At 71.4% G+C, this 113,210-nt stretch carries 105 protein-coding genes (2 of these 105 only partly in view); 52 read left to right on the top strand and 53 right to left on the bottom strand.

Translation table 11 applies throughout. The features are described 5' to 3' along the window. A protein-coding gene (locus F6X51_RS01830; protein WP_150961395.1) for an amidinotransferase crosses the window boundary here: on the top strand, positions 1–165 show its 3' portion. The gene continues 1,017 nt to the left of window position 1, outside the view; 165 of the gene's 1,182 nt are visible here — the last part of the coding sequence; the start codon falls outside the window, past its left edge; the stop codon is at positions 163–165. Between the two features lie 185 nt (positions 166–350). Further along, positions 351–1,214, top strand: a complete 864-nt coding sequence (locus F6X51_RS01825; protein ID WP_150961393.1) for a MipA/OmpV family protein — start codon at positions 351–353, stop codon at positions 1,212–1,214. A gap of 15 nt (positions 1,215–1,229) precedes the next feature. Here the strand turns inward: F6X51_RS01825 and F6X51_RS01820 are convergent, their stop codons facing one another. From F6X51_RS01820 to F6X51_RS01780, 9 genes are all read right to left on the bottom strand, one after another. Then, positions 1,230–1,445, bottom strand: a complete 216-nt coding sequence (locus F6X51_RS01820; RefSeq protein ID WP_150961391.1) for a hypothetical protein — start codon at positions 1,443–1,445, stop codon at positions 1,230–1,232. 70 nt (positions 1,446–1,515) lie between these two features. Beyond that, a complete protein-coding gene (locus tag F6X51_RS01815; protein WP_150961389.1) occupies positions 1,516–2,127 on the bottom strand; it encodes a glutathione S-transferase family protein in 612 nt (203 codons plus the stop codon). Between the two features lie 34 nt (positions 2,128–2,161). Then, positions 2,162–3,346: a dienelactone hydrolase family protein gene (locus F6X51_RS01810; protein WP_150961387.1), complete on the bottom strand. Its 1,185-nt coding sequence runs from the start codon at positions 3,344–3,346 to the stop codon at positions 2,162–2,164. A 117-nt stretch (positions 3,347–3,463) separates the two neighbouring features. Next, positions 3,464–3,673 (bottom strand): hypothetical protein, encoded by a 210-nt coding sequence (locus tag F6X51_RS01805; protein ID WP_150961385.1) that lies wholly within the window; start codon positions 3,671–3,673, stop codon positions 3,464–3,466. A gap of 57 nt (positions 3,674–3,730) precedes the next feature. Further along, positions 3,731–4,189, bottom strand: a complete 459-nt coding sequence (locus F6X51_RS01800; protein WP_150961384.1) for a response regulator — start codon at positions 4,187–4,189, stop codon at positions 3,731–3,733. A gap of 176 nt (positions 4,190–4,365) precedes the next feature. Continuing rightward, positions 4,366–5,283 carry a dienelactone hydrolase family protein gene (locus tag F6X51_RS01795; protein WP_150961382.1) on the bottom strand — a complete coding sequence of 306 codons (918 nt, stop codon included), beginning with the start codon at positions 5,281–5,283 and terminating at the stop codon, positions 4,366–4,368. Positions 5,284–5,347: 64 nt separating this feature from the next. Continuing rightward, positions 5,348–5,770: a hypothetical protein gene (locus F6X51_RS01790; protein WP_150961380.1), complete on the bottom strand. Its 423-nt coding sequence runs from the start codon at positions 5,768–5,770 to the stop codon at positions 5,348–5,350. A 163-nt stretch (positions 5,771–5,933) separates the two neighbouring features. Continuing rightward, a complete protein-coding gene (locus F6X51_RS01785; RefSeq protein ID WP_150961378.1) occupies positions 5,934–6,455 on the bottom strand; it encodes a DUF192 domain-containing protein in 522 nt (173 codons plus the stop codon). Continuing rightward, positions 6,455–7,060: a cold-shock protein gene (locus tag F6X51_RS01780; protein ID WP_150961376.1), complete on the bottom strand. Its 606-nt coding sequence runs from the start codon at positions 7,058–7,060 to the stop codon at positions 6,455–6,457. The genes F6X51_RS01785 and F6X51_RS01780 overlap by 1 nt, the downstream gene beginning before the upstream one ends. A 333-nt stretch (positions 7,061–7,393) precedes the next feature. On the opposite strand from F6X51_RS01780, the gene F6X51_RS01775 reads away from it, so the two are divergent. After that, positions 7,394–8,398, top strand: a complete 1,005-nt coding sequence (locus F6X51_RS01775; RefSeq protein ID WP_150961373.1) for a heparan-alpha-glucosaminide N-acetyltransferase — start codon at positions 7,394–7,396, stop codon at positions 8,396–8,398. 75 nt (positions 8,399–8,473) lie between these two features. On the opposite strand, the gene efp is transcribed toward F6X51_RS01775, so the two are convergent. Further along, complete coding sequence (gene efp, locus F6X51_RS01770) at positions 8,474–9,082, bottom strand: elongation factor P (protein WP_150961371.1); 609 nt, start codon at positions 9,080–9,082, stop codon at positions 8,474–8,476. A 145-nt stretch (positions 9,083–9,227) separates the two neighbouring features. Here efp and epmA point away from each other — a divergent pair, with 145 nt between their 5' ends. The 6 genes from epmA to F6X51_RS01740 all read left to right on the top strand — a co-directional run bounded on the left by epmA (position 9,228) and on the right by F6X51_RS01740 (position 14,769). Next, positions 9,228–10,286 carry an EF-P lysine aminoacylase EpmA gene (gene epmA / locus F6X51_RS01765; protein ID WP_150961369.1) on the top strand — a complete coding sequence of 353 codons (1,059 nt, stop codon included), beginning with the start codon at positions 9,228–9,230 and terminating at the stop codon, positions 10,284–10,286. Then, positions 10,283–11,359, top strand: a complete 1,077-nt coding sequence (locus F6X51_RS01760) for a lysine-2,3-aminomutase-like protein (RefSeq protein WP_150961367.1) — start codon at positions 10,283–10,285, stop codon at positions 11,357–11,359. Before epmA ends, F6X51_RS01760 begins: the two co-directional genes overlap by 4 nt. 166 nt (positions 11,360–11,525) lie before the next feature. Further along, on the top strand, positions 11,526–12,269 hold the full coding sequence (aqpZ, locus tag F6X51_RS01755; protein ID WP_150961365.1) for an aquaporin Z: 744 nt from the start codon (positions 11,526–11,528) through the stop codon (positions 12,267–12,269). Positions 12,270–12,347: 78 nt separating this feature from the next. Continuing rightward, a complete protein-coding gene (locus tag F6X51_RS01750) occupies positions 12,348–12,968 on the top strand; it encodes a glutathione S-transferase family protein (RefSeq protein ID WP_150961363.1) in 621 nt (206 codons plus the stop codon). 303 nt (positions 12,969–13,271) lie between these two features. Further along, on the top strand, positions 13,272–13,934 hold the full coding sequence (locus F6X51_RS01745; RefSeq protein WP_150961361.1) for an RraA family protein: 663 nt from the start codon (positions 13,272–13,274) through the stop codon (positions 13,932–13,934). Between the two features lie 37 nt (positions 13,935–13,971). Continuing rightward, complete coding sequence (locus tag F6X51_RS01740) at positions 13,972–14,769, top strand: YdcF family protein (protein WP_150961359.1); 798 nt, start codon at positions 13,972–13,974, stop codon at positions 14,767–14,769. Here F6X51_RS01740 and F6X51_RS01735 read toward each other — a convergent pair. The 4 genes from F6X51_RS01735 to F6X51_RS01720 all read right to left on the bottom strand — a co-directional run bounded on the left by F6X51_RS01735 (position 14,739) and on the right by F6X51_RS01720 (position 17,582). Further along, positions 14,739–15,098, bottom strand: a complete 360-nt coding sequence (locus tag F6X51_RS01735; RefSeq protein WP_150961357.1) for a DUF3253 domain-containing protein — start codon at positions 15,096–15,098, stop codon at positions 14,739–14,741. The genes F6X51_RS01740 and F6X51_RS01735 overlap by 31 nt on opposite strands. Beyond that, entirely contained in the window at positions 15,095–15,829 is a 735-nt protein-coding gene (locus F6X51_RS01730) for a DUF599 domain-containing protein (protein ID WP_150961355.1), read from the bottom strand. Before F6X51_RS01730 ends, F6X51_RS01735 begins: the two co-directional genes overlap by 4 nt. Positions 15,830–16,038: 209 nt before the next feature. Then, entirely contained in the window at positions 16,039–16,323 is a 285-nt protein-coding gene (locus tag F6X51_RS01725) for an acylphosphatase (RefSeq protein WP_150961353.1), read from the bottom strand. A gap of 137 nt (positions 16,324–16,460) precedes the next feature. Next, positions 16,461–17,582: a PepSY-associated TM helix domain-containing protein gene (locus F6X51_RS01720; RefSeq protein WP_150961351.1), complete on the bottom strand. Its 1,122-nt coding sequence runs from the start codon at positions 17,580–17,582 to the stop codon at positions 16,461–16,463. 338 nt (positions 17,583–17,920) lie between these two features. Here F6X51_RS01720 and F6X51_RS01715 point away from each other — a divergent pair, with 338 nt between their 5' ends. Continuing rightward, positions 17,921–19,912 carry a TonB-dependent receptor family protein gene (locus F6X51_RS01715; RefSeq protein ID WP_191969979.1) on the top strand — a complete coding sequence of 664 codons (1,992 nt, stop codon included), beginning with the start codon at positions 17,921–17,923 and terminating at the stop codon, positions 19,910–19,912. Between the two features lie 17 nt (positions 19,913–19,929). On the opposite strand, the gene F6X51_RS01710 is transcribed toward F6X51_RS01715, so the two are convergent. The 6 genes from F6X51_RS01710 to F6X51_RS01685 form a co-directional block, all read right to left on the bottom strand. Next, complete coding sequence (locus tag F6X51_RS01710) at positions 19,930–20,358, bottom strand: gamma-glutamylcyclotransferase family protein (RefSeq protein WP_150961347.1); 429 nt, start codon at positions 20,356–20,358, stop codon at positions 19,930–19,932. Positions 20,359–20,419: 61 nt separating this feature from the next. Continuing rightward, entirely contained in the window at positions 20,420–22,423 is a 2,004-nt protein-coding gene (locus tag F6X51_RS01705) for an acetyl-CoA carboxylase biotin carboxylase subunit (protein WP_150961345.1), read from the bottom strand. A 155-nt stretch (positions 22,424–22,578) separates the two neighbouring features. Next, positions 22,579–23,925 carry a GGDEF domain-containing protein gene (locus F6X51_RS01700; protein ID WP_150961343.1) on the bottom strand — a complete coding sequence of 449 codons (1,347 nt, stop codon included), beginning with the start codon at positions 23,923–23,925 and terminating at the stop codon, positions 22,579–22,581. A 174-nt stretch (positions 23,926–24,099) separates the two neighbouring features. Then, on the bottom strand, positions 24,100–25,392 hold the full coding sequence (locus F6X51_RS28845) for a diguanylate cyclase (RefSeq protein ID WP_191969978.1): 1,293 nt from the start codon (positions 25,390–25,392) through the stop codon (positions 24,100–24,102). Positions 25,393–25,543: 151 nt separating this feature from the next. Beyond that, positions 25,544–25,981, bottom strand: a complete 438-nt coding sequence (locus F6X51_RS01690) for a hypothetical protein (RefSeq protein WP_150961339.1) — start codon at positions 25,979–25,981, stop codon at positions 25,544–25,546. A 231-nt stretch (positions 25,982–26,212) separates the two neighbouring features. After that, positions 26,213–26,812 (bottom strand): L,D-transpeptidase, encoded by a 600-nt coding sequence (locus F6X51_RS01685; protein WP_246696558.1) that lies wholly within the window; start codon positions 26,810–26,812, stop codon positions 26,213–26,215. Positions 26,813–26,989: 177 nt separating this feature from the next. Between F6X51_RS01685 and F6X51_RS01680 the strand changes: the two genes are divergently transcribed. After that, on the top strand, positions 26,990–27,919 hold the full coding sequence (locus tag F6X51_RS01680) for a histone deacetylase family protein (protein WP_150961337.1): 930 nt from the start codon (positions 26,990–26,992) through the stop codon (positions 27,917–27,919). 1 nt (position 27,920) lies between these two features. Here the strand turns inward: F6X51_RS01680 and F6X51_RS01675 are convergent, their stop codons facing one another. Both F6X51_RS01675 and F6X51_RS01670 read right to left on the bottom strand, forming a co-directional pair. Further along, positions 27,921–28,949 carry a DUF2336 domain-containing protein gene (locus F6X51_RS01675; protein WP_150961335.1) on the bottom strand — a complete coding sequence of 343 codons (1,029 nt, stop codon included), beginning with the start codon at positions 28,947–28,949 and terminating at the stop codon, positions 27,921–27,923. Positions 28,950–29,081: 132 nt separating this feature from the next. Beyond that, on the bottom strand, positions 29,082–31,934 hold the full coding sequence (locus F6X51_RS01670; protein ID WP_150961333.1) for a flagellin N-terminal helical domain-containing protein: 2,853 nt from the start codon (positions 31,932–31,934) through the stop codon (positions 29,082–29,084). A gap of 322 nt (positions 31,935–32,256) precedes the next feature. Between F6X51_RS01670 and F6X51_RS01665 the strand changes: the two genes are divergently transcribed. After that, complete coding sequence (locus tag F6X51_RS01665; RefSeq protein ID WP_150961331.1) at positions 32,257–33,183, top strand: helix-turn-helix domain-containing protein; 927 nt, start codon at positions 32,257–32,259, stop codon at positions 33,181–33,183. 35 nt (positions 33,184–33,218) lie between these two features. Here the strand turns inward: F6X51_RS01665 and ribB are convergent, their stop codons facing one another. From ribB to F6X51_RS01650, 3 genes are all read right to left on the bottom strand, one after another. Next, entirely contained in the window at positions 33,219–34,298 is a 1,080-nt protein-coding gene (gene ribB, locus F6X51_RS01660; protein ID WP_150961329.1) for a 3,4-dihydroxy-2-butanone-4-phosphate synthase, read from the bottom strand. A 37-nt stretch (positions 34,299–34,335) separates the two neighbouring features. Next, entirely contained in the window at positions 34,336–35,439 is a 1,104-nt protein-coding gene (aroC, locus tag F6X51_RS01655) for a chorismate synthase (protein WP_150961327.1), read from the bottom strand. Positions 35,440–35,560: 121 nt separating this feature from the next. Then, the gene (locus tag F6X51_RS01650) at positions 35,561–36,694 is read right to left on the bottom strand and encodes an anhydro-N-acetylmuramic acid kinase (protein WP_150961325.1); all 1,134 of its coding nucleotides are present in this window, start codon (positions 36,692–36,694) and stop codon (positions 35,561–35,563) included. A 140-nt stretch (positions 36,695–36,834) separates the two neighbouring features. Between F6X51_RS01650 and tyrS the strand changes: the two genes are divergently transcribed. Then, the gene (gene tyrS / locus F6X51_RS01645) at positions 36,835–38,112 is read left to right on the top strand and encodes a tyrosine--tRNA ligase (protein ID WP_150961323.1); all 1,278 of its coding nucleotides are present in this window, start codon (positions 36,835–36,837) and stop codon (positions 38,110–38,112) included. Between the two features lie 100 nt (positions 38,113–38,212). Here the strand turns inward: tyrS and F6X51_RS01640 are convergent, their stop codons facing one another. Then, positions 38,213–41,665 carry a YhdP family protein gene (locus tag F6X51_RS01640; protein WP_150961321.1) on the bottom strand — a complete coding sequence of 1,151 codons (3,453 nt, stop codon included), beginning with the start codon at positions 41,663–41,665 and terminating at the stop codon, positions 38,213–38,215. 137 nt (positions 41,666–41,802) lie between these two features. Here F6X51_RS01640 and F6X51_RS01635 point away from each other — a divergent pair, with 137 nt between their 5' ends. Next, a complete protein-coding gene (locus F6X51_RS01635; protein WP_150961319.1) occupies positions 41,803–42,270 on the top strand; it encodes a peroxiredoxin in 468 nt (155 codons plus the stop codon). A gap of 75 nt (positions 42,271–42,345) precedes the next feature. Then, positions 42,346–43,518 (top strand): M23 family metallopeptidase, encoded by a 1,173-nt coding sequence (locus tag F6X51_RS01630; protein ID WP_150961317.1) that lies wholly within the window; start codon positions 42,346–42,348, stop codon positions 43,516–43,518. A 42-nt stretch (positions 43,519–43,560) separates the two neighbouring features. Here F6X51_RS01630 and prfB read toward each other — a convergent pair. The 5 genes from prfB to F6X51_RS01605 all read right to left on the bottom strand — a co-directional run bounded on the left by prfB (position 43,561) and on the right by F6X51_RS01605 (position 47,405). Continuing rightward, positions 43,561–44,689 (bottom strand): peptide chain release factor 2 gene (prfB, locus tag F6X51_RS01625; protein ID WP_150961315.1). Its coding sequence is split into 2 segments (ribosomal slippage): positions 43,561–44,619 and positions 44,621–44,689, totalling 1,128 coding nucleotides; the frame shifts between segments, so codons are not numbered across the junction. A gap of 124 nt (positions 44,690–44,813) precedes the next feature. Next, positions 44,814–45,158 carry a hypothetical protein gene (locus F6X51_RS01620; RefSeq protein WP_150961313.1) on the bottom strand — a complete coding sequence of 115 codons (345 nt, stop codon included), beginning with the start codon at positions 45,156–45,158 and terminating at the stop codon, positions 44,814–44,816. A gap of 171 nt (positions 45,159–45,329) precedes the next feature. After that, on the bottom strand, positions 45,330–45,542 hold the full coding sequence (locus F6X51_RS01615; protein ID WP_150961311.1) for a hypothetical protein: 213 nt from the start codon (positions 45,540–45,542) through the stop codon (positions 45,330–45,332). Positions 45,543–45,694: 152 nt separating this feature from the next. After that, the gene (locus F6X51_RS01610) at positions 45,695–46,912 is read right to left on the bottom strand and encodes an LL-diaminopimelate aminotransferase (RefSeq protein ID WP_150961467.1); all 1,218 of its coding nucleotides are present in this window, start codon (positions 46,910–46,912) and stop codon (positions 45,695–45,697) included. Between the two features lie 124 nt (positions 46,913–47,036). Further along, complete coding sequence (locus F6X51_RS01605) at positions 47,037–47,405, bottom strand: hypothetical protein (RefSeq protein ID WP_191969977.1); 369 nt, start codon at positions 47,403–47,405, stop codon at positions 47,037–47,039. 149 nt (positions 47,406–47,554) lie between these two features. Here F6X51_RS01605 and F6X51_RS01600 point away from each other — a divergent pair, with 149 nt between their 5' ends. Further along, the gene (locus F6X51_RS01600) at positions 47,555–49,348 is read left to right on the top strand and encodes a PHA/PHB synthase family protein (RefSeq protein WP_150961309.1); all 1,794 of its coding nucleotides are present in this window, start codon (positions 47,555–47,557) and stop codon (positions 49,346–49,348) included. Between the two features lie 157 nt (positions 49,349–49,505). Here F6X51_RS01600 and F6X51_RS01595 read toward each other — a convergent pair whose 3' ends face one another. Continuing rightward, positions 49,506–50,849, bottom strand: coding sequence for an OmpP1/FadL family transporter (locus F6X51_RS01595; RefSeq protein WP_150961307.1), 1,344 nt, complete (start codon positions 50,847–50,849; stop codon positions 49,506–49,508). 394 nt (positions 50,850–51,243) lie between these two features. Here F6X51_RS01595 and F6X51_RS01590 point away from each other — a divergent pair, with 394 nt between their 5' ends. Both F6X51_RS01590 and bioB read left to right on the top strand, forming a co-directional pair. Then, entirely contained in the window at positions 51,244–52,128 is an 885-nt protein-coding gene (locus F6X51_RS01590; RefSeq protein WP_150961305.1) for a fumarylacetoacetate hydrolase family protein, read from the top strand. A 115-nt stretch (positions 52,129–52,243) separates the two neighbouring features. Continuing rightward, positions 52,244–53,266 (top strand): biotin synthase BioB, encoded by a 1,023-nt coding sequence (bioB, locus tag F6X51_RS01585; protein ID WP_407658407.1) that lies wholly within the window; start codon positions 52,244–52,246, stop codon positions 53,264–53,266. A gap of 7 nt (positions 53,267–53,273) precedes the next feature. Here the strand turns inward: bioB and F6X51_RS01580 are convergent, their stop codons facing one another. From F6X51_RS01580 to mnmA, 4 genes are all read right to left on the bottom strand, one after another. Further along, a complete protein-coding gene (locus tag F6X51_RS01580; RefSeq protein WP_150961303.1) occupies positions 53,274–54,776 on the bottom strand; it encodes a sensor histidine kinase in 1,503 nt (500 codons plus the stop codon). Positions 54,777–55,153: 377 nt separating this feature from the next. Continuing rightward, positions 55,154–55,948 (bottom strand): TVP38/TMEM64 family protein, encoded by a 795-nt coding sequence (locus F6X51_RS01575; protein ID WP_150961301.1) that lies wholly within the window; start codon positions 55,946–55,948, stop codon positions 55,154–55,156. A gap of 123 nt (positions 55,949–56,071) precedes the next feature. Then, positions 56,072–56,725, bottom strand: coding sequence for a class I SAM-dependent methyltransferase (locus tag F6X51_RS01570; RefSeq protein ID WP_150961300.1), 654 nt, complete (start codon positions 56,723–56,725; stop codon positions 56,072–56,074). A 35-nt stretch (positions 56,726–56,760) separates the two neighbouring features. After that, on the bottom strand, positions 56,761–57,924 hold the full coding sequence (gene mnmA / locus F6X51_RS01565; protein ID WP_150961298.1) for a tRNA 2-thiouridine(34) synthase MnmA: 1,164 nt from the start codon (positions 57,922–57,924) through the stop codon (positions 56,761–56,763). Positions 57,925–58,204: 280 nt separating this feature from the next. On the opposite strand from mnmA, the gene F6X51_RS01560 reads away from it, so the two are divergent. The 8 genes from F6X51_RS01560 to flbD all read left to right on the top strand — a co-directional run bounded on the left by F6X51_RS01560 (position 58,205) and on the right by flbD (position 66,184). Continuing rightward, positions 58,205–59,722, top strand: a complete 1,518-nt coding sequence (locus tag F6X51_RS01560; protein ID WP_150961296.1) for a flagellar hook-length control protein FliK — start codon at positions 58,205–58,207, stop codon at positions 59,720–59,722. A gap of 12 nt (positions 59,723–59,734) precedes the next feature. Then, on the top strand, positions 59,735–60,418 hold the full coding sequence (locus F6X51_RS01555; protein ID WP_150961294.1) for a flagellar hook assembly protein FlgD: 684 nt from the start codon (positions 59,735–59,737) through the stop codon (positions 60,416–60,418). A 100-nt stretch (positions 60,419–60,518) separates the two neighbouring features. Beyond that, on the top strand, positions 60,519–60,794 hold the full coding sequence (sciP, locus tag F6X51_RS01550) for a CtrA inhibitor SciP (RefSeq protein WP_055885701.1): 276 nt from the start codon (positions 60,519–60,521) through the stop codon (positions 60,792–60,794). A 235-nt stretch (positions 60,795–61,029) separates the two neighbouring features. Next, a complete protein-coding gene (fliF, locus tag F6X51_RS01545) occupies positions 61,030–62,646 on the top strand; it encodes a flagellar basal-body MS-ring/collar protein FliF (RefSeq protein ID WP_150961292.1) in 1,617 nt (538 codons plus the stop codon). A 102-nt stretch (positions 62,647–62,748) separates the two neighbouring features. Beyond that, positions 62,749–63,801: a flagellar motor switch protein FliG gene (locus F6X51_RS01540; RefSeq protein ID WP_150961290.1), complete on the top strand. Its 1,053-nt coding sequence runs from the start codon at positions 62,749–62,751 to the stop codon at positions 63,799–63,801. After that, a complete protein-coding gene (locus F6X51_RS01535; protein ID WP_150961287.1) occupies positions 63,798–64,397 on the top strand; it encodes a FliH/SctL family protein in 600 nt (199 codons plus the stop codon). The genes F6X51_RS01540 and F6X51_RS01535 overlap by 4 nt, the downstream gene beginning before the upstream one ends. A gap of 7 nt (positions 64,398–64,404) precedes the next feature. Then, positions 64,405–64,743, top strand: a complete 339-nt coding sequence (fliN, locus tag F6X51_RS01530) for a flagellar motor switch protein FliN (protein ID WP_150961285.1) — start codon at positions 64,405–64,407, stop codon at positions 64,741–64,743. A gap of 82 nt (positions 64,744–64,825) precedes the next feature. Then, on the top strand, positions 64,826–66,184 hold the full coding sequence (gene flbD, locus F6X51_RS01525; RefSeq protein WP_150961283.1) for a sigma-54-dependent transcriptional regulator FlbD: 1,359 nt from the start codon (positions 64,826–64,828) through the stop codon (positions 66,182–66,184). Positions 66,185–66,212: 28 nt separating this feature from the next. Here flbD and F6X51_RS01520 read toward each other — a convergent pair whose 3' ends face one another. Together F6X51_RS01520 and F6X51_RS01515 are read right to left on the bottom strand one after the other, a co-directional pair. Next, on the bottom strand, positions 66,213–66,497 hold the full coding sequence (locus tag F6X51_RS01520) for a hypothetical protein (protein ID WP_150961281.1): 285 nt from the start codon (positions 66,495–66,497) through the stop codon (positions 66,213–66,215). 169 nt (positions 66,498–66,666) lie between these two features. Further along, positions 66,667–67,977, bottom strand: coding sequence for a capsule biosynthesis protein (locus F6X51_RS01515; RefSeq protein ID WP_150961279.1), 1,311 nt, complete (start codon positions 67,975–67,977; stop codon positions 66,667–66,669). A gap of 483 nt (positions 67,978–68,460) precedes the next feature. Here F6X51_RS01515 and F6X51_RS01510 point away from each other — a divergent pair, with 483 nt between their 5' ends. From F6X51_RS01510 to fliP, 3 genes are read left to right on the top strand one after another with little or no spacing between them, the layout of a single operon-like run. After that, the gene (locus tag F6X51_RS01510) at positions 68,461–68,760 is read left to right on the top strand and encodes a hypothetical protein (RefSeq protein ID WP_150961277.1); all 300 of its coding nucleotides are present in this window, start codon (positions 68,461–68,463) and stop codon (positions 68,758–68,760) included. 10 nt (positions 68,761–68,770) lie between these two features. Next, entirely contained in the window at positions 68,771–69,850 is a 1,080-nt protein-coding gene (locus tag F6X51_RS01505; RefSeq protein WP_150961275.1) for a lysylphosphatidylglycerol synthase domain-containing protein, read from the top strand. 49 nt (positions 69,851–69,899) lie between these two features. Further along, positions 69,900–70,664: a flagellar type III secretion system pore protein FliP gene (gene fliP / locus F6X51_RS01500; protein ID WP_150961273.1), complete on the top strand. Its 765-nt coding sequence runs from the start codon at positions 69,900–69,902 to the stop codon at positions 70,662–70,664. Between the two features lie 4 nt (positions 70,665–70,668). On the opposite strand, the gene F6X51_RS01495 is transcribed toward fliP, so the two are convergent. The 4 genes from F6X51_RS01495 to F6X51_RS27655 all read right to left on the bottom strand — a co-directional run bounded on the left by F6X51_RS01495 (position 70,669) and on the right by F6X51_RS27655 (position 75,750). Continuing rightward, positions 70,669–74,013 carry a hypothetical protein gene (locus F6X51_RS01495; protein WP_246696556.1) on the bottom strand — a complete coding sequence of 1,115 codons (3,345 nt, stop codon included), beginning with the start codon at positions 74,011–74,013 and terminating at the stop codon, positions 70,669–70,671. A gap of 190 nt (positions 74,014–74,203) precedes the next feature. Beyond that, a complete protein-coding gene (locus F6X51_RS01490) occupies positions 74,204–74,614 on the bottom strand; it encodes a hypothetical protein (protein WP_150961269.1) in 411 nt (136 codons plus the stop codon). A 41-nt stretch (positions 74,615–74,655) separates the two neighbouring features. Next, complete coding sequence (locus F6X51_RS01485) at positions 74,656–75,321, bottom strand: invasion associated locus B family protein (protein ID WP_150961267.1); 666 nt, start codon at positions 75,319–75,321, stop codon at positions 74,656–74,658. Between the two features lie 252 nt (positions 75,322–75,573). Continuing rightward, positions 75,574–75,750 carry a hypothetical protein gene (locus F6X51_RS27655; RefSeq protein WP_191969976.1) on the bottom strand — a complete coding sequence of 59 codons (177 nt, stop codon included), beginning with the start codon at positions 75,748–75,750 and terminating at the stop codon, positions 75,574–75,576. A gap of 282 nt (positions 75,751–76,032) precedes the next feature. Here F6X51_RS27655 and F6X51_RS01480 point away from each other — a divergent pair, with 282 nt between their 5' ends. From F6X51_RS01480 to F6X51_RS01465, 4 genes are all read left to right on the top strand, one after another. Next, positions 76,033–77,478, top strand: a complete 1,446-nt coding sequence (locus F6X51_RS01480; RefSeq protein WP_150961265.1) for a homospermidine synthase — start codon at positions 76,033–76,035, stop codon at positions 77,476–77,478. A 112-nt stretch (positions 77,479–77,590) separates the two neighbouring features. Further along, positions 77,591–77,932, top strand: a complete 342-nt coding sequence (locus F6X51_RS01475) for a hypothetical protein (protein WP_150961264.1) — start codon at positions 77,591–77,593, stop codon at positions 77,930–77,932. Positions 77,933–77,940: 8 nt separating this feature from the next. Next, on the top strand, positions 77,941–78,804 hold the full coding sequence (locus F6X51_RS01470) for a DUF1206 domain-containing protein (RefSeq protein ID WP_246696555.1): 864 nt from the start codon (positions 77,941–77,943) through the stop codon (positions 78,802–78,804). An 85-nt stretch (positions 78,805–78,889) separates the two neighbouring features. Continuing rightward, positions 78,890–80,866 carry an SDR family NAD(P)-dependent oxidoreductase gene (locus tag F6X51_RS01465; protein ID WP_150961262.1) on the top strand — a complete coding sequence of 659 codons (1,977 nt, stop codon included), beginning with the start codon at positions 78,890–78,892 and terminating at the stop codon, positions 80,864–80,866. Positions 80,867–80,873: 7 nt separating this feature from the next. Here F6X51_RS01465 and F6X51_RS01460 read toward each other — a convergent pair whose 3' ends face one another. The 4 genes from F6X51_RS01460 to leuD all read right to left on the bottom strand — a co-directional run bounded on the left by F6X51_RS01460 (position 80,874) and on the right by leuD (position 85,305). Further along, positions 80,874–81,797 carry an NAD-dependent epimerase/dehydratase family protein gene (locus F6X51_RS01460; protein ID WP_150961260.1) on the bottom strand — a complete coding sequence of 308 codons (924 nt, stop codon included), beginning with the start codon at positions 81,795–81,797 and terminating at the stop codon, positions 80,874–80,876. Between the two features lie 14 nt (positions 81,798–81,811). Then, complete coding sequence (locus tag F6X51_RS01455) at positions 81,812–82,819, bottom strand: MraY family glycosyltransferase (protein WP_150961258.1); 1,008 nt, start codon at positions 82,817–82,819, stop codon at positions 81,812–81,814. Positions 82,820–83,418: 599 nt separating this feature from the next. Further along, on the bottom strand, positions 83,419–84,621 hold the full coding sequence (locus tag F6X51_RS01450; RefSeq protein ID WP_150961256.1) for a lytic murein transglycosylase: 1,203 nt from the start codon (positions 84,619–84,621) through the stop codon (positions 83,419–83,421). Positions 84,622–84,702: 81 nt separating this feature from the next. Next, positions 84,703–85,305: a 3-isopropylmalate dehydratase small subunit gene (leuD, locus tag F6X51_RS01445; protein ID WP_150961254.1), complete on the bottom strand. Its 603-nt coding sequence runs from the start codon at positions 85,303–85,305 to the stop codon at positions 84,703–84,705. A 189-nt stretch (positions 85,306–85,494) separates the two neighbouring features. Between leuD and F6X51_RS27650 the strand changes: the two genes are divergently transcribed. Continuing rightward, positions 85,495–85,671 (top strand): hypothetical protein, encoded by a 177-nt coding sequence (locus F6X51_RS27650; RefSeq protein WP_191969975.1) that lies wholly within the window; start codon positions 85,495–85,497, stop codon positions 85,669–85,671. A gap of 101 nt (positions 85,672–85,772) precedes the next feature. On the opposite strand, the gene ccrA is transcribed toward F6X51_RS27650, so the two are convergent. Then, a complete protein-coding gene (ccrA, locus tag F6X51_RS01440) occupies positions 85,773–87,056 on the bottom strand; it encodes a crotonyl-CoA carboxylase/reductase (protein ID WP_150961252.1) in 1,284 nt (427 codons plus the stop codon). A 437-nt stretch (positions 87,057–87,493) separates the two neighbouring features. Here ccrA and F6X51_RS01435 point away from each other — a divergent pair, with 437 nt between their 5' ends. Then, complete coding sequence (locus F6X51_RS01435; protein ID WP_150961250.1) at positions 87,494–89,542, top strand: protein meaA; 2,049 nt, start codon at positions 87,494–87,496, stop codon at positions 89,540–89,542. A gap of 187 nt (positions 89,543–89,729) precedes the next feature. Beyond that, on the top strand, positions 89,730–90,083 hold the full coding sequence (locus tag F6X51_RS01430) for an endonuclease domain-containing protein (protein WP_246696554.1): 354 nt from the start codon (positions 89,730–89,732) through the stop codon (positions 90,081–90,083). A 765-nt stretch (positions 90,084–90,848) separates the two neighbouring features. Here F6X51_RS01430 and rplS read toward each other — a convergent pair. Next, a complete protein-coding gene (gene rplS, locus F6X51_RS01420; protein WP_150961244.1) occupies positions 90,849–91,247 on the bottom strand; it encodes a 50S ribosomal protein L19 in 399 nt (132 codons plus the stop codon). 274 nt (positions 91,248–91,521) lie between these two features. Between rplS and F6X51_RS01415 the strand changes: the two genes are divergently transcribed. The 10 genes from F6X51_RS01415 to F6X51_RS01370 all read left to right on the top strand — a co-directional run bounded on the left by F6X51_RS01415 (position 91,522) and on the right by F6X51_RS01370 (position 101,494). Next, a complete protein-coding gene (locus tag F6X51_RS01415; RefSeq protein WP_150961242.1) occupies positions 91,522–92,091 on the top strand; it encodes a NifU family protein in 570 nt (189 codons plus the stop codon). 156 nt (positions 92,092–92,247) lie between these two features. Continuing rightward, positions 92,248–92,928 (top strand): tRNA (adenosine(37)-N6)-threonylcarbamoyltransferase complex dimerization subunit type 1 TsaB, encoded by a 681-nt coding sequence (tsaB, locus tag F6X51_RS01410; protein ID WP_150961240.1) that lies wholly within the window; start codon positions 92,248–92,250, stop codon positions 92,926–92,928. Next, positions 92,925–93,446 (top strand): GNAT family N-acetyltransferase, encoded by a 522-nt coding sequence (locus tag F6X51_RS01405; protein WP_150961238.1) that lies wholly within the window; start codon positions 92,925–92,927, stop codon positions 93,444–93,446. The genes tsaB and F6X51_RS01405 overlap by 4 nt, the downstream gene beginning before the upstream one ends. 19 nt (positions 93,447–93,465) lie before the next feature. After that, the gene (locus F6X51_RS01400; protein WP_150961236.1) at positions 93,466–94,365 is read left to right on the top strand and encodes a lysophospholipid acyltransferase family protein; all 900 of its coding nucleotides are present in this window, start codon (positions 93,466–93,468) and stop codon (positions 94,363–94,365) included. A 107-nt stretch (positions 94,366–94,472) separates the two neighbouring features. Continuing rightward, the gene (gene miaB, locus F6X51_RS01395) at positions 94,473–95,810 is read left to right on the top strand and encodes a tRNA (N6-isopentenyl adenosine(37)-C2)-methylthiotransferase MiaB (RefSeq protein ID WP_150961234.1); all 1,338 of its coding nucleotides are present in this window, start codon (positions 94,473–94,475) and stop codon (positions 95,808–95,810) included. A gap of 38 nt (positions 95,811–95,848) precedes the next feature. After that, the gene (locus tag F6X51_RS01390) at positions 95,849–96,958 is read left to right on the top strand and encodes a PhoH family protein (protein WP_150961232.1); all 1,110 of its coding nucleotides are present in this window, start codon (positions 95,849–95,851) and stop codon (positions 96,956–96,958) included. Between the two features lie 2 nt (positions 96,959–96,960). After that, positions 96,961–97,446, top strand: coding sequence for an rRNA maturation RNase YbeY (ybeY, locus tag F6X51_RS01385; protein ID WP_150961230.1), 486 nt, complete (start codon positions 96,961–96,963; stop codon positions 97,444–97,446). A gap of 57 nt (positions 97,447–97,503) precedes the next feature. Next, positions 97,504–98,649 carry a CBS domain-containing protein gene (locus tag F6X51_RS01380; RefSeq protein ID WP_150961228.1) on the top strand — a complete coding sequence of 382 codons (1,146 nt, stop codon included), beginning with the start codon at positions 97,504–97,506 and terminating at the stop codon, positions 98,647–98,649. A gap of 65 nt (positions 98,650–98,714) precedes the next feature. Beyond that, positions 98,715–100,310, top strand: a complete 1,596-nt coding sequence (gene lnt, locus F6X51_RS01375) for an apolipoprotein N-acyltransferase (RefSeq protein WP_246696564.1) — start codon at positions 98,715–98,717, stop codon at positions 100,308–100,310. Further along, positions 100,307–101,494, top strand: coding sequence for a CynX/NimT family MFS transporter (locus F6X51_RS01370; RefSeq protein ID WP_246696553.1), 1,188 nt, complete (start codon positions 100,307–100,309; stop codon positions 101,492–101,494). Before lnt ends, F6X51_RS01370 begins: the two co-directional genes overlap by 4 nt. A gap of 149 nt (positions 101,495–101,643) precedes the next feature. On the opposite strand, the gene F6X51_RS01365 is transcribed toward F6X51_RS01370, so the two are convergent. Then, a complete protein-coding gene (locus tag F6X51_RS01365; RefSeq protein WP_150961226.1) occupies positions 101,644–103,233 on the bottom strand; it encodes a catalase in 1,590 nt (529 codons plus the stop codon). A gap of 148 nt (positions 103,234–103,381) precedes the next feature. Between F6X51_RS01365 and F6X51_RS01360 the strand changes: the two genes are divergently transcribed. The 4 genes from F6X51_RS01360 (at position 103,382) to ilvA (ending at position 107,444) form a co-directional block, all read left to right on the top strand. Beyond that, entirely contained in the window at positions 103,382–104,350 is a 969-nt protein-coding gene (locus tag F6X51_RS01360) for a LysR substrate-binding domain-containing protein (protein ID WP_150961225.1), read from the top strand. Between the two features lie 55 nt (positions 104,351–104,405). Then, a complete protein-coding gene (locus F6X51_RS01355; RefSeq protein ID WP_150961223.1) occupies positions 104,406–105,470 on the top strand; it encodes an AbrB family transcriptional regulator in 1,065 nt (354 codons plus the stop codon). A 2-nt stretch (positions 105,471–105,472) separates the two neighbouring features. Beyond that, positions 105,473–105,820, top strand: a complete 348-nt coding sequence (locus F6X51_RS01350) for a diacylglycerol kinase (RefSeq protein WP_150961221.1) — start codon at positions 105,473–105,475, stop codon at positions 105,818–105,820. A gap of 91 nt (positions 105,821–105,911) precedes the next feature. Continuing rightward, a complete protein-coding gene (gene ilvA, locus F6X51_RS01345) occupies positions 105,912–107,444 on the top strand; it encodes a threonine ammonia-lyase, biosynthetic (RefSeq protein WP_150961219.1) in 1,533 nt (510 codons plus the stop codon). Between the two features lie 42 nt (positions 107,445–107,486). On the opposite strand, the gene F6X51_RS01340 is transcribed toward ilvA, so the two are convergent. From F6X51_RS01340 to F6X51_RS01330, 3 genes are all read right to left on the bottom strand, one after another. Further along, a complete protein-coding gene (locus tag F6X51_RS01340) occupies positions 107,487–108,146 on the bottom strand; it encodes an MgtC/SapB family protein (protein WP_246696552.1) in 660 nt (219 codons plus the stop codon). Positions 108,147–108,246: 100 nt separating this feature from the next. Beyond that, positions 108,247–109,203 carry an EcsC family protein gene (locus F6X51_RS01335; protein ID WP_150961217.1) on the bottom strand — a complete coding sequence of 319 codons (957 nt, stop codon included), beginning with the start codon at positions 109,201–109,203 and terminating at the stop codon, positions 108,247–108,249. 54 nt (positions 109,204–109,257) lie between these two features. Further along, the gene (locus F6X51_RS01330) at positions 109,258–110,598 is read right to left on the bottom strand and encodes an AmpG family muropeptide MFS transporter (protein WP_246696550.1); all 1,341 of its coding nucleotides are present in this window, start codon (positions 110,596–110,598) and stop codon (positions 109,258–109,260) included. A gap of 339 nt (positions 110,599–110,937) precedes the next feature. On the opposite strand from F6X51_RS01330, the gene F6X51_RS01325 reads away from it, so the two are divergent. Beyond that, on the top strand, positions 110,938–111,981 hold the full coding sequence (locus F6X51_RS01325) for a PAS domain-containing protein (protein WP_150961215.1): 1,044 nt from the start codon (positions 110,938–110,940) through the stop codon (positions 111,979–111,981). A gap of 59 nt (positions 111,982–112,040) precedes the next feature. Continuing rightward, positions 112,041–112,469: a response regulator gene (locus F6X51_RS01320; RefSeq protein ID WP_150961213.1), complete on the top strand. Its 429-nt coding sequence runs from the start codon at positions 112,041–112,043 to the stop codon at positions 112,467–112,469. A gap of 3 nt (positions 112,470–112,472) precedes the next feature. On the opposite strand, the gene mutS is transcribed toward F6X51_RS01320, so the two are convergent. Continuing rightward, positions 112,473–113,210, bottom strand: partial view of a DNA mismatch repair protein MutS gene (gene mutS, locus F6X51_RS01315; protein WP_150961211.1) — the final stretch only. Its footprint extends 2,016 nt past the window's final position; the window shows 738 of its 2,754 coding nt (coding positions 2,017–2,754); the start codon falls outside the window, past its right edge — the gene reads right to left on this strand; the stop codon is at positions 112,473–112,475.

Raw genomic sequence — 113,210 nt, 5'->3', positions numbered from 1 at the left:
AAGATCGTCGTCGACGCGAGCCAGCCGACGCTGATCAAGGCGCTCAAGGACTGGGGCTTCGACCCGATCCCGGCGCCGTTCCTCGCCTACGGCCCGTTCGGCGGCTCCTTCCACTGCGCCACTCTGGACGTGCGCCGTCGCGGCACGCTGAAATCCTACTTCTAGGGCGTTCCGCGCGTCCGGATCCGGGGGGGCGGCCCGCAGGGCGCGCCTCCTTTCGGCTTCCAGGGGCCCGCAGCGTTGCGGGACCGACACAGGCCGGCAGGATCGGGATCGCGGGGCGCCGACAGCCGATGCGATCGTAACGCTTTGTGTCCATAACCGGCGCCGAACGCCCGCTGGATTCCCCGATGGCCGCTACACGCCTGCCGGTATCGCTGATCGCCCGCACCGCGGGCTCCGCGCTCGCGGCCCTGAGCACCCTCGAAGCCGCCCGCGCCGCCGACATGCCGCTCGCGCCCGACGTCCCGGTCTTCGAGAAGCTCGACGGCAAGCTCTGGATCGTCACGCTGACGGGCAACCTCCAGGCGACGCCGCGCTCGCCCGGCAGCGACGAGTACACGGCGCTGGGCTACCCCGGCGTCGGCATCCGCGAGGCCGGCACGCCGCAGCGCTTCTCGACCCCCGACGACGGCGTCAGCTTCTCGGTCTACGACAGCGAGCGCTTCCGGCTCGGTCCCACCGCCCGTTACGTCCCCGGGCGCTACTTCGCGGATGACCGGCGTCACCTGTTCGGGCTGCGCGACGCCGCCTTCGCGGTCGAGCCCGGCGTCTTCGTGGAATATTACCCGGTGGCGTGGCTGCGGGCGCGGGGCGAGCTGCGCCACGGCATCTTCGGGCATCACGGCTTCGTCGGCTCGGTCGGCCTCGACCTGATCCAGCCGCTCGACCGCTTCCAGTTCTCAATCGGCCCGCGCTTCAATTTCGGCGACGAGGCCTTCGCGCGGCGCTATTTCGGCGTCACGCCGATCGAAGCGCTGGCGAACGACCGCATCAGCGCCTTCACGCCCGGCAGCTACGCCACGGTCGGCGGCCTCACCGCCCTCACCTACACGTTCAGCGAGCAATGGGCGACGACGGGCTACGTCGGCTACAACCGGATCGTGGGCTCGACCGCCGACAGCCCCCTGGTGCGGCGCGGCTTCGGCTCGCCGAACCAGTACGTGTTCGGCGCCAAGGTCGATTATTCGTTCACGATGCCGGCCCTGTTCTGAGGCCGGCGCGCCCGCTCAGGCGCCGGGGTGCTGAGGCCGGCGCCGGCCCGGCGCCCGGCGGTAGGCGGCGCGGGCGAGGACGAGGGCGCCGCCCACCTGCACGAAGCCGTTCTCGGCGAGATCCGGGGGGGCGAAGTGCCAGTGCAGGAGGAGACGCGTCAGCGCGTTGAGGGCGATCAGACCGACGCAGAACGCGGCGGATGCGGCGAGGGCGGCGACGAAATCGGGCATGGCTGCGCATCCCATGGAGGGGAGCTGAAGCTTAGCAAGAGGCGAGCCAGAGGCTTCCGCGGCCCGGAGGTCAGACCCCCGGAGGCCGGCTCGCCCGCATCGAAGGCCGCTCGGCGAAGCCCGCGTACCATGCGGCGAGTCCCGGGTGCCGGTCGCGCCAGGTGGCATCGGCGAAGCGAAGATCCAGGTAGCCGAGGGCGCAGGCGACCGCGATGGTGCCGATATCGACCCGGTCGGCGAAGCCCGGGGCCTCGCCCTCGAACCAGCCGAGAACGCCCTCGATCTTGGCCGTCTGGGCCGCGATCCAGGCCTTCGAGCGCTCGCCCTCCGCGCGTGCGGTCAACTCGTAGCGGACGAGAAGCGCGGCATCGAGCAGCCCGTCCGCCAGGGATTGCAGGTTGAGCGCCCGCCAGCGCTCCGGGCCCGCGGGCGGGAACAGGCGGGGGCCGCCGAGCGCGTCGAGGTACTCGCAGATCACCCGGCTATCGGCGAGGGCGTCACCCCGCTCGTCGATCAGCGTCGGCACCTGCGCCAGAGGGTGCCGTGCCAGGATGGTCCTGTCCCGGTTCACCGGGTGGGCGGCGCTCGGCACGCATTCGAGCCGGTCCGCGAGGCCGAGTTCGTGAGCCACCACCATCACCTTCCGGACGAAGGGTGAGAGGGGCGAGTGGAAGAGCTGCATCGCGGCCGTCCGGTTCGGGTATTGCGGGTCGGGCTCAGGGGCGGCGCGGGGCCGTGGCGTTGCGGGCGGCGGGGTGCGTGCTCGCCGAGGGGGCGGCGGGCGCGTGCGCCGGGCTCGGGCGTGGCGTCTCCACCGCGAGGCGCTTCACCGGCCAGCCGTCGTTCCAGCGCTCCATGTCGCTGAAGCGCGGGTTGTTCTTGAGGCCGGTCGCGTCCGAACCCGAGAAGGCTGCGGCGGCGGCGAGGTCGAAGGTCTTCCAGTAGGCGAGGTAGTCGAGGCTGTCGGCGCGGGCGTTGTTGATCTGCGCGACGAGCGTCTGCTGCTCGCCCGTCAGCGACATGTCCGCCGACCACTTGAAGGGAGGGGCCTTGGCGTCCTTCGGCTCCGGCGGCAGCTTGATCGCCCCCCCGTCGAAGGCCGCGTCGACGCCGGCCGGTGAGGACAGGGTGGCGGTGAGGGCCGGAAACCCGTGATCGTCCGAGAGGGCGCGCACGAGGAGCTTGCGCTCGGTCGGGACCGCGCTCGCCTCGCGCAGGATCCGGCGCGCCGCCGCGTCGGCCGCACGGGCGTCCTTGTCGCCGATCACTGTGATCAGCATCGTGTCGGGGGCGATCGTGGCGAGGTCGCCGAGGGCGATTCCGCGGGCCTTCGGGGTGCTGGCGATGCCGCCGGGCATCACCGCGAAGACGAGCTTGGGCACCGGCAGGCCCTGCGCCTTGGCATCGGCCGCGATGTTCGCGGCGATCGGCACCCCGGCGAGGTGGCCGATCAGCGCCACCTTGGCGAGGTTCGGCTTGGCGTCGGGATCGTTGGCGAGGTCCTCGAAGGCGGCCTTGAGCAGGCGCTCGGCGTTGGCGGTGGCATCCGCCGGGCGGGTCCGGTTCGGCTCCTGGAAGCGCGGGAACAGGACGAGGTGCCCCATCCGGGCGAGGTGGTCGATCCAGGCGCCGTAGGCCTGCGGATTCACCGCGCCCCAGCCGTGCAGGAACACCAAGACAGGGCGGCCCTCGGCCGGGGCGGCGCCGGACTTGTAGAACGCGAAGGTGGAGGCGCTCGGGCGGCCGAGGCCGCGCTTGACGATGGCGGCGGCGCGGTCGCCGACGCCGCCCGGACCCTCGGTGGGTTGGGCCGGCGGCATCGCGGCGACGGCCGGCGACAGGACGACGAGGCATCCGAGCAATGCGCCGGCCAGGCGGCCGTACCAGGGGGTCAGGGGCATGAGGGGCTCGACGGTACGGACGCAACCGGCGCAGCCGGCCGCGCTACATAGCAGATTTGCCCATCGTGGCGATGACGCGGAAGCCACGCCGCGTCGGCATGCGCGCGCCGTCGCGGCTCACGCGGCGAGCCGCCTCCGGGCGATCGTCGTCTCGACGCGGCGCGCGAGGTCCGCGAGGCGGCCCGGAGGGGTCTCGCCGGTGAGCGGCTCGTAGAGGTCGCGCAGGTCGTCGCCGATCATCGCGAGCCGCGTCGTCTCGGGGAGGGCGGCGTCCGAAACCCAGGACTGGCTGTACTTCGCGGCGTGGTCGGGGGTCACGGTCTTCATGAAAGTCTCGGGGGTCTCGTTGATGATGCGGCGAACCGTCTCAACGAGGCGGGCGATTCAAGTTTCCATCTCGCGCGAGATTATTTTTCCGCCCGGCCCGATCACCGAGGGGCCGCCCCGGCTTCCGTCCGGACGGCCGGCGGCCTCCTCGACCCAGGACAGGATGTCCTGCGCGCGCCAGGGCTTGGGGATGAAGGTCGCCGAGACCCGGAGGTCGCTCGGCTGGTCGCCGGCATCGCCCGAGGTCAGGAGCACGCGCACGCGCGGCCAGGTCACGCCGATGATGCGGGCGAGCTCGAAGCCGCCGATCGGCCCGGGCGTGCGCACGTCCGAGAAGACGACGCTGACGTCCTCGGCCCGGTCGTTGAGGATCGCGAGGGCACGCTCGGCGGTCTCGGCCTCGATCACCGTGAAGCCGGTCTCCTCCAGGAGCGTAGCCGCGAGGAAACGCTCGTCGGGTTGGTCTTCCACGACGAGGATGACCGGCTTGGTTCCCGACGAGGTCGCGTCAGTCATGATCCCGGGCACTCTATGAGGGCTGAACGGCGAGCCCGCGCTTTTGTTTCATCGGATCTTCGCCGTGACGGGCCAGGCTCGCGGCGGCAGGCATCGATCGAGGCAAGATCTGCACCGCATCCTTGCACATCCGCCGCGTCGGGGCCGTGTCCCTCAGAGCACAGGCCCGGACGAGATCAGCCGACGCCGTTGGCCGTGAGGAACCCGAGCGCCCGGGACCAGCCCGCCTCGGCGGCCTCCTTGCGGTAGCTCGGCCGGTAATCGGCATGGAAGCCGTGGGGCGCGTCGGGAAAGACCACGAGCTCGACGGACTTGCCGGCGGCCTTCGCCTTGTCGCGGGCCTCCTCCACGGAGGCGACCGGGATGCCCGTGTCGGCGGCGCCATAGAGGGCGAGGAGCGGCGCGTTGATCTCGGCCGCGACGTCGCCGGCGGTCCGGGGCTGGATCGCCGTGCGCTCGCCGGTGACCGGCCCATACCAGGCCACCGCGGCCTTGAGGTCGCGGCGATGCGCCGCGTAGAGCCAGACCCCGCGCCCGCCGCGGCACCAGCCCATGACGCCGAGCCGGCCGAGATCGCCCTTCGAGGCGGAGCCCGCCCAGACCACGGTCGCGTCGAGGTCGGCGATCCACTGGTCGTCCGGGGTCTTGGAGATGACATCGCGGACGATCTCCTTGACGTCGGTCATCCGCGAGAGGTCGCCCTGTCGGGCGTAGAGCTCGGGGGCGACCGCGCAGTAGCCGGCCTTGGCGAGGCGGCGGCAGATGTCCTTGATGTAGTCGTGGACGCCGAAGATCTCCTCGATCACGAGGATCACCGGGAACGGCCCCTGCCCGTCCGGCATCGCGCGGTAGCCCGGCATCGGCCCGTCGCCGGCCGGGATGCGCACTTCCCCGGCCTCGATCCCCGCCGTGTCGGTGTGGATGACCTGCGCCTCGACGCGCGTCGTCGCCAGCGTCAGGCCGGTCATCAGGCTCGTCATCACGAAGCCGCGCCGGGACAGGGGCGGCGTGATCAGCCCGTCGAGGCCCTCGCTGCGGTGGTCGGGCGCTGCCGGCAGGCCGTCATCGGCCGGTATGCGTGTCGCGTCCTGCATGGTGGTCTCCCTCGCGCGTTGCGCCGGAGGGCACCATGCCGGGGGATCCCGGTCAAATCCGGAATCAGGCCGTGGCGCGCAGGCCGGCGCTCCGCGCGGGCCGCTCCTCGGCGACGGGCATGCGGGCTGCGGGCTTCGGCCGCACGATCTCGCCGAGGCTCATGAACCCGCCCTCGAAGCCGGTCGGCTGCCCGGCCCGGATGCCGAACCCGAGCGCGAAGGAATGGCCGAGGAGCCCGTCGCGGGCGATGTTGAACCGGTCGAGCGCCACCAGGAAGGCCTCGCGGAACAGGCTCGGCGTGCACCAGCGCTTCTCCGCCATGTGCAGCGGCCATTCCCACAGCCCCTCGTGACGGCGCGAGCCGACGCTCTCGCGCGGGATGAAGTAGCCCGTGGCGCGGTGCTCCAGTCCCTCGCCGGACAGGCACCAATCGTCGTTCCGGAAGAGGATGCAATCGTCCGCGTAGGCTTGGCCGCCGTCGATCATCGCTGCGCCCCTCAAGGCTTGCCGGCCCGGGTCGCGCGACGCGCCGTCCGGATCAGGTAAGAACAATAGAGGAACACTGGCCCGAAACGATACAGGGGTCAAGCTTGGCGTTCACGGTGCGTTCGCGCGTCCACCGCGTTCACCGCTTCCGCGCGGCGGCGGCTCAGCGGGCCCGGAACAGGGAATGCTCGACCCGGTCGCCGGCACGGATCCCGAGCTTCGCGGCGGTGCCGGCATTGAGCTCGAGCACGGACAGCACCGGCTCGCCCGAGGGAATCACCCGGGTGGAGAGCGGCTCCGCGTCGGCGGCGACCCGCGCCACCGTCCCGTCGGCCCGGATGAACACCATGTCCAGGGGCAGGTAGGTGTTCTTCATCCACATGTTGACCGGCAGCGTCTGGCCGAAGTCGAAAAGCATGCCGTGGTCGGCGGCCATGTGGCGGCGGAACATCAGGCCGCGGGCCCGGCTCGCATCGTCGCGCATCACCTCGACCGCGAAGGCATGCGCCCCGGTCTTCGAGCGGATCGTCAGCGGCTCCGTGGCCAGGGCTTCCGCCGGGGCCTCGCTCTTCGCCTGGGCGTTGGCCTGCGCGACGGGCAGGGCCTGGATGGGCAGGAGCAGCGCGAGCGCGAGGCAGGCGCGGGCGGCCGGACGGTTGGCACGGAACACGGGCAGCAACACCATCAATGGGACGACGGCAGCGCCCCGTCGATCAGGCGGACCTCGGCGGCCATCGCCCCCTTGGATCCGTCGCCGTAGCGCACGAGCACCGCCTCGCCGGGCTTCAGTTCGGCGATACCGTAGCGGCGCAGCGTCTCCATGTGAACGAAGATGTCGGGCGTGCCGTCGCCGCGGCTGAGGAAGCCGAAGCCCCGCAGCCGGTTGAACCACTTCACCACGGCGGTCTCGAGCCCGCTCGTCGGCGTGACGCTCACGTGGGTGCGCGGCAGGGGCAGCTCGGAGGGGTGCGTCGCGGTCGATTGGTCGAGGGACACGACCCGGAAGGCCTGCCACCCGCGCGCCCGCTCCACCGCCTCGACGACGATTCGGGCCCCCTCGCTCGCGCTCTGATGGCCGTCGCGGCGCAGGCAGGTGATGTGCAGGAGGACGTCGGCGCTGCCATCGTCGGGAACGATGAAGCCGAACCCCTTCGAGACGTCGAACCACTTGATGTGGCCGGACACCTCGACGAGGTCGAGGGGACGCTCCTGATCCTGCACGTGCGTGCCGCCGCTCAAGCCGTCTGCCGAACGTGGGCTGCCGAGCCCTGATCCGAATTCGTCAGACATTGTTAAGCAACCCACACCGAATCGCGTTGAGCGGTTCACAAACGAGATTAACAAAGTCCCGACTCGGCGAAAGCCCGTTTGGCCGGCAGCGGCGCCGCACGCGCGTGCAATTTCGCCGGAATCGGCACGGGAGCCACAGGGCTCGGACGTTGCCGGAAACGCCGGATCCGGGCCAAATCCGTGAAGCGATTCGCGGATTGCGGCCCGGGCGCCGACGCCTTTGCGGCCTTCGCCGTCCGCGAGCCGCGCAGTCACGTTTGCGAGAGTATCGGCCTCGCCCGGATCGGCGGCCGGCGTCGCCGCCGCGGCCGAAGGATGCTAGGGGCCCGGGCCATGCCGATCTCCCCGTCCCAGGGCTCCGCCGCCGGCGCGCCCTGCCCCGCGGCCCGCCGCCTTCCTGTCATCGACGTGGCCCGCGGCTGCGCGCTCCTGGCGATGGCTGCCTATCACGCCACCTGGGACCTCGGTTACCTGCGGCTGACCGCCGAGAACGACGCCCTGACGGGACCCGGAAAACTCGCGGCCCACCTCATCGCGGGGGCGTTCCTGCTGCTCGTCGGGCTCGGGCTCGTGCTCATGAACGGCCGCGGCGTCCGGGTGCGCCCGACCGGGCTGCGGTTCCTGCGCATCGGCGGCGGCGCGCTGCTGATCACGGCGGCGACATTCCTGGCCTTCCCGGACAGCTACATCTTCTTCGGCATCCTGCACTGCATCGCCGTGTCGAGCCTGCTCGCCCTGCCCTTCCTGTTCCTGCCGGCGGCGGTGACGGCGCTCGCGGCCGCCCTGGTGATCGCGGCGCCGCACCTCGTCGCGCACCCGCTCCTCGACGCCCCGGCGCTGTACTTCCTCGGCCTCGGCGCCCGCGTGCCGCAGACGAACGATTACGTGCCGCTGTTTCCCTGGTTCGGGCTCGTCCTCGCCGGCGTCGCGCTCGGGCGGGTGGGGCTGCCCGCCCTCGCCGGCTCACGGCTCGGGGCGTGGCGGCCGGCCGGGCGGACGGGCCGGCTCGCGGCCCGCGCCGGGCGGCACAGCCTCGCGATCTACCTCGTGCACCAGCCCCTGCTCCTGGCGCTGCTGAGCGGCCTCGTGATGCTGACGGGACCGAACCCGCGGGCGGGCCTCGCGAGCTTCCGGGCGGATTACCGGGCGAACTGCACCCGCACCGGCGGCGAGCCGGAGGCCTGCCGGATCGCGGCGCGCTGCACCGCCGACGCGCTGCGCAAGGACGCCCTCTGGGCCTCGTCCGGCCAGGCCTTCACCCCGGACGAGCGCGCCCGCGCCCAAGGCTTGTCGCAGCAATGCTACGAGGCGGCGGAGGGCACGGCCGTGCCGCCGTGAGGGCCTGAAGACGCGGAAGGCCGGGCTTGCGACCCGGCCTCCCCGATCTCGGAGCGAGGATCGCCGGAAGACCGCTCAGTCCTTGGCGCGCTCGACGTAGGCGCCGTCGGCGGTCATCACGACGACGCGGGTGCCCGCCGCGATATGGGGCGGCACGGCCGTGCGCACGCCGTTCGAGAGCACGGCCGGCTTGTAGGAGGAGGAGGCGGTCTGGCCCTTGAGCACCGGCTCGGTCTCGGCGACCTCGAGGGTCACGCGCTGGGGCAGCTCGATCGTGAGCGCCACGCCGTTGTGGATCGAGACCATCACGGGCATGCCCTCCTGCAGGTAGGGCGCCGCGTCGCCGACCACGTCCGGCGGCACCTGGACCTGCTCGTAGGTCTCGGGGTTCATGAAGTGGAAGCCCTCGCCGTCGCTGTACAGGAAGGTGTGCTCGCGGTCCTCCACGAAGGCGCGCTCGACCTGCTCGGTGGTCCGGTAGCGCTCGGACACCTTCACGCCGTCGGTGATGCGCCGCATGTCGAGCTGCGTCACCGGAGTACCCTTGCCGGGATGGATGTTCTCGGCGAACAGGATGACGTAAAGCTTGCCGTCCCTCTCGACGACGTTGCCCTTGCGGAGCGTACTGGCGATCACCTTCACGGGGGCGTTCCTAACGTTGACAAAATGAGGCGGCCTCCCCATCGCGGTATTCCGCGGGGGCGACGTCTTGCCCCGCCACTATCCCATCCGCGGTCCGGTTGCCAGTCGCCGGGCATCGAGGCGTCCCGGGTCCCATGGTTTCTCGCTCCGCTCCGGCGTCGTACGGCCGGCCCGCGCCGGTTCGGCCATGACGCAGACCCCGTCGCCCTGGTGGGCGCCCCACATCCATGCCGACCGCCGGCCGCGCCTGCTCCTGCGCAACCGGATCGTCCAGGCGGTCCGGGCGCATCTGTGCGGGCTCGGCTTCGTCGAGGTGGAGGCCGCCTGCCTGCAGGTCTCCCCGGGCAACGAGACGCATCTCTCGGCCTTCGCCACCGAACGGATCGGGCCGGACGGCGCCCGCGACCCGCTCTACCTGCACACCTCGCCGGAATTCGCCTGCAAGAAGCTGCTGGCGGCGGGTGAGCCGCGCCTGTTCAGCCTCGCGCGGGTGTTCCGCAACCGCGAGCGCGGGCCCCTGCACCACCCCGAGTTCACCATGCTCGAATGGTACCGGGCGGGGGAGCCCTACACCCGGCTGATGCAGGATTGCGCCGACCTCCTGCGGCTTGCCGCCGAGACCGCCGGCATTGCGCGCTTCGCGTGGCGCGGCCGGAGCTGCGACCCCTTCGCCCCCTTCGAGCGCCTGACCCTGGCGGAGGCCTTCGGGCGCTACGCCGGCATCGACCTCCTGGCGAGCCTCGACGCGGCCGGGGCCACGGACCGGGACGCGCTGGCCGCGTCCGTCGCGGGGGCCGGCCTGCGGGTCGCCGGGGACGACACCTGGGCGGACCTGTTCAGCCGCGTGCTCGTGGCCCGCATCGAGCCGCATCTCGGCGAGGGACGCCCGACGCTCCTGTGCGAGTATCCGGTGAGCGAGGCGGCCCTCGCCCGCCCGAGCCCCCGGGACCCGCGCGTGGCCGAGCGCTTCGAGCTCTACGCCTGCGGGGTCGAGCTCGCCAACGCCTTCGGCGAGCTGACCGACCCGGGCGAGCAGCGCCGCCGCTTCGAGGACGCGATGGCCGAGCGCCGGCGCATCTACGGCGAGGCCTACCCGATCGACGAGGATTTCCTCGCGGCCCTGGGGCGGATGCCGGAGGCGAGCGGCATCGCGCTCGGCCTCGACCGCCTCGTGATGCTGGCCTGCGGCGCCGCCCGGATCGACGACGTGGTCTGGACCCCCGTGGCCGACCGGAGCCCGCGATGAGCCGCCCCCTCCGCAACCCCGCCGACCTCGCGGCGGCCGGGCTGATCGCCCCCGCCGACCTGCCGGCGCTCGCGGGCGTCGCCGCCCGCTACGCCGTCTCGGTGACGCCCGAGATGGCGGACCTGATCGACGCCGCGGACGCGCACGATCCCATCGCGCGCCAGTTCGTGCCCCGCGCCGAGGAACTGGCCACGCGGGAGGAGGAGAGGGCCGACCCGATCGGCGACGCCGCCCACGCGCCGCTGCCCGGCATCGTCCACCGCTACCCCGACCGGGTGCTGCTGAAACCCCTCCACATCTGCCCGGTCTATTGCCGCTTCTGCTTCCGCCGCGAGATGGTCGGCCCGGACGGGCTCGGCAGCCTCAGCGAGGCGGAACTGGCGGCGGCCCTCGGCTACATCGCGGCCCATCCGGAGATCTGGGAGGTCGTGCTGACGGGGGGCGACCCCTTCGCGCTCTCGGCGCGGCGTCTGCGCGCGATCGCGCTCGCGCTCGCCGGCATCGCGCATGTGCGGGTGATGCGCCTCCACACCCGCGTGCCCGTCGTCAGCCCGGCCCTCGTGACCGACGACCTCGTGCGCGCCCTCAAGGCCTTCGCGGGCGCCGTCTTCGTGGCGCTGCACGCCAACCACCCGCGCGAGTTCACGCCCGCGGCGCGCGGCGCCATCGCCCGCCTCGTCGATGCCGGCATTCCGCTGGTGAGCCAGTCCGTGCTCCTGCGCGGCGTCAACGACGATCCGTCCGTCCTCGAGCAGCTGATGCGCGCCTTCGTGGAGAACCGCATCAAGCCCTACTACCTGCACCAGGGCGACCTCGCGCCCGGGACCGCGCATCTGCGCACCGGCCTCGCCGAGGGGCAGGATCTGATGCGGCGCCTGCGCGGCCGTCTCTCGGGCCTCGCCCAGCCGACCTACGTCCTCGACATCCCGGGCGGCCACGGCAAGGTGCCGGTCGGCCCGGGCTACCTGCGCGAGGGCCCGGGGGGCCCGCGGGTCACGGACCCGCAGGGTCGGGAGCACCCCTACCCGCCCGGAGGCGACCCGAAGCCGGACCCGGGTACGCTTCGCGACTGAGGCCGCTTTCTCGGTGTTTTGCTAAGGCAAATCGATGCGGGCGGGCGTATCGCCTGGGACCATCAGCGCAGGTCCCCTGTCCGAAACGATTCGCAGGCTCGCCCGAGGCAGCCCTCCTCCCGATGTCCCGACGATCAGCCCGCCTGCGCGAGCACGGAGCATGATCATGACCGACGACTTGATGCGCCGCGTCTCCGCGGAGTTCTGCGGCACCTTCTGGCTCACCTTCGGCGGCTGCGGCGCGGCCGTGCTGTCCGCGGCCTATCCGGAGCTCGGTATCGGCTTCCTCGGCGTCGCCTTCGCGTTCGGGCTGACCGTGCTCACCATGGCGTACGCGGTCGGCCACATCTCGGGCGGGCATTTCAACCCGGCCGTCACCCTCGGCCTCTGGTCCGCGGGGCGCTGCGCCAACCACCACGTGGTGCCCTACATGGTGGCGCAGGTCGTCGGCGCCATCGCGGCCTCCGGCTTCCTCTACGTCATCGCCTCCGGTAAGGCCGGATGGGTCCCCAACGGGTTCGCGTCGAACGGCTACGGCGAGCTCTCGCCGGGCAAGTACGGCCTCGGCGCCTGCCTGCTCACCGAGATCCTGGCGACGTTCTTCTTCCTGTTCATCATCATCGGCACCACCTCGAAGGGCGCCGCCGTCGGCTTTGCCGGCATCCCGATCGGGTTCGCCCTGGTGCTGATCCACCTGATCTCGATCCCGGTGACCAACACCTCCGTCAACCCGGCGCGCTCCACCGGTCCGGCGCTGTTTGCCGGGGGCGAGTACATCACGCAGCTCTGGCTGTTCTGGCTCGCCCCGTTCGCTGGCGCGCTCCTGGCGGGCTTCGCCGGACGCTGGCTCTACGAGCCGGCCGACATGGTCGAGACGGTGGTGGTCGAGGAGAAGCGGGCCGTCGCCTGACCTTGCGTCCCCGGCGGTCCCTGTTGCCCTCGCCCGCGCCTCCGCTAGGAAGGGGCCGGGGCAACGGGAGGCGGTGACATGCGCAGGCTTTGGGGCCGGGCGAACTCGGTGAACGTGCAGAAGGCCCTCTGGGGCCTCGACGAGATCGGACTTCCCTACGAGCGGATCGAGGCGGGGGGCGCCCACGGCGTGGTCGGGGACGCGGAGTACCGCGCCCTCAACCCGAACAGCCTGGTGCCGACGCTGCAGGAGGACGGCTTCGTCCTCTGGGAATCGAACGCGATCCTGCGCTACCTCGCCGAGGCCCATGACGGGCCCCTGGCCCTGCCGCAGGACGTGCGCGAGCGGGCGCTGATCGGCCAGTGGCTCGATTGGCAGACCACGAGCTTCACGCCGGCGATGCGCGACGCCTTCTGGCAGCTCGTCCGCCTGCCCGAACCCGAGCGCGACGCGGCCCTGATCGGCGGATCGGTCGCGGCGTCGGAGCGCCATGCCGAGACGCTCGACCGCTACCTGCAGGGCCGCAGCTACGTGGTGGGCGAGCGCTTCAGCATCGCCGACATCGCCCTCGGCTGCGCCGCCCACCGCTGGCTCGCCCTCCCGGTCGAACGCATCGCGCGGCCGGAGCTGGAGCGCTGGTACGCCGGCCTCGCGCGGCGCCCGGCCGCCGCCGTGGTAATGCGCCAGGCGCTCAGCTGACCCCGAGGCCGGCCGGCCGGGAACGGGCCGGAGCGGCGCGCCACGACGGCGCGCGCCCTCGGCCCGCATTGCCTCGGACGTGGCGTCGCACCGCATGGACGCTGTCGCGGTCCGCCGCCCGGGCGCGCGGTCACGTCCGTTCAGGAGAGGCCGCGAGCCGCCGCGGCTTGCGGGCGAGTGCTTCCCGGCGAGTGCTTGCCGGCGACAGCGCCATGCCGGGCGTGCGGCGCCTTGCCGGGCGTGCGGCGCGACCCACCTTGGGCGTGAGACCTGCGGGCGCCCGTCCGCGCGGAGAACCCCACGATGCCGATCGACAAAACCCTGCGCGACGCGCTCTCCGCCGTGACCACGGCGAGCCTCGGGCGGGTTCTCGCCCGCCGCGGCGTGCCGGCCTTCGCCTTCCGCGGGCTGCGGCCGCGGGCGGGCTCCGCCCAGGCGGTCGGCGCGGCCTTCACCCTGCGGCTGATCCCGGCACGCGGCGAGGCCGGGCTCCCCCTCAGCCGGACCATCGAATCCATCCCCGAGGGCGCGGTCGTCGTGGCCGATACGGGCGGATCGGGGGAGGCCCTGCCCTTCGGGACGATCCTCGCGGCGCGCCTCGGGCAGCGCGGGATCGCCGGCCTGGTCACGGACGGCGCCGGCCCGGCTGAGGGCGCCATGCCGGCCTGGGGCGCGCCGCCCGGCGCGATGCGCGCCGGCTCGGGCCTCGTCCTCGTCGGGGCCGGCGAGCCGATCGCCTGCGCGGGCGCGGCGATCCATCCGGGCGACGTCGTGGTGGCCGACGCGGAGGGCGCCGTGGTGATCCCGGGCAGCATCGCCGAATCGGTGGCGCTCGAGGCGGTCGAGCAGCAGCGGCTCGACCTCTGGATCCAGCGGGAGGTCGAGAAGGGCGTCAGCCTCGACGGGCTGCTCCCGCCCGATGCCGCGGCGCTGGCCCGCTTCGAGGCCGAGACCAAGCCGGCCTGAACCCGCAACCCGATCGACCGTTGGGCTCGGCCGCACCATGTTCTTCCCGCTCTCGAAGGTGATCTTCTTCGCGATCACGCCCTCGAACTTCCTGATCCTCGTCGGCCTCCTCGGCTGCCTCCTGCTCGCCCTGACCAAGCGCTGGCGCCGCGCCGGGGCGTGGCTCTGCGTCCTCGGCTTCGTCGGGCTCCTCGCCGGAGGCCTGTCGCCCCTCTCCGCCATCGCCCTCGTGCCCCTGGAGGAGCGCTTCCCGCCCTTCAGCGATGACGGGACCCCGGTCACCGGCGTCATCGTGCTCGGCGGCGGCGTCGATTCCGGCCTCGCGAAGTCGCGCAACCAGATCGTCGTGAACGATGCGGGCGAGCGGCCGATCTACCTCGCCGACCTCGCCCGCCGCTACCCGGAGGCCCGCCTCGTCTTCTCGGGCGGCAGCGGCAGCGTGTACGACGCGACCTCCGAGGCCGACATCGTCGGCTGGATGGGCGACACCTTCGGCCTGCCCCGCTCGCGGCTGATCCTCGAGAACCGCTCGCGCAACACCTACGAGAACGCGCAGTTCACCGCGAGCCTCGTCCGGCCGAAGCCCGGCGAGCGCTGGCTCCTCGTCACCTCGGCCTGGCACATGCCCCGGGCGGTCGGCTGCTTCCGGCAGGCGGGGTTCACGGTCACCGCCCACCCGGTCGATTACCGCACCCGCGGCTGGGCGGATGCCACGCGCTTCGCGAGCTACGCCTCGGACGGCCTGCTGCGGCTCGACCTCGCCGGCAAGGAGTGGATCGGCCTCCTGACCTACCGCCTCACCGGCTACTCGGACGCGCTGCTGCCCGGGCCCTGAGGGTCCGCGTCCCGGGGCAGCCCGAGGCGGTAGATCCCGCGGAAATCGTCCGGGTCGGCGACCGGGCGCCCCTTGCGCAGGATCGCGATCCGGCCGGCCTTGGTGAGGGCCACCGCCACGCGGCGCACCGGCTGCATCAGGGGCCCCCAGCCATCCGGATGCGGGCCGCCGAGGGCGCGGGCGACCTCGGAGGGACACACGGTCTTGTCGGCCCCGCGCGCCTCGACAAGGCGCAGCAGCGTCTCGGTGATCTCGGCCTCGCTCGCGCGGGCCGGCCGGGCGGCCCCGGGCTTGGGGCCGTTCGGGGGCGGGGTCACGGGCGTGGTCATGGGCTCTGGTCCGGTGTTGCGCCCGGATCCTCGGCCAGGAGGGCGGCGCGGATCTCCGAGACGAATTGGCGGCGCCACATCACCAGCACCACCGCGGTGGTCGTCAGCATCAGGATGACGGGGCTCACGAACCAGCCGAGATAGGCGAGCGCGAAGAAGAAGGCCCGCTGCCCCCGGGCGAAGTGGCTGCCGGCGGCGATGTTCATCGAGGAGGCCCGGCGCGCGGCGCGCAGCATCTCGGCCTCCGTGCTGCCCGCGCCCCGCGGCGGCACCGCCCCGATCAGGATCGCCCCGTAATTGAACAGCCGGTAGGCCCAGGCGAACTTGAAGAAGGCGTAGACGAACACGACCGCGAGGCCCGCGACCTTGATCTCCCAGGTGGTCCGGGTCGCCACCGTGCCGAAGGGCAGCGTGCCGAAGAGCGTCAGCACCTCGTCGCCGGAGCGCGACAGGGTGAGCACGCCGCCGAGCGCGATCAGGGAGGTCGAGGCGAAGAACGCGGTGCCGTTCTGCAGCGAAGCGTTGATGGTGGTGTCGACCACGCGGTTGTCGCGCACGACCATCTGGCGCGCCCAGACCTCGCGCTGCGCGTTCATGATCTGGCTCAGGCTGACGAGCCGGCCGCGCATCCGCCCGACCGCCAGCCCGTAGCCGATCCAGGCCACGACGAAGAAGATCAGCGCCGCGAGATCGAGATGCGAGAAGGCGGCGTCCTTGGTCAGGTTGGTCATGTCCCTCGGCGATCGGCTGCGCGCCGCTCGGGCCGGCGCCCCCGGCCGCGGGCGCTTGGCCTGAGCGGCCCCGGCCCGCTCGCTAGCCCGGCAGGCCCGGCCCTGTCGAGGGCGGTCGTCGCCGGCGAGCGCCGGGCTGCCATGCTCTCGCGGAGGGCAGGCGCCGTCCGGATCCCGAGGGCGTCCGCCGGACCCCGAGGGCGTCCGTCTCAGGCCCCGCGGATCGCGAACCCGCGCAGGTCGCCGGCCTCCCCCCGCTCGGTCACCGCGACCTCGGTCACGGCCGCGCCGCCCGGACCCTGCGCGCAGGCCCTCAGCATCGCCCCGACCGCCTCGGCCGGCCCCGAGAAGGTCGCCGCCACGGCGCCGTCGTCGCGGTTCCGGACATGGCCCGAGAGGCCGTGCAGCTCGGCCTGATGCTTCGCCCAGACCCGGTAGCCGACGCCCTGGACGCGGCCCGTGATGACGACGTCGACGGTTCTGGTCCCGCTCAAGCCTGACCCCGGGTCGGGAGCCCGCCGCGGCGCCGGGCTCTGCCACCCGGTGCGTATCATGCGGACGCGACGAAGAGAACGCGGCCTCCTGCTTCACCTCGCGCGTTCACCTGCCGCGTTCACCAGCCGCGCATCGATCAGGTCGTCGCCAGTGTCCGCAGGCGCGTCCGGCGGGAGCGCCAGACGGCGAAACCGGAGACGAGCAGGAGGAGCGGCACGAAGCCGGCCGCGAACACGACGAGGCGCCCGGGCAGACCCGCAAGGGAGCCGTTGTGCAGCCAGATCTGCAGGGTCTGATAGCGGTTCCCGTTCGAGATCGCGCCCCAGCTCCGGTCCTCGACGATGCGCCCCGTCCAGGGGTCGAGCCACACCACCCCGTCGCTGCGGAAGGCAGGGTCGCCGCCCGCCGGCGCGACGAAGACGCGCCAGGTGTTCCGGTTGCCCGTCGGCGGGTTGAGGCGCGTCACGCGCGCCTCGGGACAGGCGGCCCGCACCGCCGCCAGGATCGCGTCCGCGGCGAGCTGCGGGGCGTCCGAGGCGGGGACGCTCGGCGACGGCAGCGCCGTCATCGGCGAGAGCAGGCCGACGACCGGGCGCACCAGCCCGGGAAAGATGTGGCCGACCCCCGTCACGGCGACGAGGATCAGGACGATGCAGGCCCAGAACCCCGCGCCCGCGTGGAGATCGATCCAGAACCGCTGCCGCGAGACGCCGCGGCGCAGGGTGACCGAGCGCCAGAACCGGCCCGGCCTCGGCCACCACAGGACGAGTCCGCTCAGGGCGGACAGGATCAGCCCGATCCCGATCACGCCGACCACCTCCTTGCCCCACCAGTCGCGCAGCAGAAGCGTGAAGTGCAGCCGGTAGACGAGGTGGGCGAAGGCCGTCCCGGTATCCCGCCGGCCGAGGACTTGCCCATCCGACGGGTCGACCATCGTGGTCCAGGTCCGCTGCCCCGGATGGGCATGCGCCACGACCCAGACCGGCCAGACGCCGTCCGGCGGCGTGATCTGGCTGACGGGTTCGCCGTCGACCCGCGCGGCGGCCCGCAGGGCCTCGGACGGTCCGATCCGCCGGTCCGGCGCGGCCGGCCGGTAGAGGGACGGGTTCAGGGCCGCATCGATCTCCCGGTAGAAGACGTTGAGGCTTCCCGTCAGCCCGATCAGCGCCAGCAGGGCGCCCCCGCCGAGGCCGATCCAGCGGTGCAGGCTCTTCCAGGCCGCGCGCAGCCCGGCCCGCGACGATGTCCGACCCGTCATCGGCCCGCTCCGACCCGCGGCGGCCGGCCTTGGCAACCGGAAATCAACGGCAGATTGCTGGCCATAGAAGTACCTCAACCACGCATAGCCCCATCACTTGAAACAATTCTAATGAATATACGAAATAGAAATAAGGACTTGTCTCGGGTTTGATTGATGTCGTAAACACAAATTATCAAGCTAACAAAATTTATAGTTGTATCATGATCGTATCCATTGATATTCGACGCACGGCGCCGGCGGCTTTGCTTTGCCTCTTCGCCGGGTGCGGGGCCACCGCGGCAGCGCCGGGCGCCGATGCCGCGGCGGGGGTGTCCGTGACGCTGGAAGAGCTGGACGTGACCGCCAGCCCGCTCGCGACCGTCCGCGTCGCGGCGGCGGCCCGCACCTATGCCGGCGGCCGCGGCGAGGCGAACCCGGCGCAGCTCGAGGCCGCCGGCGCGCAGAACATCACGGACGCGCTGCGCCTGATCCCCGGCGTCCAGACCCCGGTTCCCAACGGGCCGGCCAGCGGCGACTTCGCGCAGAGCGTCGGCATCCGCGGGCTCGCCTCGCGGCTCGGCGGCTACGCCACCGTCCTCCTCGACGGCGTGCCGCTCTCGAGCGCGCCCTATCTGCAGCCCGAGCTCTCCCTGGCGCCGGTCTCCTTCGGGATGCTGGAGCGCGTCGACGTGATCAAGGGCGGCGCGGCCGTGCGCTACGGGCCGCAGAACGTCGGCGGCGTCATCAACTACGTGACCTGGCCGATCCCGAGCGCGTTCGGCGGGCAGATGCGGCTACGCGGCAACCTGAACGGCTCGGACCGGGCCGGCGGCTTCCTCAACGGCCAGTCGGACATCGTGATCGGCGGCTCGAACAGCGAGGGGAGCGGCCTCGCGCTGCTCTATTCGGGCAATCACGGCCCCTCGTTCCGGCCGCGGTCGAACCAGGACATCGACGACGCGATGCTGAAGTACCGGGTCCAGCTGACGCCGGAGAGCTACGTCGACGGGCGCGTGCACGGCTACAACGCCTCCGCCGAGCTGCCCGGCCCCCTCGATCAGGCTGCCTACCGGCGCAACCCGTACGGCTCGACCAACGCCTACCAGTCCTATCAGGGCAGCCGGATCGAGGGCGTGGCGCGCTACGTCAACGAGTTCGACGGCACCCGGTACTTCGAGACCACGGTCTTCGATCTCAGCAGCCACCGGGCCTTCGCGCTCTCGAACCGGAACCGCGACACCCTCGCGACGCAGTTCGACCTCACGCCGAGGAACTACAACACCTTCGGGATCGAGCCGCGCTTCAGCGTCCGTTCGGACCCGTTCGGCATCCCGCAGGAGACCTCGATCGGCTACCGCTACGTCCGCGAGGACGCGGACGAGAAGCGGCTGCGGCGGAGCTTTCGCGCCGGATCCGTCCCGTTCCCGTTCCCGTCCGTTCCCAACCGCGACTCGATCGGCTCGACCGACGCGCACGCCGTCTACCTCGACGACAAGCTGACCTTCGGCGCCCTCACGGTCACGCCGGGCATCCGCGTCGAGGACGTGACGATCGGGCGGCGCAACAACCTGAACGGCTTCCGGGCGCAGGAGCACTACACCGTGCCGCTGCCCTCGCTGCGGGTCGGCTACGCGGCGACGTCCGAGCTGTTCCTCTACGGCAATGTCGGGCGCTCGTTCGGCTCGCTGAACTTCACGCAGCTTCCGCTCGCCGCGAGCGACCAGAAGCTGTCCCCCGAGATCGCCACGACCGCGGAGGTCGGCGCCCGCTACACCCTCGGAGGCCTCACCGCCGAGATCGCGTATTTCCGCCTGAACTTCGACAACCAGATCGAGTTCGACGCGATCCGGGCCGATTTCATCAACGTCGGACGCACGCTCCACCGCGGGCTCGAGACGGGCCTGCGCTACGATTTCGCCAGCCTCGACCCCGCCCTCTCGGGCCTGGGCGCCTACGCCACCTACGCCTATACCCGCGCGACCATCCAGGACGGGCGCTTCGCGGGCAACGACCTGCGCCTCTATTCCCGCCACACCGGGACGGTCGGCGCGAGCTACGCGACCGGCCCCTGGAGCTTCGACTGGTTCGGCTACGCCCAGTCCGGCCAGTTCGCCGACGAGGCCAACACGGCGGTCCCGAGCGCGGACGGCCGCTTCGGCCGCATTCCCGGATGGGTGATCTGGAACGCCCGCGCCACCTACGCGGTCACGCCCGAATCCCGCCTCGGCCTCGGCGTCGTGAACGTCTTCGACAGGCGCTACTTCACCCGCGCCAGCGCGGAGGATAACGGCGGCATCTTCGCGGGGCCGCCGCGCACCTTGTACGTGGAATTGCGGACGCGGTTCTAGGGGCGCCGCGGGCGGCCTCAGCCCGGCCCCCGCAGCCAGGCGCGCATCTCCCGCCGATACTCGGCAGGCAGCTGCGCCGCCTCGGCCGCGCGCAGGACCGTTTCGAGGTAGCCGGGGCGCGGCGCGCCCGGGGCGGTGCTGCGGCCGAAATAGATCAGCGCCCGGCGGATGCCGCCCTGCGTGACGACCGGCTGGGCGGCCTTGGCGTAGAGCCCGCCGGCCACGCCCTCGTAGCGGTCGAGGGCGGGCACGTCCGCGAGGGCGAGCTCCCAGAGCACGCCCCAGACCGTGCGCCCGGGATCGCGCACCACGGAGGCGTAGCCCTCACGCATGATGATGAAGCGGTGCCGGTGCAGCCGGCCCTGGCCGATCAGCCGCGAGGCCGGGCAGCGCAGGGCCATGGCGGCGGCGTCCATGTTGGCGCCGTAGGCGAAGTAGAGCGGCATGGGGTCAGGGCGGCGAGGCCCGGCGGCGTGGCGCCGCCGGGTCGATCGGGCCGCGCATCCGTCAGGCGAATTCGAGGATGACGGCGTCGACCGCGAGGCTGTCGCCCTCCTTGGCGTGGATCTTCGCCACGGTGGCATCGCGCTCGGCGCGCAGCACGTTCTCCATCTTCATCGCCTCGACGATGGCCAGGGCCTCGCCGTTCTTGATCTCCTGGCCTTCCTTGACGAGGATCTGCTTGACGAGGCCGGGCATCGGGCAGAGCACCTGCTTGCCCGAGCCCGCATCCTCCTTGACCGGCATCAGGGCCGCGAGCTCGGCCTCGCGCCGGGTGTAGACCCGGGCCTCGCCGGCCGCGCCGGCATGCTGGAGCGCGACGCCGTTGAGGAGGCCGCGCACCTGGATGGCGACCCGCTGCGCCCCGATGATGCCGGTCCAGACCGGCTCGCCCGGCCGCCAGTCGCTCATCACCGACAGGGCGGTGCCGTCCGCCTCGGTGACGACCAGGTCGCCGTCCTGCGAATCCACCGTCACGGGGTACTGCTCGCCCGCCAGGATCACGATGCGGTCGCGCTCGAAATGCAAGAGGCTCGGGTCGCGCATCTGGCCCGAGATGCCGCGCTTGCGCTGGTTGAGCTTGTGGTCGATGGCCGCCGCCGCCGCGGCCATCCGGCGGGCGATCTCGCCCTTCGGCTCGGGGGCGACGAAGCCCTCCGGGAACTCCTCGGCGATGAAGCCCGTCGAGAGGTTGCCCGCGCGCCAGCGCGGATGCGCCATCAGGGCGGCGAGGAACGGGATGTTGTGGCGGATGCCGTCGATCGCGAAGGCGTCGAGGGCCTCCCCCTGCGCCTCGATCGCGGCGGCGCGGGTCGGGGCCCAGGTCACCAGCTTGGCGATCATCGGGTCGTAGTGGATCGCGATCTCGCCGCCCTCCTCGACGCCGGTGTCGTTGCGCACGATGGCGCTGCCCTGGCGGCCCTCCTCCGGCGGCCGGTAGGTGGTGAGGCGGCCGATCGAGGGCAGGAAGTTGCGGGTCGGGTCCTCGGCGTAGACGCGGCTCTCCACCGCCCAGCCGTCGAGCTTCACCTCGGCCTGCGTCAGGGGCAGCGTCTCGCCGGCCGCGACCCGGATCATCAGCTCGACGAGGTCGAGGCCGGTGATCATCTCGGTGACCGGGTGCTCCACCTGCAGGCGGGTGTTCATCTCGAGGAAGTAGAAGGACTTGTCCTGTCCCGCCACGAACTCGACCGTGCCGGCGGAATCGTAGTTCACGGCCTTGGCCAGCGCCACGGCCTGCTCGCCCATCTTGCGGCGGGTCTCCGGGTCGAGGAGCGGCGACGGGGCCTCCTCGATCACCTTCTGGTTGCGGCGCTGGATCGAGCACTCGCGCTCGCCGAGGAAGATGACGTTGCCGTGCTTGTCGCCGATCACCTGGATCTCGATATGGCGCGGATCCGTGATGAACTTCTCGACGAAGACCCGGTCGTCGCCGAAGGAGGAGGCCGCCTCGGACTTGGCGCGGGCGAAGCCCTCCGCCACCTCGGAGGCCGAGTGGGCGATGCGCATGCCCTTGCCGCCGCCGCCGGCGGACGCCTTGATCATCACCGGGTAGCCGATCTCGTCGGCGATCCTGACGGCGTGCTCGGGGTTCTCGATCACGCCGAGGAAGCCCGGCACCGTCGACACCTTGGCGGCGGAGGCCGCCTTCTTCGACTCGATCTTGTCGCCCATGGCGGCGATCGCGCCCGGATTCGGGCCGATGAAGACGATGCCGGCCGCCTCGAGCGCCCTCGGGAAGGCTTCCCGCTCCGACAGGAAGCCGTAGCCCGGATGCACGGCCTGGGCCCCGGTCTGCTTGCAGGCGTCGATGATCTTCTCGATCAGCAGGTAGGATTGCGCGGCGGGGGCGGGGCCGATGTGCACGGCCTCGTCCGCCATCGCGACGTGGACGGCATCGCGGTCGGCATCGGAATAGACCGCGACGGTCTGGATGCCCATGCGGCGGGCGGTCTTGATGATGCGGCAGGCGATCTCGCCGCGGTTCGCGATCAGAATTTTTTCGAACATCGAATACCGCATTCACTTTAGACGATGTCGGGTCGCAGGACCCGGCACTCAAGCTTTGCCCCGTTAAAGCACTTGCGCGCGTTCTGGAAGGTGACCTTGGTGGGAGCGCGCGGTTTCGGGCGCGAAGCGGACCCGCCGCCCGCGGCAGTCCCGGCTCAGGCAGCGGCGACCTGCGCCGGGCCGGCCTCCGCCGGGGCCGGCTCGCCGCCCCGCGCGGACCAGGCCGCGACGACGCGGTTTCGCCCCGCGGCCTTCGCATCGTAGAGCGCCGAATCGGCGATCTGCACGAGGGCGTCCGTGCAGGTGCTCGGGCCCTCCGCCGGCGCGATCGCGACCCCGATGCTGACGCTGACATGGCGCCCCTCCCCGAGGCCGGGATGGCGCAGCCGCAGGTCGGCGACGGCGGCGCGCACGCGCTCCGCGAGGGTCAGGAGGTCGCGCGGCTCGGCGTCCGGCACGATGGCGATGAACTCCTCGCCCCCGTAGCGCCCGGCCACCGCATGCGCCGGCATCGCGGACCGGATCGCCGCCGCGACGGCGCACAGGCAGGCATCGCCGCCCGCGTGGCCGACGCTGTCGTTGAAGCGCTTGAAGTGGTCGACGTCGATCAGGATGACGCCGACCGCGCCGCGCGCCGCCGCCTGCGCGGTCCAGTCCGCGGTCAGGCGGGCGCTGATCGCCCGGCGGTTGACGAGGCCGGTCAGCCCGTCCGTGTCGGCCAGGACCGCCAGCTGGGCGTTGGCCTCCGCGAGTTCCTCCGCCTGCAGCCGGTTGCGCAGGCTCAGGACGAAGGCGTGCTCCAGGAGGAGGTTCAGGGTCTGCCGGGCCGGCACGAGGCAGCCGATGACGAAGGCGAAGAACGTCGTCAGGACGAGCGGCAGCTTGAGCTCGATCGCCGGGTTGGTGAAGTTGAACAGGAAGTAGAGGCCGAGATCCAGAACGGTCCCGGCGACGCACCAGCGGAGATTCATCGGGAAGACCAGGATGGCGGTGGCCGTTGCGAACAGGGCGCCCGAGAGGTAGCGCTCGTGCATCGCGCCGCCGCCGGCGGCGCCGAGGAACTGGCCCACCAGCATCATCACGGCGATCGTGACCGGCAGGGTCAGGCCCTCCGTGAATCCGCTGCGCGGGCGCATCCACACCCAGACGAGCACGCCGTAGACGGACGGAACCAGCACCGCCCGCAGCGCGATCGAGAGCCACAGGATCCGGGGTTCCTGGATGTAGTCGAGGACGCAGGTGGCCGCGTCGAAGAGCGTGACCCAGATCAGCCAGTACCGAACCGTGCCGCTGCGCTGGCGCCAGCTCGCCGCGCGGTAGATCTCGCGCAGGCGCGCCGTCAGCTTGATGTCGCGGATCCGGCAGGCGAGGACCGCGTCGATCTCGGCGAGGAGCGCACGCCGCTCGTCGCGGCCGAGGCCGTCGACGAGGCTCAGCCGCGTCGACTTCGCCCGGTGTCCCGACCCCTCCCGGCCCGACCCGGCCAATGGATCCCTGCGCATCGCGTCCCAGGCTCGCTGTGATCGGTGCAGACTAGCCGCGGGGTCTCAGTATTTCCTTGGCCTTCGGCGAGGTTTCTCCGGCAAATCGAAGCGTAGAAGGTCACTTTCTGCTTCGAATTCAACGGATCCCCGGCCTGAAACTGCGCGTCGCGGGTTGTGCGGAACATTCTCGGTTCATGCGGCGCTACAATGCTCGTGCTCGACGACCGGATCGCCGTGCCGGATGCAGCGGTTCTTGCCGAGGGCCTTGGCCCGGTAGAGCGCCCCGTCCGCCTGCCCGAGGAGCGCGACCGCGTCGCGCGGCTCCGAACCCGCGCAGGCGATGCCGACGCTCCCGCCGATCCGGATCGGCGGGAGGTCCGCCAGGAGGACGTCGCGCCCGAGGGCCTGGACGATCCGGCGCGCCAGGCGCACGGAGCCCTCCCGGTCGAGGTCGCGCGCCAGGACGACGAACTCGTCGCCCCCGAGGCGCGCGACGACGTCGGTGGGCCGCGCCGCGCCGCGCAGGCGCCCGGCGACCGCGATCAGCAGCTGGTCCCCCGCGCCGTGCCCGTGGGTGTCGTTGACCGCCTTGAAGCCGTCGAGGTCGATGTAGAGGACGGCGAAGTCGGGTGCCGCGGGGTCGGCGCAGAGGGTCCCGAGCGTGCGCTCGACCGCGGGGCGGTTCGCAAGGCCCGTCAGGCTGTCGCGCAGGGAGCGCTCGAGGCTCTCCTCCTCGGCCAGCATGGTGGCGACGAGCATCGCGTTGATGCGGAAGGCCGCGTTGCCGACGACGAACAGGTAGAACGGGATCTGTGCGCTGAAGACCAGCAGGATCGTGTTCTCGGACAGGATGCCGCCGACCGCGATGGGGGTGATGCAACCGAACAGCTGCAGCACGGCGCCGCGCGGCGCGACGTAGCTGCGCACCACCAGGCCTCCGCTGATCGCCACCGTCGAGGCCACGATCAGGACCAGCAGGGATTCGTCGTCGGTCTGGAACGCGATCAGCGCGGCCGCGCCGACGAACCAGAGCGAGAGGTGGTCCCCCAGCATGAAGAGGTCGGTCGGCGTCGGCAGGTTCCGCGCCGAGCGCCGGTAGCAGAGGATCAGCAGCGTGATCCGGCACAACCCGAGGGTCAGGTCGGCCAGGAAGAAGCCGACATGCAGCGCATCCGGATGACGGATAGCCGCGATCGCGTTCATCATCACGGAATTCGCGATGCCGACGAGCCACATCGGCACGAGGGCGAAGAGGTGTGCCCGGAGCATGGCCCGGACCCTGTCGGAGACCGGCTGCCCGCAATCCGTCAGCCAGCACAGGATGGGCCAGCGCAGGGGCGAGAAGGTCCGTCCGTTGAGCGCGGGGTCGGCACCCCGCATGGCCACGATGTCGAGCCATTCCCGGACGGCGACCCGGCGCGGGTTCGGCTCCGGTGCCGTGTCGCCGTGCGTCAATCCGGCGTTGATGCGAGGGAAAATCGACATGCCGCAGGATGGCACGGGGCCGGCGTTGCGGCCGTTAAGATCCCGGGTTGCCGACATGCTCCGGCAGGACAGGAAATGATCAGCGGATCGCCGTGAGCGCGTGCGAGCCGCCTCGAATCGTCCGTATCAGGCTCCGACGCCACGGATCCGCTCAGGCGGCGTTCCGGAGCGCCACGATGTCCTCCCCGGCCTCCGCGCGGCGGTTGGCCGCGAGGGCGAAGGCCACCAGGGCCTCGTCGCTCGACTGGGCCTCGCGCACCACCTCGAAGGCGATGCGGGCGCCGGTCGCGGTCGGGCCGTTGCCGTTTCCGATCGAGGCGGCGAGCCAGCGGGCGGTGTCGCGGTCGACGTAGCCGGTCGGGCGCTCGCCCCAGACCGAGAAATCGACGATCGCCGCCACCAGCATGTCCGCGAAGGCGGTGCCCGCGTGGGTGACGACCCGCTCGAGGGCGATCAGCATGTCGGCCTCGTCGCGGCCGGTGATGCCCTCGGGCAGAAGCTCCCGGCTGAGGATGCGGACGTCTGCGGCCGTGAGGCGGCCGGCGGCGACGGTACGGTTACAGAAGTTCTGAAGCGAAACGTTGATCATGTCTTGATGCTCCCGCGGCTTTTGTTTGGGCCGGTCTTTGTCCGTGTGTGTATTGGACTATGCGGGTCGGCATCGACTGTGCGGTTAACGGCCAAATCTGAACTGGCGTTCAGGTTAAAGCCTGATCACGAATGAGCGTTTCGAGATTCTTGCCGAGGCACTCGCCGAGGCACTTGCGGAGTCCCTTGCCGAAGCTCTTGCCGGGTCCTTTGCCGAGGCGGGCCGTGCCCTTCAGCGCACCACCACGCGGGCGCCCACGGGCACCCGGTTGAACAGGTCCACCACGTCGATGTTGCGCAGGCGGATGCAGCCCGACGACACCGCCTGGCCGATCTTCTCCGGCTCGTTGGTGCCGTGGATGCGGTAGAGCGTGTCGCGCCCGTGATCCGAGAGGTAGAGGGCGCGGGCGCCGAGGGGGTTGGCGGCCCCCCCGGCCATGGGGTGGACGTGGGGCCAGCGCCGGACCATCTCGGCCGGCGGGTTCCAGGCCGGCCACTCGGCCTTGCGCGTGACCGTGGCGGTGCCGGTCCAGCCATAGGCCTCGTCCCCGACCGTGACGCCGTAGCGGAGGGCCTTGCCCCCGGGCTCGACGAGGTAGAGCTGGCGCGCCTTGGTGTCGACCACCACGGTCCCGGGCGGCTCCTGCGTCGGGTCGTCGACCCGGTAGCGGGCGAAGTGCGGGTCGAACTCGGCCTCCGGCACCAGGGCCATGAAGGCCGCGTCGCGGGCCGACAAGCTGGGATCGGGCACAGCCGAGAAGCTGCAGCCCGCGAGGGCGAGGGCGAGGAGGCTGCCGCCGAGGCCGGCGCGCATACGGGTCTGGGCAATCATGCGGGTCCGCCGATCCGGCCCCGATCGCGCGTTCCTGGTGGAGGGGCCTTGCGCAGCTTAAGGGCGGGGCGCACTCATCCGTAGCGGGAACGGCCCGAGCCATGGCACATTTGCCGCGCTTGTGGCGCGGACGCGACAGAGCGGTCCGGCCGAGGGGCCGCCGCCGGGAGGCCGATCGTGAGTACCCTGTACCTGAGCCATCCGGCGGCCCTCGACCACGAGGTCCCGCCCGGGCACCCGGAGCGGCCGGACCGGATCCGGGCGATCGAGCGCGTGCTCGAGAACGAGCGCTTCGCCTGCCTCGTGCGGGGCGCCGCGCCGATCGCGGAGGCCGGGGTCGCGACCCTCGTCCACCCGGAGGCCTACGTGGAGGCCCTGGTCGAGGCCTCCCCCGAGGCGGGCTTCGTCGAGATCGACGGGGACACCCTGATGTCGCCCGGCACCCTCGCGTCGGCCCTGCGCGCGGTCGGCGGGGCGGTGCACGCGGTCGACGCGGTGATGCGGGGCGAATGCGCCAACGCCTTCGTGGCGATGCGCCCGCCCGGCCACCACGCCGAGCGGGCCCGCGCCATGGGGTTCTGCCTGTTCAACCACGCGGCGATCGCGGCCCGGCACGCCCAGCGCGCCCACGGCGCCGAGCGGGTCGCCCTCGTCGACTGGGACGTGCACCACGGTAACGGCAGCCAGGACATCTTCTGGGACGACGGCAGCGTGATGTATGCCTCGACGCACCAGATGCCTCTGTTTCCGGGCAGCGGCGCGGCCTCGGAGCGGGGCAGCCGGGACACCATCGTCAACGTGCCGCTGCGCCCGAACGACGACGGGGCGGTCTTCCGCGAGGCCTTCGAGGTCGGCATCCTGGGCCGCCTCGAGGCCTTCCGGCCGGACGTGATCGTGGTGTCGGCGGGCTTCGACGCGCACCGCCTCGACCCGCTGGCGAACCTGCGCCTCGACGAGGCGGATTTCGGCTGGGCCACCCGCAAGCTGATGGACCTCGCCGGGCGCCACGCGGGCGGGCGCATCGTCTCGGTGCTGGAGGGGGGCTACAGCCTGGAAGGGCTGTCCCGCTCGGTCGCCGCGCATGTCGACGCCCTGATGGGGCGCTGAGTCACGGCGCGGCGGCGGTCCGGGCTCCCGGGCGCAACCCGCTGCGGGCCTCGGCCGCCGAGAGGCGGTTGAAGCTCCGGATCAGACCGAGGAGGTCCGCCGCGGTGCCGGGCGTCCGGCGGGCGCGCAGGAAGGCCGTCAGCGTCGCGGGCCGGAGGCCGGCGGCGCGCACGAGCAGCATCATCGGGCGCGCGTCGGCGGCCTCGTGCGCGGACAGCGCGAGCTCGTTCTCCACCTCCGCGAGATGCGCGAGGGCGAACAGCGCCTCGAGGATCCGGCCGCTCTTCAGCCAGTGCAGGATGTCCGCCTCCTCGAGGCCGATCCGCACCCGCAGGGTGACGGAATCGCTCGCATGCGCCCGGGCCCGCGGGCCCCGGTCGAGGTCGACCACCGGCCGCGCCCGCTGGCTCGCCGCCCGCGCGTCCTTCGAGCGGCGCCGGCTGAGGAGGCCCTCGCGGCGGTCGGGCGGGACGTCGCCGCGCCCGGCCAGGCCCGCTTCGAGGACGGCCGGGTCCCGGACCCGCTCGCTGAGGAGCGCGAGGGCGCGGTCGGAGAGGCGCGCGCCCTTGTTGCCGAGGAGGGTCCGCAGCACGCCCTCGTCGCCCTGCTCGGCGATGGTCTCGGCGAGGCGCTCGCTCAGGGTCTGCCGCAGGGCGATCGCCGCGAGGTGGCCCTGCCCGCGGGCCTGGGCGAGGTGCACGAGGGCGTCGTCGGGGATCGCCGCGCAGCCCCGCAGCACCGGCGCGGCGACGCTCGCGGCCGGGTCGAGGGCGAGCTGGCGCACGACCTTGACGGGGGGCTTCGGGAGCGCGCTGACGCGCTCGGCGACGTCCTGGCGGTCGCCGGGGCCGGCGCGCTCGACGAGGCGGCTGATCACGCTGTCGAAGGCGAGGACCTGGCCGGCGGAGAGGCGCGGCGCCACGTCGACGAGGAGGTCCGTCACCTGGCGCAGGACCGCCCGGTGCCGGTCCGTGTCGGCGACCGCGACGACGTGCTCGACGCCCTCCATCAACTCGGCGAGGCTGTTCACGGGGGCTTCCTCTCGCGGCGGCGCGGGGACCCGGGCCCGGCGCGGACTGGACGCTCGTCCGGATCCCGGGCGGTGTCGGGAGGGGCGGCGGGGTCGCCGTCCCTCCCGGGTGTCGGGCGCGGCGCGCCGGCCTCAGCGCAGGAGCTGCAGGATGCCCTGCTGCGACTGGTTGGCGAGGGAGAGGGCCGAGATCGCCAGCGAGTTGCGGGTCGAGAGCGCCTGCGAGTTCGCCGCCTCCTCGTTGAGGTCGGCGTTGGTCAGGTTCGCCGCGCCGGTGTCGAGGATGGTGGTGAGCTTCTTGGTGAAGTCCTGCCGGTTCTGCACCACCGAGAGGTTCGAGCCGAAGGTCGAGGACTGGGTGCGCAGGGTACTGGTGGCGGCGTTGAGGCTGGTCAGGGCCGCGTTCACGTCGGCGTCGGACTGGAAGCCGTTCGAGACGGCGTTGAGCCCGAGGCCGACGGCGTCGAAGCGCACGCCCGCGATGTCGAGGGCCGAGGTGCCCTTCTCGTTGAAGGTGATGTGCAGGGTGTTGTCGGCGGCGTTGTTGCTGGTCCGGTAGAGCAGGTTGACGCCGTTGTAGCCGGTGTCCTGAGCCTGCTGGGTGATCTGCTGCAGGATCTTGTTGAACTGGTCGGCGAGGGTGGAGCGGGTCGAGCTCGCGCCCTTGCCGCCGCCCACGTCGGTCCCCTGGGCGCTGAACGTCGTGCCGCTCGACGCAATCCCGAGGCCGATATCGGTCGTGCCGGCCGACTTGAGGGTGAGCTTCTGGTCGGAGCCGAAGGCCGTGGTCTGGATCGTCAGGTTGTTGTTGACGAAGCTGGCCTTGACCTTCCCGGAGAGCCCGGTGTCGGCGCTGATCTGGCTGTTGATCGCATCGGCGATGTTCTGCTGGGTGACGACGCCGGTGGTGGTCAGGGTGCTGCTGTCGAGGGTGATGGTCTTCGTCTGGCCGCTTCCCAGCGTGAGGCTGAACGAACCGTTGGCGAAGGTGTTGGCCGCGAAGGAGGCCGGCGTCGTCACGGTGCTGGTGATCTTGGCGAAGGACGACCCGTCGCTCGCATCGCGGCCGTAGCCGCTCACCCCCGCCGCCGCGGCGCCCGCGCCGCCTGCGCGGGCGCCGTTGTTGGTGGTCTTCGTGCCGAAGCCGACGCCGACCGTGTCGTTGGTCACCGAGGCGGTGACGCTCGGCGTCGGCCCCGAGGTGGACTTGGCATTGTCCGAGCTGAACGTGATGGCGTTGCCGTTGATCGATGCGCTCGCGGCGATCGCCTGCGCGCCGCCGGAGGTGTCCTTCAGCTTCACGTTGATCGCTTCGATCAGCTTGGCCTGGCTCGCGGCGGTGCCCAGCGCGACGCCGTTCTTGTCGAGGCTCGTGGCATCGACCGTGAAGCTCTTGGTGTTGGTGCCGTCGCCCACCGAGAAGGTGACGGCCTTGCCGCCGGTCAGGTCCACGTTCGGCGTGGCGACCGCGGCCGCACCGGTCGTGGTCGCCCGGGTCCCGAGCAGCCCGAGGGTGTCGGCGCTGTCCGTGACCGTGATGTTGACGTTGTTGGCCTTCGACTGGAACGTCAGCTTGTTGCCGGCGGTGCCCGTGACGTCCACCGCCACGGCGGTGCCGCCGTCGAGCTGTGCCTGGATGTAGGTGGTGATGTCGGCGGTGGTCGCGGTCGTCTTGCCGAGATTGGCGGCGTTGATCGTGATGGTCTTGGAGTTGGTGCCGTCCCCGACCGTCAGGACCGTGGATTGTCCGCCGCTCAGGTCATAGCTGGCCGCGAGGTTCGCGGTGCCGGCGATCGAGGATTTCGTGCCGGCCGTCGCGTCGACCCGTGTCCCGATGCCCGTGGTGGCCGGGCCCGCGGTGCCGGCGGCCGGCGTGAAGGTGGAGAAGCCGAGGCCCGTCGCGCCGCCGGCGGTCTGGGCGCCCGCGATGACGGAGAGTTGCGTATCGGGGCCGACATCCTGCGACGTGAACCTGAGGGTCTTGTTGCTGGTGGCGTCCACGAACGAGGCCGTGATCGTCGATCCGGCATCCGCGAGCTTCTTGTTGACGGCCGCGAGGATGTCCTCGGCCGTCGCGCCGAGCGGGTTGGTGGCGAGCGTCTTGCCGGAATTGTCGACGGCCGTCGTCGCCGACAGGTCGATGTTGACGGTCTTGTTGCCGTCGAACACCGTCAGGGACGCCGTCTGGTTCTTCGAGAAGTCGGTATTGGCCGCGAGTGCCGCGCCCGCCGTGACGGTGACGGCCGTCGGCGGCGTCGCCGAAATGCCGAAGCCGATGTCGCGGGTCGCGTTCGCGGAGCCGTTGACCTTGATCTGGCTGCTGCTGCCCGTCGCCGTGCCGGAGAGCGCGATCTTGCCGTCGGCGGTCTGGCTCGCCACGACCTTTCCGGAGAGCGAGGAGGCCTGGATCTGGCCGTTGATCGCCGAGATGATCTGGTCCGAGGTCACCTTGGTCAGGTCCGAGGTCACGCTCTTCAGGGTCGTGGCGTCGAGCCGGATCGTCGTCTTGCTGACGCCGCCGTCGAGGGAGATGTCGATCGAGGCATCGTGGCTCGTCAGCGACGAGAGGTCCTGCGTGCCGTTCGTGCTGCCGTTGAGACTGGCGTAGCTGGCGCTTCCCGCCACGGTGGCGACCTGGGCGGCGGTGCCGCCGAGGACCGCGCCGGTGCCGCCGGTCTTGTCCGCCAGCGCCTGCTGGGCGGTCGATTTCGCGGTGTCGATCAGCTTCTGGATCGAGCTGATGCCCTGGTTGGCCGCCTGGATCGCCTGGACGCCGTTCGAGATGCCGTCGAGGAGCGAGCTGAGGTCGCTCGAGCGCGCGGTCAGCGACTGCGAGGTGAAGAAGTTCGTCGGGTTGTCGAGGGCCGTGTTGACCTTCTTGCCGGTGGAGAGGCGGCTCTGCGTGGTCGAGAGCAGCGAGGCCGTGTCCTGCAGCGAGAGCAGGTTCTGACGGGTGGCGGCCGAGAGCGTGATGCCGGAGGACATGATGCGTAACCTTTCTGGTTGCGTCGTTCGGGTGAAAGACAGTCCAGAGGGTGAGGGTCCGCAGTTTATCCGAAGCTAAATGCCCGGCTTTGTTCGCAGTCTTGATGGTATGATTTGTCCTATAAAAGGTATGTTTCGTACCGTAGTCGGGTTCCGCAATCCTCGTCGAAGTCCAGTCGGACGACCCATGTGCAAATCAGCCGATCCGCACTAAATACGCGGGCGGACGGCCGGATATGCTGCAATTATGCAATTAAAAGTAGTTGATCCGAGACTTGCACATATCCAGGATGATAAGGTCCGGCTGAAAGTCTGGCGCGGGATGATCGCGCCCTTCTTCGATATCCGGGTGGACCCGGCCGCGCCCTTCCCGACCGATATCGGCCTGCGCTGCTACCACCTCGACCGGATGCTGCTCGGGGCGGTCAAGGCGTCGGCCCAGACCGTCGAGCGCACCCGCACCCGGATCGCCGCCCAGGCCGTCGACCACGTCCTGCTGCATCTCAGCCTGTCGGGGGAGACGTGCCTGGAGACCCGCTCCGGGGAGGTGCCGATCCGGCCGCGCAGCTTCGTGGTCTTCGACCTGACGCAGGAGGCGCGCTTCGCCTCCAAGGGGCTGACGGGGATCAACCTGTGCATCCCGCGCCGGGCCTTCGACGCGCGGGTCGGCGAGATCGCGAACCTCCACGCCGCGCGGCTCCCGGCCCGCGAGACGCCGCTGCTCAAGCTCCTGGCGGCGCATCTGCGCACCATGCGCCACTGCCTGGAGAACGCCGACCCGATGCGCCTCGACCACGTGGTCTCGGCGACCCTGGCTTTGTGCAACGCCGCCCTCACGGCCCCGACGGACGGCGCCCACGACCGCGAGACGGTGCTGGGCGTCGCGGTCCGGCAGTTCATCGAGGAGAACCTGGCGCGCGAGGACCTCGGCCTGGAGATGCTGACGGCCCGGTTCGGCCTGTCGCGCACGCCCCTCTACGCCCTGTTCGAGGCGGAAGGCGGCGTCATCCGCTACATCCGCGGGCGCCGGCTCGCCCGGGCCATGCGCGTCCTGTCGGGGCTCGAGGGCGGCCCGCGTCCCCGCATCTCGACCCTGGCCTACGCCTGCGGCTTCGATTGCGAGAAGATCTTCAGCCGCGCCTTCCGCCGCCGGTACGGGGTCAACCCGCGGGACGTCGACGCGACCTTCCGGCGGGAGGTCCACGACGAGCAGGCCGCCCTGCTGCTGTCGTGGATGCGCGACCTCTGAGCCGCCGCCGCCGAGGCGACCCGGTCCCGCGCGGCTCAGCCGTCGAGGGGCTCGTCGCCGAGCATCTCGATGCCGAAGCCCGAGAGGCCCACATAGGCCCGCGACGAGGTCGAGAGGTTGCGGATCGAGACCACGCCGAGGTCGCGCAGGATCTGGGCGCCGAGGCCGACCTCGCGCCACTGGCGCACCCGTTGCGCCTCCGTGCCCTCCTCCTCGGAAAAGCGCGAGAGCGGCACGCCGGCGGTGCCGTCGCGCAGGTACACGAGGACGCCGCGGCCCTCCCTGGCGAAGCGGCGCATCACGCAGCCGATCTGCTTGCCGCCCTCGATCACGTCCGCCACCACGTTCGAGCGGTGCAGCCGCACCAGCAGGTCGCGCCCGTCGCCGATGCGGCCGTGCACGAAGGCGAATTGCTGGATGGTCTCGAAGGGCGTCGTGTAGACGTAGCCCGTCATCTCGCCGAACTCGGTCCTGACCGGGAAGTGGCCGACCCGCTCGACGAGCTTGTCGCGGGCCTGCCGGTAGGCGATCAGATCCGCCACCGAGACGCGCCTGAGGCCGTGCGTATCGGCAAAAGCGTCGATCTGCGGCCCCTTCATCACGGTGCCGTCGTCGTTGGCGAGCTCGCAGATCACCCCCACGGGCGGCAGGCTCGCGAGCCTGCACAGATCGACCGCCGCCTCCGTATGGCCGGAGCGCATCAGCACGCCGCCGTCCTTGGCGATCAGCGGGAAGACGTGGCCCGGCCGCACGAAGTCGGCCGCCCCCATGTTGCCGTTGGCGAGCGCCCGCACGGTGTTGCAGCGCTGCTCGGCCGAGATCCCGGTGGTGAGCCCGTGCTTGACGTCCACCGTCACCGTGAAGGCGGTGCCGAGCGGCGCGTCGTTCGAGGCGACCATCGGGTCGAGGCGCAGGCGCCGCGCCTCCGCCTGGGTGACCGGCGCGCAGACGATGCCGCAGGTGTTGCGGATGATGAAGGCCATCTTCTCCGGCGTGCAGAGGGAGGCCGCGACGACGAGGTCGCCCTCGTTCTCGCGGTCGTCGTCGTCGGTGACGACCACGATCTCGCCGCGGGCGAAGGCCTCGATGGCCTCGGTGACGCTGGAATGGGGCACGGACGTCGTCTCTTCGAATGCGGGGGCGGGAGGCCGGTCAGGCGCGGGCGCCGACCTGCCCTCGATGGCGCAGATAGTGATCGGCGAGGACGCAGGCCATCATGGCCTCGGCCACCGGCACGGCGCGGATGCCGACGCAGGGGTCGTGGCGGCCCTTGGTGACCACGTCGACGTCGCGGTTGTCCCGGTCGACCGAGCGGCGCGGGGTCAGGATCGAGGAGGTCGGCTTGACGGCGAACCGGCAGATGACGGGCTGGCCCGACGAGATGCCCCCCAGGATGCCGCCCGCGTGGTTGGCGAGGAAGACCGGCCTGCCGTCGTTGCTCGCCCGCATCTCGTCGGCGTTGTCCTCGCCGCGCAGGGCCGCGGCGGCGAAGCCGTCGCCGATCTCGACGCCCTTGACGGCGTTGATCGACATCATGGCCGCCGCGAGGTCCGCGTCGAGCTTGCCGTAGACCGGGGCGCCGAGGCCCGGCGGCACGCCCTCGGCCACCACCTCGATCACGGCGCCGACCGAGGAGCCGTCCCGGCGGATGGCGTCGAGATAGGTCTCGTAGCGCGCCGCCGCCGCGGCGTCGGGGCAGAAGAATGGGTTGCGCCCGGTCTCGTCCCAGTCCCAGTTCGCCCGGTCGATCGCGTGCGGGCCCATCTGGACGAGGGCCGCCCGGATCGCCACGCCCTGGGGCAGCACCTTGCGGGCGATGGCGCCGGCCGCGACCCGGGCCGCGGTCTCGCGCGCCGAGGAGCGCCCGCCGCCGCGGTAATCGCGAAAACCGTACTTCGCGTCGTAGGTGTAGTCGGCATGGCCCGGCCGGTAGCTGTCTCGGATCTCCGAATAATCCTTCGAGCGCTGGTCGGTGTTCTCGATCATCAGGGCGATCGGGGTGCCGGTGGTGAGCTGGCGCCCGCCCGTGCGGTCGTCCGCGAACACGCCGGACAGGATCCGCACCTGGTCGGCCTCGCGGCGCTGCGTGGTGAAGCGCGACTGGCCGGGCTTGCGCCGGTCGAGCTCGGCCTGGATCTCCTCGGCCTCGAGGGGCAGCCCGGGGGGGCAGCCGTCGACGACGCAGCCGAGGGCGACCCCGTGGCTCTCGCCGAAGGTGGTGACGCGGAAGAGGTGGCCGAAGCTGTTGTGCGACATGGCTCGCCCGCTCTAGCGCGGGATCGCCCGGCCCACAAATCCCGGGGCCGGGCGCTCGGCACAACCCTCCTCCGCGGCTGTCTCGGTCGGGCGCCCGGTGTTCCGGGCGGGCGCCGTCGGCTCACGGCCGCGCCAGCACTCCCCCGGTGATCGCCTCGCGCACGCCGGTGGTGGACGGGAAGGTGATCGGCAGGCCCTTGAGCGAGCGCACCGCGAGATGCGCGAAGGCCTGCGCCTCGAGATAGGCCGAGGACCAGCCGATCGCGTCCGCGGTCGTGATCTCGGCGCGCAGGTGGTAGTTCAGCAGGCGCACGAGCTCGCCGTTGCGGGCGCCGCCCCCCGCCACGATCCAGCGGGTCGGGATCTCGGGGGCGTGGTCGAGGGCGCGGGCCACGGCGCGGGCTGTGAAGGCCGTGAGGGTCGCGGCCCCGTCCTCGGTGGAGAGCTGGCCCGCGAGCTTGTGCGAGAACCAGTTCCGGTCGAGGGATTTCGGCGGCCGGCGGACGAAGAACGGGTGCGTCAGGAGCCAGGCGAGGAGCGGCTCGTCGGGTCGCCCCCGGGCGGCGGTGCGGCCGCCGTCGTCGAGGTTCTTGTTCTCCCGCTCCTGCATCCACTCGTCGATCAGGGCGTTCCCGGGCCCGGTGTCGAAGGCGATGATGTTGCCGCGCGAATCGATCAGGGTGGCGTTCGCCACGCCCCCGATATTCAGGATGCCGAACGGGCCGTCGAAGCCCGAGGCCTCCGCCAGCGCCTTGTGGAAGATCGGCACCAGGGGCGCCCCCTGCCCGCCCGCGTCGATATCGGCCCGGCGCAGGTCCGAGACCACCGGGATGCCGAGCCGGGTGGCGAGCGCCTGCCCGTCGCCGATCTGGATCGAGAGCCGGTGGTCGGGCCGGTGGATCACGGTCTGGCCGTGGAAGCCGATGACGTCGATCTCCGAGGCCGAGAGACCGTGATCGTTCATGAAGTGTTCCACGGCCTCGGCATGCGCCGCGGTCACGAAACCCTCCGCCTCCGGCAGCCGGCCCGGGCGGTCGCTCGGGCTGACCACGCTCTCGGCGTCCTTGGTGGCGGCCCGCAGCAGCGCCTTCTCGTCGTCCGCGTAGCCGCGGTAGCCCGTCGGCCCGAGGGGCTCGAGGAAATTGTTGTGGCCCTTGAGGACCTTGACGGTCTCGCCGTCCGTCTCGATCAGGGCGACGTCGACCCCGTCGAGGGAGGTCCCGCTCATCAGCCCGATCGCCCGCATCATCGTCATTCCGAACCGCCCCCGTGCCTTTCCGTGGGCGCCCTGCTAAGAGCCGGCGCATCGTGTCGCAGCGCAGGAGCTAGCACGGGCTCCCCGATCCTGTCCCGCGCCACGCGCCCGCACCGAACCCCCGAGACCCGTACCCTGCCATGACGACCCCGACCGAGAGCATCGCGCCGAAGTCCGACTTCCTGAAGATCCTGACCGAGCGCGGCTACATCCACCAGACCTCGGACCTCGCCGGTATCGACGCGGCCGCGAGCGAGGGGCGCCTCACCACCTATGTGGGCTACGATTGCACGGCGGCCTCGCTCCATATCGGCCACCTCCTGTCGATCATGATGCTGCACTGGCTGCAGAGGACCGGCGGCAAGCCGATCGCCCTGATGGGCGGCGGCACCACCCGGGTCGGCGACCCCTCGGGCCGCGACGAGGCGCGCAAGATCCTGACGCTGGAGCAAATCGAGGAGAACAAGGAGGGCATCAAGAAGACCTTCGCGCGCTTCCTCGACTTCGGCGAGGGCGGCAACGGGGCCGTGATGGTCGACAATGCCGAGTGGCTGACGAAGCTCAACTACATCGAGATGTTGCGCGACGTCGGCCGGCACTTTTCGGTCAACCGCATGATGTCGATGGACAGCGTGCGGATGCGCCTCGAGCGCGACCAGGAACTCTCGTTCCTGGAGTTCAACTACATGATCCTGCAATCCTACGACTTCGTGGAGCTGAACCGGCGCTACGACTGCATCATGCAGATGGGCGGCTCGGACCAGTGGGGCAACATCGTCAACGGCATCGATCTCGGCCGCCGCCTCGGCACGCCGCAGCTCTACGGCCTGACCTGCCCGCTCCTCACCACCGCCTCCGGCGCCAAGATGGGCAAGACCGCCGCCGGCGCCGTCTGGCTCGATGCCGGGATGCTGAGCCCCTACGATTACTGGCAGTTCTGGCGCAACACCGAGGATGCGGACGTGGTCCGCTTCCTCAAGCTGTTCACGCTGCTGCCGATGGACGAGATCAACCGGCTGGCGGGCCTCGGGGGCGCCGAGATCAACGAGGCCAAGAAGGTGCTGGCCACCGAGGCGGCGACCCTGATGCACGGCCGCGAGGCGGCCGAGGCCGCCGCCGAGACCGCGCGCAAGACCTTCGTGGAAGGGACGCTCGCGGCGGATCTGCCGACCGTCACGGTGCCGCGCGCCGCCCTCACAGCCGGCCTCGGGATCCTGACGGCCTTCGGGCCGGAGCACGCCAAGCTCGTGCCCTCCACGAGCGAGGCCCGGCGCCAGATCAAGAACGGCGGCCTGCGCGTCAACGACGTGGCGGTGACCGACGAGCGCGCGCTCCTGCGCGAGGCCGACCTCACGGCGGACGGGGTGATCAAGCTCTCCTTCGGGCGCAAGAAGCACGTCCTGCTGCGGGCCGAGTAGGCCGGCGGAGCGGGAGGGGACGCGGTGTCCCTCCGGTGATTCCCGGATCACTGGACAGGGCCTGTCCGCCCACCCGTCTCGCGCCGAGGCGGATGATCCCCTATCGGTCGCTCGCCGCGTTGCCGGTGAGCCCGTCCGCGAAGGCGTCGCTGCCGCTGCCGCCGGCGCTGAAGAGCTTGCGCAGGAACCCCGGCGCCACGGCCGAGAGCGGGTTCACCCGCACCTCCGGCGCGCCGAGCCGGCCGGAGACGTTGAAGTTCACGGCGAACAAGCCCTCGTTGTGGCCGCCGGCGAGCAGGGGGCCGAACAGCGGCACCTGGGCCACCACGTTGTTCAGCCCGTAGAGCGGCACGAAGGTGCCGTTGATGTCCGTGCGCTCCTTGCCGGTGTCGAGGTAGCCCGAGAGGGTGAAGCCCATGACGGCGTTCGAGATCGCCGCGTCGGTGAAGTCGACGCGGCTGCCGTTGCGCACGAAGTTCGCCCGCATCCGGTCGAAGGTGACCTCGCTGCCCTGCCCCTGCACGATGCGCTTGCGCCCGCGGGAATCCACCACCTCGTTGCTCGCCGGGCCCTCCGCCATGATGCTCGACAGGGCCGGCTCGTTGCGCAGCGTGAAGCTGCGGATCTGGATGATGCCGGATTGCGGCCCGTCGTTCATGTTGGTGCTGACCGCGAGCTTGCCGCCATACATCCGCTTGTAGATGTCGACGAAGCGCAGCGTCGCGCCCGCGTCGAGGGACTCGACCGCGAGCACCGGCACGCCCCGCTCGCCGCGCGTGATGGTCGCCGTGAAGGGGGCGGAGCGGAAGCGGCCCTGGAAATTGGCCGAGCGCACGTCGCGCCCGCGCAGCGACAGCTTGAGGTTCGCGCCGGTCAGCGCCTCGTCGTTGAAGCCCGTGAGGATGTTGAGGGCGATGTCGGCCTCGATGTCCTTCGGGTTCGCATCCTTGGCCGACTTGGCGTCGCCGCCCGAGAGGGATTTCAGGAACGGGCGCGCATCCCCGACGGCGCCCTTCACGTTGACGCGGTAGCCGCCCCCGTTCCGCTCGAGCACGACCCGCATGTCGTCGCCGGGCGAGAGCTTCAGTACCGAGAGCTCGGCCCGCTCGAAGGTCCCGTCCTGGCTGATCGAGGCGCTGCCGCGGGCGCTCGCCGGCGCGGCCTCGAGCACGATGTCGCGCAGGTCGATGGCGTTGCCGGGCCCGCCGTCGATGAGGGCGAAGCTGAGGCGGCCGGGCTTGCCCGGAGGTTTGACGAAGCCGGGGACCAGCCCGTCGATCCCGGCGCGCGCGAGGTCGGCCTCGACCCGGATGGGCGTCCGGGCCGGGCGTCCGATCGGGACCACGGCCCGGACCGGGATCGCGCCCGTGAGCTGGGGCGAGACCGGGAGCCCCTTCTTGGCGCGCAGGGCCTCGTCGAGGCTGAGGCTGACCACGGCCTCGCCGGCGCCGCCCACCTTCGGCTGGCGCAGGTCGATCCCGACCGGCGACCCGGCGATCCGGCCATCCCCCTTCAGCCCGAAGCCGTTCCGGTCGTAGCTCACCGCGAACTTGCCCGATTCGAGCTTCTCCTTGCCGAAGGCCTTGTCGACCGTGAGGTCCGTCAGCGAGCCGCTTAGGGTCACCGGAAGGTCGGGCAGTTCGGGGATGTGCTTGAGGTTCAGCGGGAAGTCGATGCGCAGGTCCGCGTTGCCCTTGACGGCGTTGGGGTCGAGGTCGGCGTTGACCAGGGGCTTGAACATCTTCGTCTGCAGCAGCGCAAGGAGCGCGTCGGCGCCCCCGCCGAGGTGCAGGCCGATCTGCGCGACGACCTTGTCGGGCGTGATCTCCGGGATCACGAAGGTCCCGTCCGAGATCGCTAGGGCGCGGCCGTCCGGCATCCGGATGTCGGCGGTCACGCCCCGGATCGTCGTCGTGCGGCCGGTGATGACGCCGTTGACGCGTCCGCGGGTCAGGGGCGGCGCGTCGTTGCTGACAGTCAGGGCCGCGTCCGATACCGAGAAGGCGATGTGCACCGCGTTGTCGGGCATCGGATCGCCCTTGGTGGCGGAGGCCAGCTCGGCCGCCGACATGTCGACGGTGATGTCGACCGCGTCGGCGCGGCCCCCGCGCAACTCGTCCACCAAGTAGTTCCGGGCCGCGGGCGCGATGTGCTCGGGCCAGAGGCGCATGGCGGTGCGCGCCTCGGTATTCGCTGCGGTGATGTGCAGGGTCAGGCCGTCATCGTCGCCCGTGGTCCCGACGGTCCCGGTGATGCGGCCCTGGACGCCCTCCCCGCTGACGCTGAAATCGTCGATGGCGATGCCTCCGGCGCGTCCGGTCAGGTGGGCGTCGATGGTGCCGATCTTGACCGGCTTGTCACTCGTGGCGGCGCCCCGCAGGACCGCGTCGCGGCCCGACAGCGTGGCCGTCCAGGCGCTGTCGGCCCCGGCCGGGCTCTCGGTCCAGGCGCCGGAGAGGCGCACGGCGTTGCCGGCGCCGCGGTAATCGAGGGAATCGAGCTTCATCACCCGCGCCTGCTCGTCCCAACTGGCGCTGGCCCGTACGCTCTCGACGGTGACCGGGTTGAAGTCCTTCTCCTCGATCAGGAAATTCCCGTCGCTGGTATGGATCGTCGCCTTCATGCCCTCGATCCGGCCGGCATCGATCGCGACGTCGGCCTTGGCCGAGAGCTTCAGGTCCGTGGTCACCGGCAGCCGCGACTGGCCCGAGAGCAGCAGGAGGTCGGTCACCGGAAGGTCGTCGAGGGTGATGATGCCGGTCCGGTGCGAGCCGCCCGCCTCGCGCAGGGTGCCGCCGAAGCGCCATTCCCCGCGCGGCCCGTCGATGCGCAGTTCGAAGATGCGCGCATCCTGGCTGGCGTCGCGCCCGAACAGCCCGTTGACGTGCTCGAACACGGCCCGCTCGCGCGCATCGTCGTCGATCAGCGTGAGGCGCGCATCGGTGATGCGGGCGCGGTCGAGGGCGCCGACCACCCCGGCGGAATCGAGAACGACGCCGAAGATCGACGCCACGGCCGCCGAGAGGGGCGAGACCGCGCCGCGGGCCGGATCGACGCTCGGCAGCGTGTGCGGCTTGATCTCGCCCTGGTGCGAGGGCTCGGAGGCCGCGAAGGCGATCGACCCGTCCCGGTGGACGAGGGCCGTCATCTGCAGGTCGCGGAACTCGATCGAGCGGGGCTGGACGGCGAGGCGCAGGAGGCCCCAGGTGTCGAGGCTGACCACCGCGAGCGGCGCCCGCACCACCAGCGCGCCCTGCGGGTTGCGGATGTCGAGGCCGGCCACGCGGAGCGCCAGGGAGCGCTCGCTGTCGAGTTCGACCGCGCTGTCGCGCAGGGAGACGTGCCAGCCCGGACCGATCCGGTCGGCGATGGCCGAGGCGACCCGCTCCGACAGACCGTCCACCCGCAAGGGCCCGGAGGCCAGGCGCAGGACGCCGAGCCCGGCGCCGAGCCCGAGCAGGAAGACAAGCGACAGGGCCGTCCAGAGACAGACCCCGCGCCAGCGACGGCCCGGCGGCTTCGAGCGAAGTCCCTGGTCCGTTTCCTCAACCATTCAAACCTTGACCGCTGGATCGGAGGGACCGCCCGCCGTAAAGCGAAGGATCTCCCGGGCTACGTCGGCACCTGTCGGCGCGTCGCGCGGATGGCGTTTCTCACCGCACACCAGCAATCAGCCGAAAGGAAGGCATGATGTCCCTCGACACTGGCGATCAGGCCCCGGATTTCGAACTGCCCGGTGCCGGTGGGGAGACGATCTCGCTCTCCGGCCTCAGAGGTCACAAGATCGTGCTCTACTTCTATCCGAAGGACGACACGAGCGGCTGCACCCTGGAAGCCCAGGGTTTCAATGCCCTCCAGGCCGAATTCGCCGCCGCGGAGGCGTGCGTGATCGGCGTCTCGCCGGACTCGGTGAAGAGCCATGACAAGTTCCGGGCGAAGTACGGGCTCACCTTCCCGCTCGCTTCCGACGAGGCCAAGGGCATGCTCGAGGCCTACGGCGTCTGGGTCGAGAAGAGCATGTACGGCCGCAGGTACATGGGCGTGGAGCGCACCACGATCCTGGTCGACCGCGAGGGCCGCATCGCCCGGGTCTGGCCCAAGGTGAAGGTGCCGGGCCATGCCGAAGAGGTTCTGGCGGCGGCCCACGCCCTGCCCTGACGCCGGACCGCGGCTTTCGTGCTTCCTTAACCTTACCCGGGGCCTAATGGCGCCACGCCATCCGGGTCCGGTTCCATGCAAGCCCCAGTCGCGGCCGAGACGTTGCCCACCGGGCGCAAGGCGCGAGGCCGGCGCACGACGCTGCTCCTCGGCTGCGGGCTGGCTCTGACCACGCTCTGGGGCTGCGCGGCGAGCTACGTCCTCGTCTTCCACGACGAGATGATGGGGCGCTTCATGGCGCGACAGGTCGCGCTGCAGACGGCCTACGAGAGCCGCCTGGCCGACCTGCAGGCGAGGCTCGACCGGGCCGCCTCGGACCGCTCCCTGACGCGCGAGGCCGTGGAGGTGCGCCTCTCCGTCCTGGCCGAACGCCTGGAGGAGCTGACGCGGCAGCAGGCCGTCCTGGCAGAGGTCGTGGGCGAGACGCCCTCTCCGCTTTTCCCGGACCCTGTCGGCACAGGATCGCTGCCGGAGCCCGAGCCGCTGGCCCTACGGACGCGGGATGCGCCGCCGCCGCGGGAGCGGCGCTCGGCGCGGGAGATCGACGCCCGTCTCGCCGCCCTGGAGAACCGCCTCGAGGCCGCGGCGCGGGTGCAGGCCCGCAGCCTCGATCGGATCGGCCGGAGCGCCGGGCGCCGGGCCGAGCAGCTGCGCGGGCTTGTGGCCGGTACCGGGCTCGACCCGGTCCGTTTCGAGCGTCCGGCCCCCGGCCTCGGCGGGCCGCTGGTGCCGATCAGCGCGGATCCGTTCACGCAGGCGCTCGCCCAGGTCCAGCGCAGCGTCGGTGACGAGGCGCGTCTGCGCCGGGTCGCCGCCACCCTGCCGCTCCGCCGGCCGCTCCTCGGCGAGTACAGCCTGTCGAGCGGCTTCGGGACGCGCCTCGACCCCTTCACCCGCGGCCTCGCGCTGCATACGGGCCTCGACCTCAAGGCCGAGACGGGGGAGCCCGCCCGCGCAACGGCGCCCGGCCGGGTCACCGTCGCGGAGGCCGCGGGCGGCTACGGCAACATGGTGGAGATCGATCACGGCCACGGGGTGGTGACGCGCTACGCCCACCTGGCACGCCTCGGCGTCACGCCGGGCCAGTGGGTGCAGGCCGGCGAGATCGTCGGACGGGTGGGCTCGACCGGCCGCTCCACCGGCAGCCATCTCCACTACGAGACGCGCATCGACGGGGAGCCGGTGGACCCGCAGCGCTTCCTGCGGGCGGGCACGTATCTCGACGCGTGGCGGTTCAACGGGCGCTGAGGACCGTTCCGGCGGCCCGCAGGCCCCGTAACGGCTGCGGGGTCAATCGATGTCCTCGACGGATTCCATGCCGCCGTACACGCGCTGCGCCAGCGAGGCTTCCATGAACGGATCGAGATCGCCGTCGAGCACCTCGTCGGGATCCGTCGACTGGGTCCCGGTGCGCAGGTCCTTCACCAGCTGGTAGGGCTGCAGCACGTAGGAGCGGATCTGGTGCCCCCAGCCGATATCGGTCTTGGCGGCGGCCTCGGCATTCGCCTTCTCCTCCCGCTTCTTCAGCTCGGCCTCGTACATGCGGGCGCGCAGCATGTTCCAGGCGGTGGCCCGGTTCTTGTGCTGCGAGCGCTCCTGCTGGCAGGCCACCACGATGCCGGTCGGGATGTGCGTGATGCGCACCGCCGAATCCGTGGTGTTGACGTGCTGGCCGCCCGCGCCCGACGACCGGTAGGTGTCGATGCGGCAGTCGGATTCCTTGATCTCGATCTCGATCCGGTCGTCGATGACCGGGTAGACCCAGACGCTGGCGAAGCTCGTGTGCCGGCGCGCGCTCGAATCGTAGGGCGAGATCCGCACCAGCCGGTGCACGCCGGACTCGGTCTTGAGCCAGCCATAGGCGTTGTGGCCCTTGATCAGGAGCGTGGCGCCCTTGATCCCGGCCTCCTCGCCGTCCGACCACTCGACGATCTCGACCTTGAACTTCCGGCGCTCCGCCCAGCGGGCATACATGCGCTGCAGCATGTTGGCCCAGTCCTGGCTCTCGGTGCCGCCGGCTCCGGAATGGACTTCGAGGTAGGTGTCGAAGCCGTCGGCCTCGCCGGAGAGGAGGGTCTCGATCTGGCGGCGGGCGGCCTCGGCCTCGACGGTGCGCACCCCGTTCTCGCCCTCCGTGATCGTGGCCTGGTCGCCCTCGGCCTCGCCGAGCTCGATCAGCGTCGCGGCGTCCTCGAGGTCCTGCTCCAGGCGCCTGATGGCGGTGACGGCGTCATCGAGCTGCGTGCGCTCGCGCATGACTTTCTGCGCGGCCTCGGCGTCGTTCCAGAGCTCCGGGCTCTCGGAGGCCGCATTCAGCTCCGCGAGACGTTTCTCGACGGTATCCCAGTCAAAGATGCCTCCTCAGCAGTCCGATCGACTGCTTGGCGGCATCCGAGGCTTGTTCGATCTCGGCGCGCATCTTGGGGTGAGTCTCTTGGGGTCGGTCGGGCCGCGGATTTGGTCGGGCCATCGGAGAGGCGTGATACCGGCGCGCCGAAGCCCTGTAAACGGCGCCCGGCGCCCCGCGGGGCGCTTGGCCCGGCTCAGCGCCCGGGGAGCGGCGCGATCAGGGCCGGTGCCAGCACGAATTCCTTCGGTCGCCGGCGGGCGCCGAAGCGGCCCTCGCTGAGGCTGTCGTTGTAGTAGTCGAAGCCGGTCAGCCCGAAGCCGCCGCCATTCATCACGCTCGGGACGGGGATCGCCGGCACCGCGAGGTCCGACCGGTTCGGCGGCACGAGCAGGACCCCGGTGTCGCGGTCCTGCTGCAGCACGGTCGGGGCCTCGGGCGCGGCGTAGTAGTAGGGCACGGGCTGCGCCTGAGCGGAGACCGAGGCGAGGCCGAGCCCGATCAGGCTCGCGGCGAGGACGGTCCGGGGGGCGTGGGTCACGCTGAACTCCGCTGAAGGTCTCGGCCGGTCGAGGGCCGACCGGCGCCATTATGGACCGGGGGCACGGACCTGTCCGCCCCCGTCGCCGGGGCGGTCCGGGACGATCCCCCGAAACGCGAGAGGCCGGGCAGCCCGGCCTCCGACAAGTGTCGTTCGGGCGGGACCCTGAGTTCAGCCCTTGGCGCGCACCACCGCCTGCGGCTCGCGCGCGACGGGGTCGCAGCGCGAGAAGAACCCGTTCAGCACGGTCGGGCGCGAGTCGCAAACGTAGCCGAGTTCCGGCCCCGGAGCCGGGACCGGGTCACGGGCGATGATGGGGTTCGGCGCACAGGCGCCGGCGGCGGCTGTGAGCAGGAGGGCAGCGAGCAGGTTGAGGCGGCGCATACGACCCTCGGACGCGGGAAACGGACAAGTCCCCCGACCCTGCGGACCCTCGCCGCGCCTGACAAGCACCCGGCGGCGTCCCCGGCCGCTTTACCCCGGGCCTGTCTCCCCGCCGCAACATCGCGGCGGGGTGGCCGGCCCCGGCCGGATCGTCAGCCGACCTTCGACATCGGGACGACGTTGTGCAGCGTCCGGTCGGAGGTCTCGAAGAAGCGGCGGATGTTGCGCGCGGCCTGGCGGATGCGCTGCTCGTTCTCCACCAGGGCGATGCGCACGAACTCGTCGCCATACTCGCCGAAGCCGATGCCCGGGGCCACCGCCACGTCCGACTTCTCGAGCAGGAGCTTGGAGAATTCGAGGCTGCCGAGCGCCTTGTACTTGTCGGGGATCGGCACCCAGGCGAACATCGAGGCGGTCGGCGCCGGGATCTTCCAGCCCGCCTTCTCGAAGGAATCCACCAGCGCGTCGCGGCGCTTGCGGTAGATGCCGCGCATCTCCTTGATGCAGTCCTCCGGCCCGTTCAGGGCCGCGGTCGCCGCCACCTGGATCGGCGTGAAGGCGCCGTAATCGAGGTAGGACTTCACCCGAGTCAGGGCCGCGAGCAGGCGCTCGTTGCCGACCGCGAAGCCCATGCGCCAGCCCGCCATCGAGAAGGTCTTCGAGAGCGAGGTGAACTCGACCGTGCAATCCATCGCGCCCGGCACCTGCAGAACGGAGGGCGGCGGCTCGCCGTCGAAATAGACCTCCGCGTAGGCGAGGTCCGACAGGATGATGATCTCGTGGCGCTTGGCGAAGGCGACGAGGTCCCGGTAGAAATCGAGGGAGGCCACGTAGGCGGTCGGGTTCGAGGGGTAGCAGACCACGATCGCCACGGGCTTCGGGATGGAGTGCTGCATCGCCCGCTCGACGGCGGGGAAGAAGGCCGGCGTCGGCTCGGCCGGCACCGAGCGGATCACGCCGCCCGCCATCAGGAAGCCGAAGGCGTGGATCGGGTAGCTCGGGTTCGGCACCAGCACCACGTCGCCCGGGGCCGTGATGGCCTGGGCCATGTTGGCGAAGCCCTCCTTCGAGCCCAGCGTCGCGACGACCTGGGTCTCGGGGTTGAGGCTCACGCCGAAGCGGCGCTGGTAGTAGTTGGCCTGGGCGCGGCGCAGGCCCGCGATGCCCTTCGAGGCCGAGTAGCGGTCCGTGCGCGGGCGCCCGGCGGTTTCGATCAGCTTGGCGATCACGTGCTTCGGCGCGTCGAGGTCCGGGTTGCCCATGCCGAGGTCGATGATGTCGGCGCCGTTGGCCCGGGCCGCGGCCTTGATCCGGTTCACCTGCTCGAAGACGTAGGGCGGCAGGCGCTTGATGCGGTGGAAGTCGGTCATGGCCTTCGAAGTGTCCATCGGCGCGGGTCCCGGTTTGCGCGGTTCGGTGTCGTCGCTGCGGGATCGGCCTGTCTAGCATCTCAGGCCACGGACGCCGACCCCAAAAAACACGAGCGCGCGAGGCTTACTCGGCCGGCACCGCCGCGGGCTTGGGCGCGGACAGGCCCTTAGCGGTCGTCTTGGCGGCGCCCTCGGCCGCCCGGCCCTTGGCCTCGTTGCGGCTGCGGGCGCCCTCGAGCTCCGTCTCGAGCGCCTTCTGGCCCTCGGTCGACTTCGCACGGATCGGGCGCTGCGGCGCCGAGACGCCCACCGGCAGGAAGTCGCCGCCGCCCTTGCGGGAATTTGCCACGAAGTCCGGCGCCGCGACGGGCTTCGCCCCGTACCCTATCTGGGTTGCAGCCTCGCGCAGCGGATTGACGTCGCTGGAGCAGGCAGCCGCCATCGCCGTGGCGGTGACCGCGAGGGCGCGCAGGGCGAGGCGGGTTGTGAACATGGTTCTAATGTTTCGACAAATCTGCGCGGTGCACTGGCGGAATCTCGGGGTGGAGCGTTAATTTGTCGGAAACGAGGCTCACGGGCACCGGTTGCCCCAGGGCCCGCCGCGGGGCCGCAAGGTCCGCGGAGACAGGGAGAGACGCACGCGTGACGACGCAGAACACGACGCCGCAGTTGCCGGACATCGAGGCCCTGTCGCGCAATGCCAGCCTGTTTGTGGAGCAGTTCAGCCGTACGGCCGCCACCTACATCAAGCCCCTCGACGGCGACGGCGTCCCGGCCGGCCCCTCCGAGGAGGTCGGCGACGTGGTGCGCACCCTCGGCAGCGTGGCCGAGAAGTGGCTCGCCGACCCGCAGAGGACCCTCGAGGCCCAGACGAAGCTGAGCGAGGCCTTCATCAATCTCTGGGGCTCGACCTGGTTTCGCCTGCAGGGCGAGGCGCCACCGCCGGTGGCGGTGCCGGAGGCGAGGGACAACCGCTTCGCCCATGCGGAATGGACCACGAACCCGGTCTTCGACTTCCTGAAGCAGAGCTACCTCATCACCTCCCGCTGGGCGGAGGGCCTCGTGGAGAACGCCGAGGGCATTGACGAGCACACCCGCCACAAGGCGCAGTTCTACCTGCGGCAGATCGTGGGGGCGCTCTCGCCCTCGAACTTCGTGCTGACGAACCCGGAGCTGCTGCGCCACACCCTGGAGGAGAACGGCGCCAACCTCGTGCGCGGGATGAGGATGCTCGCGGAGGACATCGAGGCCGGCAAGGGCGAGCTGCGCGTGCGCCAGACCGACCCGTCGAGCTTCGAAGTCGGCCGCAACGTGGCGGTGACCCCGGGCGAGGTGGTGTTCCGCAACGACCTGATGGAGCTGATCCAGTACGCGCCGCAGACCGAGACGGTCGTGAAGCGGCCGTTCCTGATCGTGCCGCCCTGGATCAACAAGTTCTACATCCTCGACCTGAACGCCCAGAAGAGCCTGATCGGCTGGATGGTCGCGCAGGGGCTGACGGTGTTCTGCATCTCCTGGGTGAACCCGGACGAGCGCCACGCTCAGAAGGATTTCGAGAGCTACATGCGGGAGGGCATCGAGGCGGCGATCGACGCCATCGGCGTCGCCACCGGCGAGACCGAGGTGGCGGCGGCCGGGTACTGCGTCGGCGGCACGCTGCTCGCCGTCACCCTCGCCATGCAGGCCGCCACCGGCAACAAGCGCATCAAGAGCGCGACCCTGCTGACCACGCAGGTCGACTTCACCCATGCGGGCGATCTCAAGGTCTTCGCCGACGAGGAGCAGATCAAGAGCATCGAGGCGCGGATGGCCAAGCAGGGCTATCTCGACGGCGCCCGCATGGCGAACGCCTTCAACATGCTGCGCCCGAACGACCTGATCTGGTCCTACGTCGTCAACAACTACGTCAAGGGGAAGGCCCCGATGGCCTTCGACCTGCTCTACTGGAACGCCGACGCCACCCGCATGCCGGCGGCCAACCACTCGTTCTACCTGCGCAACTGCTACCTCGAGAACAATCTCGCCAAGGGCAAGATGGTGATCGGCAATGTCCGCCTCGACCTGAAGAAGGTGAAGGTGCCGGTCTTCAACCTCGCGACCCGCGAGGACCACATCGCGCCCGCCCGCTCCGTCTTCGAGGGATCCTCCAAGTTCGGCGGCAAGGTCGATTACGTGCTGGCGGGCTCCGGCCACATCGCGGGCGTCGTCAACCCGCCCGCGAAGCCGAAATACGGCTACTGGACCGGCGGCGCGGCCAAGGGCCGTCTCGAGGACTGGATCGAGGCCGCAACCGAGCACAAGGGCTCGTGGTGGCCCTACTGGTTCTCGTGGTTGGAGAAGCAGGCGCCCGAGCGCGTGCCCGCCCGGATCCCCGGCGCCGGCGGCCTCGCCTCCCTCGGCCCGGCGCCGGGCACCTACGTGCGCATGAAGGCCTGAGGGGCCAGCGCCTGAACGGACGAAGAGGCCGGCGGGGTGACCCCCGCCGGCCTCTTCCGGTCCTGCGCGATGCCCCGAACCGAAGCCTCCCCCGCCCGCCGGGCACGAAGCCTTCGGGAATTCTCCGGGCAGGGAGCTTCCGGGTTCGTCCCCGCCGTCAGTATTTGCGGATCAGGGGCGCCGGCGCCGCGACCGGGACCGGATCCCCGAAGACGTAGCGGAAGCCCACCGACACGATGTCGGCGCTGCCATCGGCTATGCCCGCGAAGGCGATGCTCTGTCCGAGGGCGTTGCGGGTGTCGTAGTCGCGGCCCGCGCCCGCCAGGATCCGCGCCTTGTCGACGAACAGGTGCGAGTAGGCGAGGTTCAGGGTCAGCTTCTCGCTCCAGCGGTAGCTCGCGCCGATGGCGACGTTCACCCGGTCGTTGTCGGGTAGGCGCACCGAGCGGTTCGAGAAGTCGATCGGGGATTCCTCGTAGGAGACGCCCGCCCGCAGGGTCAGGGCCGGCGACCAGTCGTACTCGCCGCCGATCGCGTAGGTGAAGCCGTCCTTGTAGTTCAGCGGCAGGAAGTTCACCGGCACGTCGCGGGCGACCGAGACGATGCCGACGGTGCCGAGCCTCGACCAGTTGTCCCACTCGAAGCCGAGATTCATCCGGAACACCGGCGTGATCGACTGGGTCAGGCCGACGCTGAGCTTCTCGGGGGTGTTGAGGTTGGCGCGGACCTGCCCGGCGACGGGGGCCAGCGACAGCAGCGGCACGCCGATCGAGCCCTCGATGTCGTGATGGACCGAGGAGCGGTAGCCGACGCCGAACGCCGTCCCGGCCCAGGGCGTGATCAGCGCGCCGGCCGTGAAGCCGACGCCCCAGGAATCGCCCTTGAGGAAGCCGCTCGGCAGGGCGGCCGCGGGCAGCAGCGGCGTCAGCGGCAGGGCCTGGCGCAGGGTCAGGCGGAAATACTCGATGTTCGGGCCCGCCGCGATCGAGAGCCAGTCGTTGACCTTGAAGCCCACCACCGGATTGAAGGCGAGCGAGAAGATGCGGCTCGAGCGGCCATAGACCTCGCCGGCCCAGACGTCGCGTGGCTTGGTCACGAGGCCGAACGGGGCGCCGGTCTGGATGCCGATCCAGAGGCGGTCGTTGAGCTGGTAGGACGTGGCGCCCGACGGGAGGACGGCGCCCTGCCCGATCTCGCCGGAGCCGCCGAGGCCCGCGAAGGCGGGCGAGGTGCCGACGGTTGGGGTGATCTTGCCCGACAGGTTGATGAAGGTGAGGTTCTGCTCGGTGACCCAGCCCGGACGCATCGTCACCGTGGCGGGGTTCCAGAACATCGAGGACACGCCGCCCGCGCCCGAGGCGGCACCCGCGTCCGCCATGCCGGCCGCGATGCTGCTCTGCTCGCGCAATCCGAAGGCGCCGGCGCTCGCATCGCTCACGCCGAGCGCGAGCGCTGCCCCAGAGACACCCGCCAGCGCGAGAGCGCGAAGTTTGCCCACCATGACCGTTCCCACTCTAGATTGTAGCGTTCTGCTTCCCCGCCCCCAGTACGGGTGCATCGCCTTGGCCAGTACATTGCCCTGCTTGCGGGCACTTCGCAATCCCGCGCTGATTTCTGTAAATATCGGGTGTTTGTTTATGTTGTCTGAATCAGCGACAGTATAAGCCCCGGATGGGTAATTCCCGTACCGATCTGCGAAGATTCGTTTACATCTAAACCTTCTGCATCATCGTGCAGGCCGGGCTGCCGAAAGCGCGCGTTCGGCGCTTTTGTGCCGATCATGTGGGATTCCCGCAACATTCGGCGCGATGCGGGCCGGCGCTTGACCCCGACGCCCCTCTGACCACCTTCGGGAGATGTCCTGCGCGGACCCGCCTCGACGGAGTGCTTGAGCCATGAAACTGGTGCGTCACGGAGCGAATGGCGACGAGAAGCCCGGCCTGATCGACCGCGCGGGCGGCCTGCGTGACCTCTCGAGCGTCGTCCGGGACCTGTGCGGGGCCGCCCTGTCCCCTGCCTCGCTCGATCGGCTGCGCATGATCGACCCCGAGTCGCTGCCGCTCCTGCCCGCGGACACGCGCCTCGGCCCCTGCGTCGGCGGAACGCGCAATTTCATCGCGATCGGGCTCAACTTCGCCGACCATGCCGCCGAGACCGGCTCGCCGATCCCGGCGGAGCCCATCGTCTTCAACAAGGCCCCCTCCTGCCTCTCCGGCGCCAACGACCCGGTGATCCTGCCCAAGGGATCGGCCAAGACCGACTGGGAGGTGGAGCTCGCGGTCGTGATCGGCACCAAGGCCTCCTACGTCCACGCCAACGAGGCGATGGACTACGTGGCGGGGTTCTGCGTCTGCAACGACCTTTCCGAGCGCGCGTACCAGTTCGACCGGGGCGGCACCTGGACCAAGGGCAAGGGCTGCCCGACCTTCGGGCCGCTCGGGCCCTGGCTCGTCACCCCGGACGAGATCCCGGATCTCAAGAACCTGTCGCTCTGGCTCGACGTCAACGGCGAGCGGATGCAGACCGGGTCGACCGGCACCATGATCTTCGACGTGCCCCAGATCGTCGCCTACCTGTCCCACTTCATGATGCTGGAGCCCGGCGACGTGATCACGACGGGGACGCCGCCCGGCGTCGGCCTCGGGCGCAATCCGCCGCGCTATCTCAAGAACGGCGACGTGGTCACGCTCGGCATCGACGGCCTCGGCGCGCAGCGCCAGGCGGTGATCGCCTTCGACGACTGGACCGCGAAGGTGGCGGCGGGCGAGCCGACGAACTGAGGGGCGGCCGTCCGGCCGGGCGGCTTGATTTTCCGGCCGAGTTCCGCCTCATGGGCACATGACGCAGACCTCGGCCCCCGCTTCCCCGTCCGCCACGACCTTGCCTGCCACGACCTTGCTCGGCACGACCTTGCCCGGCACGACCTCGCCCGGCACGGACACGTCCCCGGCGATCCGGCATGACTGGAGCGTGGCCGAGATCCAGGCGATCCACGACCTGCCCCTCCTCGACCTCGTGTTCCGGGCGGCCGAGGTGCACCGCGCCCACAACGACCCGGCCGACATCCAGCGGGCGAGCCTGCTCTCGATCAAGACCGGCGGCTGCCCCGAGGATTGCGCCTACTGCCCGCAATCGGCGCACCACAAGGGCACCGGCATGGGGCGCGAGCGGCTGATGCCGGTCGACACGGTGCTGCGGGAGGCCGCCGCCGCCAAGGCCGCGGGCGCTCACCGCTTCTGCATGGGCGCGGCCTGGCGCCAGCCCAAGGACGGGCCGGAATTCGACGCCGTGCTCGCGATGGTGCGGGGCGTGCGCGGCCTCGGCATGGAGGCCTGCGTCACCCTCGGCATGCTGACGCCGAGCCAGGCGCAGCGCCTCGCCGAGGCCGGCCTGACCTCCTACAACCACAACCTCGATACCGGCCCGGACTTCTACGGCGACATCATCTCGACCCGCACCTACGCGGATCGCTTGCAGACCCTCGAGAACGTGCGCGAGGCCGGGATCGGCGTCTGCTGCGGCGGCATCGTCGGCATGGGCGAGGGCGTGAAGGACCGCGCCGCCATGCTGCAGGTGCTGGCCAACCACGCGCCGCACCCCGAGAGCGTGCCGATCAACGCCCTGGTGGCCGTCGAGGGCACGCCGCTGGAGGACCAGCCGCCGGTCGATCCCCTCGACCTCGTGCGGATGTGCGCCACCGCCCGCATCGTGATGCCGCGCGCCCGGGTGCGTCTCAGCGCGGGACGCAAGGGCCTGACCCGCGAGGCGCAGATCCTGTGTTTCCTCGCCGGCGCCAACTCGATCTTCTACGGCGAGCGCCTGCTGACCACGGCCAACAACGAGATGGATTCGGATGCCGAGCTGCTGCGCGACATCGGCGTCACGGTGCCGGGCCTGACCCTCGCGGCGGCCGAGTAGGCGGTCCTCAGGCCGGGCCGGGTATCCAGTCCGGCAAGGTGATGCGGAAGCAGGCGCCGGGCATGCCCTCGTCGAGGCGCAGGCTGCCGCCGTTCAGCTCGATCAGCTCCGCGGCGATCGCGAGCCCGAGCCCGGTGCCGCCCGCCCGCATCGAGCCCTGGAACGGCGCGAACAGGTGCGCCTTCGCCCGGTCTGGCAGGCCGGGGCCGTTATCGGCGATCAGGATCGTCACCGCCCCCGACCCGACCCCGCCCTGGCGGGTGGCGACGATCGAGACCTCCGGGGTGCCGTTGCTCGCTCCGGCCGCGTCGAGGGCCTGCACGGCGTTGCGCACGAGGTTCGTCAGCGCCCGCGAGAGCTGCTCGGGATCGGCGCAGATCTGCAGGCCCGAGGGCACGCATTCGCGCAGGTTCACCCGCGAGCCGTGGGTCAGCCCCGCGAGCTCGGGCAGGTCGGCGAGGATCGGGGCCAGCAGGCAGAGGCGGCGCTGCGGGTGCCGCTCGGTGGCCCGTCCGTAGGCCAGGGTGGCCTCGCAGAAGCGGATCGCGCGGCCGAGCGTGGCGACGAGGCGCGGCGCGACGCGCTGCACCGTCGGGTCGGCCGCGCCCTCGAGGCGGTCGCCGAGGAGCTGGGCCGTCGTCAGCAGGTTGCGCAACTCGTGGTTGATCTTGCTGACCGCGAGCCCGAGCTCGGCCAGCCGCCGCTTCTCGCGCAACTCGGAGGCGAGGGCCCGCTCCATCCGGGCGAGCGCGGTCTCGGCATGCCCGATCTCGTCGGTGCGGTTGCTCGGCGCGATGATGCGGTCGAGGCTCTCCGGATCGTCCGCGAAGGCCGTGATGTTGCGGGCGAGCCGACGCACCGGCTCGACGATGACGTGACGCAGCACGATGAAGACGAGGCCGGCGGCGGCGGCGGCGATGATCAGGGAGGACAGCAGCAGCCGGATCGAGAAATCCACGATCGCCGCGCGCAGGGGCGCCTCCTCGAGCAGGATCTCGACGAGGTCGAACCCGTCGCGGCCCTGGCCGATGACCCGGATCGGCACGTCGGCCGGGGCGATCAGGGTGCGCCAGGAGCCCCGGATCGAGGCCCACCAGCTGTCCCGCCGCAGGTCGACCATGTCGGCCACCTCGGCGGGCATCGACTCGACCGCGAGCAGCCGCCGGGTGCCCTGGCCGCGCACCGCGATCGCGCGGGCGCCGACGCCGGTGAGCAGGCGCCGAGCCAGCTCGTCCGAGACCGTCTGCCCCGGATTCGCATCGAGCACCAGCGCCGCCACCTGGGCGGCGGCGATCCGGTCGGACAGCCACATCAGACGGTAGTTCGCCACCGCCGGCACGTAGATCAGGACCTCGGCCACGGCCACGAAGGCGACGGTGAGGAGGAACAGGCGCCCGGACAATCCGAGGCGCCGCCCGAGGGCCGGCATGATCTCCCGCACAGGTCCCGACGCGGTCGCAGGCGCTATCGCCTCCGCCGTCTCGATCTCCGAACGCGTACTCACACCCATTGTGCCCCTGCGGGTCTCGTGCGCCCCCTGCAGGCGCGGCTATCCCGAACTCCCTCCGGTGCCGGCCGCGTCCCGGGCCGGCCTCATGATGGGCGCAAGCTTCGGAACGATGTCAGGTCAACCAAGTCCTTCGTTACGCGCCCGACCGGCCCGCGTCGAGGGGTGCGCTCTGCTGAATGACCAGGAGATCAAGATGTGGGCCGCCTCAAGCGAGAACACGTCAGGCTGAATCAGGCAGAGGATGCAGGCTTTGGTAGTCAGGTATTCTGCATACAATTGCCGGTTGATCCAAACATTCTTGCTATTAGGTCCCACCCCTCGGACGAAGCTTGGCGCAGGCGCGGGCGGATCGGCCAATGCTCGGCCCCGGCGCGCCCTCAGGGCCGGTCGGTCCCGGGTGCCGCGACCGGGGGCTCGGCACCCGGACCGAAGCGGCGGCGCAGCCCGATCGTGATGAGCGAGAAGGCCGCGAGCGCCCCGAGCCCGGCGATCATCTTGGGCGAGACGAGGCTGCGCAGGGTCAGGACGGCGTCGCAGGCCTCCGCGGAGGCGGCGAGGCAGGCGCCCCGGGCCTGCTCGTGCGCCGCCACGGCGTCCTCGATCCCCGCCCCGGTGGCGGCGTACACGAAGGCCCCGGGCAGGAGGCCGAGGAGCGTCGCCAGCACGAAGGTCCGCAGGCGCACCCCGAAGGCCGCGGGGGCGAGGTTCGTCACCCAGAAGGGGAAGATCGGCAGCAGGCGCAGAAAGGTGATGTACCCGAAGGCATCCCGCCGGAACCCCTCCGCCAGGCGTCCGAGGCGCGGGCCGGCCCGCCGGCGCAGGAGGTCGGCCGCCGGCCCGCGGCCGAGTGAGAAGACGATCGCCGCGCCGGTGGTCGCCGAGGTGACCGCGAGCAGCGCCCCCGTGACCACGCCGAAGAGGAAGCCGCAGATCATCGTCAGCACCAGGGAGGCGGGCACGGAGAGCACGACCGCGGAGACGTAGACGAGGCCCGCCACCGCGACCGCCCGCGGGCGATCGGCCTCGACGAAGTCCTGCAGCCAGGCGCGCGAGGCGAGGAGTCGGTCGAAGCTGAAGAGGTGATAGGCCCCGGAGGCGAGGACGGCCAGGGAGGCGAGTGCCAGGAGCCCGAGCGGCAGCCAGCGCAGGAGCTGGCGGCGGCTGTCAGGCATGCGTGGCTCCAGGGTCAGGGCCGTCTCCTTCGGGGGATGCGCGGTGGCGTGGCGGTCCTGCGTTCCATCCTCGATCCGCCCGGCGACCGCGCCGCCCCCTCGGTCCGACCCCGCGACGCCGGCTCAGGCGCGCTTGCGCATCCGCAGGATCTTGAAGAAGCCCCCCGGGAAGGTCGGGGCGACGCCGATGAACTCGACGCCGTTCCGCCGCGCCCAGGCCTCGATCCGGGTCGACTTGAAGTCCGAGGACCAGCCGATCTTGGTGCAGAGCGGCGCCACGATCTCCTCGACCCGGGCGACCGGGCCCTCGGTCTGGCCGAAATGGTTGGCAAGCACGATCTCGCCGCCGGGACGCACCACGCGCAGAAACTCCGAGAGCGCGCCCTCGGGGTCCGGCACCAGGGTGATGAGGAACTGGGCCACCACCGCGTCGAAGCTGGCATCGGCGTAGCCGAGCCGGCAGACATCCATGACCTGCAGGCCCTGGACATGGGCGAGGCCGCGGCGGCGGACCTTGTTGCTGGCACGCCGGAGCATGTCCTCGGAGAGATCGACGCCGCACACGAAGCTGCCGCGCGGGTAGTAGCCGAGGGAGAGCCCGGTGCCGACGCCGGCCTCCAGGATGCGCGGGCCGCAGGCCACCGCCGCCTCCACGGCCGCGCGGGCGGCGGGCTCGGTCAGCTTGTCGTAGACCACGTCGTAGACGGGGGCCCAACGGGCGTAGGCCTTGCGCATCAGGGCCGTGCTCGGCCCAGCCTCCCGCGGCTCGCTCAGCATGTCGGTCTCGGTTCCATCGTGTTGGGGTTGCGATCTCAAGCCGCGCGCGCGGCGCCAGCCTGCAACGCGTCGATCCGCCGGATGGTGCCGCCACCGAGCACGCGCGCCCGCGCAGTGTCGTCGGCGTAGATGACACAGGCTTGACCGGGGGAGACGCCGTCCTCGGGCGTCACGAGCGTCACCTCCGCGTGGCCGCTCGCGGCATCGTAGGTCAGGTGGGCCGGCCGTGGCTCCCGGGTCGAGCGCACGCGCACGGCGACCGGCATCGCGTCGAGGTCGGCGAGGCTGCCCTCGCCGATCCAGTTCACGTCGGTGAGGCGGACCCGGCTCGTGGCCAGCGCGGTCCTGGGGCCGACCACGACGCGGGCGGAATCCGCCTCGAGGCGCACGACGTAGAGCGGCTCTCCGACGGCGAGGCGCAGGCCGCGGCGCTGGCCGACCGTGTAATGGATGATGCCCTCGTGGCTCCCGAGGGTGCGCCCCTCAAGGTCGACGATGTCGCCCGGGCGCGCGGCGTCGGGGCGAAGCCGCGCGATCACGTCGGCGTAGCGGCCCTGGGGCACGAAGCAGATATCCTGGCTGTCGGGCTTCTCGGCCACCGAGAGACCAAGGTCGCGGGCGAGGCGCCGGGTCTCGTCCTTTGGCAGCTCGCCCAGCGGGAAGCGCAGGAAATCGAGCTGCGCCGGCGTCGTCGCGTAAAGGAAGTAGCTCTGGTCGCGGGCCGGATCGAGGGCGCGGTAGAGGGCGCGCCGGTCCGAGCCCGGGGCGACGGGGCGGCTCGCCACGTAATGGCCGGTGGCGAGCGCGTCGGCGTCGAGATCCCGCGCGGTGGCGAGCAGGTCGCGGAACTTCACTGAGCGGTTGCACTCGACGCAGGGAATCGGGGTCTCGCCCGCGAGGTAGCTCTCGGCGAAGCGGTCGATCACCGAATCCCGGAAGCGGTCCTCGTAATCGAGGACGTAATGCGGGATCTCGAGGCGCTCGGCCACGCGCCGGGCGTCGTGGATGTCCTGTCCGGCGCAGCAGGCGCCCTTGCGGTGGGTGGCGGCGCCATGGTCGTAGAGCTGCAGCGTGATGCCGACGACGTCGTAACCCTGGCGCTTGAGCAGCCCGGCGACCGCGGAGGAATCGACGCCGCCCGACATGGCGACGACGACGCGCGTCTCGTGGGGTGGCTTCGGGAGATCGAGCGAGTTCATGGCTTCAGGGTTGGGGCGCTGGACGTCGGCGTCGGGCCACCTCCGGGACTCTATAGTGGTTGTTCTCTCCAAGTTCCAGGGATGGGACCGGCGCGGGCCCCGAGCCCGGCCGCGTTGCGGCGGCGGCCCCCGGCAATTCCTGCCGGGGGCGCGGCAGCTTCGGACCCACGGCTCGGGACGCCCCGCCGAACGTTCGAAAATTATGTCGCGATGACAGATGCTTGGCACGAACCTGCCGTGGCCTGCGGCTTGCTCCGACCGATGCGTCAGGAGAGCGGGCATGGCGACGACGACGGATTGGGCGGACATCTTCCTGCGGCGGACGCCGCAGCCGGCGGCGCGCACGGTCGCGTCCCGGGCGCAGCCTGAGCGCCCCCGCTTCAGCGTCGACCTCGACGCGCGGAGTCAAACCGCCGCCGCGGCGCGCGCGCAGGCGGCCCGGACCGACGCCCGCAGCGATGCCCTCAGGGCCCGGGACCAGGACAGCGCCGCGAGCCGGGCCGATGAACGCCGGGCCCATGCCGGCGACGCGGACGCCGCGCGGGAGCGCGACGCCGCATCGACGCGTGCCGGGGCCACCAAGAACGACGCCGGGAACGCCACGAGGGATGCCGCCGACGCGCGCCCCGGTCAGACCACGAGCGCCGCGCGCCGGGACAATCCGGCCCAGAGCGCCAGGTCGGACGCGGCCAAGGGCGGAACCACCACGTCGGAGACGGACAAGTCCGAGACCGCCAAGTCCGAGACCGCCAAGGCGGAAGTGGGGCGAGCCGAGGCCACGCGCACGGGCAGCGCCGTCCAGGCGGGAGCCGCGACCGAGGCTGCCGTCGCAGGCCTCGCGGCGGACGAGGCCGGGACCGATGCCGACGCGGCGGAGGAGGCGGAGGCGGACGCTGCCGCGCCGGGCGATCCCGGCCTGCTCGGCCTCCTCGGCGGCCTGCCGCCGACGCCCCCCGCCCCCTCGTCCCCGACGCCGGGCTCCGCGAGTCCCGCGGGTGCCGGAACCGCGGCGGCCGGCGAGGCCGGGGCGGCATCCGGGCCCGCCGGCGCCGTCCAGGCGCAGGGCGGGGCCGGCCCGGCCGCGTCCGGCGGGATCCCCGGAGGCGCGGACGCGAAAGTGGGCGACCCGCGCGCGGGTGAAGTCCACGCTGCGGGCCCGCGGCGCGCGGAGGAATCCGGCGACCCCGCCTCTCCCGGGGACGGCCAGGGCACGAAGGATGCGGGCCGGCTCGACTTCGCCGGCACGCTCGCGGACGCGGCCCCGTCCCCGCCGCCGGCCGAGGCGCGAGGGATCCGGGAGGCGACCGCCCTCGCGGCCCCGGCCCACGCCGGGCCGGCCGGGGAGACGGCAGCGGCGCAGGCAACCGCGACGCCGATTCCGATCGGGCAGGTGCCGCTGACGATCGGCCTGCGCTCGCTCGCCGGCTCCAGCCATTTCGAGATCCGCCTCGATCCGGGTGATCTCGGCCGGGTCGACGTCAAGCTCGACATCGACAAGGAGCGCGGCACGGTGACGACGCATCTCGTGGTCGAGCGCATCGAGACCCTGCAAATGCTCCAGCGCGATGCCAACAGCCTGCAGCAGGCCCTGTCGCAGGCGGGACTCGACCCGAGCGAGGGCGGGATCAACCTGTCCCTGCGGGGCGACAACAATCCGGGCGGCGGCAACGCCGAGCAGCGCGACGGCCAGCCGCGCGGCGGCCTCGCGCCCGTCAGTGACCGCGAGGCGCGCAGCGCCATCGAGGCCGTGCCCCTGCGCAGCCTGCGTGGGCTCACCGGCCTCGACATCCGAATCTAAGGGGAATCCAAGATGGCATCGGGCATCAGCGGCCTGGCGAGCACCGCCACCACCGCGTCGGCCTCCACGGGCTCGGGCACGACCTCGCAGGAGATCGCCGGCAACTTCACGCAGTTCCTGACGCTGCTGACGACGCAGCTCAAGAACCAGAACCCCCTCGACCCGATGGACACGAACCAGTTCACGCAGCAGCTGGTGCAGTTCGCGCAGGTCGAGCAGCAGCTGAAGGGCAACGACCGCCTGGACTCGATCCTGACCAACGCGAAATCCGCGAGCGCGGCCTCCTCGACGGCCTATATCGGCCAGACCGTCACGGCGGACGGCAAGACGGCCCAGCTGAAGAACGGCGCGGCAACCTGGAACCTGACCCCCGCGCGCGCCGCCGCCAAGGCGACGATCACGATCTCGGACGCCAAGGGCAACGTCGTCGGCACGCAGGTGAAGTCGCTGGCCGCCGGGTCGCAGACCTTCGCCTGGGACGGGCGCAACTCCGCGAACCTGACCTCCCCGGACGGGCAATATTCCATCACGATCAACGCGGTGGACGCCACGGGCCAGACCGTCAGCGTCGATACGGCTGTCAGCGGCAAGGTCGACGGGGTCGATCTCAGCGGGACCGAGCCGGTCCTGACGATCGGGAATGCGCGCCTTCCGGTGTCGAGCGTGCGCTCGATCGGGAGCGGGTTGTCCACATAGGCGGGATATCGAATCAGATACGAACGATCCGCTTCAACATATTTTAAGCGGGTGCAAGTAGCTTCCGTCCTCGACAGGTCAGTCGAGTGTAGAGCGTATCATGACCGAACCGCACCGCCCGAGAGTGAAATACGTGATCGGGCCCGATGGCAGCCCCCTGACGATCGCCGACCTTCCGCCGACCACCACCCGCCGCTGGGTGATCCGCCGCAAGGCGGAGGTGGTCGCGGCGGTGCGCGGCGGCCTCCTGAGCCTCGAGGAAGCCTGCCAGCGATACACCCTCACCACCGAGGAGTTCCTGAGCTGGCAGTTCTCCATCGACCAGCACGGCCTCGCGGGCCTGCGCACGACCCGCATCCAGCATTACCGCCACTAGGGTGATCCGCGATGGCCCGGCGCCAGAGCGTCGGCGCCGTCCCCGAAATCAGAGCCGCGTCCGGGATGCCGGGCGCGGCTCTGCGGTTTTCCGGGCCAATCGTTTTCCGGGCCAATCGGGTCCCGCGGCCCTCTCCGGGCCCAAGCGTTAACCGGCCGCTAACCACGCTCCAGGCAAATTTTGCCGAGCGAACGCCGGCTGTCGGCCGCGCGTCGATGGGTGGGTGCGTCGCGTCGTGAAACCGGTTCTCGATCTGGTGACGAAACTGGGCCCGGCGCGGCTCGCCGCCATGGCGGCGGTGACCCTGACCCTGATCGGATTCTTCGCCTTCGTGATCCTGCGCGTCTCGCGCCCCGACATGGGGGTGCTCTTCGCCGACCTCTCGATGCAGGATTCGAGCGCGGTGATCCGCGACCTCGACGCTCGCGGCATCCGCTACGAGAGCCGGGGCGATGCCGGCCAGACCATCCTGGCGCCCCGCGGCGACCTCGCGCGCCTGCGCATGGACCTTGCCGGCAAGGGCCTGCCGACCCAGGCCGGGGTCGGCTACGAGATCTTCGACAAGGGCGACGCCTTCTCATCCACCAACTTCGTGCAGAACGTGAACCACCTGCGGGCCCTTGAAGGGGAGCTCGCCCGCTCGATCCGGGCCATCGGCCGGGTCCAGGCGGCCCGCGTCCACCTCGTCATGCCGGAGCGCCGTCTGTTCGAGCGCGACCGCGAGATGCCGAGCGCCGCGATCGTGCTCAAGCTGATGGGCGACCTCGATGCCGGGCAGGTGCGGGCCATCCGGCACCTCGCCGCCTCGTCGGTCGAGGGCCTGAAGCCGGAGCGGGTCTCGATCGTCGACGAGCGCGGCCGGCTGCTGGCGGACGGCGCCCGCGGGGGCGACGGGGAGGCCGGGGCCGGCCTCGACGAGAAGCAATCGGGCCTGGAGCGGCGGCTGCGCACGCAGATCGAAGAGATCGTGGCCGGCATCGTCGGCCAGGGCCGCGCCCGCGTGCAGGTCGCGGCGGAGCTCGCGACCAACCGCATCGAGAGCCGCTCCGAGACCTTCGACCCCGAGAGCCGGGTCGTGCGCTCGAGCCAGACCCGCAACGAGACCGCCCTGACGGGGGGCGCCGAGGGCGCGGTCAGCGTCGGGAACGAGCTGCCGGGCGCCAACCAGCAGGAGAAGGCCCCGACGCAGAAGGACTCGACCAACAAGACCGAGGAGACCACGAATTACGAGATCTCCCGCGTCACCAAGACGGAGATCGTCGAGGGCGGCCGGATCAAGCGCCTGTCGGTGGCGGTGGTGGTCGACGGCGCCTACGCGCCCGGACCCGACGGCAAGCTCGCCTACCAGGCCCGGCCCGCTGCCGAGATCGAGCGGATCGCCGCCCTGGTGCGCACCGCGGTCGGCTTCGACAAGGCCCGCGGCGACCAGGTCGAGGTGGTGAACCTGCGCTTCGCCGAGGCGCCGGCGGTGCCCGAGTTCAGCGAGCCGGGCCTGATCCAGTCGCTGCTCGCGCCGAGCAAGGAGGACATCCTGCGCATCGTCGAGCTGGCGGTGCTGTCGCTCCTCACCCTCATCGTGCTGATGGCCGTGGTCCGGCCGCTCCTGCGCAGGGTGCTGACCCCGGAGCCGATGCCCGCGGCCCTGCTGGCGGGCCCGGCGCTCGCCGGCATCGAGGGCGGGATGGCCGAGATGCCGACGGGCCCGCGCGACAACCCCACCGCCCGCCTCGTCGAGTTCGCCAAGATCAACGGCCAGGTCCAGGCCGAGACCGTGCAGCGGGTCGTCGACATGGTGCGGGCGAGCCCGGCCGAGACCGTCGAGGTCCTGCGCAACTGGATCCAGGAGAACTGAGGCGGGACAAGTTCGAGGCGAGAGCACGGAGGCGCCGCCGGGTTCGGCGGCGGAACGGTCCCGCGGCGGGGCCGCGGACGGGAGAGCAGGGAGTAGCGGGTCATGGCGTCGGGGCTGAACATATCGGGAGCGATGGATGCGATCGGGGGGACCACCTTCGCGACGATGCCCGGGCCCCAGCGCGCGGCTGCCCTGCTGCTGCTGCTCGGCGAGACCGAGGGGGCGCCGATCTGGCAGCTCCTCGAGGAGGAGGAGATCAAGAAGGTCTCCCACGCCATGGTGCAGCTCGGCTCCCTCGAGTCCGAGACCGTCGAGAAGCTCATCATCGACTTCGTCTCGCGGCTCTCCTCGGGGGGCGGCATCACCTCGAACTTCGAGCGGACCGAGTCGCTCCTGCTCAAGATCTTCCCGACCGAGCAGGTCTCCGCGATCATGGCGGAGATCAAGGGCGCGAGCGGGAAACGCGTCTGGGCCAGCATCGCCCAGATCGACCCGGAGATCCTCGCCTCCTTCCTGCGCAACGAGTACCCGCAGACCGTCGCGGTGGTGCTCTCGAAGGTGCGCTCGGACTACGCCGCCAAGGTGCTGACCATCCTGCCCGAGGAATTCGCCATCGACGTCCTCAACCGCATGCTCCGGATGGAGACGGTGCAGAAGGAGGCTCTGCGCCACATCGAGGAGACCCTGCGGGTCGAGTTCGTCTCGACCATCTCGCAGGCGACGCGCCGGGACGCGCACGAGCTGATGGCCGACGTCTTCAACGCCTTCGACCGCCAGACGGAGGGCCGCTTCCTCGCCGCCCTCGACCAGGCCAACCGCGGCTCGGCCAAGCGCATCCGCGAACTGATGTTCACCTTCGAGGACCTGTTGAAGCTCGATCCCGGCAGCGTCCAGACCCTGATGCGCAAGATCGACAACGACACCCTCTGCCGCGCCCTGAAGGGCGCCGACGAGCGGGTCCGGTCCTTCTTCATGAGCCAGATGTCGACCCGCGCCGCCAAGAACCTGACGGACGAGATGGGCTCGATCGGGCCGATCCGCCTGAAGGAAGTCGATGAGGCCCAGGCCAAGATGACCGAGCTCGCCAAGGATCTGGCCGAGAAGGGCGAGATCATGATCGCCAAGAACAGCGCCGAAGAGGAGCTGGTCTATTGAACGCGCGGCCCTTCCTGTTCGACACCGATTTCCGCCGTCCGCAGACGACCCAGACCAGCGCCGAGACCGCCGCCGCGCTCGCGGAGGCCGCCGCGCAGGCCCATGTCCGCGGGGTGCAGGAGGGCCGGGCGCAGGCCGAGGCGCAGGCGCAGGGCCGCCTCTCGGACGCCCTCACCCGCCTCAGCCTCGCGGCGGCCGGGCTCCTGGCGCAGAGCGACGCGCGCGACGCCGAGCGGGAGGCGATGGCGATCGACGTCGCGGTGCTCCTGGCCCGGCGCGTGGCGGGCGAGGCCCTCGACGCCAACCCGCTGGCCACCATCGGCGAGGCCGCGCGCTCCGCCCTGCGGCACCTGCGCGGCGTGCCCCACCTCGTGGTGCGGGTGCATGACAGCCTCGTCGACGAGGCGGAGGCGCTGATGAAAGCGCTTGCCCGCGAGCGCGGCTACGAGGGCCGCCTCGTCGTCCTCGGCGAGCCCGACCTCTTCCCCGGCGACGCCCGCATCGAGTGGGCGGATGGCGGCGTCGTGCGCGACCGCGCCCGCATCGAATCCACCATCCTCGAGGCCCTGGGCCTCGATCCGACGATCACGCGCTGAGGCACCCATGTCCGACGATTTCAACCTGCCGCAGCTCAACGAGAGCGACCCCGCCTTCGACGGCCTCGGCTCGATCCGCGACGCGCCGACGACGCCCAAGAGCGCGTCCGACCTCGAGCAGCTCTTCGACGTCCCGGTGGTGGTCTCGGCGGTGCTCGGCTCCTCGCGCATGCCGATCGGCGACCTGCTGCAGCTCTCCCCCGGCGCGGTGCTCGAGCTCGACCGCAAGGTCGGCGAGGCAATCGACATCTTCGTCAACAACCGCCTCGTCGCCCGCGGCGAGGTCGTCCTCGTCGAGGACCGCCTCGGCGTCACCATGACCGAGATCGTCAAGGGCGAGCACTGACCCGCCGGTCGCCTCGCCCCTGACCTGACCCTCACGGCCCGGCGCCCCCGCGCCGGCCCCTCGCCCAGACGGAGTGCCCGCCATGCGGCTCTTGATCATCGGACGGCTCAACGGCGAGCTCGTCACCGCCTCGAAGATCGCGATGAGCCGCGGGGCCGCGGTGACGCAGGCGGACGGCATCCCGCAGGGCCTCGCGGTGCTGCGGGCCAAGGGCGCCGACCTCATCATGATCGATGTCGGCCTCGTGATCCGCGAGCTCGTCACCGCCCTGGACGAGGAGCGCATCCGCACCCCCGTGGTCGCCTGCGGGGTCGCCACGGACGCCCGGGCCGCCGTCGCGGCGATCCAGGCCGGCGCCAAGGAGTACATCCCGCTCCCGCCCGATCCTGACCTGATCGCCGCGGTGCTGGAGGCGGTCGCCGCCGACGGGCGCGCCTTCGTCTGGCGCGACGCCTCGATGGAGCGCGTGGTCAAGCTCGCCGAGCAGGTCGCCCGCTCGGAAGCCTCCGTGCTGATCACCGGCGAGAGCGGCACCGGAAAGGAGGTGCTGGCCCGCCACGTCCACGCCAAGTCCGCCCGGGCCGCCAAGCCCTTCGTGTCGGTCAATTGCGCGGCCATCCCGGAGGCGCTGCTCGAATCCGAGCTGTTCGGCCACGAGAAGGGCGCCTTCACGGGCGCCGTGGCCCGGCGCATCGGCCGCTTCGAGGAGGCGAATGGCGGCACGCTCCTCCTCGACGAAATTTCCGAGATGGATGTGCGCCTGCAATCGAAGCTTCTGCGGGCCCTGCAGGAGCGCGTCATCGACCGGGTCGGCGGCACGGGCTCGGTCAAGGTCGACATCCGGGTGCTCGCGACCTCGAACCGCAACCTCGTCGAGGAGGTCCGCAAGGGCACCTTCCGGGAGGACCTGTTCTACCGCCTGAACGTCGTGCACCTGCGCCTGCCGGCCCTGCGCGAGCGGCCGGCGGACATCCTCGAACTCGCCGCGCATTTCGCAAAAAAGTACGCCGAGGTGAACGGCCTGCCGTTGCGGCCCCTGAGCCGGGCGGCGCAGGGCGTCGTGCGCGAGAACCCCTGGCGCGGCAACGTGCGCGAGCTCGAGAACACGCTCCACCGCGCCGTGCTGCTCGCGAGCGGGCCGGAGATCGGCCCGGACGCGATCATGACGCCGGAGGGCGACGCACTGGCGCCGGGACCGGCCGCCCGCGCGGCGCAGGTGGCGGAGGCGGCGACCCGCGGCCTCGTCGGCCGCACGGTGGCGCAGGTCGAATGCGACCTGATCCTCGACACCCTCGACCATTGCCTCGGCAACCGCACGCACGCGGCCAAGATCCTGGGGATCTCGATCCGCACCCTGCGCAACAAGCTCAACGAGTATGTGGGGGCTGGGCTCGAGGTGGCCGAGCCCGGCAGCGCCCGGGCCGCGGCGGCCTACGGCTGAGCCCCGAAGGCTGGCCGGCGCCCGCGCCTCAGCGGCGCGAGCCGCCCTGCCCGGCATGCGCCGCGGTCTGCGCCGCGAGCGCCGCCTCGAGCTTGCGCATGGCCTCGTGCCGGGCGATGTCGGCCTCGACGTCGCGGATCGTCTCCTCGACGAGGTGGCGCTGGAGCGCGATGCGGGGATCCTCGACGGGCAGAGCCTCGCGCTCCTGCAGCCGCAGCACAGCCTGCCGCACGACCCCGTAGACCTTCTCGCGCTCGGCCCGGTCCATCGACGGCGTGATGGCCTTCGCCACGAGATCAGCGAAATCCGACATGATCAGCGAGATCCGACCTGGCGTTCCGGCATGGCGATCGACGACGATCCTTCGATCCGTGGGGGGCGGGCCCGGGCCGGGTCGCGGCCCCGGGGCCAGAGGCCTCTAGCAGAACCGGGCCGGTGCGATCCAGCCGGCCCCGCCGCTCAGGGCCTCACAGGCGTTGCGCTTACAGGCGCTGATCGTTGATGCCGCCGAGGATCAGGGAGACCGAGCTCCACACTACCAGGAAGCAGAAGAACGTCACGAACAGGGCGTGGGCGCGGCGCGGATAGAGGGTGTCGGTCGGCAGCACCGGCGGCACGAAGGTCGCGAGGTAGATCTGCTGCTTGCTCGCCGAGACGCGGGCCCGGTCGAGCAGCGTGATGGCGGATTCATTGAGCTTCTCGGAGATCAGGCGCTCGACCAGGAGGCCCTCGTACTCGAGCAGGGCCTGCGTGATGTTCGGCAGGCCGTTCACCACCGTGCTCTCCGTGGTGAGCTGGTCCTGGAGCTGCTTCGCCTGCTGGTCGATCGCCGCGACGCTCGCGACCAGCACCTGGATCCCGCGCGCCTTCTCGTCGAGGCCGGAATTGCGCAGGACCTGCAGGTCGTTCTCGGCCTTGAGCTTGTCCCGGCGCAGGGAGGCGAGGGTCAGCAGGGTCGATTCCGCGGACTTGATCGGGTCGATGATGCCCCAGTGGTTGCGGAAGCGCTGGACCTCGAGATAGGCCTTCTTCAGGCGCTCCTGCGCCGCCACCGCGTCGGTCTGGGCATGCGCCACCATGTCGGCCTGGGCGCGGCGGGAGATCGTGTTGATCAGCACCTCGGTCTTGGCGATCACGTCGCGGGCGATTGTCAGGGCGTCGTCGGGGGTGAAGGCCCGGGTCGTCAGGGTGATCACGCCCGACACCGCCTCGATGCGCGCGTCGACGTGGTTGCGCCAGTAGCGGGTCAGCTCCTCGATCGGCTGTGGAGTGCGGTAACGGGCCCAGAAATCGGCCTCGCTGCGCGAGAACATCGTCGAGACGCCGATGCTCCGCTCCACCGCTTCGACGATGCTCTGGCTGTTGATGTAGTCCTTGACGATGAAGCTGTCCTGGCTGTTGTGCTTCTGGATCAGGCTCGTGAACTCGCCGAGGTTGACGTCGCCCATCGGCTCGACGTTGCCGCGCACCGCGAACTGCGCCTCCGCCATGTACTGGTCCGAGGCGAAGACGAAGAGGTACACGGCCATCATGGCCGTCGGCAGCAGGACGAAGAGGCCGAAGCGACGGATCAGCTGCGCCGTGAGGCTGACCTGCTTGTATTCCCGCGGCCGGATGCCGGGCAGGCGGGTCCAGTCGAGCCCCTCCCGGGCCCGCCGCAGCAGGGCGAGGGCGCGGCGGTCGCGGACCGGCTCGATCGTCTCGGCGTTGCGGCGCAGATCCGGCATCGAGCGGCGTGCGACGTCGATGACGCCGCGGAGCCGTTCGCCTTGCTTGACCTCGTCGACGCTCATCCGCTCGTTTTCCTGGGATCCGCTCCGGCACGAGACGGTGGCGGCTCGAAGCCTGCAAGCTCCGGAGCTTGCAGGCTTCGAGCCTTGCGCGTGCCGCACCTTGCGGGTTCGGCCGGGCCTCGGGCGAGGCCGGCCGGCACGGCCGCCGAGATCATCCCGACGTCTCGCGTTTTTCGGCCCTTTTTAAGGCATCCGCGCGTCTCACGGCCGAGGTTCGACCCGAGGCGCGCCGATTCCGCACCCGGGCGCCGCGCGCCGCATCGCCACAGGAGCCCCTGCCCGATTGCGCCGACGCGCGCCAGACCCTACGCGGTCCCGATGAGCGACACAGCGAACGCGGCCGCGATCCCGGGGGGAGACGGCCCGGGGGCGCAGGCCCTGAAGGCATCTGCCCCGAAGGTGCGGACGGCGAGATCGAAGATCGACGCCGTGGTGCTCGTCTGCACCAAGTGCCAGAAGCGCCAGAGACTGCGGAGGCGCGCCGTGCGCGAACTGATCAGGCGCGGGCTCAAGCGGGGCGATGTCAAGCGCAAGGTCCGGGTGGTCGAGACCGGCTGCCTCGGGCCCTGCCCGAAGCGCGCGCTCGCCGTCGCCACCGGGGCGAGCTTGGCTGCGCGAAAAATCCTCTTGCTCGATCCGGCCGCGACGCCCGATGAAGCGATGGCGGCGATCCTCCCCGATTTCAGCCCCAAAGCCGCGCTAGCGCCCGGCCCCGGGGCGGTGGTCGTCGGGCCGTCCGCCCCGTCCGCAGCCACCCCTGCCGGCCCCCTGCCCGGCGCCTGAGGCGTCCCCCATGCCGGTCCGAGACCCCGCACCGACCGAGACCGCGCCGGGCCCCACCGGCCTCGGCCGGGCCCTGCTGCGCCGGGTGCCCCTCGTCGGCACCCTGCTCGGCCTCGGCCTCGCAGTCTGGCTGGTGACGACGAACGACCTGGGGGCGGTGGCGGCCGCGTTCGGGCGCATCGGCCTCCTCGGGCTCGCCGCCGTGGTGTTGATCCGGATCGTCATCATCCTGCTCTGCGGGCTGGCCTGGGCCCGCCTCCTCGCCGGGATCGCCCGGGCCGAGACCGGCGCCTTCCTGATCCTGCGCTTCGTGCGCGAGGGCATCAACGTGCTGCTGCCCGTGGCCTCGGTCGGCGGCGACGTCGTCGGCGGCCGGCTCCTCACCTTCTGGGGCGTCACCGGTGCGCTCGCCGCCGCCTCGATCCTGGCCGACCTCCTGATCCAGGCGGGCACGCAGGCCCTGTTCGCCCTCCTCGGCGCCGTGCTGCTGACCCAGATGGAGGGAGAGGCCGCCGCCGCCCTGTCGGGCTGGGTCCTGCGCGCCCTCGCGGTGGCGGGCCTCGCCCTCGCGGCCTTCTTCTCGCTCCAGCGCCTCGGCGCCATCCGGATGATCGAGCGGCGCCTAGCGAGCGTCGGCCGGCGCTTCGTGCGCGAGGCCGATCCCGCCGGGGCCGGGCCGCTTCCCCCCGCGGCGAGCGTGCAGGACGCCCTCGATGCCGTCTGGGGGCGCGGGCGGCTCGGGCACGTGCTGCAATCGACGCTGCTGCACCTCCTGGCCTGGATGATCGGCTCCCTGGAGATCGCCATCGTGCTGGCCTGCATCGGCGTCGAGGGCGTGACCCTCGCGGAGGTGCTGGTGATCGAGGCGCTCGCGCAGGCGATCAAGTCCGCGGCCTTCCCGATCCCGAGCGGCCTCGGGGTGCAGGAGGGCGGCTTCGTGGTGGTCGGCGCCCTGTTCGGCATCGATGCCGGCACCGCCATCGCCCTGTCGCTCGCCAAGCGCGTGCCCGACGTGGTGCTCGGCCTGCCGGCGCTCCTCGTCTGGCAGAACCTCGAGGCCCGCCGGACCGCAGTGGCGCCCCCCGCGTGAGCCGCCATCGCTTGCACCTCGCCCCGCCGCAATCCAGTTTGCCGCCGCGATGAACACCCCGAATCGATGCTCCCACCGGCGCCGGGCCCTCTGGGCCGCGGCGTTCCTCGGCGCCGCGCTCGCGCTCGGCTCAAGCGAAGCCCTCGCCCAGAGCGTCACGGTGGATCTCGGGGCGGGCGGCGTTACCGAGCGGGCGCTCCAGCTCGTCGCGCTGATCACGGTCCTGGCGCTCGCGCCCTCCGTCCTCGTGATGGCGACCTCGTTCACCCGGATCGTTGTGGTGCTGTCGATCCTGCGCTCGGCCCTCGGCACCCAGACCGCGCCGCCGACCGCGGTGATCATCAGCCTCGCGCTCTTCCTCACCGCCTTCGTGATGGCCCCGACCGCGCGGGAGGCCTACCGGACCGGCGTGGAGCCCCTCATCGCCGGCCAGATCACCCAGGGCGTTGCCTTCGAGCGGGCCTCGGCCCCGTTCAAGACCTTCATGCTGCGCAACGTCCGCGAGAAGGACCTGAAGCTCTTCCTCGACATGGCAAAGGTGCCGACCCCCGCCGGGCCCGAAGGGGTCGGCCTCGAGATCGTCACCCCGGCCTTCATGATCTCGGAGCTGCGCCGCGCCTTCGAGATCGGCTTCCTGCTCTTCATCCCGTTCCTGATCATCGACCTCGTGGTCGCCTCGATCCTGATGGCGGTCGGCATGATGATGGTGCCGCCCGCGACCGTCGCCCTGCCCTTCAAGCTGATCTTCTTCGTCCTCGTCGACGGCTGGACGCTGGTGGCCGGCTCCCTGGTCCAGAGCTACGGGGGCGGCTGAGGGCTCAGCCCGGCGGGGCGGGGGCGTCGGTCCGGTTCTCCGCCGCGCGGCCGCGCTCGGGTACGGCGGTCTCGGGATAGCGCTTGCGGTACTCGGCGAGAAAGGCCGCCAGGGTCTCGGCGCTCGTGGCGCGCTGGGCGATCTCGCGGAAGCCCGGGTTGCGCAGCGCGTTCGCGGCGGTGAGCAGCGCGAAGGTGCGGGCGTCCGCGCTCTCGGCCATCGGCCCGGCGAACTTCGCCTTGAGGCGCTCGAGCCCGAGGCTCTCGGCCGAGAGGTCGTAGGCGATCGCGGCCCGGATCACGTCGGCGCGGGCCGCGTCGTCCAGGGGCTGGCGCCCGCGCCAGGCGTCGCCGAGCAGCATCTCGTGCGCCTCGCCGGCCTCGCGCCAGCGCCGCGCGCCCCACAATATGTCGGCGCGCAGGCGCTGCGCGTCGGCCCCGGTCTCGCCCTCGATCGTCTCCAGCGCGAGGTCCGTGCGCGACAGGTCCGAGAGCGCGCGCGCCCGGATCAGGCTGCGGGCCCGGCGCAGGTCGCCGGGCAGCTCCGGCAGGTAGGTGGCATCGAGGATCTCGAGGGCCTGAAGGGGCTTCGCATCCATCAGGCGGATCGCCGCGAGGCGCGCCGCGACGCCCGCCCGCGCCGGCCCGGCGAGGCGATTGTCGACCTGGTGTTGGAGCAGGTCGGCGGCCGAATCGAGGAGGTCGAGCTCGACCAGCCGGTCGGACAGGCGCCGCACGATCTCGTCGCCCCGCCGCCCGATCGGCGAGAATTCCTTGTAGTCGAAGTAGAGCGCCACCGCCTCGATGCCTGAGAGCGCGTCGCCGCGCCCGGTCAGGAACAGGTCGTCGAACAGGACCTGCGCCTCCGCGTGCAGGGCGCGGCTCGTCGGCGCGTCCGGCGCCGTCGCGTTGGCGCGCCGCGTCATCGCCAGGGCGTCGCGCCAGCGCCCGGCCTCGGCGTAGAGCCGCGCCAGCCCGGCCACGACGCCGTTCTCGGTCTCGCCGCCGCGCCAGGTCAGGAGCAGGCGCTCGAGCCGGTCCACGGTCTCGGCAATCGTGAGCTTGCCCGCGGCGTGGCCGAGGAGCGCCCCCCGCAGCGCCGCCTCGGCGGCTTCCGGCTGGGCGCCGTTCTGGCTCAGGCGCTCGTAGGTGGCCGCCGCCGCGACGCCCTGCCCCGTGGCCTCCTCGATGCGCCCGCGCAGGAGCGCGAGGCGGTCGCGGATGCGGACGTCCGGGGTCCGGCCCGCCGCGGCCGCGATCTGCCCGGTGGCGGCTTCGAGGTCCCCCGCCTCGATCGCGGTCTCGGCGACGATGGCGCGCATCGGTCCCTGCAGGTCGTCCGGGTAGCGGTCGAGGATCGCGAGGGTCCCCCGGAAGGCGCTCTCGGCGGCGAGCCAGCGCCCGGCGGTGGCGTCGGCGTAGCCGCGCCACAGGCTCGCCTCGGGATCGCGCAGGAGGGATTCGACGCTGAGCGCGCGCTTGGCCTCGACGTCCCGGCCCATCAGGGCCTCGGCCGCGCCCCTGAGGATCATCACGTCGCGCTGCGTCGCCATCAGGGGATCGTCCGCCGCGATGGCCTCCAGCACCGCGAGCGCCTCCAGGTTGAGGCCGTTCGCCAGGAGGCTGCGCGCGTAGGCGAGCCGCGGCGGGCCGCGCAGCGAGCCCGAGACGGCGGCGGTCGCGCCGAATTGCTCGCGCAGGGTGTCGCGGACATTGCCCCGGCGCGCGACCTCCCACGGGCCGCGCTGGATCGCCAGGTCGCCGGCCTCCGCCACGGTCACCTCGGGCTGGCGCGCCACCGGCGAGACGGCGAGGCCGCCCTCCCGGGTGATCGCGACCCCGTCGAGGTCGGGGCGGACCACGAGGTCGTCCGCCTGAGCCAGGACCGCGAGGCCGAGGCGGCTCGGCAGCAGCTCGAAATCGACGAAGCGCTGGCGCTTGGCGATGCCCGCCGGCCGGCGCCCGGCACTGGTCACGACGGCGATCCGCTCGCCGGCGAGGTCGAGCCAGGTGGCGCGGCCGGGATCCGGCAGGGTGATCCCGAGTCCGACCCGGCCGCCGGCCGCCGGCAGGCGCGTCGCAACCAGGGTGTCGCTCGGGCTCAGGGTCTCGCCCGCGACGAGCTCCCAGCCGGAGGGCGCCTCCGGATCGCCCACGGGCAGGAGGTCGATGAGGCGCCCGGCCGGCACTCCGAACTGGAGCGCCACGACGCCGCCGGTGCGCGAAGGCTCGCCCACGGGGCGGAGCCCGCTGCGGCCGGGATCCGGCACCGCCACGGGCTCGGCCGTCTCGAACACCAGGGTGGCGAGGCCGGCGCGCTCGAACAGCGCCGCCGGGACCGGCTGGCCGAAGCGGAACACGAGGCCGTCCCCGGCCGGGCGCGGCGGGCGGACCGGGCGCGCCTGGGCGGCGTCCGCGGCCTTCGTGTCGCTGCGCGGCGGCGCGGCCGGCTGCGCGGCGGCGCCCTGCCCGGCGCGGGCCCCCTTCGCAGGCTCGGGCTTGCGATCGGTCGGGTCCGCCGGCGCCCTGGCGATGGTCTCCCTGGAGGTCGGGTCGTTGTCGGTCGCGGCTTTGTCGGCCGAGGCCTTGTCCGCGGGCTCGGAGCCCGCGGCCTTCCGCGGCGCGACGTCGACCGTGAGGCCGTCCTCGTCCCGGTCAGTCGTGACCGCGTAGTCCTCGGCCGGCGTCACCAGGAGGGTCGCGGCCTTCTCGTCGGACTCGGTCGTCAGCGCGGCGATGGCCGGCTTGGTGCGCCCGCGCGTATCGGCGACGTCGAAACGCCAGGCGCCCGGGAGGGTGATCCGGGTCGCCGCGCCGGTCCGCTCGATCCCGGGCTTCACGTCCGCCGGCAGCCGCACGGAGAGGCGCGTGAGGGAGGGCAGGTGTGCGACTTCGAGGCTCAGGGGCTTCGGCACCGGGGCCGGCGTCGCGGCCTTCAGCGCCGCCTCGGCGACCTGCGCGCGGCGAGCGAGGTCGGCCACGATCTCGGGGGGCAGCGGCGGAGGCAGCCCGGCCCAGCTCTCGGGCAGCAGGTCGACGAAGACCTGCTCGCCGGCTTCCTGCACGTTGATGCGGTAGGGGCGCTGCAGGGCGAGGCGCAGGCCGGTGCCGTCCGGGTCGCGGCGGACCGCGGAGATGAAGGCGGGCATCTCGGTGGCGAGGCGCTCGCTGCCGCCGGGGGCCCGCTCGGCGTAGCTCAGGACGAGGATGGTCCCGGACAGCTTCGCCCGCACGGGCACCCACTTGTCGAAGGCCAGGACGATGCGGCCGTAGCTCTCGGGCTGGCTTCCCTTGGCCGAGAGCAGGCGGGCAGCCTCGGCCGGGGCGAGCCCGGCCGCGAGGCCGAGCATCAGCGCCAGCGGCCCGGCGGCCAGGGCTTTCCGGCCGGTGCGCCGCGCCGAAGCGCCGCGCCGGCCGGACCGCCGTCCTGTTGCGAGAGCCGCCCCCATCGCGAACGCCACACCCGAGAGCGGCGGGCGCCCTCACGGGAAGACGCGTCGCCGGAAACACCACACCGGAGCGGAGTGTGGCGGAACGCGGCTAACGCCCGCTTAATCCGGGGCGCTCCTTCCTGACGATGAGACCGGGAACCGCGCTGCCGCCTTCACCGAAGGTCTCGACTGCCCGCTTGCAATTGGCCGGCACGTCCTTCTGGTAGATCTCCGTATAGGCCTTCGCCCGCAGATGGAGTTCGCCCTGCGCCAGCTCTCCCGGGTCGACGCCGAGGCGCGAGACGGCGCCGCGCAGCCGCTGCGGATCGCCTTTCGCTTCGGGACAGAAGACGTCCACGAAGGCCACGAGACCGGCGAGCTTGGCGGCGCCGTTGCGCTGACGCTCGACCCTGGGGTCGGCGGCCGGCGCGTCGGGGCCGGTCTGCGCGTGCGCGGGCCGGGCCATGAGGGGGACCATCAGGGCGGTGGCGAGGACGGCCGCGATCAGGTTGCGCGTCATCGTCGTCTCCCTAGAGGATGCCCCGGAGACGACCTCCGAATTCAACTCCCGAACGCGATGACGCGGGCCAGGGCGGCCGCGAAGCCGTTCAGCGGCACGGTGATCACGGTCGGCTCCGCGCCCTCGCGCTTCTGCGCCGTCACGGTGAGCTTCTGGGCCGTCTTCATCGCGTCGGTGGCGAGCGTCGGGAAGCTGATCGGCACGTAGCAGCCCTCGGGGCCGCAGGTGAGATAAGGCGCGCCCTTGCCGAGCGCGGTCTCGTCGAGCGTGAAGCTGACGCCTGCCTCGATCGACTGTCCGAACGGCATCAGGATCAGGCCCTCGGAGCGGCCGTCCTTCGGGGCCTTCAGCTCGAAGGCGAACTGGCGCCGCCCGGTCTTGGCATCCCCCTGGGTCTGGACGATGTTGCACTGGGTCTCGGTCTCGCGGACGCAATTGACCGTCCAGTCGCCGTAGGTCTCGCTGACCGCGCTGGCACCCACCGGCCAGACCGCCGCGGCGGTGGTGGGCTTCGCCTCGGATTTGGCGTCGGGCTTCGGCTCGGCCTTGGCGGCGGGTTTCGGCGGTGGCTTGCGCGGGGCAAGCTTCGGCTTCGGCGCGGCCTCGGGGGCCGCCGGCGCTTCCTCCTGCGCCCGGGCGGGCGCGGCGGCGAGGACGCCGAGGGCGATCAGGGCGGCGAACGGACGGATCCCGCGGAGCGGCGGCATGGGAAGTCCCCGTGGGTGACGGCGATGACGGAGTGCCGCCTACCCGCCCGGCGCAGCGGACGCAATCGAGGGACCGGGATTTCCGCGCAAAACTCCGGCACCGCGCGCCGACCCATGCCGCCGGAGCAAGACACGCCGGTGCGGCGGGCCAAGACGCCGGGGCCGGATTTCGGCGCGCGGCGCGTGCGGAATGACTCGGAGCGCGTACGGACTTACTTCGGCGCGAGCGAAATTACTTCGGCGCGAGCGAAATTACTTCGGCGCGTGGAAGTCGACCGCGCGGGCCTTGTCGCAGCGGCGGGCGAAGGCCGAGGCGTGGCCGCGGCGGATCGCCCGCACGATGCTGGCGGCGAGGGTGAGGACGCCGGGATCGCGGTCCAGGGGCTCGTCGACGGGCTTGGCGAGGCTGGAGACGAGGGCTGTGAGCATGGGTGGGTCCTTCAGATGACGCGGCGCGAACGCGGGTCATCGGCCTGTGTGCTGCATTGCAATATTAGGAGCCTCGGTTTTTGCTGCAATGCAGCTTGGCCGATGGTGCGCCATGCATCCGCGTCATGCGTCGGCAACGGTTCGTTCACCGATCCCGGGGTGCGCCGCGGTTGACCCGGCGGCTCCGAGGCGCCACTAGCCCGTCGCTCATTCGTCATTTCCGGCACTTATGCACGCCGCTTCGTCCGACGAGGCGACCTGAGAAGAAGGATTGCTCGCGCCATGACAGACCAATCGACCCAGCACCCGATCCACGGCCGGATCACCGGTCCCATCGTGATGATCGGGTTCGGCTCGATTGGCCGCGGCACGCTCCCGCTCATCGAGCGTCACTTCAGCTACGACAAGGCGCGCTTCACGGTGATCGACCCCTCCGACAAGGACCGGGGCCTCGCCGACAAGCACGGCCTGCGCTTCGAGAAGGTGGCGCTCACGAAGGAGAACTACCGCGAGGTCCTGACGCCGCTGCTCACCGAGGGCGGCGGCCAGGGCTTCTGCGTCAACCTCTCGGTCGACACCTCGTCCCGCGCGATCCTGGAATTGTGCCGCGAGCTCGGCGCCCTCTACATCGACACGGTAGCCGAGCCCTGGCCGGGCTTCTACTTCGACAAGACCAGGAGCCAGGGCGACCGCACCAACTACGCCCTGCGCCAGGACATCCTGGACGCCCGCGCGGCGAGCCCCGGCGGCCCGACCGCGGTGTCCTGCTGCGGCGCCAATCCCGGCATGGTGTCCTGGTTCGTCAAGCAGGCGCTTCTCAACGTCGCGCAGGAGCTCGGCGTGACGACGCCGGAGCCGACCTCCCGCGAGGGCTGGGCCGCGCTCATGCGCGAGGTCGGCGTGAAGGGCATCCACATCGCCGAGCGCGACACCCAGCGCGCCAAGTCCGAGAAGCCGATGGGCGTGTTCGTCAACACCTGGTCGGTCGAGGGCTTCGTCTCCGAGGGCAACCAGCCGGCCGAGCTCGGCTGGGGCACGCACGAGACCTGGAAGCCCGACAACGCCCGCGAGCAGGAGAAGGGCTCGCGCTGCGCGATCTACCTGCTGCAGCCCGGCGCCGACACCCGGGTGCGCTCCTGGACGCCCACTGCCCAGTCTCAGTTCGGCTTCCTCGTCACCCACAACGAGGCGATCTCGATCGCCGACTACTACTCGGTGAAGGAGGGCGATGCCGTCGCCTACCGTCCGACCTGCCACTACGCTTACCACCCCTGCAACGAGGCGGTGCTGTCGCTGCACGAGATGTTCGGCAATGCCGGCGCGGTGCAGGCGGAGCACCACATCCTCGACGAGAACGAGATCGTCGACGGCATCGACGAGCTCGGCGTGCTGCTCTACGGCCACGCCAGGAACGCCTACTGGTACGGCTCGCAGCTCTCGATCGAGGAAACGCGCCGGATCGCCCCCTACCAGAACGCCACCGGCCTGCAGGTGACCTCGGCGGTCCTCGCCGGCATGGTCTGGGCGCTGGAGAACCCCGAGGCCGGCATCGTCGAGGCGGACGAGATCGATTTCCGCCGCTGCCTCGAAGTGCAGACCCCGTATCTCGGCCCCGTCGTCGGGGTCTACACCGACTGGACCCCCCTCGCGGGCCGCCCGGGCCTGTTCCCGGAGGACATCGACGAGAGCGATCCCTGGCAGTTCCGCAACGTCCTGGTGCATGGCTGAGGCGAGGCCCTCCGGCAGGGCGTCGCAGCGGCGCCCCGCCGCCTTTGAATGCCTGTCGCGTCCGCGCGGTGGGTGATAAGCTCGCGCTTGGATCGAGCACGAGTTGTCGCCCTTGCCCCATTTCGAAGATTTCTACGCCGACAAGCTGCGCGGCTCGCTCGGCGTCACGGACGCCGAATCGGTGCTGGACCTGCGCGGCACCAACCGCCCGACCGCCGAGGCCTCCCTCAAGGACATGCTGGAGCGCAGCCGCTTCTCCAAGGGCAAGACCGTGGCGATCCGCCTCGACGCGCCACCGGACGGCGGGGGCGAGACCCTGTTCCAGCCGGCGGGGCGCCTCCTCCTCGACGCCAAGCGCCGCGGCCTGATCGAGCGCCTGCAGACCCTGCCGGCGCAGGACGGGCTCGGCTTCTACGTGGCGCTCGCGGGCAAGGCCCAGCGCGACCCGGAGTGAAAGGCGGCTTGCCCGGCCTCTCCCTGGTCCATTTCGGCCGCAACACCCTCGAGCGCCTCGCCCGCTTCGGCTACGGGGCGCGCGGCGTGGTCTACTGCGTCGTGGGCGCCCTCGCGGTGCTCGCCGCGGTCGGCCAGGGCGGGCGAGCGGACGACAGCAAGGGCGCGCTCCGGGCGGTGCTCGGCGGGCCCCTCGGGGCCTGGATCGTCGGGCTCATCGCGCTCGGCCTCGCGGGCTTCGCCCTCTGGCGCCTGGTCGAGGGCGTGACCGACGCGGACAATCGCGGCCGCAGCCTCAAGGGGCTCGTGGTGCGGGCCGCCCATGTCGGCAGCGCGGCGATCTACGGGGGCCTCGCGCTCACGGCCGCGAGCCTCGCCCTCGGCCTCGGGCTGCATCGCGGCGGCGAGGACGGCCTGCAGGACTGGACCGCTTGGCTCCTCGCCAAGCCCCTCGGCCTCTGGCTCGTCGCCCTGATCGGTCTCGGGGTGATGGGCGGCGGCGTCGCCTTCGGGCTCAAGGCCTGGAAGGGCGACGTCACCGAGCGCCTCGCCCTCGATGCGGCGGCGTGCCGCTGGGCCAAGCCGATCGGGCGGTTCGGCTACGCGGCGCGGGGCGTCGCCTTCCTGATCATCGGCGGCTTCTTCGTGGCGGCGGCCTGGCACCAGGCCTCCTCCGAGGTGAAGGGCCTCGCGGGTGCCTTCGCGGCGCTGCGCGCCCAGCCCTACGGCTGGGTCCTGCTCGCCGTGGTTGCGGCGGGACACTTCGCCTTCGGCGCCTTCGGGCTGATCCAGGCCCGCTACCGCCGGATCGACGCCCCCGACCTCGACGAGGCGGACGATGTGGTGGCGCGCGCGGTGCGCTCGGTCACCTGACAGGCTAGGAAGGAGCGCGCGGCCGCGGACGCCGCGTTGACAAGACGCCGGCCCCGCGCCGATACCGCGGACCGGCCCGGAGCCCATGCAGCAGCGCACCTACAAAACAGCGGTGATGGTGGTCCACGATTGCGTGGCGACCGCGCTGGCCGTGATCCTCACCTTCGTGTTCCGCTTCAACGGGGAGTTCCTCGCCGAGCGGCTGCACGCGCTCCCGCTCCTGCTGCCGCCCTTCATGGCCTTCGCCGGGCTCGTCTACGCCCGGTTCAAGCTCTACCGGACGAAATGGCGCTTCGCCTCGCTGCCCGACCTCGCGGGCATCGTCCGGGCCGCGAGCGTGCTGGCGCTGACCCTCCTCGTGCTCGACTACGTGCTGGTCTCGGCCGACCTCTACGGCTTCTATTTCTTCGGCAAGATCGCCATCGTCCTCTACTGGGTGTTGCAGATCTTCCTGCTCGGGGGTACCCGCCTCGCCTTCCGCTACCTGAAATACGCCCGCTCGCGGCAATCGAGCGCGCGCGGGGCCACGGTGCCGACCCTGCTCCTCGGGCGCGGCGGCGACATCGAGGTGCTGCTGCGCGCCATTGAATCGGGCTCGGTGCGCAAGCTCAGCCCGAAGGGCATCCTCTCGCCCCGGGCGGACGAGGCCGGGCAGATGATGCGCGGCGTGCCCGTCCTCGGCGGCTTCCCGGAGCTGGAAAGGGTGGTGGCGAGCCTCGCCGAGCGTGGCCAGCCGGTCCGGCGCCTCGTGGCGACCCCGAGCGCCCTGACGCCGGAGGCCGAGCCCGACGACCTCATCGCCCGGGCCCGGCGCCTCGGCCTGCCGCTCGTCCGGGTGGTCAGCCTCGGCGAGGGCATGCGGGACGCCGAGCTCGCGCCTCTCGAGATCGAGGACCTGCTCCTGCGCCCCACCGTGGCGATCGACCGACCGCGTCTCGAGCGTTTCCTCACCGGCACCCGCGTCATCGTCACCGGGGGCGGCGGCTCGATCGGCTCGGAGATCTGCGCCCGGGCGGTGGCCTTCGGGGCGAGCGCGGTGCTGGTTGTGGAGAGCTCCGAGCCCGCCCTGCACGGGGTCCTGAGCCAGCCGGCCCTGGCCCATGCCGAGGCCGCGGTGACGGGCGCGCTGGCCGACATCCGGGACCGCGACCGCCTCCACGCGGTCTTCGCCGGGTTCCGGCCGGACTACGTCTTCCACGCGGCCGCCCTGAAGCAGGTGCCCTATCTTGAGCGTGACTGGACCGAGGGCATCAAGACCAACGTCTTCGGCTCGATCAACGTGGCGGACGCCACCATCGCGGCGGGCGCCCGCGCGCTCGTGATGATCTCGACCGACAAGGCGATCGAGCCGGTCTCGCAGCTCGGCGTCACCAAGCGCTTCGCCGAGATGGTGGCCCAGGCCCTCGACGCCGAGCAGAGCGTGGCGGGACCGGGCGCGACCCGCCTCATCGCGGTCCGCTTCGGAAACGTGCTGGGCTCCGTCGGCTCGGTGGTGCCGGTGTTCAAAGCTCAGATCGCCCGGGGCGGCCCCGTCACGGTCACGCATCCCGACATGGTGCGCTACTTCATGACCGTGCGGGAGGCCGCAGACCTCGTGCTGACGGCGGCCTCCCACGCCGACCGCGAGGCGCGCAGCCTCCCCGCCGATCCTGCTTCCGCCGACCAGCGCGCCGCCGTCTACGTCCTCAAGATGGGCCAGCCCGTGCGCATCCGGGATCTCGCCGAGCGCATGATCCGCCTCGCCGGGTTCGAGCCCGGGGACGAGATCGAGATCGCCACCACCGGGGCCCGGCCGGGCGAGCGCCTGAACGAGATCCTGTTCGCCCGCGAGGAGCCCCGCGTCACCCTCGACGGGATCGAGGGCGTGATGGCGGCCAAGCCCGTCTTCGCCGACCGGGCCGTGCTGGCGGCCTGGACCGAGCGCCTGCGGCAGGCCGTGGCGGCGGGCGACCGGGCCGCCGCCGAGGCGGTGTTCGAGGCCGCGATCCCGGATTTCCGCGAGCGCGCCGCCGCGGCCGCCATCGCGGAGGCCCGCCCGGAACCGGCGCCGAACCCGGCCTGAGATCCCCTCAGGTCTCCGCCCGCGCCAGGGCCGCGAGCCCGTCGCGGGAGGGCGCGGCCGGGTGCCAGCCGAGCGCCATCAGGCCGTCGGCGCGGGCCACGAGGCCGGTCGAGAGGCGGCTGAACGCCGCCTCGCGCCCCGCGAGCCGGCAGGCGAGGCCGAGGAGCGGCGCCGGCACGGGCACGAGGCCGGGGCTGCGGCCGAGCCCGGAGCGGAGCGCCGCCACCATCTCGGGCAGCGTCAGGGCATCGGGATCGGCCACCACCAGGGGCCGCCGCAGGGGGGCGGCGGCGGCGAGCACGGTCTCGACGGCGCCGGCCAGGCTCTCGACCGAGACCAGCGAGCGGCGCTTGTGCAGGGAGGCCAGCGGCAGCGGATAGGGCGAGCGCGCCAGCCGCAGCAGCGCCGCCATGTTGCCCTTCACGCCCGCCCCGTAGACGAGGACCGGCCGCAGGGCGACCCAGTCGAGCCCGGTCCCGGCCAGCGCCTCCTCGGCGGCGAGTTTCGAGCGGCCATAGGCGTCGGTCGGGGCCGGCGCCTCATGCTCGGTCTGGACCCGGTCGCTGCTGGCGCCGACCTGGGCGCGGATCGAGGACAGGAAGACGAAGCGGCGCACCTTCGCCCTGGCGGCGGCCTCCGCGAGGCGGTGCGTCGCCTCGGTGTTGAGGGTGCGGTAATCGTCTTCGGGGGCCCCCGACATGGCGTGGGCGAGGCCCGCCGAGTGCACGATGGCGTCGACGTCGGTGAGCGCCGCCGCCATGTTCATCGGCCGCGTCAGGTCACCGACGACGGCGCTGCTCGCGCCCTCCGGCACCGCGATCGGGCGCCGCAGCAGCACCCGCACCCGGTAGCCCCGGGCCGAGAGGGCGCGCAGGAGATGGCGCCCGATGAAGCCGGTCGCGCCGGTCAGTGCCACGAGCTTCGCGCTCACATCCTGATCCCTCGTCAGCCGGCCGGTGCGGCGCGGCGCGGCGCGCGGCCGAAGCGGTGCAGCAGCAAGGCCACCAGGGCGACCCCGGCCGTCAGCGCCGCCACGGTGACGGGCCAGCTGGGCCAAAGCAAGGTCGCGGCGGCGAGCGCCGCGAGCGCGGCATTGACCGCGAAGACCCGGCCGACGACCCCCGTGACGCTGAGCCCGTTGACGGTGGCGCGCTGGTAGTAGTGGCTGCGATGGGCCTGCCAGACCGGCTCGCGCCGCAGCGCCCGCCGGCCGAGCGTCAGGGTCGCGTCCGCGATGTAGACGAGGGGCAGCAGGATCGCGGCGGCGAGCCCGCACTCGAGGGCGAGCCGGTAGAGCAGCCAGGCCGTCACCAGCCCGATCGGCAGGGAGCCGACATCCCCGAGGAAGAGCCGCGCCACCGGCCGGTTGAACGGCGCAAAGCCGAGCATCGCCCCGAGGAGGGCCGCCGCCACGAGGCTCGGCCCGGCGGCCAGCACCCCGGCCTGCCCGAGGAGCAGGAGGGCGGCCGTCACCGGCACGATCTCCGCGACCGTCATCCAGTCGAGCCCGTCCATGAAATTCACCAGGTTGACGAACCACAGGCCCGCCAGCACCGCGAGCCCGCGCTCGAGCCCGGCCGGCAGTCCGGGCAGGAGCCGCCCCTCGACGGAGAGGACGACGGCCGTCACCGCGAGGGCTTGCCCCGCGAGGCGTCCGACCGCCGGCAGCGGTCGGATGTCGTCGACGGCGCCGATCAGCGCCAGCGCCAGGGTCGCGAGGGTGAGGACAAGCCCCTCGGCCCCCACCGGCACCGCGCCGGACAGGAGGCCCGTGACCGCCAGCACGGCTGCCACCACCGCGATGCCGCCCCCCTGCGGCGTCGGCACCGTATGGCTCGACCGGGCATTCGGCCGGGCCAGGGCGTAGCGCCGCAGCAGCGGCCGCAGCAGAAGGATCAGGCCGGCACTCGCCGCGGCGGCGAGCGGGATGGCGACGAGCGGTGCGAGGGGCATCCGGACGGGTCTCAGGGACGATTCTTGCGGGCGGCGCGGGGGGCCGGGGCCCCGATCCGCGGGGGTTGGCGGCGGGGGCACTGGCCGGTGAGCCCGGACCTGCGCCTCGCCCGGACGATGATGCTCTCTGCGACGACGATCGACACGCACGGTCCCGCATTCATGATCGGTGGATGGGCGGCGCGGGGCGCCATGGGTCTCATCCTACATCATCGGGCGCGGGTGATGTCCCGGCACCCGGCCTGATCCCCCGGAGACCGCTCGACCGGATCTCCGGCACCCCCTCGGCGATCAGGCCTACGCTTGCCGGCCTGATCCGCCGCAGTGCCATGAGCGCAATCCACGACGGTCCGGTGCAAGGGGCAAGACGCACCACTTCACCCGGTTTGCGTTCCGCTGTGTCGACCTCTCCTGGACGGGAGAGCTGGGGCGTATCGCTTTCGTTCCGGGAAGCCTACCCTCGGGTGCGGATGAAGGCCGAGCCGGCGGAGATGAGGCAGCGGGGCACCGGTCGCCGACAACGCGCCCGGAGAAAACCGAAAGATCAGGTCGCGGATGGGTGACGGACGCGGCCTGGGAGCGGCGGAAGATCTCGCGCGTCAGCCGCGCCGCAGAGCTTCGAGGACCTTCGCACCGGGCCGGCCGGTCTGCGGCATGCCGAGCTTCGCCTCGACGTCCTTGATCGCCTCACGCGTCTTGGCGCCGACCTTTCCGTCCGGCTCGCCAACATCGTAGCCGCGCGCGGCCAAGCGAGTCTGCAGGTCGCGACGCTGCGCGCGCGACAGCGGTGGATCGTCGGTCGGCCAGTCGGCCTGGACGCCGGGCCGGCCGCGCAGCCGGTCGGACAGCACCGCGATGGCGAGGCCATAGGATTCGGCGGCGTTGTAGGAGTAGATCGCGTCGAAGTTCTTGGTGACGAGGAACGCCGGGCCATCGCTCCCCGCCGGCACCATGATCCCGACCGGCCCGTCTCCGCTGAGCGGACGGCCATCGATGCGGGTCACGCCGAGCGAGGCCCAATGGGAAATCGGCTTCTTGTTGCGCCGCCCGGCGGCGGCGGCGTTGAAGCCCCTGGGCAGGCGAACCTCGTAGCCCCAGCCATGGCCATTGGACCACTTGGCGGCCCGGAGGAAATTCGCCGTGGAGCCGACGGCGTCTGCCGCCGAATCGACCACGTCGCGGCGTCCGTCACCGTCGAGATCGACGGCGAGGCGCTGGTAGGTCGTCGGCATGAACTGGGTCTGGCCGAAGGCGCCCGCCCACGAGCCGTACAGGCGCGACGGATCGATATCGCCGCGCTCGATGATCTTGAGGGTCGCGATCAACTCGCCGCGGAAAAAGTCGCGCCGCCGGTTGCCCGAGCAGGCAAGGGTGGCGAGCGACTGCACGAGCGGCATCTTGCCGAGGTTCTTGCCGAAATTCGATTCGACCCCCCAGACGGCCGCGATCGTGTAGCGATCCACCCCGTATTTGGCTTCGGCTGCGGCGAGCGCCTGCCCGTGCTGGCGCATCGCCGCCTTGCCGTCATCGACGCGCTCATCGTCCACGAGGGCCGCCATGTAGTCCCAGATCGGCGTCTTGAACTCGGGTTGAGCCTGGGACAGCTCGATCACCTTGTCGTCGTAGGCGATGCCGCTCGTGGCTGTCCGGAACGTCTGGGCGGAGACGCCTGCGGAGGCTGCCTGCGCCTGGATGCCCGCGAGGCAGGATTGAAAATCGGCGCGCGCGCTTCCGGTGGTCGCGAGGCCGGCTGCGAGGCCGGCCAGGGAGAGAACGGAAAGGGTCTTCGCGCGCGACATCATCGGGGCGTCTCCTGGGAGTCTTGAGCGATACTCCCCCTTTTAGGCGTCCTGATGGTAAACGAACCGTATCGATGCCGCCGATCAGGCCCAGCCGCGGGCCGCGAGCTTCGCCTCGTAGGAATCGATGGCGGGCGCGCGCTCGAGAGTGAGGCCGATCTCGTCGAGGCCGTTCAGCAGGTTGTGCTTGCGGCCCTCGTCGATGTCGAAATGCAGGGTGCCGCCGTCCGGTCCCTTGATGGTCTGATGGGCGAGGTCGATCGACAGCGTGGCGTTGGCGCCGCGCTCGGCGTCCTGGAACAGCTTCTCGAGATCCTCCGGCGAGACCACGATCGCCAGGATGCCGTTCTTGGCGCAGTTGTTGAAGAAGATGTCGGCGAAGCTCGTGGAGATTACGCAGCGGATGCCGAAGTCGGCCAGCGCCCACGGTGCGTGCTCGCGTGAAGAGCCGCAGCCGAAATTGTCGCCGACGACGAGGATCTTGGCGTTCCGGTAGGCCGGTTTGTTGAGGACGAAATCCGGATTCTCCGAACCGTCGTCGTTGTAGCGCATCTCCGAGAACAGACCTTGGCCGAGGCCGGTGCGCTTGATGGTTTTCAGATATTGCTTCGGGATGATCCGGTCGGTGTCGACATTGATGATCCGCATGGGCGCCGCGACGCCCTCCAGGGTTGTAAACTTATCCATTGCCGTCGCCGTCTCAGGGCCGGCTCCGCGAGCCGGCGGGATCTGAGGCGGCTTCTACCAGCGGCGGGCGCTCGCCGAAAGGCTGGCGCCGCCGAAAGGCTCGGGTCTCACGGAACCGAAGCGTCTCGCGAATGTCTCGGCGGAGACCTATACTGCGCCGGAGCAGAGGTCTGCGCACGGGGGACGGCGATGAGCGAGACGAGCAACACCTTCAAGAAGGCGCCGAAGCGCAAGCCCACCAAGGCGCGCCACGTCTCGGTCTCCCCCGAGATGCGCCAAGCCTACGCGGACCTGATCAGGGAGCGGGAGGAGAAGGCGGAGAACTACAGCCGGCACCTGCCGCAGGATCCGCAACGGGGCCGATAGCCGCCCCATCGCGCGCCTCCGTGAATCGCGAGCGGCCCCTCGCCGTGAGACGAGGGGCCGCAACCAGGACGGGTGGGGATGCCGGGCGAGCCGGCCTCGCCTCAGCGCTTGAGCGGACCGGCCTCGATCACGTCCTCGACGGTGCGCAGGCCGGCGCGCGGTGCGTTGACGAGGCAGGCCATGTTGCCCGGCGGGTGCTGGTTCTTCCACATCTTGGTGTGCGCCTGGGGGATCTTGTCCCAGGGAAACACCTCGCTCATGCAGGGGTCGATGCGCTGGTCCAGCACGAACTGGTTGGCGGCCGAGGCCTGCTTCAGATGCGCGAAATGCGAGCCCTGGATGCGCTTCTGGCGCATCCAGACATAGCGGGCGTCGAAGGTCAGGTTGAAGCCCGTGGTGCCCGCGCAGAAGACGATCATCCCGCCGCGCTTGGCCACCAGCGTCGAGACCGGGAAGGTCTGCTCGCCCGGGTGCTCGAACACGATGTCGACATCGTTGCCCTTGCCGGTGATGTCCCAGATCGCCTTGCCGAATTTCCGCGCTTCCTTGGTCCAGGCGACGTATTCGGGCGAATTGACCTTCGGAAGCTGACCCCAGCAGTCGAAGTCCTTGCGGTTGATGACGCCCTTGGCGCCGAGGCTCATGACGTAGTCGCGCTTCGACTCGTCCGAGATCACCGCGATCGCGTTGGCGCCGGAGGCCGCGCAGAGCTGGACGCCGAACACCCCGAGGCCGCCCGAGGCACCCCAGATCAGGACGTTCTGGCCAGGCCGGACCGTATGGGGGGCGTGGCCGAAGAGCATCCGGTAGGCGGTGGCGAGGGTGAGGGTGTAGCAGGCGGCCTCTTCCCAGGTCAGGTGCTTGGGCCGCACCATCAGCTGGCGGGACTGCACACGGCAGAATTGTGCGAAGGAGCCGTCCGGAGTCTCGTAGCCCCAGATGCGCTGCGAGGGCGAGAACATCGGGTCGCCGCCATTGCACTCCTCGTCGTCCCCGTCGTCCTGGTTGCAGTGGACGATGACCTCGTCCCCGACCTTCCAGCGCTTCACCTTGGCCCCGACCGCCCAGACGATGCCCGACGCGTCGGACCCGGCCACGTGGAACTCGGCCTTGTGGACGTCGAAGGGCGAGATCGGCTCGCCGAGGCCGGCCCAGACGCCGTTGTAGTTCACGCCGGCGGCCATGACGTAGACGAGGACCTCGTCGTCGCCGATCGACCAGGTGGGCACCACCTCGAGCAGATGCGACTGCTCCGGCGGCCCGTGGCGCTCGCGACGGATCGCCCAGGCATACATCTTCGCCGGAACATGGCCGAGGGGCGGAATCTCGCCCATCTCATAGAGGTCCTTGCCCTCCGCCGGTTGAACTGCCGCACTCGCAGCCATCTGACCTCTCCCTAGCATCGTCGTGCGGCCCCTATAGCGGCGATGAAAGGGCACTCCAAGTGGCACCAAAGGCCAGTGGACCGGCGGTTTCCACCGAAAAACGACGCCGGCTCACGACGGACTCACCTGTATTCAAAATTAAGCTTCCGGACCGGTCGGGCGGAGCCCGCGCGCGATCGCGGCGCGGCGGCGATCCATTGGCCAAAAGTACAACCGCGCGGTTGCAAAAATCTCCGCTCCGAGGCGGCCGAGATCTTGAACAAATCATGAACGATCCATCGGAATCCGCTCCGCGTGCGCCGCGGAGGCGTTCTGCGGCCCGCCGCCGGCCCTCGCGGCGCGGGGCGGGTGACGCGCGGGGACGCCTCGGCTACGGTGGCGGCAAGCCGCCGCACGCGTATGCGGTGGCACGGTCTCGGGAATCGGAGTTCGGACGGATGGGCGGGCAGGCAAGCGTCGCAGAGGTCAAGCGCGACAAGCCGTGGATCATCCGGACCTATGCCGGGCACTCGAACGCGGCGGAATCGAACGCCCTCTACCGGGGCAACCTCGCCAAGGGGCAGACCGGCCTCTCGGTGGCCTTCGACCTGCCGACCCAGACCGGCTACGACCCGGACCACGAGCTCGCCCGCGGCGAGGTCGGCAAGGTCGGCGTCTCGATCGCGCATCTCGGCGACATGCGGACCCTGTTCCGGGACATCCCCCTCGTCCAGATGAACACCTCGATGACGATCAACGCCACGGCGCCGTGGCTGCTGTCGCTCTACCTCGCGGTGGCCGAGGAGCAGGGCGCGCCGTTCGCGGGGCTCCAGGGCACCACCCAGAACGACATCATCAAGGAATACCTGTCGCGCGGCACCTACGTGTTCCCGCCCGCGCCCTCCCTGCGGCTGACCAAGGACGTGATCCTGTTCACGACCCGGGAGGTGCCGAAGTGGAACCCGATGAACGTCTGCTCCTACCATCTGCAGGAGGCGGGGGCGACGCCGGTCCAGGAGCTCTCCTACGCGCTCGCCATCGCGATCGCGGTGCTCGACACGGTGCGGGACGACCCGGCCTTCGACCCCGACAGCTTCGCGGACGTGTTCGGCCGGATCTCGTTCTTCGTGAATGCGGGCCTGCGCTTCGTCACCGAGATCTGCAAGATGCGGGCGTTCTCGGAGCTCTGGGACGAGATCGCCCAGGAGCGCTACGGCATCGACGACCCGAAGAAGCGCATCTTCCGCTACGGGGTTCAGGTCAACTCCCTCGGGCTGACCGAGCAGCAGCCCGAGAACAACGTCCACCGCATCCTGATCGAGATGCTGGCGGTCACGCTCTCGAAGCGCGCCCGGGCGCGGGCCGTGCAGCTGCCGGCCTGGAACGAGGCGCTCGGCCTGCCCCGCCCCTGGGACCAGCAATGGTCGATGCGGATGCAGCAGATCCTCGCCTTCGAGACGGATCTCCTCGAGTACGACGACATCTTCGACGGCTCCAAGGTGATCGACGCCAAGGTCGAGGCCCTCAAGGCCGAGACCCGGGCGGAGCTGGAGCGCATCGGCGGCATCGGCGGCGCCGTGGCGGCGGTGGAGACGGGGGCGCTGAAGCGCTCCCTGGTGGAATCGAACGCCCGGCGCATCTCGGCGATCGAGGCCGGCGAACAGATCGTCGTCGGCGTCAACAAGTGGCAGCAGGGCGAGCCCTCGCCGCTGACGGCCGGCGAGGGGGCGATCTTCACGGTCTCGGAGACCGTCGAGATGGAGGCCGAGGCCCGCATCCGCGCCTGGCGCGCGGAGCGCGACGACGCGGCCGTGGCGCGGGCGCTAGCCGACCTCGAGGCGGCGGCGCGCTCGGGCGCCAACATCATGCCGGTCTCGATCGCGGCCGCGAAGGCCGGCGTCACCACGGGCGAGTGGGGCGGGCGCCTGCGCGCGGTCTTCGGCGAGTACCGGGCCCCCACCGGCGTCACGCTGGAGACGGTCTCCTCGGGGGCGGCCGAGGAGGCGCGCCTCCTCATCGCCGATCTCGGCGAGCGCCTCGGCGAGACCCCGAAGCTGGTCGTCGGCAAGCCCGGCCTCGACGGCCACTCGAACGGCGCCGAGCAGATCGCCCTGCGCGCTCGCGACGTCGGCTTCGACGTCACCTACGACGGCATCCGCCAGACCCCGGCCGAGATCGTCGCCAAGGCGCGCGAGACCGGCGCCCACGTGGTCGGCCTCTCGATCCTGTCCGGCAGCCACGTGCCGCTGGTGCGCGACGTCAAGGCCAAGCTCCGCGAGGCCGGCCTCGATCACGTCCCGGTCGTGGTCGGCGGCATCATCTCGCCGGAGGACGAGCTGGTCCTCAAGAACATGGGCGTCACCGCCGTCTACACCCCGAAGGACTACGTCCTCGACAAGATCATGGTCGGGCTCGCCAAGGTGGTGGAGCGCTCCCTCGAAACCCGCGCGGCCCACCGCCGCGACGGCACCGCCCCGCGCCCCGAGGGCAGCGCGCAGGTCTACTGACCGGGCCGGGCCGCCTCTCCTATCCGGGCGCGGTCGAGTGCGCGGCACGCGCACCGGGTGAGGGATGCGACCTCTCCGGAAAGCGCGCCCCCGCCCCCGGACAATGCGAAGCCCCCGAACTCACCGAGGGCAAAACCCGCCGCCCCGTGCCAGACTGCCGTCATGGAATCGGGATGAGGTCGGGGGGGTGAGCGAGAGCAGCGGGCGGGCGCGGGCCCTGCGCCGGCGCCAGACCGCCGCCGAGGCGAAGCTCTGGCGGGCCCTGCGCAACCGCGGGCTCAACGGTTTCAAGGTCCGCCGCCAATGGCCGGTCGACGGGTTCGTCGCGGATTTCGCTTGCGTCGAGGCCCGTCTCATCGTCGAGATCGACGGCGCCACGCACGGGACCGCCGCCGCGCAGGCCCGGGACGCCCTCCGCAGCGCCGCTTTGGCCCAGTGCGGCTACGAGGTCCTGCGGATCTCGAACCGCGACGTGATGGAGAATCTCGCGGGCGTGCGCGAGACGATCCTGGCGGCCCTCGAGCGCCGCATCGTTCTCTAGCGGCGCGGGCGCGCAGTTTTCCGGATGCGTCGCATCCCTCACCCCGGCCCGCTCCCGCACGGGAGAGCGTCGCGCCACCCGCGCCAGATCCAGCTGCAGGGCATGACGCGGAGGGTGGTGCACCCACCTCTCCCGTCCGGGAGAGGTCGAGTCGGCGCCAGCCGACCGGGTGAGGGGTGCGACGCATCCGGAGAGGTCGCATCCCTCACCCCAACCCTCTCCCGCACGGGAGAGGGGGCGCGGCGTGCCACCCGCGCCAGATCCAACGGCATGGCATGACGGGAACGGCGGAGCCCCACCTCTCCCGTCCGGGAGAGGTCGAGTCGGCGCCAGCCGACCGGGTGAGGGGTGCGACGCATCCGGAGAGGTCGCATCCCTCACCCCAACCCTCTCCCGCACGGGAGAGGGGGCGCGGCGTGCCACCCGCGCCAGATCCAACGGCATGGCATGACGGGAACAGCGGAGCCCCACCTCTCCCGTCCGGGAGAGGTCGAGTCGGCGCCAGCCGACCGGGTGAGGGGTGCGCGCTATCCGGAGAGGTCGCACCCCTCACCCCGGCCCGCTGCGCGGGCAAACCTCTCCCGGACGGGAGAGGGAGCGCGGCGTGCCGCCTGCACCCGATACGAACTGCGTCGGGGCATCTCGACTCCGCATCCGCGCGCGATCATCCGGGTCCATCCCGGACCAAGCGGATGCCGGAGCGGTCCTGCGGGCCTATCGTCGCGAGAGGACGGTCGCGGCCGCGCGCGGCGCGGCCCGCGTGCCCTACTCGGCGGCCGCAGGGGCCTTCGCGCCGGACTTGCCGCCACCGCGCTCGGCACGCTCGACGATGCGGGCGGACTTACCGCGACGGTCGCGCAGGTAGTAGAGCTTGGCGCGCCGGACCTTGCCGCGGCGGACCACCTTGATCGAGTCGATCAGCGGACCGTAGACCGGGAACACCCGCTCGACGCCTTCGCCGTAGGAGATCTTGCGGACGGTGAAGCTCTCGTTGATGCCGGCGCCCGAGCGGGCGATGCACACGCCCTCATAGGCCTGGACGCGGCTGCGCTCGCCTTCCTTGACCTTGACGTTCACGATCAGCGTGTCGCCGGGCTCGAAATCCGGAATGGTCTTGTTGAGCTGGGCGATCTGCTCCTGCTCAAGCTGCTGGATGATGTTCATGGCAATACTCCGGCCGTTGCGCCCGCGCCCCTGATCGGAACTTCGAGCGTCAGGATTTCGGCATCCTGTTGTGAATTGGCGCTGCCCCTACACCAGGCGGAACGGAATGTCGATGCAGCCGATGCGGGAAATCCTCCGGCGCGGCGGTCCCGGCCGGCGGGGAGCGGTTGAGAAAAATCGGCGCACGGTCCACATGGAGAGGGGTGCCCGCGCGGGCGGGCGCCGTTCCCGGCCGGCCTTGAACCGGCGCTGAGGACGAGGATACCAGACAGCGATGTTCATTCAGACCGAAGCCACCCCGAACCCCTCGACCCTGAAATTCCTGCCCGGGCGGGTCGTTCTGCCCGAATCGACCTTCGAGGCCCGCGACGCGCAGGCCGCCGCCCACTCGCCCCTGGCGAGCCGGCTGTTCGACGTGCCCGGCGTCGCCGGCGTCTATTTCGGCCACGACTTCATCTCGGTGACGAAGGCCGAGGACGGCAGCGAGTGGCCGCAGGTCAAGCCGGCGGTTCTCGGGGCGATCATGGAGCATTTCCAGTCCGGTGCCCCGGTGCTGAGCGAGAGCGCGGCGCTCGCCGGCGCCGGTGACGCGGAGGAGTTCTACGACGAGGCCGATGCCGACACGGTGGCGACCATCAAGGACCTGCTGGAGACCCGGGTCCGCCCGGCCGTGGCGAGCGATGGCGGCGACATCACGTTCCGGGGCTACAAGGAGGGGGTCGTGTTCCTGGAGATGAAGGGCGCCTGTTCCGGGTGCCCGTCCTCCACCGCGACGCTCCGGCACGGGGTGCAGAACCTGTTCCGGCACTTCCTGCCGGACGTGCGCGAGGTCCAGGCCGTCTGAGCGCGACGCAGCCGGGCAACACTCCTCTCGGATCGGGTGTCGAGAAGGCCGCTCCGCCCTGACGGATCGGCCGTTTTGCCGTAACGTTCCGCGGCGCTCCGGCGCGCGTTCATCCCTGAGGACACCGGCCGGCCTTCGGCGGCATCTGGAGTCAGCGTGCGTATCCTCGCCATCGACACGGCCCTTGACGCCTGCGCCGCCTGCGTGGCGACGGATACGTCGGACGAATTGCTCGCCGAGGAGAGCATGGTGCTCTCCCGCGGGCACGCGGAAGCCCTGCTGCCGCTGGTCGAGCGCGTGATCTCCCGGATCGAGGGCGGTTTCGAGAGCCTGGACCGCGTCGCCGTCACGGTCGGCCCCGGCAGCTACACGGGTCTGCGCGTCGGCCTCTCCGCGGCGCGCGCGATCGGGCTCGCCACGGGCGTCCCGGTCGTCGGCGTCACGACGCTCTCGGCCCTGCTCGCGCCGCTGCTGGCTCTGAACGGCGATGGGCTGATCGCCGCCGCCATCGATGCCCGCCACGGCGCCGTCTACCTGCAGGCGATGAGCGTCGGCGAGGGCATCGTGGTGCCGCCGAGCCTGCTCAAGCTGGATGAGGCGGTCGACCGCCTCGGTGCCGGTCCCGTCACCCTGGTCGGGTCGGGGGCTCCGGCCCTCGCCGCCACCGCCAAGGGCCGAGGCTCTGCGGCGGAGGTCGCGGGGACCGGCGCGCCGGAGATCGCCTGGGTCGCCTCGCTCGGGATCGTGGCCGATCCGGCGCAGGCGCTGGCACGCCCCCTCTACCTGCGCGGGCCCGATGCCCAGCCCCAGGATCATGCGAGGCTCGCGCGCCGATGAGCCGTCCGGTCTCTCCCTTCTGGCCGTTCGAGTGGTGGCTTGCCTGGTGGGACGCCTGGGGGCCCGAGCCCTACGTCGCGCCCCTGCGGGATTCCGCCCTCGCCGGCACCCTCGCGCGCCTCCACGCGACGGCCTTCGCCAGGCCCTGGGACGCGCACGAATTCGAGCGGCTGCTGTGCGAGCGCTCGACGGAGGCGCATGCCCTCTGGCGAGCCGGGACCATGCAGGGCTTCATCCTGTCCCGCCGGATTGCGGACGAGGCCGAGATCCTCACCATCGTGCTGGCGCCGGGCGCACGGGGCGGCGGGTTGAGCGGGCGTCTCCTGCGCGAGCACCTGACCCGCCTCGCGCATGCGGGCGTGCGCCACGTCCATCTCGAGGTCGACGAGGGCAACACGCCCGCGCTGCGCCTCTACGCGCGGCACGGCTTCGCGCAGGTCGGCGAGCGGACGGCCTACTACACGCGGGCCGACGGGAACCGGGCGACCGCGCTGACCATGCGCGCGACGCTCGCGTGAGCCTCGGGCGAGCGACGCGATGACCCGCCTCGGCATCGGTATCCGGCTCGCGCTCTGCCTGCTCGTGTTCGCGATCCTGGTCGGCCCGCACTGGGTGAGCCTCAGGTTCGGCCGGAGCCGGCTCGCCGCGCACGCGCCGACCCTGTTCCACCGCACCTTCCTGTGGCTCTTCGGGATCCGGGTGACGCAGAGCGGGACGCCGCCCGCCGCGGGCGAGCCGGCCCTCGTCCTGTCCAACCACATCTCGTGGCTCGACATCATCGCCCTCGGCTCCCTGCGCCCGCTGTCCTTCGTGGCGAAATCCGAGATCGCGGGCTGGCCGCTCGTCGGCACCCTGGCCCGGCTTCAGCGCACGGTCTTCATCGACCGCGCGCGCCGGACGGCGACCGCGAGCGTCAACGCGACCGTCGGCAACCGCCTCGCGGAGGGAGACCTGATCGTGCTCTTCGCCGAGGGCACCACGGGGGACGGCAATCGCCTCCTGCCCTTCCGCTCGTCGCTCGTCGGCGCGGCCCGCGCGGCGGTCCAGGCGGAGGAGGGCCGCCTCGAACGCATCCGCCTGCAGCCGCTGGCCATCACCTATCCGCGCCGCGGCGGCCTGCCGGTGGTTCGCGTCGAGCGCCCGGAGATCGCCTGGTACGGCGACATGGAACTGGCGCCGCACCTCGCCCTGTTCGTCCAGCGCGGGCCCGTCGACGTGCACGTGATCTGGGGGACGCCGATCACGTTCGAGGCCGGAACGGATCGCAAGGTCGCCACGGCCCTGGCCGAGGCATCGGTGCGGGCGGCGATGCAGCAGGCGGTGACCGGGCGCCCGCCGGAAGGGCCGGTCTGGCCCGGTCATCGTCTGGGCAGCCCGGCGGGCAGGCAGGGCGGGTCCCTCGGCGGCATGCCGGGTTCGGGCGTGCCGGCGGTGTGACGGCGGCGCACGTGCCGCCGCGACGCGGCACGAATTCTATGGTAGAGGCCGCCGCCTGAACCCGACACGCCCACGGCCCGCGCCCGGGCCTTCCCGGACCTGACCCGTTGAAGAAAGCCTTCGTCCGTTCCTACGGCTGCCAGATGAACGCCTACGACGCCGCCCGCATGGCGGATGTCCTCGGGCAGCAGGGCTACGCCGCGACGGACTCGGTCGAGGAGGCCGATGTCGTCGTCCTCAACACCTGCCATATCCGCGAGAAGGCCGCCGAGAAGGTCTATTCCGAACTCGGCCGCCTCCGCGTGCTGAAGGGGGAGCGCCGGCTCGCGGGGCTGGATACGCGCATCGTCGTCGCGGGCTGCGTGGCGCAGGCGGAGGGCGCCGAGATGCTGGCGCGGGCTCCGGCCGTCGACGTCGTCGTCGGACCGCAGAGCTACCACCGGCTGCCGCAGCTTCTCGACGCATCCCGCGCGAAGCGCGTCGTCGACACCGAATTCCCGATCGAGGACAAGTTCGATCACCTTCCGGCCCGGCGCAACAAGGGCGTCTCGGCATTCCTCACCGTGCAGGAGGGCTGCGACAAGTTCTGCGCCTTCTGCGTCGTGCCCTATACCCGCGGTGCCGAGGTCTCGCGCTCCGTCGCGGCGGTCGTGGCGGAGGCGGAGAAGCTCGCCGAGGCGGGCGTGCGCGAGCTGACGCTGATCGGCCAGAACGTCAATGCCTATCACGGCGCGGGCCCGGCCGGCGTGGCCGCGACCCTCCCGGACCTGATGCGCGCCGTCGCGGGCATTCCGGGCCTCGCGCGCATCCGCTACACCACGAGCCACCCCAACGACATGGGCGACGACCTGATCGCGGCGCATGCCGAGATCCCCGCCCTGATGCCCTATCTCCACCTGCCGGTCCAGTCGGGCTCGGACCGCGTGCTCGGGGCGATGAACCGCAAGCATACGGGGGATCAGTATCGCCGGCTGATCGAACGCATCCGCACGGCGCGCCCCGACATCGCCCTGTCGTCGGACTTCATCGTCGGCTTCCCGGGCGAGACCGATGCCGAGTTCGAGGAGACGATGCGCCTCGTCGCCGAGATCGGGTTCCAGAGCGCGTTCTCGTTCAAGTACAGCCCGCGCCCCGGCACGCCGGCCGCCGAGCGCGCGGATGCGGTTCCGGAGGGCGTGAAGAGCGAGCGTCTGGCCGCCCTGCAGGCCCGTCTCGACGCTCAGCGCCACGCCTACCAGCGTGCGGCCGCGGGCCGGGTCGCCGAGGTTCTGGTCGAGAAGCCGGGCCGCCGTCCGGGTCAGGTGACCGGCAAGACGCCGCACATGCTCGCGGTCCAGTTCGATGCTCCGGCTTCCACCATCGGCAGCCTCGTCCCGGTGCGGATCGTCGAGGCGGGGGCGAACAGCCTCTTCGGCGAGATGCTTCCGCAGGTTGCAGCCGCCTGACGTGGCGGGATCGGTTCTCCAGCCCGAAGGGACCCTGAGTGTCACCAGCTGATGGCGTGAGCGGGCGCGGCGGAGCCCTGCGTGGTCGTGGTCCGGCCGCCAGGACCGGCGAGATCACCGAGACGGTGGAGGTCTCGCTGACCTTCGACGACAACCGGCTCGCGAGCCTCGTGTTCGGTCAGTACGACCAGAACGTCGCGCATATCGAGCGCAAGCTCGAGGTCACCGCCACCGCACTCGGCAATCACCTCGTGGTCAAGGGGCCGCCGGACGCCGCCGAGAAGGCGCGGCGCGTCTTCGAGCGGCTCTACGCGCGGGTGAAGACCGGTGGCGGCACCCTGACCCTCGGCGACGTCGACGGGGCGATCCAGGAGACCACGCTCCAGGGCAACCTCTTCCCGTCGGCCGAGATCGCCGCCGAGCCGGATCGACCCCATTTCGACCAGATCGCGACCCGGCGGCGCGGCGCCGTTCGGGCACGCAACGCCGCGCAGGACGCCTATATCAAGGCGCTGCGCACGAACGAGCTCGTCTTCGCGGAGGGGCCCGCCGGCACCGGCAAGACCTGGCTCGCCGTCGGCCACGCGGTCTCGCTGCTGGAGCAGGGCCACGCCGAACGCCTCATCCTGTCGCGTCCGGCCGTCGAGGCCGGCGAGCGGCTCGGCTTCCTGCCGGGCGACATGCGGGACAAGGTCGACCCGTATCTGCGCCCGATCTACGACGCGCTCTACGACTTTATGGAGGCCCGTCATGTCGACCGCGGGTTGCAGACCGGCATCATCGAGATCGCCCCGCTGGCCTTCATGCGCGGTCGCACGCTGACCAACGCCGTCGTGTTGCTCGACGAGGCGCAGAACACCACATCCATGCAGATGAAGATGTTTCTGACGCGCCTGGGCGAGAATTCCCGGATGATCGTCACGGGCGATCCCAGCCAGATCGACCTGCCGCCGGGGCAGCGATCGGGTCTCGTGGAGGCCGTGAACGTGCTCGACGGCGTCGAGGGCATCGGCCGCATCACGTTCAAGGACGTCGATGTCGTCCGCCACGATCTCGTGCGCCGCATCGTCACCGCCTACGAGCGCGCCTCCCACGGCGAATCCGAGGCCGATCGCAACCCCAACCCGCGCCGTCGTCCGCTCGCGTGACGATGCCGGACATCGAGATCGACGTCGCCCTGGAGGACGATCGCTGGAACGGCGTCGCCCCGGACCTCGACGCCTTCGTGGCGCGTGCCGTGGAAGCCGGGGTCGCGATCGCACCGAACGCACCCGCATGGCCCGTGGAGGTGAGCGTCGTCCTCACCGATGATTCGGTCGTGCAGGCGCTGAACCGCACGTGGCGCGGCAAGGACAAGCCGACCAACGTGCTGTCGTTTCCGGCCGCTGCGCAGCCCGTTCCTGACGGGGCGCCGGTCCCCTTGGGCGATGTCGTCCTTGCGTATGACACGATGCTGCGCGAGAGTGGCGAACAGTCGAAACCCCTCGCCGATCACCTCGCCCATCTTCTCGTTCATGGCACGCTGCATCTTCTCGGCCAGGATCACGAGACCGGCGAGGCCGAGGCCGACGCGATGGAAGCGCTCGAGGTCGCGGCGCTGCGCACGCTCGGCGTCCCCGACCCCTACGGCGATTGATCGGCGACCCCGGCAGTCCTGCCCGCTGACCTGCCCGATATCCCAGATCCGAGAGACATGACGAACGATCGAAGTCGCGGCGCGGCCCAGGCCGCGCTCAGTTCCGTGGATGGCGAGACCGGCGCCCGTGAGCCCTGGTACGACCGTCTGCTTCAAGCCCTTCACCTGAAACCGCGTGATTCCCTTCGCGACGACATCGAGGACGCGCTGGCCGATCCCGATTCCGGCGAGAACGCGTTCTCCCCCCTTGAGCGTGCCATGCTCAAGAACGTGCTCGGACTGCACAAGGTGCGCGTCGACGACGTGATGATCCCCCGGGCGGACATCGTGGCGGTCTCGATCGAGACGTCCCTCGGCGATCTGCTCAAGCTCTTCCGCACCGCGGGCCATTCCCGACTGCCGGTCTACGGCGAGACCCTCGACGATCCGCGCGGCATGGTCCACATCCGCGACTTCGTCGATCACATCGCCGCCAAGGCCGAGGCGGGCAGCCGCCGGTCCGCCAACGGCGCGGCGGCCCAGCCTGCCCTGGATACCGGCGAGCCGGGCGCGGGTCCGCCGCCCGCCCCGCGCGCGCGCCGCAGCCCCGCCCGGGCGCTCCGTGCCCTCAATCTCGGCAATGTCGACCTGTCCGCGACCCTCGCGGCCACGCGCATCCAGCGACCGGTCCTGTTCGTGCCGCCCTCGATGCCGGCGATCGATCTTCTGGTGCGGATGCAGGCGACCCGGACCCACATGGCCCTCGTCATCGACGAGTATGGCGGGACCGACGGCCTGATCTCGATCGAGGACCTCATCGAGATGGTGGTCGGCGACATCGAGGACGAGCACGACGTGGCCGAGGGACGTCTCGTCCAACGGGTCGAGGGCGACGCCGAAATCTTCGTGGCCGATGCCCGCGCCGGCCTCGCCGAAGTGTCCGAGGCCACGGGCGTCGACCTCGTCGCCGCCGTCGGTGAGATGGCCGAGGAGATCGATACGATCGGCGGCATGATCGTGACCCTCGCAGGCCGCGTGCCCTCGCGGGGTGAGCTGATCGCCGGGCCCGGTGACCTCGAATTCGAGGTGCTGGATGCCGATCCGCGCCGCCTCAAGCGGCTGCGCCTGCATCGGGGACCTGCCAAGATCGCGGCTCTGGTCCCGTTGGCATTGCCGCCCCCGAAGGCGGCCAGCGCGGCATCCGCCGAGACGCAGGGCCCGTGACGTCGGCCCAGGACGTCCACCTCCGCTCGGTGCCTCGTCGGGGCAGCGGGTCGGAGGGAGCGCCGCTGCGCCTCAGTGGCTGGTTCGCGGCGCTCCGGGGCTGGCGGCGCCTGATCGTCGCGTTCCTGGCCGGCGCCCTCGGGGCGCTGGCGATGCCGCCCTTCGGGATGCTGCCGGCCCTCGTCCTGTCGCTGAGCGTCGCCGTCTGGCTCATGGACGGCGCCGCCGCGAGCCGCGCGCGCCTCCGGCAGACGCTGCTGCCCTGCGCAATGGTCGGCTGGGCCTGGGGCTTCGGCTACCTGACCGCCGGCCTGTGGTGGCTCGGATCCGCCTTCCTGGTCGAGGCGGACGAGTTCGCATGGGCCCTTCCCCTCGGGGTCGTTGGCCTGCCGGCCGCCCTCGCCTCGTTCTACGCTGTGGGCTTTGCCGGCGCCCGCCTGCTGTGGTCGCCGGGCGCCGGACGGATCTGCGGCCTCGCCGTCGGCCTTGCCGGGGCCGAGTGGCTGCGCGGGCATCTGTTCACGGGCTTCCCCTGGAACACGCTCGGGATGGCGCTCGGGCAGAACCTGTGGCTCACCCAATCGGCCTGTCTCGTCGGGCTCTACGGTCTCACCCTCGTCGCAATCCTCGTCTGCGCCGCCCCCGCGACGCTGGCCACCGGCACGAGCGCGCTCGGGCGTTTCGGTCCGAGCGGCGTGGCGGCCGTCATCCTCGGGAGCCTGGCGCTCTTCGGCGCGAACCGGATACCGGTCGCCCACGACAAGGCGGTCGCGGGCGTGCGGCTGCGCTTGGTTCAGCCGAACCTGCCGCAGGATGCCAAGTTCCGACCGGAGAACCGCGAGGACATCGTCGACCGCTACATCGAGTTGAGCCAGCGGCCGCCCCTCGGTGGGCCGGCGCCGACCCACATCATCTGGCCGGAATCCGCCTTTCCCTTCCTGATCCAACGGGATCCGGCCTCCCTGGCCAGGGTTGCGGGGTCGCTCCAATCGGGCCAGCGGCTCATCACCGGGGCCGCGCGCGCGGAGGAGCCGCTGCCCGGGGAGCGCCTGCGCTACTTCAACGCGATCATGACGATCGAGCCGCCGAACCGGATCTCCGACACGTACGACAAGGTCCATCTCGTCCCGTTCGGTGAGTACCTGCCGGCGCCCCTCGATGCCCTGCTGCGCGCGGTCGGCCTGCGCCAGTTCGTGTCGATCCCCGGAGGGTTCTCCGCGGGCAGCCGTGCCGGGCAGCGCATCCTCGACGTGCCGGGGCTACCGCCCGCGGCCGCGACGATCTGCTACGAGGCGATCTTTCCCGGCGCGATCGTGCCCTCCGGCGTGTCGATGCGGCCCGGCCTGATCCTGAACGTCACGAACGATGCGTGGTTCGGCGACACGCCCGGTCCGCGCCAGCACCTCGCGCAGGCGCGGCTGCGCGCCGTGGAAGAGGGCCTGCCCCTCGTGCGGGATGCCAATACCGGCATCTCCGCGATCATCGACGCCTACGGACGCGTCACCGCGAGCCTGCCTCTCAACGAGGAGGCGGTGCTCGACGCCGATCTTCCGGCCAGCATCGACGCGCCGACCCTTTACGCCCGCTTCGGAGACTGGCCCTTCCTGGCCATGCTGACGGCCGCCCTCCTCTGCGCGCTCGGCGCGTGGCGGCGGGCGTGAGCGCGAGGACGGGCGCGTCGGCCCCGGTCCTGGTCGGTCTCGGCGTGATGCTGGTGGCGTTCAACCTGCGGCCCGCCCTCACCACCGTCGGTCCGCTGCTCACGGCGATCCGCGCCGATACGGGCCTGAGCGCGTCCGGCGCCGCCGTCCTGACGACGCTGCCGGTCCTGTTTCTCGGTCTCGCCAGCGCCACCGGGCCCGCAGCCATCCGGCGCCTCGGGGTCAATCGCGGCATCCTCCTGGCGATCGTCATCGTCGCAGCGGGCCTGGCCAGCCGGGCGATCGGCGGGATCGGGCCGCTGTTCTTCGGTGCCTGCCTCTCGGCCGCCGGGATCGGCCTCGCCGGCGTGCTGCTTCCCGGCCTCGTCAAGCGCGATTTTCCCCGGCACGCGGGCCTGATGACGGGGCTCTACACCATGGTCCTGTGCCTCGGCGCCGCGGCGGGGGCCGGCTTGACCGTGCCGCTGCAGGACGCGCTCGGAGCGGGCTGGGCCCTGCCGCTCGCGGCCTGGGCCATTCCTGCGCTCGTCGCGGCCCTCGCCTGGACACCCTTCAGCGGGCGGGAACAAGCCGCGGCCCCGGCGCCGATCCGGTCGCCGCGCCGGGCCTGGCTCTGGCGCGACCCCCTCGCCTGGCAGGTGACGGGCTTCATGGGACTGCAATCCTCCCTCGCCTACATCATGTTCGGCTGGATCCCGGCCCTGTTGCAGAGCCGCGGCCTCAGCGCGCTCGATGCCGGCTTCATCGCCTCGCTGATGAGCATCGGGCAGGCGCCGGTCGCCCTTCTGGTGCCGACCTTCGCGGCGAGAGCCGGGGACCAGCGGGCCTACGCCACCGGCCTGATCCTCCTGACCGTCACGGCATTCCTCGGCGTGGTCTACGCGCCCATCGGGTTCGTGGGGGCCTTGACGATCGCGCTCGGCTTCGGCCTCGGCGGCACCTTCGGGCTCGGATTGACCATCATCGTGCTGCGCGCCCGCGACACCGCGGGCGCCGCCGGGCTCTCCGCGATGGCACAGGGCATCGGCTACAGCATCGCCGCGCTCGGCCCCCTCGGATTCGGCCTCGCCCACGAAGCCGGCGGCGACTGGACGCTCTCGGTGGTGCTGTTCTGCGCCATCGCGCTCGCCGGCGTTCTCTGCGGGCTCGGTGCCGGCCGAAACCGGCAGGTCGGCGCCGGATGAGGCTGACCGCCGCGACGCCGGCGCCGCGGTCGGACGCGGCATCCGGATCGGACACGCCTCGGTCCGGATCACGCCCTTCAGACAAGAAAGCCCCGCACGGCGGGTGACCGTGCGGGGCCTCTCGTGGCTCAGGGTCGTCGGCCCGGATCTTACTCGGCGGCGACGCGGTGGGCGTTCGAGCCGTCGGTGTAGGTCTCCGCGGCCAGGCGCTTGCCCGGTGCGGCCCGGCCCGGCAGCGGCGCCAGGGCCTTGGCCTTCTCGAGATCGATGCCCGCACCCTCGGCGACCCGGCGGCCGTAATCCTCGTCCGCGTGCCAGAAGTGCCAGACCATCCGCAGCTGGATCGGCTCCGGGCATTCCTTCATGTCGGCGACGAGATTGGCGATCAGGTCCTCGCGCTCCCAATCCTGGAACGAGCGGTAGCGAAGGCCGGCCTGGGTGTAGTCGTCCTCGGTGCGGCTCGTCTGGTAGCGACCGAGCCTGCCCTCGACCGGCTGGTGATAGTCCTTCGCGGGCTTCGGTGCCTCGCGCAGGCCCTCGGCGAGCGTGGACGGCTCATAGTTGATGTGCCGGTTCGGACCCGTCCCGTCGACGCCGTAGGTCATCTGGCCGTCGCGCTGGTTCGAGTAGACCTTCACGCCGGGCTGGGGCGCGTTGATCGGCAGCTGCAGGTAGTTGGCGCCGACGCGATAGCGCTGCGTGTCGGAGTAGGACAGCGTGCGCCCCTGGAGCATCTTGTCGTCCGAGAAGTCGATCCCGTCGACGAGCACGCCCGTGCCGAACGCCGATTGCTCGACATCCGCGAAGAAGTTGTCGGGCACCCGGTCGAGCACCATGCGGCCGACGGGCAGCAGGGGGAACTGGTCGACCGGCCACAGCTTCGTGTCGTCGAGGGGATCGAACGAAAGGTGCTCGTTCGGGCCGTCCGGCATGATCTGCACGCAGAACTCCCATTCGGGAAAATTGCCGGCATTGATGTTGTCGTAGAGATCCTGGGTGGCATGGCCGACGTTCTTGGCCTGGATCGCCTCGGCCTCGCCCGAGGTCAGGTTGCGCACGCCCTGCTTCGGCTCCCAGTGGAACTTGCAGAGGACCGCCTCGCCCTGGTCGTTGACGAGCTTGTAGGTGTTGACGCCCGAGCCCTCCATCTCGCGGTAGTTCGCCGGGATGCCCCACGGGGACTTGAGGTGCGTCACCATGTGGATCGACTCGGGGTGCTGCGCCACGAAGTCGAAGAAGCGCCACGCCTCCTGGCGGTTCGTCACCGGATCCGGCTTGAACGCGTGGATCATGTCGGGGAACTTGATCGCGTCGCGGATGAAGAACACCTTGAGGTTGTTGCCAACCAGATCCCAGTTGCCGTCGACGGTCTTGAACTTCACCGCGAAGCCGCGCGGGTCGCGCGCCGTCTCGGGGCTCTCCTTGGCACCCGCCACGGTGGAGAAGCGCACGAACATCGGCGTCTTCACGCCGGTCTCGTTCAGGACGCGGGCCCGGGTGTACTTCGCGGCGGGCTCGTTGCCGATCTTGCCATAGGCCTCGAAATAGCCGTGCGCCCCGGCGCCGCGGGCATGCACGACGCGCTCGGGGATCCGCTCGCGATCGAAATGGGTGATCTTCTCGATGAACTGGTAATTCTCGAGCGTCGCGGGGCCCCGCTCGCCGACCGTGCGCGTGCTCTGGTTGTCGCGGACCGGATGGCCCTGGCGGGTCGTCAGAATGGGACGTTGCTCGCTCATGCGTCTCGCCTCTCTGGAAAATCGTGCGTTCGGATGCGGCGCCCGGGAATGGCGCCACTTTCCCTGGAACGGTTCTGGGCTGCCGTTATGACCGCGGCGTGACCCATTGGCAAATGCATCGTCACAAAGGCCGTGATAGACACACCCTATGAATGTCGCCGGACTGTCGCTTCGAGATCTCGAATATGTCGTCGCCGTCGCCGAGGAGAGCCATTTCGGCCGGGCGGCCGAGCGCTGCAATGTCAGCCAGCCGACGCTGAGCGTTCAGATCCGCAAGCTGGAGGAGGCGCTCGGCCTCGTCCTGTTCGAGCGCTCGAACCGGCGCGTGCTCCTCACCCCGGCGGGCCAGGTCATCGTGCGACAGGCGCGGGCGGTCCTGGCGCAGGCGCAGCGTCTGCTCGCCCTCGCGAGCGAGGGGCGCGGCGCGCCGCTGACCGGACGCCTCGTCCTCGCGGCGATCCAGACGCTCGGCCCCTACCTGTTTCCCCTCGTCCTCCGTCACCTGCGGCAGGAGTTTCCCCTCCTGGCCCTGGCGCTCAGCGAAGCGCGCACGGCGGAGATCCTGGAAGGCCTCCGGGACGGCCGCGTCGACGCGGCCCTGGTCTCGCTGCCGCTTCCGAGCGCCGGGCTGACGATCTCGCCGCTCTTCGTCGAGCCCTTCTGGCTCGCCTGCCCGGCCGACCATGCCCTGGCGCGCGGCGGCGCGCTGCGCGCGACCGATATCGCGGGGCCCGACCTCCTGCTCCTCGACGAGGGCAATTGCCTGCGCGACCAGACCGTGGCGGCCTGCGGGGCGGGCAGTTCCGCCGGGCGCCACGCCACGAGCCTCGAAACCCTGCGATCGATGGTGGCGGCGGGCGCGGGCTACACGCTGCTGCCAGCCCTGGCACTCCCGGCCGGACCCGATCCCAGCGGCCTCATCGTCACCCGCAGCTTCGATGCGGACGGTCCGGGCCGGACGATCGCGCTTGCCTGGCGCTCCAGCGACCCGCGCGCGGCGGGGCTCCAGCACCTCGCCGCCTTCTTCCGGGCCCATGCTCCGGCCAACACGGCCGCCTGCCGGGCGGACGACGCTGCGCCGGCGCCACGGCGTGACAGCGTGGCCGATCCGGTGTAGCGCCGCGGCGAGCGGACGCGCCCGCCGCGTCGCGCCAGACATCCAACGGTCCTCCTTGCCCGTGCCAAAGATCCTCGGCCTCTGGGCGGCCCTGCTCGCCGCGTCGGGCCTTCTCGCCTACGGCCTGTCCTCCGCCCATTTCCCGGCCGCCCTGCTGCTCGGGCCGATGCTCGCCGCGATCGTGTTCGGCGTGCGGGGAGCGCCGCTGCGCATCCCGAAGCCCGGATTCCAGGGCGCCCAGGCGATGATCGGCTGCCTCGTTGCCCACGCGATCAACGCCGAGATCGCCGGAACCATGCTGGATGACGGCCTGCTGATCCTGCTGGTCGTGCTCGTCACGGTTCTCGCCGGCGGTCTCGTCGGCTACGTCCTGACGCGCATGCGCGTACTGCCGGGCACGACCGCAGCCTGGGGCTCCTCCCCGGGCGGCGCGGCCGCGATGGTGGCGATGGCCGAGGAATACGGCTCCGATCCGCGTCTCGTCGCCTTCATGCAGTACGTGCGGGTCGCCGCCGTGGTGCTCTCGGCCTCCGTCGTCGCCCGTCTGCTCACCGAGCCGAGTGCCGCGAGCGGCGCCGACACGATGCCGGTGCAGGCCATACCGGCGCTCTCGGTTCTCATCACGCTGACCGTCGCTGCGGTCGGGGCCGGCATCGCCCTCGCGCTTCGCCTGCCGGCCGGCGCCCTGATCGGCCCGATGGTCCTCGGCGCGGCGCTCCACGCCACGGGGCTCGCGAGCCTCGTGCTGCCGCCCGCCCTGCTCGACGCGGCCTACGCGACCATCGGTTGGTATGTCGGCCTGCGCTTCACCCGGGAGACCCTGCGCGAGACGTTCCACGCGCTGCCGGGGATCCTCATCGCGACGGTGGCGGTCATTCTCCTCTGCGCGGGCTGGGCCTTCGGGCTCACCCGCATCCTGCCGATCGACTTCCTCACCGCCTTCCTGGCGACCAGCCCGGGCGGCCTCGATTCCGTCGCGATCATCGCCGTCGGCGCGAAGGTCGACGTCTCGTTCGTCCTCGCCGTCCAGACGCTCCGGCTGTTCGTGGTGCTGATCACGGGGCCATTGCTCGCCAAGTGGATCGCGCGCGCGGCACCACCGGACAAGACGGCCGGGTGAGCATGGACGCCCTCATCCTTGCCTTCCTCAATTCCTGGCGCGGGCTGGTCCACGGGGCCCGCACCGAGCGCGCGGTGCGCCAGGAACTCGTCCTCCTCGCGGTCGGGGTGCCGGTCGCGCTGATCCTCGGCACGAGCCTCTGGGTCCGTGTCGGGCTGATCGCCAGCCTGCTCCTGATGCTCGCGGCCGAGTTCCTCAACACCGCCATCGAGAAGCTCTGCGACCACCTGCACCCGGACCGGCATCCGCGCATCGGGACGGTCAAGGACCTCGCCTCGACGGGCACCTTCCTGGCGCAGGCGCTGGCCGCGCTGGTCTGGATCGCGGCCCTGATCGACCGGCTGGGCTGACCTGCCCGCCCGGCGCTCGCATCTTCCGGTCCGAAGGTCTATCCCGGGCGTACACCCGAACTCCGGCTCCGCGAGAAGATCGTTCCCACCCGTGACCGACTACATCCGCAAGATCCTCACCGCCCGCGTCTACGATGTCGCGATCGAGAGCCCGCTCGATCCGATGCCGCGCCTGTCCGCGCGCTACGAGCGGCCGATCCTGCTGAAGCGCGAGGACCTGCAGCCGGTCTTCTCGTTCAAGCTGCGCGGCGCCTACAACAAGATGTCGGGCCTCGACGCGGAGCAGCTCGCGCGGGGCGTCATCTGCGCCTCCGCCGGGAACCATGCCCAAGGGGTTGCGCTCTCGGCGGCCAAGCTCAACGTCCGCGCCGTGATCGTGATGCCGCGCACGACGCCGGCCATCAAGGTCGACGCCTGCCGGGCGCGCGGGGCCGAGGTGATCCTGCACGGCGATGCCTTCGACGAGGCTCTGGCGGAGGCCCGCCGCCGCGAGGTCGAGGAAGGGCTGACCTTCCTGCACCCCTTCGACGATGCCGAGGTGATCGCCGGACAGGGCACGATCGGGATGGAGTTGCTGCACCAGCACACGGGGCCGATCGAGGCGATCTTCGTGCCCATCGGCGGGGGCGGCCTCGCTGCCGGCATCGCGACCTTCGTGAAGTACCTGCGGCCCGAGACCAAGGTCATCGGCGTCGAGCCCGATGACGCGGCCTGCATGGCGGCCGCTTTGGCCGCCGGCGAGCCGACCACCCTGGACAGCGTCGGGCTCTTCGCCGACGGCGTCGCGGTGCGGCGGGCCGGCGAGGAGACCTTCCGCCTCTGCCGCGAGAACCTCGACGGGGTCATCACCGTCGACACCGACGCCATGTGCGCGGCCGTGAAGGACATCTTCGACGACACCCGCGCGGTGTCGGAGCCCTCCGGCGCCCTCGCCCTCGCGGGTGCCAAGCTCTACGCCGAGCGCGAAAGCGGCAACGGCACGCTGATCGCGATCTCCAGCGGCGCGAACCTGAATTTCGACCGGCTTCGCCACATCGCGGAGCGCGCGGAGATCGGCGAGCGACGCGAGGTGTTGCTCGGCGTGACCATCCCCGAGCGGCCCGGCGCCTATCGGGCCTTCATCAGCACGCTCGGCCCCCGCGCCATCACGGAATTCAACTACCGCTACGCGAAGGATGCCGAGGCGCAGATCTTCGTCGGGGTGAACCTGCCGGGCGGATTGCCCGAGAAGCGGGCGCTGATCGCGGGGCTGCGCGAGGGCGGTTACCGCGTCCTCGACATGAGCGACAACGAGATGGCCAAGGTCCATATCCGCTACATGGTCGGCGGCCGGGCCACGGGCCTGCGGGACGAGCGCCTCTACCGCTTCCAGTTCCCGGAGCGGCCGGGCGCGCTGATGCGTTTCCTCGACGGGCTCGGCGAGGATTTCAACATCACGCTGTTCCATTACCGCAACCACGGCGCCGATTACGGCCGGGTCCTCGCCGGCATCACGGTCCCGGCCACCGAGCGCGCCCGCTTCCACGCGGCCGTGGACGAGCTCGGCTACCCGTGCACCGACGAGACCGACAATCCGGCCTACCGCCTGTTCCTCGACAACGGCACCGCGGCAGCCGTCACCTGAGCGTCGGACGCCGGCCGAACGGTCGCGCGGGGGGAACGGCCCTCAACGCTCCTCGATCTCGACCCCCTCGATGCCGGGCATCGCGCGGAGGCGCTGGGCGATGTCGTCGAGTTGCCCTGCCGACAGGCGCGTGAAGGCGATCCGGATCTCCTCCGACCCCTCCATCGCGCCCGGCTGCACCACGAATTGCTTGACCCGGGAGAGCGGCTGCCCGGTCGCGTCCTGCACGCCGTCCAGGGCCAGGGACCCGGTCCGCGCCGAGATGCGCAATATCCGGCTTTGCGACCGCGCGCGCCAGCGCTCCTCGATCGGCTTCATGCCGGCCAGGATCGCGAACACGATGACGGTGGCGGCGACGGCCGGGACGTAGAGGCCGCCGCCGCTCGCGAGGCCGATCGCCGCGACCGCCCAGAGGCTGGCCGCCGTCGTCAGGCCGCGGACGACCTCGCCCCGGAGGAGGATCGTGCCGGCGCCGAGGAAACCGATGCCGGACACGACCTGAGCGGCGACGCGGGACGGATCGAGGACCACGTGGTCGTGTCCGATGATGTCGAAGAAGCCGTAGGCCGAGACGAGCATGAACAGGCATGAGCCGACGCAGACCAGCATGTGGGTCCGCAGGCCCGCCGCCCAGAGGAGCCGCTCGCGCTCGAGCCCGATGATGCTGCCGAGCAACGCCGCGAGCGCGAGGCGCCCGATCATCTCCGCGTTTCCGAGCAGGGCCGTCCTCCCGCGCAATCAGGGAACGCCGAGATAGACCAGCCGACGCATTGCCGGCAAATCAAAGTTGGCGTCGCGCCGGTCAGGCGATGCCGAGCGCGGCCTTCTCGAGGTCGTAGGCCGCCCGAACCACGGCCTTCCCGTAGGCGCGTTCGAGACGCCGAACGGTGAAATGCGCCCGGGCCACCGACTGGAAGTGGTCCATGAACGCCGTGTTCACGGCCGCCCCCCCGAAGGCGCCGAGGACCGGGATCGCCTGCGCGGCGACCTTCTGCGAGACGACGATACCGAAGCGCGCCGCGATCTGAGCCGTGAAGCGCAGGAGCGCGGGGGCAGCTTCGTCGACGAGGGCCCGGCTTCCCGCAAAGCGCGCGGCCTCCGCCATCGTCTTGGCCAGCGCCGCCCGGACGGCGAAGTAGCCGCTCTCGGCAAGACCCGTCTCGCCCCCGCGGCTGCCCAGCGCGAAGACCTGGACGCAGGCCAGCGCGCCTTCGGGGGTCTCGATGTCCTCCCCCTCCGCGCGGGCGATCTCGGCGATCGAGCGCAGCATCAGCGTCGTGGACAGCGGAAGCTCGACCGCGAGCGTCGCGAGGCCGAAGGCGCCTCCGACAGCGCCCGAGACGGCGGCGAGGGCCTTGTGGTTGAACTCGCTCGACTGGAACAGGCGCCCGAAGCGGCTGCCGCGCGCGTCGGTCAGCGCCGGCACCTCGGCCCCGTCCGGTTGGTCCGCCTTCTTGGGCAGGGTCGCGAGGGCCACCCGCAACGCCCCGCGCATCGCGGTTTCGGTGGTGCGCGCGACCGCGTCGGTGACCGGTGCGGGCAGGGAGCGGCCGATGATGTCGAGCGGCGCACCGGCTGCCGCCGAGAGGCGCGCGGCGAGGCCCGGCTGCTCCAGGGCGCGGACCGCCCGGCGGAGGGCCGCGAGATCGGCCTCGCTGAGGGCAAGGGTCTCAGGGTCGATGGAAGCCGGGAGAGTCTCGCCGGCGAGGGTGATGTCGCTCACGTCTGACGTCCCTTGGATGCAACTCTGCTGCGGCATTGACGACCGCCGGTGAAAGCAAGCGCCAGGGTTCGTCCTTGGTTCCGATGCGGCTCACGCCTTGGCGGCGACCGCTTCCTCCTCGGGACGCGGCGCCCGCTCGGGCCCGGGCTCGGCCGCGCCCTCGCGCAGGGCAATCAGCGCGAGGCACAGGAGAGCCACCGGAATGCCGATCGCCGCCGAGGCCGCGAAAAATTTCGGGTATCCGAGGGCATCGACCATGTAGCCCGAGAAACCGCCGACGAACTTGCCGGGTAGCGCGTAGAGCGAGGAGAGCAGCGCGTACTGCGTCGCCACGAAGGCCGACGAGGTCAGACTCGACATGTAGGCGATGAGCGCCGTGCCGGCGAAGTTGCCCGCGAAATTGTCGATCGAGATGCTGGCGATGAAGAGCGGGGTGTCGTGCCCGTGGAGGGCGAGCCACGAGAACATCAGGTTCGAGGCCGCCGCCGCGATCCCGCCGAAGAGCAGCGAGGCCTGCAGGCCGAAGCGGATCACCGCGTAGCCGCCCGCGAGCGCCCCGGCGACGCCGATGATCACCCCGTAGACCTTCGTCACATTGGCGATCTCGGTCAGCGAGAAGCCCTGCTCGATGTAGAAGGGCTGCGCCATCACCCCCGAGATGATGTCCGGAAGCCGGTACAGCATGATCAGCGACAGGATGAGGACGAGGCGCGCGCCCTTGCGGCGCACGAGATCCCCGAAGGGCTCGACGACAGCGATCTGAAGCGTGCGGCCGATCGAGCGATGCTCGTCCGGCACCGGTGCCGGATCCTGTCGAGGTGCCAGAACCGAAGCGATCAAGCCGGTGAGCATCAGGAGCGCCATCGCCCCGTAGGCGAGCGACCAGCTCGCACCCTGGGCGATGTAGAGGGCGCCCGCCCCCGCGAAGGCCCGGGCGATGGCGTAGCCGAGCTGATAGGCCCCGAGCATCACGCCCTGGCGCTCGGTCGGCGCCGCATCGATGCGCCAGCCGTCGACCACGATGTCCTGCGTGGCCGAGGCGAAGGCGGTGATCAGGGCGCAGATCACCATGAAGCTCAGGGACCCGGCCGGATCGCCCTGGCTCATTCCGATCAGGCCGGCCGCCACCCCGAGCTGCGCGAGGACCATCCAGGCCCGTCGCCGCCCCAGCCAGCGTGCCAGGACCGGCAGGTCGAGCCGGTCGATCACGGGCGCCCAGAGGAACTTCAGCGAGTAGGCGAAGGAGACGTAGGAGAGCAGCCCGATGCTGGTGCGCTGAATCCCCGCAGTCGCGAGCCAGGCCGAGAGCGTTGAGAACACGAGGAGGATCGGGAGGCCGCAGGCGAAGCCGAGCGCCAGCATCAGGGCGATCCGGCGATCCTCGACGACATCGCGCATCCGGAGCTTCGTGCGCGCGGCAGGGGCGGGCATGTGATGGAACTCCTCGGGCTCGTGCGCCTTGTTCCGCAAAAATCGTGGCAGCCTTGCGCCCTGTTCTCCGAATCGCAGGGTACGGGTTCCGACCGGGAAGACCTGGGGGAAGATGGTCGACGAATTCTTAACGCGCAGCCGGCACTTTGCCGGTGGACAGGTGGCGCACGGGCGGAACCACGCCGACGCAATCCTGTTCGCACCGGGGGACACCGGCGTCGGCGCTGCAGGGCGGCGCCACGGTCGCCCCAGGCCGGATCACGGGGAAATGGAAGTGCGGTCGGCGGCATGACGGACGACGACAGACGCGCGTTGCGTGAGGCCGGCCTCGGAGAGGACATGTTCGCCTCTGCCTTCGGAGCGAGCCCGACGCCCATGGTGGTGACCGATGCGCGCGGGTCCGACAACCCGATCGTCTGGGTCAACGACGCCTTCGTGGCGCTCACGGGCTACACGCGGGCCGAGCTCTACGGACGCAATTGCCGGATGCTGCAGGGACAGGGCACGGATCCCGGCGAGATCCGCCGCATGCGGGACGCCGTCGCCACGTCGAAGAAGATCGCGTGCGAGCTGTTCAACTACCGCAAGGACGGGTCGGCCTTCTGGAATGCCATGACGATCTGCCCGGTGCGTGACGAGGGCGGAGCGGTCGCGTGGTTCTTCGCCGCGCAGGCCGACATGACGGACAAGCGCCGCTCCGAGCAGGCGATGCGGGGAACGAACGACGAGCTCGAACGCCTCGTGGACGCCCGGACCGCCGATCTCCAGGCCGCCCTGGAGCAGAAGACCGCGCTGCTGCACGAGGTCGACCATCGGGTCAAGAACAACCTCCAGGTCATCTCCTCGCTGATGCTCCTGAAGGCGCGCCGGACCCCCGAGGGCGAGGCGCGCGACGCGCTGCAGAGCATGGCGGAGCGCGTCGGCGCCCTCTCGACCGCGCACCGCATGCTCTATTCCGCGGGCGACGTGACCCGCTTCGATCTCCGGGAATTCGCCGCGGACTTCCTCGCCGATCTGACGGCGGGGATCGATCCGGATCGCACGACGGTGGAAGCCGAGGTCGATTCGATCGCGGTTTCCGCCGCCATGGCGGCACCGCTGGCGCTGATGATGCACGAACTTGCGACCAACGCGGTGCGCCACGCCTTCCCGAACGGACGCAGCGGCCGCGTCTCGATCACCGCCCGGCGCGACGACGGCGGGTTGCGCCTCCTGATCCAGGATGACGGGGTCGGCATCGCGGCGGGCCCGGTCAATCCCGCGGGGTTCGGCCACAGCCTCGTCGAGATGGTCGTGCGCCAGCTGCGCGGCACGATCGCCTGGAACGAGGCCATGCCCGGAACGCGCGTCGAGATCACGATTCCGCTCGATCGTGCGAACTGACATGTTCGTTCAAGCTCGCCTGACGTGAGGGACCGGGCCAACCATGTCGGGGAGGTGCCATGACGGCCGAGCCCGCTTTGCGCATCCTCGTGGTCGAGGACGAGGTCCTGATCGCGCTCGAGCTCACGTACCTCCTCGAGGATCTCGGTCACGTCATGGTCGGGGTCGCGGCCAGCTCCTCGGAAGCGATCGCGCTCGGAGCCTCGACGGCACCCGACGTTGCGCTGGTGGATATCCACCTCGTCGACGGTCCGACCGGCGTCGAGGTGGCGCGGGTGCTCAGCGCGGATCCGCGCACGACCGTCCTGTTCATGACGGCGAACAGCAAGCGCATCCCGGAGGATTTCGCCGGCGCCCTCGGGGTGATCGCCAAGCCCTACTCGGAACGCGTCGTGGCGAGCGCGCTCACCTACGTCGCCGAGCGCCGCGCCGGCCGCGCGCCGGCCACCGATACGCCGGACGGTTTCCAGCTCGCGCCCCTGAACTGACCCTCAGCCCTGCGCGGCCCGCGCGCGCTTCAGACGATAAAGCGCCTCCAGCGCCTCGCGCGGCGTCATGGCGTCCGGGTCGATCGCGTCGAGCAGGCGCCCGAGGCCGTCATCCGGCGCGGGCGCGGGTTCCGGGGGGGGCGGAGGCGGCGCGAGGCTGGCAAACAGCGGCAGATCGTCGATCCGCGGCCGCGAGGGGCGGTCCCGCTCCGCCTTCTCCAGGCCCTTCAGGATCGCGCCGGCCCGCCCGATCACGCTCGCGGGCAGGCCCGCCAAGCGCGCGACCTGCAAGCCGTAGGACCGTTCGGCGACGCCGGGCACGACCTCGTGCAGGAACACCACCTGCCCGCGGTGCTCGGCCACCTTGAGGGTCGCGTTGTCGAGGCGCGCGAGGCGCTGGCTGAGCGCCGTCAGCTCGTGGAAATGGGTCGCGAACAGCGCCCGGCAGGCATTCACCTCGTGCAGCTGCTCGAGGCAGGCCCAGGCGATCGAGAGACCGTCGAAGGTCGCGGTGCCGCGCCCGATCTCGTCGAGGATCACCAGGGAGCGTCGCGACGCTTGATTGAGGATGGCGGCGGTCTCGACCATCTCGACCATGAAGGTCGATTGTCCGCGCGCGAGGTCGTCCGCCGCGCCGACGCGTGAGAACAGGCGGTCGACGAGCCCGAGATGCGCCTTCGCCGCGGGCACGAAGGCCCCCATCTGCGCGAGCACCGCGATCAGCGCGTTCTGGCGCAGGAA

It is taken from the genome of Methylobacterium planeticum (assembly GCF_008806345.1).
GTDB lineage: Bacteria > Pseudomonadota > Alphaproteobacteria > Rhizobiales > Beijerinckiaceae > Methylobacterium > Methylobacterium planeticum.
This window is presented reverse-complemented; position numbering and strand designations above follow the sequence as displayed.

Coding starts and splice junctions, on each gene's coding strand:
- F6X51_RS01360 (WP_150961225.1), top strand. CDS start 103,382: ATGAATGTCGCCGGACTGTCGCTTCGAGATCTCGAATATGTCGTCGCC.
- F6X51_RS01710 (WP_150961347.1), bottom strand. CDS start 20,358: ATGCCGCTCTACTTCGCCTACGGCGCCAACATGGACGCCGCCGCCATG.
- F6X51_RS01330 (WP_246696550.1), bottom strand. CDS start 110,598: ATGCCCGCCCCTGCCGCGCGCACGAAGCTCCGGATGCGCGATGTCGTC.
- F6X51_RS01450 (WP_150961256.1), bottom strand. CDS start 84,621: ATGATGTCGCGCGCGAAGACCCTTTCCGTTCTCTCCCTGGCCGGCCTC.
- F6X51_RS01700 (WP_150961343.1), bottom strand. CDS start 23,925: ATGCGCAGGGATCCATTGGCCGGGTCGGGCCGGGAGGGGTCGGGACAC.
- F6X51_RS01590 (WP_150961305.1), top strand. CDS start 51,244: ATGAAACTGGTGCGTCACGGAGCGAATGGCGACGAGAAGCCCGGCCTG.
- F6X51_RS01615 (WP_150961311.1), bottom strand. CDS start 45,542: ATGCGCCGCCTCAACCTGCTCGCTGCCCTCCTGCTCACAGCCGCCGCC.
- F6X51_RS01580 (WP_150961303.1), bottom strand. CDS start 54,776: ATGGGTGTGAGTACGCGTTCGGAGATCGAGACGGCGGAGGCGATAGCG.
- F6X51_RS01515 (WP_150961279.1), bottom strand. CDS start 67,977: ATGAGCGTCGACGAGGTCAAGCAAGGCGAACGGCTCCGCGGCGTCATC.
- rplS (WP_150961244.1), bottom strand. CDS start 91,247: ATGAACATCATCCAGCAGCTTGAGCAGGAGCAGATCGCCCAGCTCAAC.
- epmA (WP_150961369.1), top strand. CDS start 9,228: ATGACGCAGACCCCGTCGCCCTGGTGGGCGCCCCACATCCATGCCGAC.
- F6X51_RS01750 (WP_150961363.1), top strand. CDS start 12,348: ATGCGCAGGCTTTGGGGCCGGGCGAACTCGGTGAACGTGCAGAAGGCC.
- F6X51_RS01335 (WP_150961217.1), bottom strand. CDS start 109,203: ATGCCGCAGCAGAGTTGCATCCAAGGGACGTCAGACGTGAGCGACATC.
- F6X51_RS01810 (WP_150961387.1), bottom strand. CDS start 3,346: ATGCCCCTGACCCCCTGGTACGGCCGCCTGGCCGGCGCATTGCTCGGA.
- F6X51_RS01575 (WP_150961301.1), bottom strand. CDS start 55,948: ATGCCTGACAGCCGCCGCCAGCTCCTGCGCTGGCTGCCGCTCGGGCTC.
- F6X51_RS01365 (WP_150961226.1), bottom strand. CDS start 103,233: ATGAGCGAGCAACGTCCCATTCTGACGACCCGCCAGGGCCATCCGGTC.
- F6X51_RS01745 (WP_150961361.1), top strand. CDS start 13,272: ATGCCGATCGACAAAACCCTGCGCGACGCGCTCTCCGCCGTGACCACG.
- F6X51_RS01570 (WP_150961300.1), bottom strand. CDS start 56,725: ATGCTGAGCGAGCCGCGGGAGGCTGGGCCGAGCACGGCCCTGATGCGC.
- mnmA (WP_150961298.1), bottom strand. CDS start 57,924: ATGAACTCGCTCGATCTCCCGAAGCCACCCCACGAGACGCGCGTCGTC.
- F6X51_RS01630 (WP_150961317.1), top strand. CDS start 42,346: ATGCAAGCCCCAGTCGCGGCCGAGACGTTGCCCACCGGGCGCAAGGCG.
- ccrA (WP_150961252.1), bottom strand. CDS start 87,056: ATGGCTGCGAGTGCGGCAGTTCAACCGGCGGAGGGCAAGGACCTCTAT.
- F6X51_RS01325 (WP_150961215.1), top strand. CDS start 110,938: ATGTTCGCCTCTGCCTTCGGAGCGAGCCCGACGCCCATGGTGGTGACC.
- F6X51_RS01705 (WP_150961345.1), bottom strand. CDS start 22,423: ATGTTCGAAAAAATTCTGATCGCGAACCGCGGCGAGATCGCCTGCCGC.
- F6X51_RS01480 (WP_150961265.1), top strand. CDS start 76,033: ATGACAGACCAATCGACCCAGCACCCGATCCACGGCCGGATCACCGGT.
- F6X51_RS01605 (WP_191969977.1), bottom strand. CDS start 47,405: ATGTTCACAACCCGCCTCGCCCTGCGCGCCCTCGCGGTCACCGCCACG.
- F6X51_RS01485 (WP_150961267.1), bottom strand. CDS start 75,321: ATGCCGCCGCTCCGCGGGATCCGTCCGTTCGCCGCCCTGATCGCCCTC.
- F6X51_RS01610 (WP_150961467.1), bottom strand. CDS start 46,912: ATGACCGACTTCCACCGCATCAAGCGCCTGCCGCCCTACGTCTTCGAG.
- F6X51_RS01490 (WP_150961269.1), bottom strand. CDS start 74,614: ATGACGCGCAACCTGATCGCGGCCGTCCTCGCCACCGCCCTGATGGTC.
- aqpZ (WP_150961365.1), top strand. CDS start 11,526: ATGACCGACGACTTGATGCGCCGCGTCTCCGCGGAGTTCTGCGGCACC.
- F6X51_RS01560 (WP_150961296.1), top strand. CDS start 58,205: ATGGCGACGACGACGGATTGGGCGGACATCTTCCTGCGGCGGACGCCG.
- F6X51_RS01820 (WP_150961391.1), bottom strand. CDS start 1,445: ATGCCCGATTTCGTCGCCGCCCTCGCCGCATCCGCCGCGTTCTGCGTC.
- F6X51_RS01435 (WP_150961250.1), top strand. CDS start 87,494: ATGGGCGGGCAGGCAAGCGTCGCAGAGGTCAAGCGCGACAAGCCGTGG.
- F6X51_RS01505 (WP_150961275.1), top strand. CDS start 68,771: ATGCCGGTCCGAGACCCCGCACCGACCGAGACCGCGCCGGGCCCCACC.
- efp (WP_150961371.1), bottom strand. CDS start 9,082: ATGGGGAGGCCGCCTCATTTTGTCAACGTTAGGAACGCCCCCGTGAAG.
- F6X51_RS01635 (WP_150961319.1), top strand. CDS start 41,803: ATGTCCCTCGACACTGGCGATCAGGCCCCGGATTTCGAACTGCCCGGT.
- F6X51_RS01685 (WP_246696558.1), bottom strand. CDS start 26,812: ATGATTGCCCAGACCCGTATGCGCGCCGGCCTCGGCGGCAGCCTCCTC.
- F6X51_RS27655 (WP_191969976.1), bottom strand. CDS start 75,750: ATGCTCACAGCCCTCGTCTCCAGCCTCGCCAAGCCCGTCGACGAGCCC.
- F6X51_RS01380 (WP_150961228.1), top strand. CDS start 97,504: ATGACGAACGATCGAAGTCGCGGCGCGGCCCAGGCCGCGCTCAGTTCC.
- leuD (WP_150961254.1), bottom strand. CDS start 85,305: ATGGATAAGTTTACAACCCTGGAGGGCGTCGCGGCGCCCATGCGGATC.
- F6X51_RS01780 (WP_150961376.1), bottom strand. CDS start 7,060: ATGTCTGACGAATTCGGATCAGGGCTCGGCAGCCCACGTTCGGCAGAC.
- sciP (WP_055885701.1), top strand. CDS start 60,519: ATGACCGAACCGCACCGCCCGAGAGTGAAATACGTGATCGGGCCCGAT.
- tyrS (WP_150961323.1), top strand. CDS start 36,835: ATGACGACCCCGACCGAGAGCATCGCGCCGAAGTCCGACTTCCTGAAG.
- F6X51_RS01670 (WP_150961333.1), bottom strand. CDS start 31,934: ATGTCCTCCGGCATCACGCTCTCGGCCGCCACCCGTCAGAACCTGCTC.
- F6X51_RS01805 (WP_150961385.1), bottom strand. CDS start 3,673: ATGAAGACCGTGACCCCCGACCACGCCGCGAAGTACAGCCAGTCCTGG.
- F6X51_RS01740 (WP_150961359.1), top strand. CDS start 13,972: ATGTTCTTCCCGCTCTCGAAGGTGATCTTCTTCGCGATCACGCCCTCG.
- F6X51_RS01735 (WP_150961357.1), bottom strand. CDS start 15,098: ATGACCACGCCCGTGACCCCGCCCCCGAACGGCCCCAAGCCCGGGGCC.
- F6X51_RS27650 (WP_191969975.1), top strand. CDS start 85,495: ATGAGCGAGACGAGCAACACCTTCAAGAAGGCGCCGAAGCGCAAGCCC.
- F6X51_RS01650 (WP_150961325.1), bottom strand. CDS start 36,694: ATGACGATGATGCGGGCGATCGGGCTGATGAGCGGGACCTCCCTCGAC.
- F6X51_RS01665 (WP_150961331.1), top strand. CDS start 32,257: ATGATCGCGCCCTTCTTCGATATCCGGGTGGACCCGGCCGCGCCCTTC.
- F6X51_RS01405 (WP_150961238.1), top strand. CDS start 92,925: ATGAGCCGTCCGGTCTCTCCCTTCTGGCCGTTCGAGTGGTGGCTTGCC.
- F6X51_RS01760 (WP_150961367.1), top strand. CDS start 10,283: ATGAGCCGCCCCCTCCGCAACCCCGCCGACCTCGCGGCGGCCGGGCTG.
- F6X51_RS01720 (WP_150961351.1), bottom strand. CDS start 17,582: ATGACGGGTCGGACATCGTCGCGGGCCGGGCTGCGCGCGGCCTGGAAG.
- F6X51_RS01815 (WP_150961389.1), bottom strand. CDS start 2,127: ATGCAGCTCTTCCACTCGCCCCTCTCACCCTTCGTCCGGAAGGTGATG.
- F6X51_RS01540 (WP_150961290.1), top strand. CDS start 62,749: ATGGCGTCGGGGCTGAACATATCGGGAGCGATGGATGCGATCGGGGGG.
- fliN (WP_150961285.1), top strand. CDS start 64,405: ATGTCCGACGATTTCAACCTGCCGCAGCTCAACGAGAGCGACCCCGCC.
- F6X51_RS01800 (WP_150961384.1), bottom strand. CDS start 4,189: ATGACTGACGCGACCTCGTCGGGAACCAAGCCGGTCATCCTCGTCGTG.
- F6X51_RS01785 (WP_150961378.1), bottom strand. CDS start 6,455: ATGGTGTTGCTGCCCGTGTTCCGTGCCAACCGTCCGGCCGCCCGCGCC.
- F6X51_RS01690 (WP_150961339.1), bottom strand. CDS start 25,981: ATGATCAACGTTTCGCTTCAGAACTTCTGTAACCGTACCGTCGCCGCC.
- F6X51_RS01595 (WP_150961307.1), bottom strand. CDS start 50,849: ATGGTGGGCAAACTTCGCGCTCTCGCGCTGGCGGGTGTCTCTGGGGCA.
- F6X51_RS01555 (WP_150961294.1), top strand. CDS start 59,735: ATGGCATCGGGCATCAGCGGCCTGGCGAGCACCGCCACCACCGCGTCG.
- F6X51_RS01795 (WP_150961382.1), bottom strand. CDS start 5,283: ATGCAGGACGCGACACGCATACCGGCCGATGACGGCCTGCCGGCAGCG.
- F6X51_RS01400 (WP_150961236.1), top strand. CDS start 93,466: ATGACCCGCCTCGGCATCGGTATCCGGCTCGCGCTCTGCCTGCTCGTG.
- F6X51_RS01340 (WP_246696552.1), bottom strand. CDS start 108,146: ATGATCGGGCGCCTCGCGCTCGCGGCGTTGCTCGGCAGCATCATCGGG.
- F6X51_RS01455 (WP_150961258.1), bottom strand. CDS start 82,819: ATGCCCCTCGCACCGCTCGTCGCCATCCCGCTCGCCGCCGCGGCGAGT.
- ybeY (WP_150961230.1), top strand. CDS start 96,961: ATGCCGGACATCGAGATCGACGTCGCCCTGGAGGACGATCGCTGGAAC.
- fliP (WP_150961273.1), top strand. CDS start 69,900: ATGAACACCCCGAATCGATGCTCCCACCGGCGCCGGGCCCTCTGGGCC.
- F6X51_RS28845 (WP_191969978.1), bottom strand. CDS start 25,392: ATGTCGATTTTCCCTCGCATCAACGCCGGATTGACGCACGGCGACACG.
- aroC (WP_150961327.1), bottom strand. CDS start 35,439: ATGTCGCACAACAGCTTCGGCCACCTCTTCCGCGTCACCACCTTCGGC.
- F6X51_RS01775 (WP_150961373.1), top strand. CDS start 7,394: ATGCCGATCTCCCCGTCCCAGGGCTCCGCCGCCGGCGCGCCCTGCCCC.
- flbD (WP_150961283.1), top strand. CDS start 64,826: ATGCGGCTCTTGATCATCGGACGGCTCAACGGCGAGCTCGTCACCGCC.
- F6X51_RS01320 (WP_150961213.1), top strand. CDS start 112,041: ATGACGGCCGAGCCCGCTTTGCGCATCCTCGTGGTCGAGGACGAGGTC.
- F6X51_RS01730 (WP_150961355.1), bottom strand. CDS start 15,829: ATGACCAACCTGACCAAGGACGCCGCCTTCTCGCATCTCGATCTCGCG.
- F6X51_RS01640 (WP_150961321.1), bottom strand. CDS start 41,665: ATGGTTGAGGAAACGGACCAGGGACTTCGCTCGAAGCCGCCGGGCCGT.
- F6X51_RS01825 (WP_150961393.1), top strand. CDS start 351: ATGGCCGCTACACGCCTGCCGGTATCGCTGATCGCCCGCACCGCGGGC.
- F6X51_RS01415 (WP_150961242.1), top strand. CDS start 91,522: ATGTTCATTCAGACCGAAGCCACCCCGAACCCCTCGACCCTGAAATTC.
- F6X51_RS01465 (WP_150961262.1), top strand. CDS start 78,890: ATGCAGCAGCGCACCTACAAAACAGCGGTGATGGTGGTCCACGATTGC.
- F6X51_RS01495 (WP_246696556.1), bottom strand. CDS start 74,013: ATGCTCGGCCTCGCGGCCGGGCTCGCCCCGGCCGAGGCTGCCCGCCTG.
- F6X51_RS01520 (WP_150961281.1), bottom strand. CDS start 66,497: ATGTCGGATTTCGCTGATCTCGTGGCGAAGGCCATCACGCCGTCGATG.
- F6X51_RS01790 (WP_150961380.1), bottom strand. CDS start 5,770: ATGATCGACGGCGGCCAAGCCTACGCGGACGATTGCATCCTCTTCCGG.
- F6X51_RS01350 (WP_150961221.1), top strand. CDS start 105,473: ATGGACGCCCTCATCCTTGCCTTCCTCAATTCCTGGCGCGGGCTGGTC.